119 protein-coding genes (2 of these 119 cut by a window edge) are annotated in these 108,486 nt (G+C 68.8%); 51 read left to right on the plus strand and 68 right to left on the minus strand.

All coding sequences use genetic code 11. From position 1 onward, the window contains the following. Positions 1-311 carry the 3' portion of a monovalent cation/H(+) antiporter subunit G gene (gene mnhG / locus NOW55_RS10985; RefSeq protein ID WP_256400135.1) on the plus strand. The gene continues 61 nt to the left of window position 1, outside the view, so only the last 311 of its 372 coding nucleotides appear in the window; its start codon lies off the left edge, out of view; it ends in the stop codon at positions 309-311. Here the strand turns inward: mnhG and coaBC are convergent. Together coaBC and NOW55_RS10995 are read right to left on the minus strand one after the other, a co-directional pair. Then, positions 308-1,534, minus strand: a complete 1,227-nt coding sequence (gene coaBC, locus NOW55_RS10990; protein ID WP_256400136.1) for a bifunctional phosphopantothenoylcysteine decarboxylase/phosphopantothenate--cysteine ligase CoaBC — start codon at positions 1,532-1,534, stop codon at positions 308-310. The two genes, mnhG and coaBC, sit on opposite strands and share 4 nt — an antisense overlap. A gap of 23 nt (positions 1,535-1,557) precedes the next feature. Next, positions 1,558-2,307: an NAD(P)/FAD-dependent oxidoreductase gene (locus NOW55_RS10995; protein ID WP_256400137.1), complete on the minus strand. Its 750-nt coding sequence runs from the start codon at positions 2,305-2,307 to the stop codon at positions 1,558-1,560. 126 nt (positions 2,308-2,433) lie between these two features. Here NOW55_RS10995 and NOW55_RS11000 point away from each other — a divergent pair, with 126 nt between their 5' ends. From NOW55_RS11000 to NOW55_RS11010, 3 genes are read left to right on the plus strand one after another with little or no spacing between them, the layout of a single operon-like run. Next, positions 2,434-2,958 (plus strand): type II toxin-antitoxin system RatA family toxin, encoded by a 525-nt coding sequence (locus tag NOW55_RS11000; protein ID WP_256400138.1) that lies wholly within the window; start codon positions 2,434-2,436, stop codon positions 2,956-2,958. A 57-nt stretch (positions 2,959-3,015) separates the two neighbouring features. Continuing rightward, positions 3,016-4,353: a Trk system potassium transporter TrkA gene (gene trkA, locus NOW55_RS11005; RefSeq protein WP_256400139.1), complete on the plus strand. Its 1,338-nt coding sequence runs from the start codon at positions 3,016-3,018 to the stop codon at positions 4,351-4,353. Next, positions 4,350-5,981, plus strand: coding sequence for a TrkH family potassium uptake protein (locus NOW55_RS11010; RefSeq protein ID WP_256400140.1), 1,632 nt, complete (start codon positions 4,350-4,352; stop codon positions 5,979-5,981). The genes trkA and NOW55_RS11010 overlap by 4 nt, the downstream gene beginning before the upstream one ends. Positions 5,982-6,104: 123 nt before the next feature. Here the strand turns inward: NOW55_RS11010 and NOW55_RS11015 are convergent, their stop codons facing one another. The 5 genes from NOW55_RS11015 to NOW55_RS11035 all read right to left on the minus strand — a co-directional run bounded on the left by NOW55_RS11015 (position 6,105) and on the right by NOW55_RS11035 (position 11,183). Further along, complete coding sequence (locus tag NOW55_RS11015) at positions 6,105-7,769, minus strand: TrkH family potassium uptake protein (RefSeq protein WP_256400141.1); 1,665 nt, start codon at positions 7,767-7,769, stop codon at positions 6,105-6,107. Beyond that, the gene (locus NOW55_RS11020) at positions 7,770-8,465 is read right to left on the minus strand and encodes a potassium channel family protein (RefSeq protein WP_256400142.1); all 696 of its coding nucleotides are present in this window, start codon (positions 8,463-8,465) and stop codon (positions 7,770-7,772) included. It abuts the gene before it with no gap. A gap of 46 nt (positions 8,466-8,511) precedes the next feature. After that, entirely contained in the window at positions 8,512-9,072 is a 561-nt protein-coding gene (locus tag NOW55_RS11025) for a plastocyanin/azurin family copper-binding protein (protein ID WP_256400143.1), read from the minus strand. 44 nt (positions 9,073-9,116) lie between these two features. Continuing rightward, positions 9,117-10,169, minus strand: a complete 1,053-nt coding sequence (locus NOW55_RS11030; protein ID WP_256400144.1) for a M42 family metallopeptidase — start codon at positions 10,167-10,169, stop codon at positions 9,117-9,119. A gap of 72 nt (positions 10,170-10,241) precedes the next feature. Continuing rightward, positions 10,242-11,183, minus strand: coding sequence for a DMT family transporter (locus NOW55_RS11035; protein WP_256400145.1), 942 nt, complete (start codon positions 11,181-11,183; stop codon positions 10,242-10,244). Positions 11,184-11,363: 180 nt separating this feature from the next. Here NOW55_RS11035 and NOW55_RS11040 point away from each other — a divergent pair, with 180 nt between their 5' ends. Beyond that, positions 11,364-11,849 carry an Lrp/AsnC family transcriptional regulator gene (locus tag NOW55_RS11040; RefSeq protein ID WP_256400146.1) on the plus strand — a complete coding sequence of 162 codons (486 nt, stop codon included), beginning with the start codon at positions 11,364-11,366 and terminating at the stop codon, positions 11,847-11,849. Between the two features lie 12 nt (positions 11,850-11,861). On the opposite strand, the gene pdhA is transcribed toward NOW55_RS11040, so the two are convergent. Then, positions 11,862-12,926 carry a pyruvate dehydrogenase (acetyl-transferring) E1 component subunit alpha gene (gene pdhA, locus NOW55_RS11045; RefSeq protein WP_256400147.1) on the minus strand — a complete coding sequence of 355 codons (1,065 nt, stop codon included), beginning with the start codon at positions 12,924-12,926 and terminating at the stop codon, positions 11,862-11,864. 211 nt (positions 12,927-13,137) lie between these two features. Between pdhA and NOW55_RS11050 the strand changes: the two genes are divergently transcribed. The 3 genes from NOW55_RS11050 (at position 13,138) to NOW55_RS11060 (ending at position 15,891) form a co-directional block, all read left to right on the plus strand. Beyond that, entirely contained in the window at positions 13,138-14,463 is a 1,326-nt protein-coding gene (locus NOW55_RS11050; protein ID WP_256400148.1) for a M28 family peptidase, read from the plus strand. Positions 14,464-14,631: 168 nt separating this feature from the next. Beyond that, positions 14,632-15,390, plus strand: coding sequence for an NAD(+)/NADH kinase (locus NOW55_RS11055; RefSeq protein ID WP_256400149.1), 759 nt, complete (start codon positions 14,632-14,634; stop codon positions 15,388-15,390). Between the two features lie 45 nt (positions 15,391-15,435). Continuing rightward, positions 15,436-15,891 carry a DUF7313 family protein gene (locus NOW55_RS11060; protein ID WP_256400150.1) on the plus strand — a complete coding sequence of 152 codons (456 nt, stop codon included), beginning with the start codon at positions 15,436-15,438 and terminating at the stop codon, positions 15,889-15,891. Between the two features lie 316 nt (positions 15,892-16,207). Here the strand turns inward: NOW55_RS11060 and NOW55_RS11065 are convergent, their stop codons facing one another. The 8 genes from NOW55_RS11065 to NOW55_RS11100 form a co-directional block, all read right to left on the minus strand. After that, positions 16,208-16,465, minus strand: coding sequence for a DUF7314 family protein (locus NOW55_RS11065; RefSeq protein WP_256400151.1), 258 nt, complete (start codon positions 16,463-16,465; stop codon positions 16,208-16,210). Further along, entirely contained in the window at positions 16,458-16,712 is a 255-nt protein-coding gene (locus tag NOW55_RS11070) for a DUF7315 family membrane protein (RefSeq protein WP_256400413.1), read from the minus strand. Before NOW55_RS11070 ends, NOW55_RS11065 begins: the two co-directional genes overlap by 8 nt. Positions 16,713-16,825: 113 nt before the next feature. Further along, entirely contained in the window at positions 16,826-17,590 is a 765-nt protein-coding gene (locus NOW55_RS11075) for a cytochrome b family protein (RefSeq protein WP_256400152.1), read from the minus strand. Positions 17,591-17,597: 7 nt separating this feature from the next. Next, positions 17,598-18,392, minus strand: a complete 795-nt coding sequence (locus tag NOW55_RS11080) for a cytochrome b (RefSeq protein WP_256299029.1) — start codon at positions 18,390-18,392, stop codon at positions 17,598-17,600. Positions 18,393-18,397: 5 nt separating this feature from the next. Continuing rightward, entirely contained in the window at positions 18,398-19,279 is an 882-nt protein-coding gene (locus NOW55_RS11085; protein ID WP_256400153.1) for a Rieske (2Fe-2S) protein, read from the minus strand. 2 nt (positions 19,280-19,281) lie between these two features. Then, positions 19,282-19,671 (minus strand): DUF7318 family protein, encoded by a 390-nt coding sequence (locus NOW55_RS11090; protein ID WP_256400154.1) that lies wholly within the window; start codon positions 19,669-19,671, stop codon positions 19,282-19,284. Between the two features lie 3 nt (positions 19,672-19,674). Then, the gene (locus NOW55_RS11095) at positions 19,675-20,331 is read right to left on the minus strand and encodes a plastocyanin/azurin family copper-binding protein (RefSeq protein ID WP_256400155.1); all 657 of its coding nucleotides are present in this window, start codon (positions 20,329-20,331) and stop codon (positions 19,675-19,677) included. Between the two features lie 57 nt (positions 20,332-20,388). Continuing rightward, a complete protein-coding gene (locus NOW55_RS11100) occupies positions 20,389-21,246 on the minus strand; it encodes a DUF7319 domain-containing protein (RefSeq protein WP_256400156.1) in 858 nt (285 codons plus the stop codon). 94 nt (positions 21,247-21,340) lie between these two features. Here NOW55_RS11100 and NOW55_RS11105 point away from each other — a divergent pair, with 94 nt between their 5' ends. After that, positions 21,341-21,829: a DUF7321 family protein gene (locus tag NOW55_RS11105; RefSeq protein WP_256400157.1), complete on the plus strand. Its 489-nt coding sequence runs from the start codon at positions 21,341-21,343 to the stop codon at positions 21,827-21,829. Positions 21,830-21,832: 3 nt separating this feature from the next. Here the strand turns inward: NOW55_RS11105 and nth are convergent, their stop codons facing one another. The 7 genes from nth to NOW55_RS11140 form a co-directional block, all read right to left on the minus strand. Next, positions 21,833-22,516, minus strand: a complete 684-nt coding sequence (nth, locus tag NOW55_RS11110) for an endonuclease III (protein WP_256400158.1) — start codon at positions 22,514-22,516, stop codon at positions 21,833-21,835. Positions 22,517-22,563: 47 nt separating this feature from the next. After that, the gene (locus NOW55_RS11115; RefSeq protein ID WP_256400159.1) at positions 22,564-23,316 is read right to left on the minus strand and encodes a 4-phosphopantoate--beta-alanine ligase; all 753 of its coding nucleotides are present in this window, start codon (positions 23,314-23,316) and stop codon (positions 22,564-22,566) included. Positions 23,317-23,349: 33 nt separating this feature from the next. Continuing rightward, a complete protein-coding gene (locus tag NOW55_RS11120) occupies positions 23,350-23,688 on the minus strand; it encodes a hypothetical protein (RefSeq protein ID WP_256400160.1) in 339 nt (112 codons plus the stop codon). Between the two features lie 52 nt (positions 23,689-23,740). Beyond that, positions 23,741-24,571 carry a pantoate kinase gene (locus NOW55_RS11125; RefSeq protein WP_256400161.1) on the minus strand — a complete coding sequence of 277 codons (831 nt, stop codon included), beginning with the start codon at positions 24,569-24,571 and terminating at the stop codon, positions 23,741-23,743. Between the two features lie 39 nt (positions 24,572-24,610). Next, entirely contained in the window at positions 24,611-24,820 is a 210-nt protein-coding gene (locus tag NOW55_RS11130; protein WP_256400162.1) for a hypothetical protein, read from the minus strand. Positions 24,821-25,082: 262 nt separating this feature from the next. Continuing rightward, entirely contained in the window at positions 25,083-26,387 is a 1,305-nt protein-coding gene (gene aspS / locus NOW55_RS11135; RefSeq protein ID WP_256400163.1) for an aspartate--tRNA(Asn) ligase, read from the minus strand. Positions 26,388-26,446: 59 nt separating this feature from the next. Further along, positions 26,447-27,163 carry a hypothetical protein gene (locus NOW55_RS11140; RefSeq protein WP_368407765.1) on the minus strand — a complete coding sequence of 239 codons (717 nt, stop codon included), beginning with the start codon at positions 27,161-27,163 and terminating at the stop codon, positions 26,447-26,449. 196 nt (positions 27,164-27,359) lie between these two features. Here NOW55_RS11140 and NOW55_RS11145 point away from each other — a divergent pair, with 196 nt between their 5' ends. The 3 genes from NOW55_RS11145 to NOW55_RS11155 all read left to right on the plus strand — a co-directional run bounded on the left by NOW55_RS11145 (position 27,360) and on the right by NOW55_RS11155 (position 30,297). Continuing rightward, entirely contained in the window at positions 27,360-28,919 is a 1,560-nt protein-coding gene (locus NOW55_RS11145; RefSeq protein ID WP_256400165.1) for a long-chain-fatty-acid--CoA ligase, read from the plus strand. Then, on the plus strand, positions 28,916-29,707 hold the full coding sequence (locus tag NOW55_RS11150; RefSeq protein ID WP_256400166.1) for an enoyl-CoA hydratase/isomerase family protein: 792 nt from the start codon (positions 28,916-28,918) through the stop codon (positions 29,705-29,707). Before NOW55_RS11145 ends, NOW55_RS11150 begins: the two co-directional genes overlap by 4 nt. Before the next feature lie 71 nt (positions 29,708-29,778). Further along, positions 29,779-30,297, plus strand: a complete 519-nt coding sequence (locus NOW55_RS11155; RefSeq protein ID WP_256400167.1) for a winged helix-turn-helix domain-containing protein — start codon at positions 29,779-29,781, stop codon at positions 30,295-30,297. Positions 30,298-30,346: 49 nt separating this feature from the next. Here NOW55_RS11155 and NOW55_RS11160 read toward each other — a convergent pair whose 3' ends face one another. From NOW55_RS11160 to NOW55_RS11175, 4 genes are all read right to left on the minus strand, one after another. Beyond that, complete coding sequence (locus tag NOW55_RS11160; RefSeq protein WP_256400168.1) at positions 30,347-30,793, minus strand: MaoC/PaaZ C-terminal domain-containing protein; 447 nt, start codon at positions 30,791-30,793, stop codon at positions 30,347-30,349. Then, positions 30,790-31,242, minus strand: a complete 453-nt coding sequence (locus tag NOW55_RS11165; protein ID WP_256400169.1) for a PaaI family thioesterase — start codon at positions 31,240-31,242, stop codon at positions 30,790-30,792. Before NOW55_RS11165 ends, NOW55_RS11160 begins: the two co-directional genes overlap by 4 nt. Next, positions 31,239-33,194 carry a 3-hydroxyacyl-CoA dehydrogenase/enoyl-CoA hydratase family protein gene (locus NOW55_RS11170; protein ID WP_256400170.1) on the minus strand — a complete coding sequence of 652 codons (1,956 nt, stop codon included), beginning with the start codon at positions 33,192-33,194 and terminating at the stop codon, positions 31,239-31,241. Before NOW55_RS11170 ends, NOW55_RS11165 begins: the two co-directional genes overlap by 4 nt. Positions 33,195-33,296: 102 nt before the next feature. Next, the gene (locus tag NOW55_RS11175) at positions 33,297-33,998 is read right to left on the minus strand and encodes a phosphoglycerol geranylgeranyltransferase (protein ID WP_256400171.1); all 702 of its coding nucleotides are present in this window, start codon (positions 33,996-33,998) and stop codon (positions 33,297-33,299) included. A 116-nt stretch (positions 33,999-34,114) separates the two neighbouring features. Here NOW55_RS11175 and NOW55_RS11180 point away from each other — a divergent pair, with 116 nt between their 5' ends. From NOW55_RS11180 to NOW55_RS11220, 9 genes are all read left to right on the plus strand, one after another. Beyond that, complete coding sequence (locus NOW55_RS11180; protein WP_256400172.1) at positions 34,115-34,618, plus strand: hypothetical protein; 504 nt, start codon at positions 34,115-34,117, stop codon at positions 34,616-34,618. Positions 34,619-34,653: 35 nt separating this feature from the next. Next, positions 34,654-34,992: a peptidyl-tRNA hydrolase Pth2 gene (pth2, locus tag NOW55_RS11185; RefSeq protein ID WP_256400173.1), complete on the plus strand. Its 339-nt coding sequence runs from the start codon at positions 34,654-34,656 to the stop codon at positions 34,990-34,992. A gap of 3 nt (positions 34,993-34,995) precedes the next feature. Then, entirely contained in the window at positions 34,996-36,318 is a 1,323-nt protein-coding gene (gene truD / locus NOW55_RS11190) for a tRNA pseudouridine(13) synthase TruD (protein WP_256400174.1), read from the plus strand. Between the two features lie 177 nt (positions 36,319-36,495). Beyond that, complete coding sequence (locus NOW55_RS11195) at positions 36,496-37,215, plus strand: DUF2103 domain-containing protein (RefSeq protein WP_256400175.1); 720 nt, start codon at positions 36,496-36,498, stop codon at positions 37,213-37,215. Positions 37,216-37,271: 56 nt separating this feature from the next. Further along, the gene (locus NOW55_RS11200) at positions 37,272-37,547 is read left to right on the plus strand and encodes an eL43 family ribosomal protein (RefSeq protein WP_256400176.1); all 276 of its coding nucleotides are present in this window, start codon (positions 37,272-37,274) and stop codon (positions 37,545-37,547) included. Then, complete coding sequence (locus NOW55_RS11205; protein ID WP_256400177.1) at positions 37,544-37,678, plus strand: DNA-directed RNA polymerase subunit P; 135 nt, start codon at positions 37,544-37,546, stop codon at positions 37,676-37,678. Before NOW55_RS11200 ends, NOW55_RS11205 begins: the two co-directional genes overlap by 4 nt. A gap of 7 nt (positions 37,679-37,685) precedes the next feature. Continuing rightward, positions 37,686-37,940 carry a KEOPS complex subunit Pcc1 gene (locus NOW55_RS11210; protein ID WP_256400178.1) on the plus strand — a complete coding sequence of 85 codons (255 nt, stop codon included), beginning with the start codon at positions 37,686-37,688 and terminating at the stop codon, positions 37,938-37,940. A 97-nt stretch (positions 37,941-38,037) separates the two neighbouring features. Next, positions 38,038-38,415, plus strand: coding sequence for a prefoldin subunit beta (locus NOW55_RS11215; RefSeq protein WP_256400179.1), 378 nt, complete (start codon positions 38,038-38,040; stop codon positions 38,413-38,415). A 4-nt stretch (positions 38,416-38,419) separates the two neighbouring features. Further along, entirely contained in the window at positions 38,420-38,665 is a 246-nt protein-coding gene (locus tag NOW55_RS11220; RefSeq protein ID WP_256400180.1) for a DUF3194 domain-containing protein, read from the plus strand. Here NOW55_RS11220 and NOW55_RS11225 read toward each other — a convergent pair. Further along, the gene (locus tag NOW55_RS11225; protein WP_256400181.1) at positions 38,662-40,521 is read right to left on the minus strand and encodes a DUF2070 family protein; all 1,860 of its coding nucleotides are present in this window, start codon (positions 40,519-40,521) and stop codon (positions 38,662-38,664) included. The genes NOW55_RS11220 and NOW55_RS11225 overlap by 4 nt on opposite strands. Positions 40,522-40,536: 15 nt before the next feature. Further along, the gene (locus NOW55_RS11230; RefSeq protein WP_256400182.1) at positions 40,537-41,085 is read right to left on the minus strand and encodes a GMP synthase subunit A; all 549 of its coding nucleotides are present in this window, start codon (positions 41,083-41,085) and stop codon (positions 40,537-40,539) included. A gap of 185 nt (positions 41,086-41,270) precedes the next feature. Here NOW55_RS11230 and NOW55_RS11235 point away from each other — a divergent pair, with 185 nt between their 5' ends. Further along, positions 41,271-41,405: a hypothetical protein gene (locus NOW55_RS11235; RefSeq protein WP_256400183.1), complete on the plus strand. Its 135-nt coding sequence runs from the start codon at positions 41,271-41,273 to the stop codon at positions 41,403-41,405. A gap of 24 nt (positions 41,406-41,429) precedes the next feature. Here NOW55_RS11235 and pan1 read toward each other — a convergent pair whose 3' ends face one another. Continuing rightward, positions 41,430-42,650 carry a proteasome-activating nucleotidase Pan1 gene (pan1, locus tag NOW55_RS11240; protein WP_256400184.1) on the minus strand — a complete coding sequence of 407 codons (1,221 nt, stop codon included), beginning with the start codon at positions 42,648-42,650 and terminating at the stop codon, positions 41,430-41,432. 239 nt (positions 42,651-42,889) lie between these two features. Between pan1 and NOW55_RS11245 the strand changes: the two genes are divergently transcribed. Genes NOW55_RS11245 through NOW55_RS11255 form a run of 3 tightly spaced genes read left to right on the plus strand, consistent with a single transcriptional unit; the run spans position 42,890 to position 45,477 of the window. Continuing rightward, entirely contained in the window at positions 42,890-43,153 is a 264-nt protein-coding gene (locus tag NOW55_RS11245; RefSeq protein WP_256299092.1) for a MarR family transcriptional regulator, read from the plus strand. Between the two features lie 54 nt (positions 43,154-43,207). After that, positions 43,208-44,071, plus strand: coding sequence for a 3-hydroxyacyl-CoA dehydrogenase family protein (locus NOW55_RS11250; RefSeq protein WP_256400185.1), 864 nt, complete (start codon positions 43,208-43,210; stop codon positions 44,069-44,071). Between the two features lie 53 nt (positions 44,072-44,124). Next, complete coding sequence (locus NOW55_RS11255) at positions 44,125-45,477, plus strand: hypothetical protein (RefSeq protein WP_256400186.1); 1,353 nt, start codon at positions 44,125-44,127, stop codon at positions 45,475-45,477. A 9-nt stretch (positions 45,478-45,486) separates the two neighbouring features. Here NOW55_RS11255 and NOW55_RS11260 read toward each other — a convergent pair whose 3' ends face one another. After that, positions 45,487-46,545: a phytoene/squalene synthase family protein gene (locus NOW55_RS11260; RefSeq protein ID WP_256400187.1), complete on the minus strand. Its 1,059-nt coding sequence runs from the start codon at positions 46,543-46,545 to the stop codon at positions 45,487-45,489. A gap of 184 nt (positions 46,546-46,729) precedes the next feature. On the opposite strand from NOW55_RS11260, the gene NOW55_RS11265 reads away from it, so the two are divergent. Then, positions 46,730-47,875, plus strand: coding sequence for an acyl-CoA dehydrogenase (locus NOW55_RS11265; RefSeq protein WP_256400188.1), 1,146 nt, complete (start codon positions 46,730-46,732; stop codon positions 47,873-47,875). A 67-nt stretch (positions 47,876-47,942) separates the two neighbouring features. Here the strand turns inward: NOW55_RS11265 and NOW55_RS11270 are convergent, their stop codons facing one another. Beyond that, a complete protein-coding gene (locus NOW55_RS11270; protein WP_256400189.1) occupies positions 47,943-48,227 on the minus strand; it encodes a PadR family transcriptional regulator in 285 nt (94 codons plus the stop codon). Positions 48,228-48,316: 89 nt separating this feature from the next. Here NOW55_RS11270 and NOW55_RS11275 point away from each other — a divergent pair, with 89 nt between their 5' ends. Beyond that, complete coding sequence (locus tag NOW55_RS11275; RefSeq protein WP_256400190.1) at positions 48,317-48,592, plus strand: DUF7111 family protein; 276 nt, start codon at positions 48,317-48,319, stop codon at positions 48,590-48,592. On the opposite strand, the gene NOW55_RS11280 is transcribed toward NOW55_RS11275, so the two are convergent. From NOW55_RS11280 to coxB, 5 genes are all read right to left on the minus strand, one after another. Next, on the minus strand, positions 48,593-48,892 hold the full coding sequence (locus NOW55_RS11280) for a DUF7410 domain-containing protein (RefSeq protein WP_256400191.1): 300 nt from the start codon (positions 48,890-48,892) through the stop codon (positions 48,593-48,595). It abuts the gene before it with no gap. Further along, positions 48,889-50,271 carry a hypothetical protein gene (locus tag NOW55_RS11285; protein ID WP_256400192.1) on the minus strand — a complete coding sequence of 461 codons (1,383 nt, stop codon included), beginning with the start codon at positions 50,269-50,271 and terminating at the stop codon, positions 48,889-48,891. The genes NOW55_RS11280 and NOW55_RS11285 overlap by 4 nt, the downstream gene beginning before the upstream one ends. 6 nt (positions 50,272-50,277) lie before the next feature. Continuing rightward, positions 50,278-51,132 (minus strand): cytochrome c oxidase subunit 3, encoded by an 855-nt coding sequence (locus tag NOW55_RS11290; RefSeq protein WP_256400193.1) that lies wholly within the window; start codon positions 51,130-51,132, stop codon positions 50,278-50,280. A 130-nt stretch (positions 51,133-51,262) separates the two neighbouring features. Next, entirely contained in the window at positions 51,263-51,475 is a 213-nt protein-coding gene (locus NOW55_RS11295; protein ID WP_256400194.1) for a hypothetical protein, read from the minus strand. A gap of 71 nt (positions 51,476-51,546) precedes the next feature. Next, entirely contained in the window at positions 51,547-52,329 is a 783-nt protein-coding gene (gene coxB / locus NOW55_RS11300) for a cytochrome c oxidase subunit II (protein WP_256400195.1), read from the minus strand. A gap of 179 nt (positions 52,330-52,508) precedes the next feature. On the opposite strand from coxB, the gene NOW55_RS11305 reads away from it, so the two are divergent. Beyond that, complete coding sequence (locus tag NOW55_RS11305; RefSeq protein WP_256400414.1) at positions 52,509-53,882, plus strand: heme o synthase; 1,374 nt, start codon at positions 52,509-52,511, stop codon at positions 53,880-53,882. 1 nt (position 53,883) lies between these two features. After that, a complete protein-coding gene (locus NOW55_RS11310) occupies positions 53,884-54,561 on the plus strand; it encodes a DUF7546 family protein (protein WP_256400196.1) in 678 nt (225 codons plus the stop codon). Between the two features lie 30 nt (positions 54,562-54,591). Here the strand turns inward: NOW55_RS11310 and mvaD are convergent, their stop codons facing one another. Next, a complete protein-coding gene (gene mvaD / locus NOW55_RS11315; RefSeq protein WP_256400197.1) occupies positions 54,592-55,599 on the minus strand; it encodes a phosphomevalonate decarboxylase MvaD in 1,008 nt (335 codons plus the stop codon). 122 nt (positions 55,600-55,721) lie between these two features. Between mvaD and NOW55_RS11320 the strand changes: the two genes are divergently transcribed. The 3 genes from NOW55_RS11320 to NOW55_RS11330 all read left to right on the plus strand — a co-directional run bounded on the left by NOW55_RS11320 (position 55,722) and on the right by NOW55_RS11330 (position 58,355). Continuing rightward, on the plus strand, positions 55,722-56,501 hold the full coding sequence (locus tag NOW55_RS11320; RefSeq protein WP_256400198.1) for a hypothetical protein: 780 nt from the start codon (positions 55,722-55,724) through the stop codon (positions 56,499-56,501). Position 56,502: 1 nt separating this feature from the next. Beyond that, complete coding sequence (locus tag NOW55_RS11325; RefSeq protein ID WP_256400199.1) at positions 56,503-57,117, plus strand: DUF6517 family protein; 615 nt, start codon at positions 56,503-56,505, stop codon at positions 57,115-57,117. A 302-nt stretch (positions 57,118-57,419) separates the two neighbouring features. After that, the gene (locus NOW55_RS11330; protein WP_256400200.1) at positions 57,420-58,355 is read left to right on the plus strand and encodes a sulfide-dependent adenosine diphosphate thiazole synthase; all 936 of its coding nucleotides are present in this window, start codon (positions 57,420-57,422) and stop codon (positions 58,353-58,355) included. Between the two features lie 9 nt (positions 58,356-58,364). Here NOW55_RS11330 and NOW55_RS11335 read toward each other — a convergent pair whose 3' ends face one another. The 7 genes from NOW55_RS11335 to NOW55_RS11365 form a co-directional block, all read right to left on the minus strand. Next, positions 58,365-59,159 (minus strand): hypothetical protein, encoded by a 795-nt coding sequence (locus NOW55_RS11335; protein ID WP_256400201.1) that lies wholly within the window; start codon positions 59,157-59,159, stop codon positions 58,365-58,367. A 248-nt stretch (positions 59,160-59,407) separates the two neighbouring features. Then, the gene (locus tag NOW55_RS11340; protein WP_256400202.1) at positions 59,408-59,953 is read right to left on the minus strand and encodes a DUF4352 domain-containing protein; all 546 of its coding nucleotides are present in this window, start codon (positions 59,951-59,953) and stop codon (positions 59,408-59,410) included. Between the two features lie 57 nt (positions 59,954-60,010). After that, positions 60,011-61,585: a SagB family peptide dehydrogenase gene (locus NOW55_RS11345; RefSeq protein WP_256400203.1), complete on the minus strand. Its 1,575-nt coding sequence runs from the start codon at positions 61,583-61,585 to the stop codon at positions 60,011-60,013. A 53-nt stretch (positions 61,586-61,638) separates the two neighbouring features. Continuing rightward, on the minus strand, positions 61,639-62,310 hold the full coding sequence (locus NOW55_RS11350; protein WP_256400204.1) for a class I SAM-dependent methyltransferase: 672 nt from the start codon (positions 62,308-62,310) through the stop codon (positions 61,639-61,641). Continuing rightward, on the minus strand, positions 62,307-63,203 hold the full coding sequence (locus NOW55_RS11355; RefSeq protein WP_256400205.1) for a thiamine-phosphate synthase family protein: 897 nt from the start codon (positions 63,201-63,203) through the stop codon (positions 62,307-62,309). Before NOW55_RS11355 ends, NOW55_RS11350 begins: the two co-directional genes overlap by 4 nt. Then, positions 63,200-63,790 carry a dCTP deaminase gene (gene dcd, locus NOW55_RS11360; RefSeq protein ID WP_256400206.1) on the minus strand — a complete coding sequence of 197 codons (591 nt, stop codon included), beginning with the start codon at positions 63,788-63,790 and terminating at the stop codon, positions 63,200-63,202. Before dcd ends, NOW55_RS11355 begins: the two co-directional genes overlap by 4 nt. Positions 63,791-63,854: 64 nt before the next feature. Continuing rightward, on the minus strand, positions 63,855-64,076 hold the full coding sequence (locus NOW55_RS11365) for a hypothetical protein (RefSeq protein WP_256400207.1): 222 nt from the start codon (positions 64,074-64,076) through the stop codon (positions 63,855-63,857). A 242-nt stretch (positions 64,077-64,318) separates the two neighbouring features. On the opposite strand from NOW55_RS11365, the gene NOW55_RS11370 reads away from it, so the two are divergent. Both NOW55_RS11370 and NOW55_RS11375 read left to right on the plus strand, forming a co-directional pair. Then, a complete protein-coding gene (locus NOW55_RS11370) occupies positions 64,319-65,740 on the plus strand; it encodes an AAA family ATPase (protein ID WP_256400208.1) in 1,422 nt (473 codons plus the stop codon). Further along, positions 65,727-67,067, plus strand: a complete 1,341-nt coding sequence (locus tag NOW55_RS11375) for a hypothetical protein (RefSeq protein ID WP_256400209.1) — start codon at positions 65,727-65,729, stop codon at positions 67,065-67,067. The genes NOW55_RS11370 and NOW55_RS11375 overlap by 14 nt, the downstream gene beginning before the upstream one ends. Before the next feature lie 24 nt (positions 67,068-67,091). Here the strand turns inward: NOW55_RS11375 and NOW55_RS11380 are convergent, their stop codons facing one another. From NOW55_RS11380 to NOW55_RS11395, 4 genes are all read right to left on the minus strand, one after another. Continuing rightward, positions 67,092-68,906 (minus strand): histidine kinase N-terminal 7TM domain-containing protein, encoded by a 1,815-nt coding sequence (locus NOW55_RS11380; RefSeq protein WP_256400210.1) that lies wholly within the window; start codon positions 68,904-68,906, stop codon positions 67,092-67,094. A gap of 132 nt (positions 68,907-69,038) precedes the next feature. Beyond that, entirely contained in the window at positions 69,039-69,389 is a 351-nt protein-coding gene (locus NOW55_RS11385) for a hypothetical protein (RefSeq protein WP_256400211.1), read from the minus strand. 57 nt (positions 69,390-69,446) lie between these two features. After that, positions 69,447-71,945: a DNA topoisomerase I gene (locus NOW55_RS11390; protein WP_256400212.1), complete on the minus strand. Its 2,499-nt coding sequence runs from the start codon at positions 71,943-71,945 to the stop codon at positions 69,447-69,449. A 201-nt stretch (positions 71,946-72,146) separates the two neighbouring features. Further along, positions 72,147-74,426, minus strand: coding sequence for a right-handed parallel beta-helix repeat-containing protein (locus NOW55_RS11395; protein ID WP_256400213.1), 2,280 nt, complete (start codon positions 74,424-74,426; stop codon positions 72,147-72,149). A 199-nt stretch (positions 74,427-74,625) separates the two neighbouring features. On the opposite strand from NOW55_RS11395, the gene NOW55_RS11400 reads away from it, so the two are divergent. Further along, the gene (locus NOW55_RS11400) at positions 74,626-76,074 is read left to right on the plus strand and encodes an RtcB family protein (RefSeq protein WP_256400214.1); all 1,449 of its coding nucleotides are present in this window, start codon (positions 74,626-74,628) and stop codon (positions 76,072-76,074) included. Between the two features lie 24 nt (positions 76,075-76,098). On the opposite strand, the gene gatB is transcribed toward NOW55_RS11400, so the two are convergent. Continuing rightward, entirely contained in the window at positions 76,099-77,586 is a 1,488-nt protein-coding gene (gatB, locus tag NOW55_RS11405) for an Asp-tRNA(Asn)/Glu-tRNA(Gln) amidotransferase subunit GatB (RefSeq protein WP_256400215.1), read from the minus strand. A gap of 711 nt (positions 77,587-78,297) precedes the next feature. On the opposite strand from gatB, the gene NOW55_RS11410 reads away from it, so the two are divergent. From NOW55_RS11410 to NOW55_RS11420, 3 genes are read left to right on the plus strand one after another with little or no spacing between them, the layout of a single operon-like run. After that, the gene (locus tag NOW55_RS11410) at positions 78,298-79,305 is read left to right on the plus strand and encodes a 1,4-dihydroxy-2-naphthoate polyprenyltransferase (protein WP_256400216.1); all 1,008 of its coding nucleotides are present in this window, start codon (positions 78,298-78,300) and stop codon (positions 79,303-79,305) included. Then, positions 79,305-80,345, plus strand: a complete 1,041-nt coding sequence (locus NOW55_RS11415; protein WP_256400217.1) for a mandelate racemase/muconate lactonizing enzyme family protein — start codon at positions 79,305-79,307, stop codon at positions 80,343-80,345. The genes NOW55_RS11410 and NOW55_RS11415 overlap by 1 nt, the downstream gene beginning before the upstream one ends. Continuing rightward, positions 80,342-81,862, plus strand: a complete 1,521-nt coding sequence (locus NOW55_RS11420; protein WP_256400415.1) for a class I adenylate-forming enzyme family protein — start codon at positions 80,342-80,344, stop codon at positions 81,860-81,862. The genes NOW55_RS11415 and NOW55_RS11420 overlap by 4 nt, the downstream gene beginning before the upstream one ends. A gap of 15 nt (positions 81,863-81,877) precedes the next feature. On the opposite strand, the gene NOW55_RS11425 is transcribed toward NOW55_RS11420, so the two are convergent. Both NOW55_RS11425 and NOW55_RS11430 read right to left on the minus strand, forming a co-directional pair. After that, complete coding sequence (locus tag NOW55_RS11425) at positions 81,878-82,351, minus strand: DsrE family protein (protein WP_256400218.1); 474 nt, start codon at positions 82,349-82,351, stop codon at positions 81,878-81,880. Between the two features lie 77 nt (positions 82,352-82,428). Continuing rightward, on the minus strand, positions 82,429-82,893 hold the full coding sequence (locus tag NOW55_RS11430) for a pantetheine-phosphate adenylyltransferase (protein WP_256400219.1): 465 nt from the start codon (positions 82,891-82,893) through the stop codon (positions 82,429-82,431). Between the two features lie 72 nt (positions 82,894-82,965). On the opposite strand from NOW55_RS11430, the gene NOW55_RS11435 reads away from it, so the two are divergent. After that, positions 82,966-83,712: an NRDE family protein gene (locus tag NOW55_RS11435; protein ID WP_256400220.1), complete on the plus strand. Its 747-nt coding sequence runs from the start codon at positions 82,966-82,968 to the stop codon at positions 83,710-83,712. A gap of 60 nt (positions 83,713-83,772) precedes the next feature. After that, complete coding sequence (locus tag NOW55_RS11440; protein WP_368407755.1) at positions 83,773-84,126, plus strand: helix-turn-helix transcriptional regulator; 354 nt, start codon at positions 83,773-83,775, stop codon at positions 84,124-84,126. Between the two features lie 27 nt (positions 84,127-84,153). Here the strand turns inward: NOW55_RS11440 and NOW55_RS11445 are convergent, their stop codons facing one another. The 3 genes from NOW55_RS11445 to gatC form a co-directional block, all read right to left on the minus strand. Next, entirely contained in the window at positions 84,154-84,567 is a 414-nt protein-coding gene (locus tag NOW55_RS11445; RefSeq protein ID WP_256400222.1) for a DUF8048 family protein, read from the minus strand. 168 nt (positions 84,568-84,735) lie between these two features. Continuing rightward, the gene (gatA, locus tag NOW55_RS11450) at positions 84,736-85,998 is read right to left on the minus strand and encodes an Asp-tRNA(Asn)/Glu-tRNA(Gln) amidotransferase subunit GatA (RefSeq protein WP_256400223.1); all 1,263 of its coding nucleotides are present in this window, start codon (positions 85,996-85,998) and stop codon (positions 84,736-84,738) included. After that, the gene (gene gatC / locus NOW55_RS11455; protein ID WP_256400224.1) at positions 85,995-86,273 is read right to left on the minus strand and encodes an Asp-tRNA(Asn)/Glu-tRNA(Gln) amidotransferase subunit GatC; all 279 of its coding nucleotides are present in this window, start codon (positions 86,271-86,273) and stop codon (positions 85,995-85,997) included. The genes gatA and gatC overlap by 4 nt, the downstream gene beginning before the upstream one ends. Positions 86,274-86,516: 243 nt before the next feature. Here gatC and NOW55_RS11460 point away from each other — a divergent pair, with 243 nt between their 5' ends. Beyond that, positions 86,517-87,488, plus strand: coding sequence for a transcription initiation factor IIB (locus NOW55_RS11460; protein WP_256400225.1), 972 nt, complete (start codon positions 86,517-86,519; stop codon positions 87,486-87,488). 4 nt (positions 87,489-87,492) lie between these two features. On the opposite strand, the gene NOW55_RS11465 is transcribed toward NOW55_RS11460, so the two are convergent. The 3 genes from NOW55_RS11465 to NOW55_RS11475 all read right to left on the minus strand — a co-directional run bounded on the left by NOW55_RS11465 (position 87,493) and on the right by NOW55_RS11475 (position 89,977). Further along, on the minus strand, positions 87,493-87,996 hold the full coding sequence (locus NOW55_RS11465) for a hypothetical protein (protein ID WP_256400226.1): 504 nt from the start codon (positions 87,994-87,996) through the stop codon (positions 87,493-87,495). Positions 87,997-88,178: 182 nt separating this feature from the next. Further along, entirely contained in the window at positions 88,179-89,294 is a 1,116-nt protein-coding gene (locus tag NOW55_RS11470; RefSeq protein WP_256400227.1) for an asparagine synthase-related protein, read from the minus strand. Continuing rightward, entirely contained in the window at positions 89,291-89,977 is a 687-nt protein-coding gene (locus NOW55_RS11475; RefSeq protein WP_256400228.1) for a PHP domain-containing protein, read from the minus strand. Before NOW55_RS11475 ends, NOW55_RS11470 begins: the two co-directional genes overlap by 4 nt. A 255-nt stretch (positions 89,978-90,232) precedes the next feature. Here NOW55_RS11475 and NOW55_RS11480 point away from each other — a divergent pair, with 255 nt between their 5' ends. Next, on the plus strand, positions 90,233-90,745 hold the full coding sequence (locus tag NOW55_RS11480; RefSeq protein WP_256400229.1) for a hypothetical protein: 513 nt from the start codon (positions 90,233-90,235) through the stop codon (positions 90,743-90,745). A 59-nt stretch (positions 90,746-90,804) separates the two neighbouring features. Continuing rightward, positions 90,805-93,018: a phosphoribosylformylglycinamidine synthase subunit PurL gene (gene purL / locus NOW55_RS11485; protein ID WP_256400230.1), complete on the plus strand. Its 2,214-nt coding sequence runs from the start codon at positions 90,805-90,807 to the stop codon at positions 93,016-93,018. Between the two features lie 44 nt (positions 93,019-93,062). Here the strand turns inward: purL and NOW55_RS11490 are convergent, their stop codons facing one another. Next, entirely contained in the window at positions 93,063-93,464 is a 402-nt protein-coding gene (locus tag NOW55_RS11490; RefSeq protein WP_256400231.1) for a carboxymuconolactone decarboxylase family protein, read from the minus strand. A gap of 270 nt (positions 93,465-93,734) precedes the next feature. After that, a complete protein-coding gene (locus tag NOW55_RS11495; protein ID WP_256400232.1) occupies positions 93,735-93,857 on the minus strand; it encodes a hypothetical protein in 123 nt (40 codons plus the stop codon). A gap of 62 nt (positions 93,858-93,919) precedes the next feature. Between NOW55_RS11495 and NOW55_RS20785 the strand changes: the two genes are divergently transcribed. Further along, on the plus strand, positions 93,920-94,492 hold the full coding sequence (locus NOW55_RS20785; protein WP_256400233.1) for a HalX domain-containing protein: 573 nt from the start codon (positions 93,920-93,922) through the stop codon (positions 94,490-94,492). 24 nt (positions 94,493-94,516) lie between these two features. On the opposite strand, the gene NOW55_RS20790 is transcribed toward NOW55_RS20785, so the two are convergent. Further along, positions 94,517-96,376: a PAS domain-containing protein gene (locus NOW55_RS20790; protein WP_256400234.1), complete on the minus strand. Its 1,860-nt coding sequence runs from the start codon at positions 96,374-96,376 to the stop codon at positions 94,517-94,519. Positions 96,377-96,760: 384 nt separating this feature from the next. On the opposite strand from NOW55_RS20790, the gene NOW55_RS11510 reads away from it, so the two are divergent. Then, complete coding sequence (locus tag NOW55_RS11510; protein WP_256400235.1) at positions 96,761-97,915, plus strand: NAD(P)/FAD-dependent oxidoreductase; 1,155 nt, start codon at positions 96,761-96,763, stop codon at positions 97,913-97,915. Between the two features lie 36 nt (positions 97,916-97,951). Here NOW55_RS11510 and NOW55_RS11515 read toward each other — a convergent pair whose 3' ends face one another. Then, positions 97,952-99,181 carry a GNAT family N-acetyltransferase gene (locus NOW55_RS11515; RefSeq protein ID WP_256400236.1) on the minus strand — a complete coding sequence of 410 codons (1,230 nt, stop codon included), beginning with the start codon at positions 99,179-99,181 and terminating at the stop codon, positions 97,952-97,954. Positions 99,182-99,325: 144 nt separating this feature from the next. Between NOW55_RS11515 and NOW55_RS11520 the strand changes: the two genes are divergently transcribed. Next, the gene (locus NOW55_RS11520) at positions 99,326-99,586 is read left to right on the plus strand and encodes a glutathione S-transferase N-terminal domain-containing protein (RefSeq protein WP_256400237.1); all 261 of its coding nucleotides are present in this window, start codon (positions 99,326-99,328) and stop codon (positions 99,584-99,586) included. Between the two features lie 45 nt (positions 99,587-99,631). Here NOW55_RS11520 and NOW55_RS11525 read toward each other — a convergent pair whose 3' ends face one another. From NOW55_RS11525 to NOW55_RS11535, 3 genes are all read right to left on the minus strand, one after another. Then, positions 99,632-100,783 (minus strand): pyridoxal phosphate-dependent aminotransferase, encoded by a 1,152-nt coding sequence (locus NOW55_RS11525; RefSeq protein ID WP_256400238.1) that lies wholly within the window; start codon positions 100,781-100,783, stop codon positions 99,632-99,634. Between the two features lie 2 nt (positions 100,784-100,785). Then, complete coding sequence (locus tag NOW55_RS11530; RefSeq protein ID WP_256400239.1) at positions 100,786-101,274, minus strand: Lrp/AsnC family transcriptional regulator; 489 nt, start codon at positions 101,272-101,274, stop codon at positions 100,786-100,788. Between the two features lie 93 nt (positions 101,275-101,367). Next, positions 101,368-101,889, minus strand: a complete 522-nt coding sequence (locus NOW55_RS11535; RefSeq protein ID WP_256400240.1) for a hypothetical protein — start codon at positions 101,887-101,889, stop codon at positions 101,368-101,370. Positions 101,890-102,014: 125 nt separating this feature from the next. On the opposite strand from NOW55_RS11535, the gene NOW55_RS11540 reads away from it, so the two are divergent. Next, positions 102,015-102,581, plus strand: a complete 567-nt coding sequence (locus NOW55_RS11540; protein WP_256400241.1) for a thioredoxin family protein — start codon at positions 102,015-102,017, stop codon at positions 102,579-102,581. Between the two features lie 24 nt (positions 102,582-102,605). Here NOW55_RS11540 and NOW55_RS11545 read toward each other — a convergent pair whose 3' ends face one another. Then, a complete protein-coding gene (locus NOW55_RS11545; protein WP_256400242.1) occupies positions 102,606-103,688 on the minus strand; it encodes an NADH:flavin oxidoreductase/NADH oxidase in 1,083 nt (360 codons plus the stop codon). A 139-nt stretch (positions 103,689-103,827) separates the two neighbouring features. Here NOW55_RS11545 and NOW55_RS11550 point away from each other — a divergent pair, with 139 nt between their 5' ends. Continuing rightward, positions 103,828-104,637: a BtpA/SgcQ family protein gene (locus tag NOW55_RS11550; protein WP_256400243.1), complete on the plus strand. Its 810-nt coding sequence runs from the start codon at positions 103,828-103,830 to the stop codon at positions 104,635-104,637. Between the two features lie 177 nt (positions 104,638-104,814). On the opposite strand, the gene NOW55_RS11555 is transcribed toward NOW55_RS11550, so the two are convergent. Beyond that, positions 104,815-105,300 carry a dCTP deaminase/dUTPase family protein gene (locus NOW55_RS11555; RefSeq protein ID WP_256400244.1) on the minus strand — a complete coding sequence of 162 codons (486 nt, stop codon included), beginning with the start codon at positions 105,298-105,300 and terminating at the stop codon, positions 104,815-104,817. Between the two features lie 117 nt (positions 105,301-105,417). Here NOW55_RS11555 and NOW55_RS11560 point away from each other — a divergent pair, with 117 nt between their 5' ends. Genes NOW55_RS11560 through NOW55_RS11570 form a run of 3 tightly spaced genes read left to right on the plus strand, consistent with a single transcriptional unit; the run spans position 105,418 to position 108,266 of the window. Next, positions 105,418-106,365: a mechanosensitive ion channel family protein gene (locus NOW55_RS11560; RefSeq protein WP_256400245.1), complete on the plus strand. Its 948-nt coding sequence runs from the start codon at positions 105,418-105,420 to the stop codon at positions 106,363-106,365. Positions 106,366-106,403: 38 nt separating this feature from the next. Beyond that, entirely contained in the window at positions 106,404-107,549 is a 1,146-nt protein-coding gene (gene solA, locus NOW55_RS11565; RefSeq protein WP_256400246.1) for an N-methyl-L-tryptophan oxidase, read from the plus strand. A 51-nt stretch (positions 107,550-107,600) separates the two neighbouring features. Beyond that, positions 107,601-108,266, plus strand: coding sequence for an O-methyltransferase (locus NOW55_RS11570; protein WP_256400247.1), 666 nt, complete (start codon positions 107,601-107,603; stop codon positions 108,264-108,266). Between the two features lies 1 nt (position 108,267). Here the strand turns inward: NOW55_RS11570 and NOW55_RS11575 are convergent, their stop codons facing one another. Then, positions 108,268-108,486: the 3' portion of a YegP family protein gene (locus tag NOW55_RS11575; RefSeq protein ID WP_256400248.1), read on the minus strand. 1,554 nt of this gene lie beyond the right edge of the window; only the last 219 of its 1,773 coding nucleotides appear in the window; its start codon lies beyond the right edge, outside the window — the gene reads right to left on this strand; the stop codon is at positions 108,268-108,270.

Raw genomic sequence — 108,486 nt, forward strand, 5'->3', positions numbered from 1 at the left:
TCTTCCTGCTCGTCGGGACCATCGGGCTCATCCGCTTCCCGAACGTCTACAATCGCCTGCACGCGACCAGCAAGGCGACGACCCTCGGTGCAGCGTCGATGTTCCTCGCCGGCTTCGTCTACTTCGACGGGCAGGGCGTCGCCCTGGAGACGCTCGTCGCCATCGTCTTCCTGTTCCTCACCGCGCCGACCGGCGGCCACCTCATCTCGCGGTCCGCCCGGAAGATGGGCGTCGACTTCACCGACGATGTCGAGTGGCCGCTGTCCGGCGCTGGTATCGACCGCGGTGAGGCCGAGGAGCCGGACGACTAGAGCGTCGCGGCGAGCGCCCGCGCGACCTCCCGTCCGAGTGCCGACTTCTCGCCGTCGAACTCGGAGTAGCCTTCCTCGTGGACGAGCAGCGCGCGGCTCGACGCCGAACCCATGACGCTCGCGTCGTTGGCGACGACGAACGCCAGTCCGGCCCGCTCTGCCGTCTCCCGCGCGGCCGCGACCATCGCCTCGTCGTCGCCGCTCGTCTCCGTCTTGAAGCCGACCATCCGGAGGTCGGGATGTTCCGCACGCACCGCGTCGAGTAGCTTCTCCGTCGGTGACAGGGACAGGGATAGCTCGTCCTGTCCCGAGCGTATCTTCTCGTCGGCGGGGTCGACGGTGTAGTCGCCGATGGCGGCGACGGAGACGAGAGCATCGGCCGCGGTCCCGTTGTGGTCGTCTCCCTCGCCACCATCACCGTCGACCGCCGACAGCGCCGCTGCCGTCATCTCGGCCGCGCTCTCGACGCTCACGAGGGTAGCGTAGGGAACCTCCTCGACGGCTTCGCCCGCGGTCAGCTGGTGCGGGCCGACCGCGCCGTGGACCAACGTCACGTCAGCGCCGAGGACGTAGCAGGCCCGAGCGACCGCTCGGCCCATCCGCCCCGAGGAACGGTTCGTCAGCACGCGCACGGGGTCGATGGCCTCGACGGTCGCGCCGCTGGTGACCACGACGTGTCGGTCGTCCAGGGGTGCGTCGCCGGTCGCGCGGGCGACGCCGAGCGCGATGGCGTCCTCCGTCGCTATCTTCGCCTTGCCCTCCTCGACGCGCGGGTCGACGAAGTGGACGCCCCACGAGCGCAGGGTGTCCATCGCCGCCAGCACGCCCGGGTGGTCGTACATCGGTTCGTGCATCGCCGGTGCGACGACGACGGGTACGTCGGCCCCGAGCGCGGTCGTCGCACACGTCGTGACGGGCGTGTCGTCGACCGCCGAGGCGATCTTCCCGACCGTGTTCGCCGTCGCCGGCGCGACCAGGAGGACGTCCGCCCAGCCCTCGCGGCCGCAGAGCTCGACGTGCTCGACCTTCCCGGTTATCTCGGTGACCACGTCGTGCTCCGTGGCGAACTCGACCGCCCAGGGGTGGATGATGCCCTCCGCGCTGTGTGTCATCACGGCGCGGACGGACGCCCCGCGGCGGCGCAGCTCGTGGGCCAACTCGACCGTCTTGACGGCGGCTATCGACCCCGTGATTCCCAGGGCGACGTTCACTCCGTCGAGCATAGCCCCGGCTTCGTGGCCCTGGCTCATGTGTGTTCGGTGCCCTCCCGGTCGGCCGCGACGCTCGGATGCATCGTCGGCTCGTCGTCGAGCGGCTCCGTGTACGTCCGGAGGGCGTCGCGGGCGCGCTCGTCGCGCTCCAACCGCCGGGCATCGTCGATCTCCTCGCAGCCCGGCGGCACCTCGCGCCCTCTGCCGGTGAAGTAGTCCTCCGGAGCCACCCAGTCGTGGTAGAAGTTCACGTCCGAATCGTGGACGATGGTCCGCCCGACCGTCGCCCCGTGGCCCGCACAGACGATGGCCTGGTGGTACTGGTCGGCGAGGCGGCCCGCAGCGTAGATGCCGTCGACGTTCGTCCGCCCCTCGCGGTCGACCTGCACGAACGTCTTGCTGCCGCGTGTCTCGGTGTCGATGCCGAGCCCGTCGAGGTACGACGCGTCCGACCACGAGGCGGCGACGACCCGGTCGGTCGAGAACGTCGTCTCGTCGTCGACGGTGACGGTGAAGCCGTCGTCGTCCAGCCCGTCCTCGACGTCGGTCACCAGACCGTCGCGGAACGAACAACCCCCGATGCGAGCCTGCTCGCGTGTCCGCTCCAGCAGGCGGCGCCCGTCGACCCCGAACGGGAACCCCGGGTAGTTCTCCAGATGCGCGTTCCGTCGCAGTATCGACTCCTCGTCGTCGACGACGACGGTTTCGAGGTCGGCACGTGCGGTGAAGATGCCGGCGGCGAGTCCGGAGACTCCGCCGCCGACGATGCAGACGTCTGCGTCCATGCTCGCCGGTCGGACCGCCGGGAAGATAAAGCGGTCGAGAGCTGTCGCAGCCGGCGGCGGGGCAGCGAGACGACCGCCGACCCGGCTGACGGAAAGGCTTACGTTCGAACTGTCGATAGCAGTACTGTGGAACGCGTCGAGGTCACCACGGTCATCTACGCCCCGCCCGAGCGCGTCTTCGAGTTCCTCGTGGACTTCCCGGGCTACGCGCGCTACTCGGAGTACCTGAAGGAGGTCCGGCAGAACGGTGACGGCGGCGCTGGGACGCGGTACCAGCTCGAGTTCGCGTGGTGGAAGCTGAGCTACACGGCCCACTCCGAGGTCACGGCCATCGAGCCGCCGGAGACCATCGAGTGGCGCATCCTGAAGGACATCGACGCCGTCGGCCAGTGGCGCGTCGAGCCCGAGCCGGAGTCGGCCCCCGAGGGCGAGGAGCACGCCTGCCGGGTCCGATTTCTGGTCAAGTACGACCCGGACTCGGCGCGCGCGGGCGACATCAAGATACCGCGGTTCGTCTCGATCTCCTGGGTCATCGACAAGGTCAAGCCGAAGATCCGTAGCGAGGCGAAGCGCATCGTCGAGCGGGTCGTCAGGGACGTCGAGGGCCGCCGTCGCGACGTCGCCGTGACCATCGACACCGACTCGGACTGAAACCCGAACCCTCTTGTCGCACCCAGCGGTAGACGCGTGCAACTGGATTGAGGTGGGATGTACGTTATCGTAATCGGAGCCGGCGAGGTCGGAAGCAACATCGCGGCGAGCCTCGCGGACTCCCACGAGGTGGTCCTCGTCGACCGGGACGGGGACCTGGTCGACTCGCTCACGTACGAACTCGACGTGCTCCCGCTGGAGGGCGACGGCACCTCTCTGGACACCCTGGAGGAGGCCGGCATCGCCGAGGCGGACATGGTCATCGCCTGCACGGACGGCGACGAGACGAACATCGTCGCGTGTGCGACGGCCAAGACCGTCAGCGACGCGTTCACCATCGCCCGGGTGAAGCGCACGGAGTTCCTCGACACCTGGAGCGGAGTCGAGGGCGCATTCGGCGTCGACTTCATGGTCTGTACGGACCTGCTGACCGCACAGACCATCGTCCGCATCGCCGGCCTGCCCGGTGCGAGCGACGTGGACTCCTTCGCCAACGGCTGCGTCCGCATGGCGGAGTTCGAGGTGACGGCGGACTCGCCCATTGCGGACGAGACGGTCGCCGACGCCGACCGCTTCGAGTCGCTCACGTTCGCGGCCATCCTGCGGAACGGCGACGTGACCATCCCGCGCGGTGAGACCGTCATCGAGGTCGGCGACCAGGTCATCGTCATCGGGAGCCCCGAGAGCGTCCGGCAGTTTGCCCGGTCGCTCACCCCGAACCACGACCTCGACGAGCTGAACGAGGTCTACATCGTCGGCGGGAGCGAGATCGGCTTCCAGACCGCCCGGCTGTTCGAGAAGCGCGGCATCAAACCACACATCATCGAGGCGGACCCGGAGCGCGCCCGCGACCTCGCCGAGCAGCTCCCCGGGAGCATCGTCTTCCAGAACGACGCGACCGACGTGGAGTTCCTCTCCCAGGAGCACGTCGACGAGGCCGACCTCGTCGTCACGACGCTCGAGTCGGACGAGAAGAACCTCCTGGTCTCGCTGCTGGCAAAGCGAGTCGGCGCGGCCCGGACCGTCACGGTCGTCGAGAACGGCCGCTACGTCGACCTGTTCGAGACCGTCGGCGTCGACGTCGCCGTCAACCCCCGCGAGGTGACCGCCGAGGAGATCACCCGGTTCACCCGCGAGGAGCACACCGAGAACATCGCCATCATCGAGTCCGACCGCGCGGAGGTGCTGGAGATAGAGATCGACGCCGAGAGCATCCTCGCGAACCGGACCATCGCCGACGCAGCGTCCGACCTCCCGGAGGGCGTCGTCATCGGCGCGGTGACGCGCGACGGACGGTTCGTCATGCCGCGCGGGGACACGGTCGTCGAGATCGGCGACCACGCGGTCGTGTTCGTGGATTCGAGCGTGCTGGGCGACGTCGTGAGTCGACTATGAAACTGCGGGTGAACTGGCGGGCGAGCGTGAGCCTCGTCGGTAGCGTTCTCAAGTACCTCGCCATCACGACGGTCGTCCCCATCGTCACCGGCCTCGTCTACGGCGACGCGTTCGTCCCGTACATCCTCCCGTTCTTCGTGACCGCCGCGATCGCCGTCGGACTCGGTACGGCGATGGAACGACTCGACCCCGACCCGGACCTCGGGACACGCGAAGGGCTGTTGATGGTGTCGCTCACCTGGCTCGTCGTCTCCATCGTCGGCGTCCTCCCCTACGTCCTCGAGGGATTGACCTACCAGAACGGCCAGTTGGTCTACCTCCTCGACTCGACGCTGCACCGCCCCGAGAACGCCCTGTTCGAGTCGATGAGCGGCTTCACGACGACCGGGGCGACCGTGATGGGGACCATCGACCCGACCTACCACTCCCGCGGACTGATGCTGTGGCGGCAGATGACCCAGTGGCTCGGCGGCATGGGCATCGTCGTCCTCGCGGTCGCCATCCTCCCGGAGCTCTCCGTCGGTGGCGCACAGCTGATGGACGCCGAGGCACCGGGGCCCGGCATCGAGAAGCTGACCCCGCGCATCGCGGAGACGGCGCGTGCACTGTGGGTCATCTACGCGGGCATCACGCTCGTCGAAATACTGCTACTCTACGGGCTCAACCAGGCCGGGATGGCCCCGAACATGACGCCGTACAACGCCGTCTCCCACGGCTTCACGACGATGTCGACCGGTGGCTTCTCGCCGGAGGCCCGCAGCATCGAGGCGTTCAGCGCGGCGGTCCAGTGGCTCATCGTGCCGTTCATGGTCGCCGCCGGGACGAGCTTCCCGCTGTTCTGGCACGTCTCGAAGGGGAACTTCGGGAAGCTCCGGACGGACCCCGAGTTCCGCTTCTACACGGGTGTGATGGGCGCGCTGTCGGCGCTCATCGCGGGCTTCCTCTTCGTCGACGTGGGGCTGATCGACGCGGCGACCGACGCGACCCGCGCGGCCTACGAGGGCGTCGACGACGAGTTCCTCGCGCACACGTTCCCCATCGCCGGTGACGTCGAGGGCGCGCTCAGACAGGCGACGTTCCAGGCCGTCTCGCTCACGACCTCGACGGGCTACGCGACGATGGACTTCAACACCTGGTCCGGTCCGGCGAAGTACGTACTCGTGTTCGCGATGTTCATCGGCGGCTCCGCCGGCTCGACCGGCGGGGGCATCAAGGTCGTCCGCTGGCTGGTCATCCTCAAGTCGCTCAGCCGGGAGCTGTTCGGCACCGTCCACCCATCGGCGGTCAAGCCGGTCCGCCTCGGTGGCCGCGCGCTCGACGAACGCGCGATTCGAGGTATCTACGGCTTCACGCTGCTGTACATCGTCATCTTCTTCGTCGGGGCGCTGGTGCTCGCCGCCGACGCGGCGTTCTTCGGGTCGATGAGCCTGACCGTCATCGAGGCGATGACCGCGAGCGCCGCGACCATCGGGAACATCGGTCCGGGGCTCGGGATGGTCGGTCCGATGGGGAGTTACATCGAGTTCACGCCACAGTCGAAGCTGTTCATGGTCGGGTTGATGTGGGTCGGTCGGCTGGAGATATTCCCCGTGCTCGTCCTGCTGACGCGAGCGTACTGGCAGTCCTGACGGGAGCGAGGGTTCAAATAGCGAGCCGCGGCCAACGGCGGCGTGTCCTGACGAACCGCCGTCCGTCGGCTCCGCGGGTGCGTGGCACACCGACGGACGGGCGACCGTGCCGCCTGTTCGCCCCTACGGATTCAGCCCCTTCAGTGCCGACCGTGCGAGCACCAGCACCGGGATGATCTCCAGCCGACCGATCCACATGTTGAACAGGAACAGCGTCTCTGCGACCACGGGCATCTCCGGTCCGGTGATGCCCGAGGAGAGGCCGACGTTGCCCTGGGCGCTCGCCACCTCGAACAGCGCGTCCGCGTAGCTGAAGTCGGGACCGGTCACGTTCACCAGCACGAGGCTCGACACCAGCAGGAGGATGACCCAGAGCAGGCTGACGATGGCCGCCTCGGCGAACTCCCGGTTCATCGCGTCCTCGTCGAGCCGCCGGTCGCCGATGACAGCCGTGACGACCGCGCTCTTCGGCAGGAACACACGCGAGAACTGCCACTGGATGCCCTTCGAGACGGTGTAGCCCCGGATGATCTTGATGCCCCCGACGGTCGAGCCGGCGGCACCGCCGATGGTCATGCCCACGGAGAGCACCAGCTTCGCCCCGTCGGACCACTGGTCGATGGGTGAGGACTGGAAGCCGGTGGCGCTCAGTGCGCTCACCCACTGGAACGTCCCGTCCCGGATGGCGTCGAGTTCGGCCGTCGAGAGCATCGGGACCGGTGAGGGGACGGTCGCGCCGTAGCCTCCCGGTACGAGGCCGACGAGGAGGTTCTGTGCGGAGAGGCCGACGACTCCTGCCGCGAACAGCAGGAACAGCCAGCGCGTCTGGACGTCCTCGTACAGCTCCGACCACGCGCCGTTCGACAGCACCGCGTAGTGGATGGGGAACGCGATCGCGCCGAGTGCCATCACCGGCAGCAGGACCGTCTCGACCAGCGGCGAGTTGTACGTCTCCATCGAGTTGTCGGTGACCGAGAATCCGCCCGTGGAGAGCCCCGTCATCGCGTGGTTGAGCGCCTGCCAGAACGTCTCGAACAGCGGGAGGTCCTGGCTCCACCAGAGCGCGAGGAAGAGGGCCCCGATGGAGAGCAGCGTGTAGCCGACGAAGATCTTCCAGACCGTCCGTACCGTCGAGACGATGGACGGGTGGATCTTCTCCTCGCGCGCCTCGGAGCGGTAGAGCGCGTAGCTCCCGCTCCCGGGCCGCGAGAGGATGGTCACGGTGAGGACGATGACGCCGACGCCGCCGACGTACTGGATGAGCGAGCGCCACCACTGCACCGACCGGGGAAGCGACGGCTCGTGAGCGGCCATCGTCAGCCCGCTGCCGGTCCAGCCGCTCATCGACTCGAACATGGCGTGCAGCGGGTTCCGGAAGTAGAGCAGGCTGGACCGGCTCGTCGCGCCAGCGACGGTGACAGGGTCCCAGCTCGCTCCCGCCGGCACGTAGCCGGCCATCGTCGCGACCGGCGTCAGCCAGGCGACGAGGAAGAACGCCAGCCCGCCGAAGACGGCGGTCGCGAACCAGCCGCTGGCCGCGATGACCATCCCGTGTTTCATCTTCGGATCGGGTGCGTCCGCGAACAGCCGACGACACCCCTCGCCGACGCCGGCAGCGACGCCGCCGGCCAGCAGGAACCCCAGTGCGGGCGCGAACTCGCCGAACAGGAGGGCGACGACTACCGTCAGCGACAGCAGTCCCGCCTGCATCAACAGCAGGGTCCCCACGTCGCGGAGGATGACGGCGAGGTCGGCGGGGACGCCCGTGACGCGTTGATTCCGGGGCATCTACTCCAGCTCGTGGTCCTCGAAGTGTCCGAACACGTCCGTCACGTCGGGGGTCGCGCCCTCGGCGGCGTAGACGGTCAGCAGGTCGCCAGCCTCGATACGGGTGTTCCCCCGTGGCGTTATCGGCGTGCCGTCAGCGTCGCCGTTGCGCTCGATGGCGACGATGAGGACGTCCTCGTCCAGCAGCCCCTGTTCGTTCGCCTCCTGGAGCGTCACGCCGGCGACGGGTGCGCGTGCGTCGACCGTGATCTCGAACACCTCGGCAGTGTCGCCGACCTTCATGTAGTCCTTGATGGAGGGTCGCTTCACCGCGCGGTAGAGGTACTCCGCGATGAGGCTCTGGGGGTTCTCCATCGTCGAGACGCCGATGCGCTCGAACAGCTTCATGTGTTCGGGGTTGTGAACGACGCTGACGATGGCGGGGACGTCGTGCTCCATCGCGAGCAGCGAGACCATGATGTTCGTCGCGTCCTGATCGGTCGTCGAGATGAGGGCGTCCGCGCGGCCGATGCCGGCCTCCTCTAGCGTCTCGGAGACGGTCGCGTCGGCGTTGAGGACGAGGCAGTCGTAGCGTGTCGCAGCAGCCTCGGCCTTCTCGGGGTTCCGTTCGACCACGACGACCTCGTTCCGGTCACCCGTGGCGATTTCGATGAGCGGGGTCCCGATGTTCCCCGCGCCGACGATGATGACGTACATGCCTGCCCGCTTCCCACGGGACGAAAGAAAAGCTACCGTTCGGTCGCTACTGCGGGGTCTCGTAGTCGCCGCCGTACCGGAGGAACAGGTACGCGAGCGAGAGCGTCGTCAGCATGGCCGCGACGGTGCCGACGGCGAGCGACATCGCGCTGTCGGGCAGGGTCGGGCCGCCACCCTCACTGACCGGCGCGCTGCCGGACTCGTTGACGATGATGGTGCCGACCATGCCGAGGCCGGCGTGGGGCGTACACTCGTACTCGTAGGTGCCGAGCGTCTCGAACGTGTACTCGTAGGTGAAACCGGTGTTCTCGGTGGGCTGGTGGCCCTCCCAGTCGGAGCCTTCGGGCACGGAGGTCGGCGCGATGTTGTGGTTGTCCGACTCCCAGTTGAACGTCACCGTCGTCCCGGGTGCGACGTAGAGGGGGTCCTCCGTGCCGGGCGTGAAGACGTAGTCGCCGTTCGGGCCGACCGCGACGGTCGCGCTGCCGCCGCCACCGCCGCCTTCGCCCTCCTGTGCGGTCGCGACGCCTGCGGACGCGGTCGCGGCCGTCGCGCCGGCCGCTCCCTGCAGGAATCGCCGACGCGAGACCGGTGTGTCTGAGTTCATGAGCGGAGGTTGGGGACGCCCCGTACTGAATTCTTCGATACGGGTCACAGCGTGTAGTCGTGCGTGCCGTCCTCGCTTGCGAGGAACGCGGCGGTGAGGTCGATGGCCCCCGAGATGTCGTCGGCGTGGGCGACCTCGGTGGGCGTGTGGAGGTACCGCGTCGGGATGGAGACCGCACCGACGGGTACCGATCCTTGTGCGCGCTGGAGGCCGCCGGTGTCCGTGCCGCCCGTGGGGAGCACCTCGAACTGGTGGTCGATGTCCTCGCGCTCGGCAACCTCGCGCAGCCGACGGTGGACCTTCCGGTTCGTGATGACCGAGGAGTCCTTGAGCTTGATGGCCGCGCCCTCGCCGAGGTCGGTCACGTGGTCGTACTCGTCGAAGTCGCTGAGGTCGTTCGCGACGGTTGTGTCGAGCGCCAGCGCCAGGTCGGGGTCGAGGTCGCTGCCGATGGTCTGTGCGCCGCGGAGGCCGACCTCCTCCTGCACGGTGGCGACGAGGTGGATGGTGGCAGTCGGGTCGTCGACGCGCCGGGCAAGCTCCAGGAGGGCGAACACGGAGACGCGGTTGTCGATGGACTTCCCGGAGATGCAGACGCCGAGCGGTTCGGTGCGCTGGTCCACGGTGACCAGGTCGCCGACGTCGATGCGCTCTTCGACCTCGTCCTTCGGGAGGCCGACGTCCACCCGCACGTCGTGGACCTCGCGCTCGTCGTCGTCCTCGCTGCCGCCGGTGTGGGGCGGGACGGAGCCGATGACGCCGGGGAGCTTCCCTTGTTCGGTCTGGACGACGACACGCTGTGCGCGCAGCACCTCGGGGTCCCAGCCGCCGAGGGCGTCGATGGCGACGAACCCCTTCTCGTCGACCCGGCGCACCATGAAGCCGATCTCGTCCATGTGCGCGGCGACGACGACCTCGTGGTCGGTCTCGCCTTCGACGGTGCCGACGACGTTGCCCATCGCGTCGCTCTCGAGGCGGTCGACCTCGTCCTCGAGCTCCCGCCGGACGATGTCGCGGACGTTGCCCTCGTATCCGGGCGGGCCGTGGGTCTCGGTGAGCTCGACGAGGAGGTCGTAGTCGAAGTCGTACGGATCCATGTCACGGAGTCGCGCCCCCGCGGACAAAAGCGAGTCGGAAGCGGTCGGAGGCGTCGGTATCAGTCCGGCGGGTCAGCGGCGAAGTCGGGCGAGCTGGCCGCCGGAGAGCCGGTGGAGCAGGTCGCGTTTGATCAGGGCGAACCCGGCGAAGATGACGACGAAGCCGAGCAGCGTGGTCCCGTCGACGACGCTCCCGAGGACGAACCAGGCGACGACGGTCGCGACGACGGGTTCGAGGTAGCCGACGAGGTTGAGTTCCGTGGGGCCGAGCCGTTCCAGCAGCTCGAAGTAGAGGAGGAAGGCGACGACGCCGGAGGCGAGCGTGAGGTAGGCGAGCGACGCGATCGCGGTTCCTGTCCACTCGATGGCCAGCACGGACTCACCGCGGGCCAGGCTGCCGACGTGGAGGATGGCTGCACCGAGGAGCATCGCCCACGCCTGCTTCGTCTGCACTGGCAGTCCGGTGTCGAGGGGTCGAGTCAACACCGAGCCGAGGGCGAAGCTCGTCCCGGCGCAGAACACGAGGAGCACGCCGACGAGGCTGGACGAGAGCGCGGTTCCGGGCTCGGGCTGGACCACGACGACGACGCCCGCGATGCCGACGAGGAAGCCGACCGCGCCGAGCGGCTGGAGTGGGTCGTCGACCGCCAGCGCGCTCCCGAAGCCCGCGGTGAGGATGGGCGAGAGGCTGATGACGACGGCGGCGACCGCGCCGGAGACGTGCTGTTCGCCGAGGTAGAGCAGCGCGTGGTAGGCAGCGAAGACGAACAGTGCGGTGACGCCGGTCTGGAGCCACTCCGCCCGGCCGCGTGGCCGCCAGCGGTCGACCGAGTGCAGCGCGTACGCGAGCACGAGCACGCCGGCCACGTCGTACCGGAGCGCGGCGAACAGCAGCGGTGGGAAGTGGTGGAGGCCGATCTCGATGGCGACGAACGACGCACCCCAGAGAGTGGCCAGCAGTACGAACAGACCGCTCGTATCTGGGACTGCGTTCGACCGAATCGATTCTATCATGGTGGAATCTGCAACTGCGGTCGAATAAAAATGAATCGGACTGTCCGCTTCGCAACGCCAAAATTGTTGTACGATTCTTGGAGAAGTCGAATTTGAACCGAATCAGATAGAATCTATAGAAGATATGTACTACTTCTCGGTATGCCAAAGCTTCTTTAGCACGGCGTCGGACGGCCAACCATGGACGAGCGCGACATCAGGCTCCTGAAGGCGATCGCCGAGCACGGGACGGGGAGTCCGGACAGGCTCCACGAGGAGACCGGCATCCCCGTGTCGACCATCCACTACCGGCTGAACAACCTGCGGGAGGACGGTATCGTCGAGAACGACCTCTACGACATCGACCTGGACGAGTTCGGGCTGAGCGTCACCGTCATCGTCGAGGTGCTCGCGGACTACAGCGGCACCCACGGCGACGTGGCCGAGGGCATCCGCAACATCGAGGGCGTGACGCAGGTGTTCTCGACGATGGGCGAGACGGACTTCATCGCCATCGCGCGCGTCGGCGACGCCGACATGGTCGGCGACCTCATCCGGTCGTTCGAGGAGGTGCCGGAGATCGAGCGGACGAACTCGACGTACGTCATCGACACGCTCTGGGACGACTCGCGCGGGCTGAACAGCTACAGCATGGAGACGCTGCTCGCCGAGTTCACGGACGACTGAGAAGGGCGGGAGTCAGTGGCCGACCTGCGGGTCCTCGGGGAGGTGCCGGCGCTGCTCGCGCAGATGGGCGGGCATCTCCTCGTAGACGTGTTCGAACATCTCCTCGGGCTCGTAACCCGTGTGGTCCTCCGCCGCCTCGACGGCGCGGGCGACCTCCTCGGTGGCCCACTGCTCGACGGCCTCCTGGTCCTCCTCGGCCCAGCCGAACTCCTCCTCCAGATAGGTCCGTGACCGGTCGAGCGGGTCCTCCTGGAGCCAGTCGGCGGCGTCGTCCTCATCGCGGTAGACCGACGGGTCGTCCGTCGTCGTGTGCGCGCCGCGGCGGTAGGTGACGGCCTCGATGAGCGTCGGCCCGCCGCCGTTCTTGGCCTTCTCCAGGGCCTCGCTCACGACGTCGTGGACGGCGAACACGTCGTTGCCGTCGACGCGGACGCCCTCGAAGCCGTACGCCTGGGCCTTCTGGGCGATGGTCGCGCTCGCGGTCTGGCGCTCCCGGGGCACCGAGATCGCGTAGCCGTTGTTCTGGCAGAAGAAGACCGTCGGCGTCTGGAAGACGCCGGCGAAGTTCATCCCCTCGTGGAAGTCGCCCTCGGAGGTCGCGCCGTCGCCGAAGGAGACCAGCGAGGCGACCTCGTCGCCCTTGTACTTCGCCGCCATGCCGACGCCGACGGCGTGGGGCAGCTGCGTGGCGATGGGGATCGCGCTGGTGAACGTCGTCAGGTCGTCGCCGTCCTCGCGGTCGACGTACTGGCCGTCGCCGAGGAGATGGAGGAGGACCTCCCGCAGGTCGATACCGCGCTCGACGAACATCGCGTGGTCCCGGTAGGTGGGGAACAGGTAGTCGGAGCCGGCCATGGCGGCGGCTGCGCCGACCTGGGCCGCCTCCTGCCCGCGCATCGGCGCGTAGGTGCCGATGCGACCCTGACGGTGGAGGCTGATCGCCTTCTCGTCGAATGTCCGTGCGAGCACCATGGACTCGTAGAGCGCTTTCGCGTCGCTCTCACCGAGCTGGCGGTCTCCGACGGCGGAGCCACCCGGCGACATCACACGGACCAGGTTTTCAGCCTCACTTGACATTGGGGTTCACCTGAGAGTCTATCGGACAATCGGGCCTATACGTAATAAAACATCGCCTCGGGCGCGTTTCGATGTGGAATTTATTGCCATATTTATATGCTATCCGGCTCTTGGTCAGAATTCCTCGGTGAACGCCGGCGGTAATCTGACGATTCGTAACTCGTGCGTCGGAGTCACAACCCTTACGCGGGGGCGCATCGAGGGGGGGGACATGAGCAACTGGATCGGTCGCACCTTCACGAGCGACGCCGGGTGGGACCACCTCGAGACGCTGGTCGACATCGGCAACCGCATGGCCGGCAGCGATGGCGAACGCGCCGCGGCGGCGGCCACGCGGGACGCGCTCGCCGAGGTGGGCGCGCGCGACGCGCACCTCGACGAGTTCGAGATACAGGGCTGGGAGCGTGGCGACAGCGAACTCAGGGCCGACGACGCCACCTACGCCGATGCCCACGAGTGCATCGCGCTGCCGCGCAGTCCCGCCGACGAGGTCACCGGGACTCTCGTCGACCTCGGCTACGGCCTCCCGTCGGAGTTCGAGGAGACTGATTGCGAGGGAAAGATAGTCGTCGCCCGCAGCGACGTGCCCGACCACTACGACCGCTACCTCCACCGACGCGAGAAGTACTACCACGCCGTCGAGGCCGGGGCGGCCGCGTTCGTCTACCGGAACCACGTCGAGGGCTGCCTCCCCCCCACTGGCTCCGTCGGCACCGCGGAGTCCCCGGTCGGCGACATCCCCGCCGTCGGCGTCTCCGCCGAGACCGGCGCACAGCTGGTCCGCCGACACGAGGGCGACGAACTCGCCGTCTCCGTCGCCGCCGAGACGCCCGAGGCCACCAGCCAGAACGTCCACGCCGAACTCGGTCCGGACACCGACGAGGTCGTCTACGTCACCAGCCACGTCGACGCCCACGACATCTCCACCGGCGCGATGGACAACGGCGCGGGCACCGCCATGGTCGTCGAGCTCGCGCGCATCCTCTCGGACCTCGAAGCCGACCTCGAGACCCGCGTGCGCTTCGTCGCCTTCGGTGCCGAGGAGGTCGGACTCGTCGGCTCCGCGCACGAGGCCGACCGGGTCGACCTCGACGACGTGAAGGTCGTCGTCAACGCCGACGGCGTCGTCCAGGCGCGCGACCTCGCGCTGTACACCCACGGCTTCGACGCGCTCGATGACGCCGTCGAGGCGGTCGCCGACCGGTTCGAGCACCCCGTCGAGACGGTTCCGAAGCTCGGCCCCCACAGCGACCACTGGCCGTTCACCCAGTGGGGCGTCCCCGGCTACCACGCCTACGGCAAGAGCGAGGGCTCGGGCCGCGGCTGGGGCCACACCCACGCGGACACCCTCGACAAGCTCCAGGTCCGGGACCTCCGCGAGCAGGCCATCCTGCTCGGCGCGCTCACGGTCCACGTCGCGGCCGAGGCCGTCGAGATTCCGCACAAGGAGCCCGAGGAGATCGCCGAGGCACTCGAAGACGAGGACCTCGCCGAGGGCATGAAGATCACCGGCGACTGGCCCTACGACGACGACTGAGTCGGAACCGGACGTTCGCCTCGACGGGCAGAGTTTACGTTTCTCGTAAACCTCCACGACCGCCGAACACCGGCTGTTCGAATCGCCGACTCAGCAACGCGGGACGAACGGTGGGACGACCGGGAGCGAGTTGTAGCCTTTTTGTCGGCGGGGGCGCGAGTACTCAGCATGGAGAGTGCCGCCCGCGACAGCGACGAGCCGCCGACCGTCGGCGTCGTCGGGACTCAGGAGGACACGGTCGAACGCATCAGGGCCGCCGTCTCGGAGGCGAACGCGGTCCCGCTGGCCGCCGACGCGACTGGTGTCGGTGACGCCGCGTTCGTCGTCGCGGTCGGCGAGCGGGCGCTCGGCGAGCTCGCTGGCGCGGCGGTCGACGTGCCGGTGCTGGCGGTCGACGTGGGCGAGGGCGTGCGGTCGGTCGCGACGGCGGACGCGGCCGCGGCCGTCACGACCGTCCTCGAAGACCGGGTCGAACGGACCACGCGCCGGGCGTTCGCGGTTCAGGTCGGCGACGAGCGCCACGACGCCGTCTTCGACGTGACGCTCGTGACGACCGAGCCGGCACGGATCTCGGAGTACTGCGTGGCGGCCGACGGCGCAGAGGTCGGGCAGTTCCGCGCCGACGGCGTCGTCGTCGCCACGCCGGCCGGGAGCCACGGCTACGCCCGCGCGGCGGGTGGGCCGGTCGTCGCCGGCACCGCCCCGGTCGCTGCGGTCGTCCCCATCGCGCCCTTCGCCATCGATACGAACCACTGGGTCGTCTCGAACGAGGCCGTGGTCCTCTCGGTCGAACGCGACGAGGGAAGCGTCTCGCTGCTCGTCGACGGCCGGACCGTCGGCACGGTCGACCCGGCGGCACCGGTCCGGCTGTCGCCCGGGCACGAACTCGAACTGCTCTGTCCACCCCAGAGCCAGCCACCGTGGTAGCCGGCTTTGGAAAAACTCTAATGTCCTACCGTCCGAGGTTGGAGTATGGACCCTAACGTGATGCTCGGCCCGCTCGACCAACTCGGGCGCGAAGTCGTCGCAGGCGTGTTGGTCATCGAGTTCGTCCTGCTCGGACTCGTCGTCGTCAACATGCTGACCCGTTTCCTCGCGTACCGCCGCAACGTCACCGAGGCGGAACAGGAGGACGTCGAGTCGCTGAGTCGCCACCCGCTGCACGAGGCGACGAACGTGTTGCTCCTGGCCGGGACGTTCTACTACACCACCTTCGCACCCCACGGCGGCATCGTCCTCTCGTTGTTCGTCGTCGGCATGGTCATCGCCGACGTCTTCGAACACGAGGTCCGCAGCGTCGACCTCCGCAAGGACGAGAAGCTCCGCGCGCCGAAGGGTGCCCTCGGCATCTCGGTGTTCACGCTCGCCTACGCCGGCTTCCAGTCCCTGTTCTTCCTCGTCTCGGACTACTGGGGCGCCATCATCTGAGGCCGTCCCGCGTTCTCCGGCCGTCACCCACACACCCAGCCGCCGGCTCGACGGTCGTTCACCTGGTGTGTTCTCACGGCCACGGCCCACGTCGTCCGGTTGCTCCCTCGACGGTGGGCAACGCCCACACGGTGTGATTCGAGTGCCGCTCTCGCTCTGATTCGAGTGCCGCTCGCGCTCGCTGTCTGCGCCGTCCCGGTCCGTCCGTCGCCCGGGGAACGGACTGCAGGAACGGGTCCGAGTGACGACGACGGCAGCAGCACAGCTCCGTGACGATGCGACCGCCGACAGCAGAAGTCGAACGCAGTTAGTTGAGTTAGTTGGCGAACCGTGCGCGCGTCTCGCGTGCGAGCGGGAGGATGACCCAGAACGTCAGCGCACCCAGGATCATGAACCAGAAGAGGCCCTCCTTGACGATGAGGGCGATCGCCTCCAGTGCGCTCGGGTCCGTCGGGTCCGGACCGAGCAGCTGGGTGTCCTCGAAGCCGGGGGTGTTGTACCAGCCGGCGAGCACCATCCAGATGAGGCCGGAGGCCGTCGCGATGGCCAGGCCCTTCATGAATTCGTCAGCCATTGTCGGATTCTTCGTCGGTGTCGTCTTTAGACTTTCCCATTCCCGCGGTCCGGAAGCGCGTCGAGAACGCGTAGATGGCGGCCCCGGCGACGATGAGCCCGAGCCCGAGCAGTGCGAGCAGCAGGTTCACCTCCGAGAGCGCCGCGCTCGCGTTGTTCGTCGCGGTGTCGAGCACCACGAACCCGAGGATGACGCCGGTCATCGCGAGCATCGTCGCGAACACCGTGACCGTCTTGTACAGTCGCATCGGTACCTCGACCTCGCGGCCACGGAAGCCCGACGGGCCGGACGGCTCCTCGGACGCTGGTGAGTCGTGCGGCTCTCCGGTGTCTGCGTCGTCCATGAGAGGAGAGAGTGGTGTTATTTCGGGGGCCGGAGACGGTAGTACCGGCGGTTGAGGCTGTACATGTACCCCTCCTGCATCGCCCGGAACACCGTGTAGGAGATAAGTCCCAGCACGGGCGGGATGAGGAACGTCAGGTCGAACAGCAGGTGCGAATCCATCGGGAGCAGGTTCTTGACCGACAGCGCGGCGATGGTGAACGCGAAGGCGACACCCATGACGCCGATACCGGCCCAGAACGGCTGCTCGACGGGACGGCGCGCGCTCCCCTTGTTGAGGAACGGCACCATCGCGATGAAGCCGACGACGACGATGTTCGCGACGACACCGTAGGTACGGTCCGCCATCAGCTTCTCCCCGCCGAGGATGGACAGCTCGGGGTTGAGGGGGCCGAGCTTCAGCAGACCGAACGACCAGTACAGGTACCAGTCGGGCAGGATGATCGCGGGCGTACTTGACGGGTCCGCCGGCGGGCCGATGTGCGGCGGGAGCGTGGCCGAGAGGAACAGGATGAGCCCGACGAAGAAGCTCGTCAGGGCGAAGTTCCGGATCATCTCGTGGGGCCACGCCGGGAAGCCGAGCACGTCACGTTCGACGTAGTCGGACTCCATCCGGAGGTCCTGGTCCTCGCGCCGTGCCCGCTCGAAGTACTCGTAGGTCAGCCGGGAGAGCCCCTGCGTGCGCTCCTTGCGCTCGCTCCACGTCGGGGTCTCGTCGTCCGGCGCGACGATACCGGTACCGCTGCCGTCTGCGATGGGTTCGGAGTCGTTGTCTTCTGGCATGGTTCTATCAGTGCGGTTCCGCGATACCCTGCATCCAGACGATGCCGATGTGCAGTGCGATCAGCGTCGTCACCACGAACGGCAGGACGAACACGTGCAGGATGTACATCCGTTGCAGCGTCGACTGCGTCAGGGTGAAGCCGCCGAAGATGAGCTGTGCGACCCACTCGCCGGCGAGCGGGATCGAGAGCGACATCTCGACGCCGATCTGGCCCGCCCAGAACGCGAGCTGGTCCCACGGGAGCAGGTAGCCCGTGTACCCGAACACCATCGTCAGCGAGATGAGGATGATGCCGAGGATCCAGTTCAGCTCGCGGGGCTCCTTGTACGCCCCCGTGAAGTACACACGGAGCATGTGCAGGAAGACGGCCGCGACCATCACCTGTGCGGACCAGCGATGGAGCGACCGGAGCATGAACCCGAAGTTCAGGTCCTGCATGATGAACACGATCTGGTTGTACGCCGCCGACGGGTCCCCCGCGGTCGACGGGGAGTAGTAGAACCCGAGCAGCGCGCCGGAGATGGCCGCCACCACGTACGCTATCGTGGAGAACGACCCCAACGCGTACAGGGGGTACCAGTACCAGAACTTGTTGTCGAGGTTGTACTGCTCGGTGTGGCTCTTGGGCATCTGGAGGTTGACCTTGTAGTACAGGTCCTCCAGCAGCTCCAGGTAGTCGACGACGCGGAGCCGCTTGTCGAGCCAGATGAGGGTCATCAGGTACGTCTTCTCCACGGGGGTGAGATCCTTCGTCTTCATCCACCCCGTGTGGTCGTACTCGTCTTTCTTTTGCAGGCTCATTGTGGTTAGTCCCTCGCCGGCCGCGGCAGGGCCACGAAGTTCGTGCTGATGATGTTGAACGGGTCGTACACCGACTGGTGACACTGGCAGTAGACGCGGTCTGCGGCACCGAAGTTCGCGGCACCGGCCTGGCCCTTGAACGCCGGCACGCAGCAGAAGTGCGTACACTTGTTCAGGTGGGCCATGACGCCGCGGTCGGTCGTCTCGGCCAGCCACTCGTTGTCCTGGGCTGCCTCCTCGATGCGGGTCGAACGGATGACCTCGATGGCCATCGTCTCGGAGGGTTCGAGCCCCTCGGAGCGCCAGCTACCGGTGGCGGGCTTGCCGATACCGGCGGTCCCGATGCCGTTGCCCCACGTCTCGTAGTCCGAGAAGTGGCTCAGCTTCATCCGCTGACCCCCGCTGACCTCCTCGTTCTGCCAGGCGAACTTCGAGTTCGCGTTGTACTTGAAGTAGTTGGTCAGATCGGAGTTCTCTTCCTGTGCGTCGGGGTAGACTCCCGGGTAGGTCTGGACCCCACAGTACTGGAACCACTCCGAGGAGTACGTCTCACCCGCGATTTCTTCCTCGGCCACCAGGAACGTCTGCCCCTGCTGTTCGACCTCCTCGACGCTGGGCCAGCGACCCTTGATGTAGAAGTCGTCCTCGCCCTCGACGGGTTCGAGCTCGATGGGGATCTGGGGCATCCCGCGCGGTGCGGGCCCGTCGGTGTTCTCGATGGCACGGAACGTCACCGAACCACCGCCACCGCCACTGGACGCTGTCGTGCTGTTGACGGCCGCTGCGCCCGCTGTGGCGATGCCGGCGAGCGATGCGCCACCGACGACGCCCTTCACGAAGCGACGCCGGTCCGATTCGACCGGATACTTGTCTTCGTCTACTGGCATAGTTATCTCTTGTAGTAGGGATAGACCGCACGTTTGAGTGTGTCGAGCGCGCTGGCGTCGCCGAGCTGCTCGCCGTCGACGTCCTCCTCGCGGACGTAGAGGTCCTCCCACTTCCGACGGCGCTTCTTGACGATCATCACGTCTGGCAGGAACTCCTTGCGGTAGAGCAGGAGGATGAACGCGAGGTCGATGAAGACGATGGCGAGCAGGAACCCGAGGTACATGTTCCCCTCACCGCTCAGTCCCCAGCCGTTGACGAGGCCGTAGGTGAACAGGCCGATGAAGACGACCTCGATGACGGTCAGCAGGACGATGGCGACCGCTGCGGCGGTACTCTCTCTGGCCGGTTCGTATCGGTGGATGTCACCGTAGTTGCTTCCTTTCGTGGACATCGTTCAGTCCCTCCCTGGGCTGCTGCTGTGTGCGGACTCGCCGTACTTGAGCACGTAGAACGTGAACATCAGCGAGCTCATGATGGCGAGGATGGTCGCGATACCGACCCAGTGGGCCTGAATCGGCACGCCCATGTGTTCGGGGTCGACCTCGCCGCCACCTTCGCCGCCCGGTGCCTGTCCGGACTCGTTGACGATGATGGTACCGACCATGCCGAGGCCGACGTGGGGGTCACACTGGTACTCGTACGTGCCGAGCGTCTCGAACGTGTACTCGTACGTGAAGCCCGTGTTCTCGGTGGGCATGTGCCCCTCCCAGTCCGAGCCCTCCGGTACGCTCTGTGGGTTGATGTTGTGGTTGTCCGACTCCCACTCGAACGTCACCGTCGTACCCGGACTGATGTAGAGTGGCTCCTCCGTACCAGGTGTGTACACGTAGTCGCCGTTCGGGCCGACCGCGACGGTCGCGCTACCGCCGCCACCGCCGCCGGGAGCGGCGGTCGTGCCGTTCGTCGTGCCGTTGTCCGAGGAGTTGTTACCCTCCTGGATACCGAACGAGCCGGACGACCCTGTCTCCTCCTGGGCAGCGGCGGCCGCACTCGCGGCTCCAGCGCCGCCGGCAACGCCGCTGGCAGCCATCAGAAAGTCCCGCCTATTCATACATACGATGGTCAGGATTGGGTTCGCTTAAACCCACCGATGCAAGGGTCACAGGCCCTACGACTCGGTGTCACTCGTGTCGTCGACACCCACGGAGTTGCGGGGGTCGCCGTCGGGGTCGACCGGCAGGAACGAGGGCCGCTCGCCGTCCTCGAGACCGATGGCCCGCAGGCGGTCGCGGTACTCCTCCGCCCGGAAGCGGTCGGAGAGTCTGGCGTTGGCCACCGTCAGGAACAGCGCGACGCCCGCGATGGCGAACACCATCGCCATCACGATCATGATGCCCCGTGCGAGGTCGTCGCCCGCGCCGCCGGTCGCGAAGAACGCTCCGGCGACGAGGCCGAGTGCTGCCACCAGCAGCGTCCCCGCGACGATCTGCAGCATGTTGTTGCCGAGCTGGCCGCTCCCCTCCGGGATCTCGTCGGGGTGGGGAAGCACCGCCTCGGCCGGCGGCTCCGTGGGCTCGTACTCGTCCATCGAGCAGAGCGCGACGGTCGGTTTCACGTCGCGGAGGACGGTGCCGAAGCCGTCGATGGAGCCGTCGGGGAACACCATCGCGTAGCCCTCGTCGGAGTACGCGAGCAGGACCGCCTCGCCTTCGTACTCGACGCGCTCGATGATGGCGAACACGTCGCGGCTGGCGATCTGGGCGTTGAGGTCCTGCTCGACGCGGTCGAGCAGCTCCTCGCCGACGATCCACGTCTCGGGGTCGAAGACGGCGTCCCACTCCTCGTAGCTCATCTCCGCCATCTCGGACGGGCCGAAGTCGTCGAAGTCGTACTTCTCCTCGACCTGCCGGCGGAGCTCCTCGTCCGAGACGTACTCCGTCTCGGCAGTCTCTACGGCGTCGTCGGGCTCGCCCTGACCGGCCCGTTCGTCCTCGCCCTCGGACCGGGACGGTCCAGCGTCGGTCATCACCCCGACCTTGGTCCCGAACCTGTAAACGCTTTCCGACGTCCACCCCGGCCGGATTCCCATCTTTTAACGCGGCTCGAAACCGAGGTCGGGTATGGTCGAGGACCTCACCGTCGCCACGGTCGCGCTGACCATGGTCTCCGCGAGCTTCCCCTTCTACCTCTACGGCGCGTGGATCATGATCGACACCGAGATCGTCACGTGGGACGTCCTCGTCTACCACCTGAAGTTCATCGTGGTCGGCCTGACGCTGAACACCCTCCCGGTAGTCCTCTGGATGGGGCCGCGTCTCATCAACGAGGAACAGTTCGGCGGGCTGGCGGCGCTGCACTCCTTCCTCGGCCTCCAGGCGTACGCGCTCCTGCTGTTCGCTCTCACGGGCATCTACCACATCCTGCAGGCCAAGCGGCGGCTGAACCTCTACGACGACCCAGACCCCGACATCGCGCTGGACGAGATCCACGAGAACATGCCCGCGTGGCGGTTCCGCCTCCGCGTCGGCGTCTTCGGCTACGTCATCTTCTGGATACTGGCCTACGTCGTCGGCATCATGCGCTACGTCGTGCTGTACCAGATCTTCTGAACCTCACCAGGACTCGCCCGACGCGAGGTCGACCTCGGAGTCGCCCCGTTCCGACGGGCAGATATCCGCGAGCACGCAGGCGTTGCAGTCCGCCGACCGCGCCCCGCAGACCGCCCGCCCGTGGTCGATGAGCAGGTGGGTGAACTCCTGCCACTTGCCCGCCGGAACGACCTCCTGCAGGTCCGGCTCGATGGTCTCCGGTCGCTCAGCCTCGGTCAGGCCGAGCCGTCGGGAGAGCCGCTGGACGTGCGTGTCGACGACGATGCCCTCGACGATGTCGTGGCCGTGCTGGAGCACCACGTTCGCGGTCTTGCGCCCGACGCCCGGCAGGTCGGTCAGTGCCGACATCGTGTCCGGCACCTCGCCGTCGTGCTCCTCCACGAGAATCTCGCCGATGCCCTGGAGGTAGCCGCCCTTGTTGTTGTGGAACGTGATGCCGTAGATGTCCTCCGCGAGCTGCTCCTCGCTCGCCGCGGCGTAGTCCTCGGCGGTCTCGTACTTCTCGAACAGCTCTTCGGTGACCTCGTTGACGCGCTCGTCGGTGCACTGCGCGGAGAGGACCACCGCGACGAGCAGTTCCAGCCGGTTCGAGAAACGCAGCGAGATGGTCGAGTCCGGGTACTCCTCCTCCAGCCGCTCGACCACTTCCTCGGCCTGTGCCGACCGCGGTTCCAGTGGGGTTCCCATGTCCTCGTGTTCGAGGGCTGCCGTTTCAGCGGTTCGGTTCCGAACACCTACTCGAACGTGCCAGTGCGGATCTCTCGTTCGGCCTCGTCGAGGGCCGCCTGGGCGTCGAAACCTTCGACGAGTTCCCGAAGTGTCGCCTCGTCCTCCTGGGCCAGCTCCTGGGCGTGTTTCGTCATGTTCGGCAGCGCCCGGACGATGTTGTCGACGATGGGGACGGCGGCCGCCCGCGCCGACCGCGAGCCCGGGTTGAGGTCGACGACGAGTTCGGTCTTGCCCATCTCGGCGAGCGCCTCGGCGCGGTCGCCGTCCTCCAGCGGGACGAGCACCACGTCGGCGTCGTAGATACCGTCGGCGTCGACCTTCCCGCGCTCGTGGGAGAGCCCGGAGATGCGCGCGTCGGCGGTCAGGCCCTTCACCTCGCGTGCGCCGTGCTCGCGCAGGTGGTCGGCGATGGCCTGCATGCGTTCCTCGGTGCGGTTGAACAGGTTCACCTCGATGTCCGCGCCCGTCGCCTCGGCGAGTTCGACCGTCTCCGCCGGTGCGAGCGCGGCGACGTTACCGTTCACCGAGAGCACGGCGTGCTCGGCCAGCAGGAGGTGGGCGACGGCGACACGTTCGGCCGCGTCGGCGGAGTCGGTCGTGCGCTCACCGAGCAGGTAGTCGAACGCCTCGCCGCGGCCCTGCGCGATGAGTCCCTGTCGGCTGGTGATGCCCTTGTCGACGCCGGCCTCGATGCGGTGTCGGGTCAGCAGCGACTCGTACCGAGGGTGGTCCTCGGGCACGTCGACGTGTTTGCTCATAGCCCCCCGTGGGTGCCCGACGGTGAAAAACGCTCACGATTCGAAGTGCTCGCCGGACACGGCCAGCGAGACGAACGCGGTCCCGCCGAGTCCGGTGCCGACGAGGAACGTCGGGTCCCCGGTGATGGCGGCTCCGAACGTGGAGAGACCGACGATGGGAGCCAGCACCAGCAAGAGCCCGACCCGTCCCGCCGGCCGGCCGAGTGCGGCGACCCTGACGAGGCCGAGCAGCAGGAGTGCGACGATGAACAGCGGCACGGACTGGATCGGCGTCGGCGCGTTCAGGAACCCGAACGCGCCGAGTGCGAACGCGAGCAGGGCCGTCGTGAAGATGGCGACGACGACGGGAGCGGGCGTGCGCTGGTCGGTCATCGGTCGCACTCCGGACGCAGGGCAGGAAAGCGCGTCGGTCGCGGGCGGTGGGTCACTTCAGCATCGCACCCGCGGGGTGGGTCGCACACACGGACGGGTCGTAGCCGGCGTCGGTGAGGCCGGTCCCGAGCGCGAACACGGTCTCGCCGAGCATCGCCATCGACGCCTGGCCGTCGGCGGCCAGCACGTCCTGGATGACCGCCGCCACCTCGGGCGTGAGCAGCTCGGCCTCGCGGGCGAACCGCCGCGACGCGTGCACGAAGCTCGAAAGCGTCGGCTCCTCGACGACTCGTGAGAGCGCGCGCTTGCCCGCCTCGGAGAGCAGTTCGGTGTCGCCCGACAGCACGTCCTCGGTCGACAGCTCACCCAGCGTGAGGTACTCGACTCGTGCTCGCGCGGGGATGCCGTCGAGGTGGTTGTCCTGCGGCCCGCCGGGCTCCAGCCGGATGGGGAGGCCGCCGCGTGCCTGTGCCACCACGTCGCCGAGGCCGGAGCCTGCCTGCACCTCCGCGCCGTGGGCGATGGTGACCAGCTCGTTCTCCGAGAGCCTCCGTCGGTAGACGCGGTTCGTCGCCAGCGCGGTCCCGAGCGCCAGCGCGCCGGAGACCCCGAAGCCAGCGCCGAGCGGCAGGTCCGTCTCGGCCGCGACGACGGCCGGTGCCGAGAGTGCGTCGAGTACCCGGTCGACCGCCTCGACCTCGACCGCGTCACCGTTCAGCATCAGGGACGGCCCGTTGCCCTGCTGGACCGTCACCTCGACGCCGTCGGTCAGGGTCAGCCCGGCACCCGTGGAGCCGGCCTTCGTCGGGTCGGACTCGTCCGGGTGCGCGCTGAAGAAGCCCGTGATGTGTCCCGGAACGAACGCCCGTGCCTCCTCGGTCATGCCACTCCCTCCGCGACGGGTCCCTTAATCCGTTTTCATCTACGGCCAGCCGGCGTCGGTCGCGTCCGGACTCAGGAACGTCAGGTACGCCAGCAGGCCCGGTGGCCCGGTGAGGAAGACGGCGAACGTCAGCCCGGCAGCGGTGGGGCGACCGTGGTGCTCGGCATCGTAGCAGACCCACGCGGCGATACAGGCCCAGCACAAGGCCACGAAGATGGCGAGTCCGAACAGGAGGGCGACCTCGGACATATTTTCATCCTGTTCTGTGTGCTATAAAGCTGTTCTGTGAGGTGTGTCTGGAAGAGAATCCGACAGGACGGCCGGTTCGACAGCCCGTCCGCCCTCGTCTACCCACGGACTCAGCCGCTGGCGATCGCGTGGGAATTCACTCGCTCCGTTTCACTCCGCTCGTGCTTCCCGCTCGACAGATGCGGCTTCGCCTAGGGGCTCAGCCGCTGTCTGTCCAGCGAGACTCGCTGCGCTCGTCTCGCAGGCTCGCCACATCTTCGCCCTACGGGCTCAGACGCTGGCGATCCCGCGGGAACAGCACGGCCTCGCGGATGTTGTCCAGCCCGAGCATCGTCATGACGAGGCGCTCGCCGCCGAGGCCCCAGCCGGCGTGCGGGGGCATGCCGTACCTGAACATCTTCGTGTAGTACTCGAACTCGTCGGGGTCGAGGCCCTGCTGCTCGAAGCCGGCGACGAGCTGTTCGTAGCGGTGCTCGCGCTGGCCGCCCGAGACGAGCTCCATGCGTGGGTGCATGAGGTCGAAGCCGGTCGAGGTCTCCGCGTCGTCGTCGTAGTCCTTGATGTAGAACGGCTTGATCTCGCTGGGCCAGTCGACGATGAAGTAGTGCTCGCCGACCTCCTCGCCGAGGACGCGCTCGGCCTCCGTCGAGAGGTCGTCGCCGTAGACGAGCATCTCGTCGAGCTCGCCGGTCGCGTTGATGCGGTCGAGCGCCTCCTCGTAGGTGAGCCGCGGGAAGTCGCCGCTCGGGGCCTCGAACTCCTCTTCGAGGTCGAGCAGTGCGAGCTCCTCCTGGCAGTTCTCCGCGACGGCCTCATAGGCGGCCTTCACGATGTCCTCGACGACGTCCATCGCCTCGGTGTGGTCGTGGAACGCGCCCTCGAAGTCGATGGAGGTCGCCTCGTTCAGGTGCCGCGGCGTGTTGTGCTCCTCGGCGCGGAAGATGGGGCCGATCTCGAACACCTTCTCAAGCCCGGAGCCGGCCATCAGCTGCTTGAACAGCTGCGGGCTCTGGTTCATGAACGCCTCCTCCCCGAAGTAGGAGATGGGGAAGAGCTCGGTGCCACCCTCGGTGCCCGTGGCGACGATCTTCGGCGTGTTGATCTCCGTGCAGCCGTCGTCGCGGAACTGCTCGCGGACCGCGCGCAGGACCTCGGCGCGGATCTCGAAGATGGCCTTCACGTCGGGCTTGCGGAGGTCGAGCGTGCGGTTGTCGAGTCGGGTCGGGAGCTCGGCGTCGACCTTGCCGGAGGGGTCGAGCGGGAGCTCGGGGTCGGCCGGCGCGATGACCTCGAAGCCGTCGGGGGTTACCTCGACGCCCGTGGGGGCGCGGGGCTCCTCGTCGACGAGGCCGGTGACGCTGACGACGCTCTCACGGGAGGCGTCGAGGCCGGCCTCGACGAGGTCGTCGTCCATCTCCTCTTTCTCGAACTTGATCTGTATCTTCCCGGTCTTGTCCCGGAGGATGAGGAAGGCGATGCCGCCGAGGTCGCGGATCTCGTGGACCCAGCCGGCGACGGTGACGTGGTCGCCCGGCTCGGCGTCCGCGGTGTACGTTCGGTTCTCCATACCACCGGTTTCCGGAGGGGTAGCCTTAAACACCGTCTTTTCGGTCGACGGGACCCGGCTCAGAAACCACCGTATCGCAGGTACACCATGCTGGCGATGACGGCGAGCTGGAACCCGCCCTGGATGCCGCTGAGCTTCGCGTTGCGCATCCCGATCCGGCTGATGACCTGGGTGTCGGGGTTCGCCGACGTCATCTCGCGGTACATCTTCACCTCGCCGGGCAGCAGGATGCCGAAGCCCATCACGCTGAGTACTGCGACGATGACGAGCGCGACGGCGATGACGTTGCTCGTCATCTCGAAGGCGGGCAACGTGGTCGCGAGGTAGCCGACGCTCACGACCAGGGAGACGCCGAAGGCGACCAGCCAGCGCCAGTCTCTGAAGGCGTCGAACTGCCAGCCGATGCTCAGGAGCGCGGGCAGGAGGGTGAACGCGGTGAACAGCGCCAGCCACGGCTGGGCGTTCGGGAACACCTGGACCCGGAGTGCGAGCGTGATGCCGCCGGCGATGGTGACGAGGGCCAGCGACGGCATGAGGAACGTCATCTTCGGCGTGAACCGCTCGAACACCGCGGAGCGGGCGTCGACTGCGAGTCCGCCGAGCACCGGCCCGAGCACCATCGCCATGAACAGGTCGATTCCGGTCCACAGCACCCCGGCCATCACGTGGACGTAGGTGTGCTGCTCGCGTGTCCCCACCGTGGCGGCCAGTGCGAGCGCGAGCACCGGCAGGACGACCGCACCCGTCGCGAACGCCGGGTTCGCTCTCGACCCCATGCCTCGAACCGTCCCACGAACCGTCTCGGCCATGCGGGTCCGTCTCGACGCCGGGCTGAAAAACGTTGCTCCGATGACATCCGTCCTCGCGGGCGTGCCGATGTTACCATCGTTAATACACCGCACAAACAGCGCTAACAGTCGTGCCCGCCACGCCAACCTTTTAGAGGGAATACTCCCTTGGGCAAGACGAGCCATGGCAAATCTTGTCACAGAGATCGCCGACACGGTCTCGGCGCATCCCGACACGACGGCGCTGCACTACGACGGGCAGGACATCAGCTACGAGGAGTTCTGGGGACAGGTGGGCCAGTTCGCCGCCGGACTGCAGGAGGTCGGTATCGAACCCGGCGACCGGGTGGGGATCTACCTCCCGAACCTGCCACAGTTCGTGGTCGCGTTCCACGGGACGCTCCGGGCCGGCGGCATCGTCGTCCCGATCAACCCGCAGTACAAGACCCGGGAGATCAGCCACCTCCTCGGGGACAGCGGTGCGAAGGTCGTCGTCACCATCGGCGACCTCGTTCCGTTCGTCGACGGCGTGAAAGACGACACCGACGTCGAGGAGGTCGTCGCCATCGGCGGGCACGACGACGCGACCGCCTTCCGCGACTTCCTCGCCGCGGGGGCACCCGACATCGTGGACCGCGACGACGACGACGTGGCGGTCCAGCCGTACACGTCCGGCACGACGGGGCAGCCGAAGGGCGTCCTGCTCACCCACGAGAACCTGCGCTCGAACGCCGCGATGGCGGCCTCGCTCGTCCCCGACGGCGTCAGGACGGACGACAAGGCGCTCGGGGTGCTCCCGCTGTTCCACATCTACGGGATGACCGTGGTGATGAACGCGACGCTGTTCAGCGGCGGGGCGTACTACCCGCTGCCGTCGTGGGACGCCCAGCAGGCGATGGAGCTGCTCGCCGCCGAGGACCTCACCATCATGCACGGGGTGCCGGCGATGTACAACGACGTCATCAACCAGCCCAACGCCGAGGAGTTCGACTTCTCGTCGGTCCGGCTCTGTGGCGTCGGCGGTTCCGGCATCCCCGCCGAGGTGCTCCGACGGTTCGAGGAGCTCTACCCCGCGAAGATCTACGAGGGCTACGGGCTCACGGAGACCAGCCCGGTCACGCACTTCAACAGCCCGGAGAAGGGCCGCCGCGTGGGCAGCATCGGCAAGACCCTGCCCGGCGTCGACTGTCGGGTCGTCGACGAGGAGTTCGCGGAGGTCGCCCCCGTCGATGAGGGGCCGGTCGACGAGGACGAGGTCGACCTCGACGAGATAACCGGTGAGCTCGTCATCAGTGGCCCCAACGTGATGCAGGGCTACTACGGCCTGCCCGACGCCAACGAGGAGGTGTTCACCGAGGCGGACGGCAAGCGCTGGTTCCACACCGGCGACATCGGCTACCACGACGCTGACGGCTTCTACTACGTCGTCGACCGCGAGAAGCACATGATCGTCACGGGCGGCTACAACGTCTACCCGCGCGAGGTCGAGGAGCTCCTGTTCGAGCACCCCGACATCGCCGAAGCTGCGGTCGTCGGCATCCCCGACGAGCGCCGCGGCGAGACCGTCAAGGCCTTCGTCGTGAAGACGCCCGACTCGGACCTCACCGAGCAGGAGGTGCGTGAGTACTGCCTCGAACGCCTCGCCGAGTACAAGCACCCGCGCGAGGTCGCGTTCGTCGACGAGCTCCCGCGGACCACGACGGGCAAGGTCCAGAAGTTCGAGCTGCGGGAGGCCGACGAATGAGCGACGCCGTCCTCGTCGACATCGAGGACGGCGTGGCCACCATCACGCTGAACGAGCCGGACCGCCGGAACGCGTTCTCGATGGACATGTCCGCGGGGCTCCGGGATGCGCTGGACGAGGTCGAGGAGAGCGACGCCCGCTGTGTCGTCATCGAGGGCGCGGGCGACGCGTTCTCGGCCGGCGGCGACGTGGAGCTGATGTCCCAGACCGCGACCGGCGCGGTTCCGCTCGACGAGAGCGTGCGCACACTGGAGAAGACCACCAGCGAGACGATGGCGCGCGTCGTCGCGTTCCCTCTCCCGACCGTCGCGAAGGTCGAGGGACCGGCGGTCGGTGCCGGTGCGAACCTCGCCATCGCCTGCGACGTGCAACTCGCCAGCGAGGACGCCGCCATCGGCTTCGTCTTCCGTGAGGTCGGGCTGGCCGTCGACGCCGGCACGTCGTACCTGCTCCCGCGCGTCGTCGGCACGAACGTCGCCAAGGAGCTCGTGTTCACCGGCGAGGTGCTGGGGGCCGAGCGCGCCCACGACCTCGGGCTCGTCAACCACGTCTACGATGCCGACGAGTTCGACGAGCGCGTCGACGAGTTCGTCGCCCGTATCGCGACCGGTCCGACCGTCGCGCTCCGGCACTCCAAACGCCTCATCGACGAGGGGCTGCGCCGGACCGTCGACGAGGCCATGGTCGCCGAGGCGACCGCCCAGGGACTCTGCTTCGACTCCGACGACCACGCCGAGGGCGTCACCGCCTTCGTCGAGAGCCGGGAGCCGGAGTTCGAGGGCTCCTGAGCGCGCGGCGTCCGGGGGCGAGAGATACACGAACCGAAGCTGATACCCCATCCGAACGAGACGGCACCGACATGACCGACGACGACGCACCCGACTGGACGTTCAAGGAGCGCGACGTGGTCATCCTCCGCGAACTCGCTGCCAATCCACAGCGCTCATCGCGCGAGCTGACCGACATCCTCGCGTCCGAGTACGACATCGACGTCTCCCACGTCACCGTCAGCGAGACCATCCGGAAGATGCGCGAGCAGGGCGTCTTCCGCGAGGCCATCATCCCCAACGAGGAGTACTTCATCTTCGGGCTGTTCGAGTTCAAGTTCGACCCCGAGCACTTCGCCGACGAGTGGCGCGACGCCATGGAGTACATCCGCGACAGCGAGCACACCCTCTTTTACTTCCTCTCGGACGGGGAGTACCAGTGGAAGTCCGTCATGATGTTCGCCACGCGCGAGGAGGAGTCCCGCTGGATCCACGAGTTCTACAAGCGCCACGGCAAGGTCGTCTCGAACCTGCGGAACTCCGTCATCCACAACGTCCTGAAGTTCGGGACCGACCCCGAGATCTTCGAGGCGCTGGACGAGGAGCACTGAATCGGACGGTATCTCGGTTACACTATTGACTGTCCCGCGCGCCAGCCACTCACCGAACAAGCGCGAGCAGTTCGCACGACAGCACGACGGTCCCGTCCTGGTTGACGACCTCGGCCTCCTCGCGCACCACGCCGGCGGCATCGGGGTGGTCCGGGCGCTCCTCCAGCTCGACGACCGCCGTCTCGACGTGGATGGTGTCGCCGACGAACGTCGGTGCGCGAAAGCGCAGGCGGTCGACGCCGTAGAACGCCACCACGTCGGAACTGCTCTCGCCGCCGCCAGCGCGCTCCTGCCAGAGCAGGCCCGTGGCGATGGAGAAGACGAGCGCGCCGTGAGCGATCCGTTCGCCGTACTCCGACCTCTCCATCCGCTCGGCGTCGGTGTGGAGGTGGTTGAAGTCGCCGCTGACGCCCGCGAAGTTCACGAGGTCGGCTTCGGTGATGGTCCGGCCCGCGGTGCGCCGACCGTCGCCGACCTCGGTGTCCGCGAATCTCATGGCTCCCCCATGAGCCGGTAGCTCGTTCGACCGACGGCCACGTCGACCCACTCGCCGTCCTCGCGCTCGGTCGTGACCAGCGCGTCGGTGACGCCCATCGACGAGCCCGCGCGGATGACCTCGGCCTCGACCCGCAGATCGCCCGTGGCAGGCCGGAGGTACGACACGTCCAGGTCCGTCGTCGTCAGCCGCGCGGTCGCTGGGTCGTCGAACGTCGTCCGGAGCGCGAAGCCGCTGGCGGTGTCGACCAGCGAGGCCGTGATACCGCCGTGGACGACGCCGTCGGAGGCGGGGTTCGTCAGCTTCTCGTCGTATGGCGCGGCGAAGACGACGCGGCCGTCCTCGACCGTCTCGACGGAGAGCCCGAGCCACGAGAGGAAGCCGTGGCCGTCGATGTACTGCTGGTACGCCGTCGCGATGTCGTCGTGGGCGAACTCCGGCCGGGTCATCGGCCCTCGAACTCCGGCTCGCGGTCCTGTGCGAACGCGGTCGTCCCCTCGACCACGTCGTCGGTGCTCATCAGCAGGCCGAAGCCCTGGCTCTCCATCGCCAGCGCGGCGGCCAGGCTCGCGTCGTCGCCCTCGTTCAGCACCTTCTTGGCGACCTTCAGCCCGAGCGGCGGCCCCGACAGCAGGTCGTCGCAGAACTCGTCGACGGTCGCGTCGAACTCGTCGGCCGGCACCGCGCGGTTGACGAGCCCCCAGTCCTCGGCGCGCTCGGCGCTGATGCGGTTGCCGCGGAAGACGAGCTCCTTCGCCCGCGTCTCGCCGAGGATGCGGAGGAGCCGCTGTGTGCCGCCGCCGCCGGGGATGAGTCCGAGCCGGATCTCGGGACAGCCGAACTCCGAGCCCCCCGTGGCGATTCGGAGGTCACAGGCGAGCGCGAGTTCCAGCCCCGCGCCGAGACAGTAGCCGTCGACCTTCGCGAGCACCGGCCGCGGGAAGTCGTTGACCGCCTCGAACGCGGGCGTCACGTCCATCACGTCGGTCGGCTCCACGTCGGCGAAGCCGCCGATGTCCGCGCCGGCGCTGAACGCCCGGTCGCCGGCCCCCTCGATGGTCGCACACCGAATCTCGTCCGTGTCGACCGACTGGAACAGGTCGGCGATCTCGTCGAGCAGGTCCGCCGAGAGCGCGTTCATGCGCTCTGGCCGGTCGAGCTCGACCGCGAGCAGCCCGTCCGCAACCTCGTAGTTCAGCAGCCGGTACGGCCCCGGCCCGTCGCCGGTGTCGTACTCGTAGAACCCCCGTCCGGCGGCCTCGCCGGTGTGGCCGGCCTCGACGAGTTCGACGAGGTGGTCGGCGGGCTCGTACCGGTCCGCGCCCGTCTCGTCGTACAGCTCGCGGAGCTTCGAGAGCACGGTGTCGAGACCGAGTTCGTCGCCGCGGCGACACGGCCCCGTCGCGAAGCCGGCCCCCAGTCGGGTTCCCGTGTCGACGGCGTCGGGCGTCGCCACACCGTCGCCGACGAGCTTCGCCGCCTCGTTGACCATCCGGGCCTCGACGCGCAGCGTGTCGAACTCGCCCGCATCCTCCGGCTCGTAGTCGGCTCCGTCGCCGTCCTCGTAGTCGTAGTAGCCCCTGCCGGTCTTGCGCCCGAGGTCGCCCGCCTCGACCTTCTCCTCCGCGATGGGTGGGACCGGGATACCGCCCTCGGTCCGGACGTGGTGGCCCACGTCGATGCCGGTCAGGTCCGCGAGCTCGAACGGCCCCATCGGGTAGCCCCGCTCGTGGACCATCGCGGCGTCGGCCTCCCGAATCGCCGCCTCGCCCTCCGAGACCATCCACGCCGGCTCGCCGCCGAACGGGCCGAGGATGCTGTTGACGACGAACCCTTGGACGTCCTTGCGGACGTGGATGGGGGTCTTGCCCAGCGACTCGACGAACTCGGCACCCTTCTCGGCGACGGACCCGGCCGTCTTCTCGCCGTGGACGACCTCGACGAGGTCCATCTTGACCGGCGGGTTGAAGAAGTGCAACCCGACGACGCGGCTGGGGTCCGAGACGGCCTCGGCGATGCCCGTGATGCTCAGGCTGGAGGTGTTCGACGCGAGGATGGTCCCCTCGTCGGTGTGTGCCTCGACCTCGGCGAAGATCTCGCGCTTGAGGTCCATCCGTTCGGGTGCGGCCTCGACGACGAGGTCCGCGCCGGTGACCGCCTCGGCGAGGTCGACCGTCGTGTCGAGCCGGGTCAGCACCGTCTCGGGTGACTCGTCGATTCGCTCCTTCTCGGCGAGCTTCTGCAGGCTCCACTCGACGTTCCCGTACCCCTCGTCGACGAGCCCCTGTTCCACGTCGCGCATCGTCACCTGATAGCCGGCGAGGGCGGCGACCTCGGCGATACCATGTCCCATGTTGCCCGCACCGAGCACCGCGACCCGGGTGATGCCATCGACTGTCATGCAGGGACGTGTGCCCACGAGCGGCTTAACTCCACCGGGCAGGGTTTACGACTGTTAAACAGAGGGAGAGAATACGAAACAACGGTAACGGGCCGCCGGCGGTCAGGCGTCGTTCGCGCCGTCGACGGTCCGGGCGACCGCATCGACGCCCTCGTCGTGGACGAGGTCGCCGACGACGACCACGTCGGCGTGTTCGGCCATCAGGTTCGCGGACTCGTAGTCGTGGATGCCACCGCCGTAGAACAGCGTCGCCTCCTCGAGTGCGTCCGCGGCCGCCTGCACGGTCTCGGGGTCACCGAGCATCCCCGAGTACTCGAGGTAGACGATCTTCTGGCCGAACATCTTCTCCGCGACCTCGGCGTAGGCCGACACGTCGTCCGTCGTGAGATCGCAGTTCGCGTCGGTGTACTCGGCGACGCTCGCCTCCGGGTTCAGCACGATGTACGCCTCCGTCGTCGTACGGTCCCAGTCGAGGCCACCCTCGATGCGAACCCACTCCTTGTGTGCGCCGGTGACCCAGAAGATATCGCCGGCGTTGAACACCGTCGGGATGAGGTAGCCGTCCAGCGCGTCGCTGTCGACGACAACGCTCGGGTTCGACGGTTCCTGGTAGATGGGGACGTCGTAGTCCGCACACGCCTGGATCATCTCGCGCATGTTCTCCTCGGTCATCCCCAGCGTCCCGCCGATCTCGATGGCGTCCGTACCCGTCGCACACACGTCCTCGAACGTCTCGCCCTCGACGAGGTCCTTGTCGGGGTCGAGCTTGAGGATGTGGTTCCAGTCCTCCCAGGCTGCGCTCATACCCGGTCGAACCTCACGTGCGACCAAAACCCCTTCGATACGGTGAACTCGGCGCGTGAGTCGGAACTCGAAACCGGACGAACGGTTAACCCCGGTCGGACGGAAGACACGGTCGAATGCGACGAAGACGAGTGCTGCGGCTGGCCGGTCTCGCAACCGCGACGGGAGTCGCCGGCTGTTCCGAGCTCTCGGGTGGCTCCGGCTCGGACACGGCCAGCGGGATCGCCCGTCGCCCCGACGACGACGCGCCACCCCGGGCCGTCCTCCCGAGCCCGGAGGGCGGGCTCGAAATCGTCGGACTGCGGACGACCGGTGGCGCGGTCGGCGCGAACGCCGGCCAGCTCGCCACCTACGAGGCCGACGACGGCACCACCTTCGAGATCGCCGCCCTCCGGATGGAGACCGAGTCCGACGCCACCGCGCTGGCGAGCCGCATCCGGGATCAGGGCCGCTTCTACGGGATGGACGTGGCCGTCAGGCACGGCGTCTTCGTGGTCGCCGGTGGGACCGACGACGCCGACGCACGCGACCGGCTGCTGACGCTGCTGAGCTACTCCGAGGCGGTGAACCGGGCGTTCATCGCGGAGCACGACCTGCTCGGCGGCGCAGGCAATGGATAGCCACCGTTTTACTCGCGCCACCCCTCGACCTCGACATGAAACAGGCCATCGTCGCGCGGACCGACATCGGCATGGGCCAGGGGAAGCTGGCCGCACAGGTCGCCCACGCGTCGCTCAGCGCGTACGAGGACGCCGACTCACGAACCCGGAAGGCGTGGAAGGGCTCCGGACAGAAGAAGGTCGTCCTGAAGGGAAGCGGCGAGTCGGAGCTGTTCGAGCTCGCCGACAGGGCCGAGTCCGAACGACTCCCCCACGCCATCATCCGGGACGCCGGGCACACGCAGCTCGACTCCGGCACCGTGACCACGCTCGCCGTTGGCCCCGGAGAGGACGAGGTCGTCGACCGTGTCACCGGCCACCTCTCGCTGTTCTGAGCGATGCGCGAGGCACATCCACGCGAACGGGCCGTCGGCATCGAGCACTACGTGAGCGACGACGACGGCGTCGGTGGCCGACTCCGCGCCGAGGACGAGCACTTCCGGGTCGTCGAGCGCGAGCGGTTCGAGACGAACCCCGTCGACGCGCCCACGGGCGACTACCCGTACCTCGTCGTGCGCGCGACGCTCCGCGGCTGGGACACGAACGACTTCGTCCGCCGGCTCTCGAACGAGCTCGGGATGAGCCGCGGCCGCGTCTCGTGGGCCGGCACGAAGGACAAGCGCGCGGTGTCGACGCAGCTGTTCACACTGCAGGGCGTCGACCCTGAGGACCTGCCGTCGCTCTCGCGCGCGGACCTCGAAATCGTCGGCCGCGCCGGCCGTGCCCTCCAGTTCGGCGACCTGCTCGGCAACGAGTTCGAGATCGTCGTCTCTGACCCCGACGACCCGGTCGCTGCGGACCGCGTGACAACGGAGCTGCGCGAGTTCGGCGACGGCGACGTCGCTGTCCCCAACTTCTTCGGCCAGCAGCGCTTCGGGAGCATCCGGCCGGTCACGCACGAGGTCGGCCTCGACATCGTCCGCGGCGACTGGGAGGCCGCGGTGCGGACCTACGTGGGCAACCCGCATCCCGACGAGCGCGAGGCGACCCGCGAGGCGCGGGAGCTCGTCGACGACGGCGCGGCCTGGGCGGACGCGCTGGAGGCGTTCCCCGGCGGGCTCCGATTCGAGCGGTCGATGCTCCACACGCTCGTCGAGAACGGCGGCGAGGACCCCGCCGACTTCCGCGAGGCTATCGAGACACTGCCGGAGAACCTCCAGCGGCTGTTCGTCCACGCCGCACAGTCGTACGCGTTCAACCTGATGCTGAGCCGGCGGCTGGAGCGCGGGCTCCCGTTCACGAAGCCGGTGGCCGGCGACGTGGTCTGCTTCGCCGACGCCGACGCGCCCGAGGCGTTCCCGTTACCGGACGTTGACCGCGAGCAGCGCGTGACCGAGCGTCGCGTCGACACCGTCGCACGTCACTGCGAGCGCGGCCGGGCGTTCGTGACCGCACCGCTCGTCGGGACCGAGACGGAGCTGGCCGACGGCGAGCAGGGCGAGATCGAGCGGGCGGTGCTCTCGGAGCTGTCGCTCACGGGGTCGGATTTCGACCTCCCGGGCGAGTTCCACAGCGAGGGAACGCGGCGTGCGGTACTCGTGGGGACGGCCCTCGACGTGGCACAGGAGCCCCTGACGTTCTCGTTCTCGCTCCCGAAGGGCTCCTACGCCACCGTCCTGCTGCGCGAGTACCTGAAGGTGGACCCGGTCGAACTTGGCTGACAGGCGACGCTCTCCTCGCGTGGACCGTTGCGTCGCGCACCCGCTACGCGGTCCACGGCTGCTGGTCAGGGCACGCCGGTCGTGGGCCCGGCTCCGTATTTGAACCCTCTGTCGCGGATCTCGTTCGCGGGTGCTCGAACCGCACGGCTTTAGGCCAGCCGACGGTTACCGCCTGATATGGACTGCAGGCGGTGTGAGACGTCGCTCGAACGGCCGGGAGACTACTGTCTCACCTGCCACACCGCCAACTGCGACGCCGTGGTCGTCGACTGTGCTCGCGAGCGGGCGACCGTCACGGTACTCGACGGCGAGGAGGTCGTCGGCGAGACGACGGTGACGACGGTGCCCGACGACGGCGAGGAGACCGGCGTCGTCGAGTTCCGAAACTTCGCGGGTCGCGTGGCAGACGAGATTCGCCGGAAGCGCCCGGAGACGGTGTACGCGGCGGGCGACCGCGCCGTCGTCCGGGAGACGCGCGCCCAGCTCCACCACGAGTTCTACCGCGTGGACGGCGAAGACCCCGTCGCGGCGGCGATTGGCGGGCTGGGCGAGTCGGGCCTCGACGTCGTCGACCTCGCGCCCCGGGAGAAGATCGGGGGCGCGCACTCGACGCTCATCGGGGGCCGTACGGGACAGACAGCCATCCGGACCGTCGCCGAACACCCGCACGTGAAGAAGGTCATCCCGGGCCCGATCGATGCCGGCGGGTCGAGCTCGCAGGCGAGCGTCGGTGCGAAGGTGACCCGGGCCGACGGCAACGGCAACGTTCGGATGCTCATCCGGGACGGCTCCAGTGTTCAGGAGAACCGTGTCGTCACGACGGCTGGCGACCGGGAGATGGGTGAACGCGTCCGTGAGGATCTGAACGAAGCGCTCACGACAGCCGACCTGGGCTGACGCGGGCGTTCCAACTCAACAGGTTTATTTGCGGGCTGACGGTATGAACTGGTATCATGGCCAAGAAAAAGGGAAAGACCGGTAGCGCCGGTCGTTTCGGCGCACGCTACGGTCGTGTCTCGCGACGCCGTGTCGCCGAGATCGAGGACGAGATGCGGAACTCCAAGGTCGATGGCGACGACGTCAAGCGCGTCGGCACCGGCATCTGGGTCAACGAGGAGACCGGCGAGAAGTTCACCGGTGGCACGTACCGCGCCCAGACGCCCGCGGGCAAGACCGTCCGGCGCTCCATCCGCGCCGCGCTCGCCGACGACAGCGACGACGACGAATGAGCTACAAGTGCTCGCGCTGCAAGCGTGACGTGACGCTCGACGAGTACGGCGGCGTCCGCTGTCCCTACTGCGGGCACCGCGTCCTGCTGAAGGAGCGTAGCACCGACATCAAGGACGTCGACGTGCGGTAGGCGGGCGATGCCCGCGAACGAGACCGTTCTGGAGTTCGAGTACGACGACGACGCGACGGCGACGCTGGTCGCCGAGAGCGTCCGTCCGGAGGTCGGTGAGATCGCGAGCGACCGCTCCACAACCAGCCTCCGACGCGACGGTAGCACCGTCGTCGTGACCGTTGCGGCCGCGGACCGGGTCGCGCTGCGTGCCGGGATCAACACGTGGATTCGACTCGTCGACGTGGCCGAGCGCACGCGGGGGCTCGTAACCGGCTCCTGACCCGTCGCCTGTGTGCGCTTTCACCCCGGCTGAGCGTGGGTCTGTCTCGCGCCCGGGAAAGCGGGGGTTTTTCAGGGCGGAAACCATCCAGCAGAGTATGCAAGGAAATCTGCCGCCGGAAGCACAGGAGAAGATAGAGGAGCTGCAGGACCTGCAGGAGACGGCACAGCAGGTCGCTATGCAGAAGCAGGAGGCCGACTCTCAGCTCACCGAGGCCCAGACGGCCCTCGACGAGCTCGAGGACATCGACGAGGACACACAGATGTACCGCGAGGTCGGTGAGCTGCTCGTCGCCACGGACTACGACGAGGCCAGCGAGGCACTCGACGACAAGGTCTCCAGCCTGGAGATTCGCGTCGAGACCCTCGAGAAGCAGGAAGAGCGCGTCCAGGAGCAGTTCGAGTCGCTCCAGGAGGAGCTCCAGAACATGCTCGGCGGTATGGGCGGCGGCATGGGCGGCGCCGGCGGCGCGTAATCGGATGAGCGAACCGACGGACGAGGAGGTCGTGCAGGTCGCCGCTGAGGCGGCCGAAGGCCTCGTCCGCTCCCGTTTCAAGCAGTCGAACGTCCGCGACCTCGACGTGACCGTCACGTTCGAGGACGGCGTGCTCGACGTCGACGTCTACCTGAACGCGCCCGAGGGCGACGCCGACGCGGAGGCGGTCGCCGACGAGGCCGCACGCGCGGCGCAGGCGGCCGTCGACGAGCTGTTCGAGGACGCCTAGGACAGCAGGAAGACGACGACACTCAGGCCCATCGCGGCCATCGTCAACAACACGGCGAGCGCCCCGCCCATCGACACCATCGCGTTGGCGTGGCTCGCCAGCGTCTCCGTTCTGTCGTTGCCGAACACCGTGACGCGAGCGCGCTCCGTGGCCATCCCGGCCTCGACAGGTTCGCGGTCGGCGAGTGCACGGTCGGCGAGGTCGGCGACCAGTTCGACGAGTTCGTCCACGTCGAGCGCCTCACCGACCTGGTTGCTCGACTCGACCCTGTTGACGACGTGTGTGTCGGTGGTCATCACCTCGGCGCGGTCGACCGCGTCGGGGAGGCCGTCGATGAGTCGTTCTCTGACGCCGGGCTCCATGTTGTTCCCGTCCACGAGCACGTACGCCGTCACCTCGTCGGCGACGTCGACGCAGGCCACCCGGACGCCGAGGGGGCCGATACCGTCCTCGGGCTCCCAGTCGGTGGGCTCCCAGGCGACGCCGAGCTCGAACGGGTTGCGTTCGGCGTCGTGGAGCTCCTCGGCGGCCTTGCGTGCGGCCTCCATGATGTCGAACGAGCGCTCGCTCCCCGGCGTGACGTGGCCGAGGTCGTCGCCGCGGAGGCCGTTGTTGCAGTTGTGGGCGTCCACGAGCAACGCCTCGTCGAAACCGCCGGAGCGCGCCTCCGCGACGGCGGAGAGGCCGACCGCGTAGTCCACGTCGTCGGCGAATCTGGGGGAGTGCGTGTTCACGAGCAGGATGTCGTCGCCGAACGCCTGCGCTAGCAGCTTCGCGTCGCCCGAGGTTGTCCGGACGCTCCTCGTCGCGCCGCCACCGACGGAGAGCGCGTCGTTCGCAGCGGCGGCCGTCTCGACGATGGTGTCGACCTCGCGCTCGGTGACGAGGTTGAAGTCGTGACCGGCGGTCGCGTGTGGCGGGAGCGCCATCCCCTCTGTCGCGCGGGCGACCCGTTCGGGCAGGTTCCCGCCACCGATCTCGCCCATCGGACCGGGGTGGACCATCGGGAGGACGGCCCGGGCCTTCTCGGAGCCGTCGCCGCGGCGGAAGCCGAGGACGGTCACCGGCACGAGGGCCTCCTCGCCGAGCTCCTCGAAGAAGGTCTCGAGTTCGCGCGAGTCCTCGGCGATGTGGCCGATGAAGCCGCCGAGGAAGTCCCGCACGGAGACGCCGAGGCTGCGCTTCCACGGTCGGTCGATGATGACGAGGAAGAGCCACACCGCCGAGCCGTACAGCAGGCAGACGAGTCCGAGGATGACGAAGTCGCCGGGGACGATGGGCGAGAGCTGTATCTCGGTGTGTTCGGCCCGCGAGAGGTACGCCTGGACGAGCGGGCCACCGACCTCGAGATAGCGGCTCGTCCCGCTGTAGACGAACAGGAGCGCCGCGGCGGCGACGGTCTGGATGCTCGCCGGAACCGCAGCACGGGGGATGGAGTGGCTCGACACCGCGGCGACGATCAGCAGCCGGAGCGCGAAGATGGACGCGAGGCCGGCGTACAGCACGTCGAACACGAAGTTCTGGCCGAAGCCACCCACCAGCGCCACGACCCCGCCGACGGCGAGGAAGACGACGACGAGTATCTCACAGAGCAGCGCGAGCAGCGACGAGCGGCCGGCGGTGAGCTGTCCGCCGAGTCGCTGGTCGACGGCCCCCGTCAGCAGGCTCGCGACGACCGTCGGGACGCCGATGAAGAAGATACCCTGCGTGAACCCTTCGAGAAAGAAGCCGTCGTCGAAGACGCCGACACCGGTGACACCGGCGACCACCATCGCGAACGCGAGACTCGTGTACCACTGTGGGGCGCGGAAGATGTACCGCGAGAGGCTCGCGAGGTCGCCCTGGGTGGTGGTCATCGTGCTTCCCCGGTCTCACTCACACAGCGCGAGGAAGTTCTCGAACACTTCCTGTCCCTCCTCGGTGTGGCTGACCTCGGGGTGCCACTGGACGCCGTAGAGGTCGCGGTCGGGGTCGCTCATCGACTCGATGTCGCAGACGTCGGACCGGCCAGTGATGGCAAAGCCCTCGGGGACCGCCGTGACCTCGTCGGCGTGGCTCGCCCAGACTCGCGTCTCGGGGGCGAGCGAGCCGACGAGTGGGTCGTCCTCGTCGAGGATATCGACGGTCACGTCGGCGTAGCCACCGTACTCGCCCGCGCCGACCGACCCGCCGAGCTCCTTCGCGATGATCTGCATGCCGAGACAGATGCCGAGCACTGGGACGTCCATCTCCAGGTACGTGGCCGACTCCCCGCGCCGGTCCATGTCGGGGCCGCCGGAGAGAACGATGCCATCGGCCTCGACGTCCGAGGCTGGTGTCTCGTTGTCGACGACCTCGCTCTCGACTCCCATATCCCGCAGTGCCCGGTGTTCAAGGTGTGTAAACTGCCCGTGGTTGTCCACCACGACGATGCGCGTCATTACCCTCCGGTAGCGCGCGGGTCCTCAAAAACCGTCCGACATCTGGTGCTGTCTGAACGATGTCGCAGAGGTATCCGTCAGAGTGCTCCCGACACCTCCGGAGTACCGGGTCCAGGGGACGGTAGCGTCGGGACGGATGGTTCTGGACCGGTGTACCTAAGACCCACGCACCACACGGGTCGTGCATGGAACTCCCAATCGACCCCGACCACCCGTCCTGGCTCACGGTCGTCGGGACGTTCGGCGGCTACGGCCTGCTGCTCGCCGTGATGTTCGTCCTGCTGTTCGTGGTGCCGCTGGCGCTCTTCAGCGTACTGTAGGACCGCAGCGAAAACGAACCGGTCTCAGGCGAACGTCTTCGAGATCTCGTCCTCGTTCTCGTTGCTCTCCGCCTGGATCTTCTCCCAGGCCTCCTCGAAGTCGCGCTTCTCGATGGTCCGGCGGTCGTCGCGGATGGCGAACATCCCGGCCTCGGTACAGATCGCCTTCACGTCGGCACCGGATGCCTCGTTTGCCAACTCGGCGAGCTCGGCGTAGTCGACATCGTCGGAGACGTTCATGTCGCGAGTGTGGATCTGGAAGATGATCTCGCGACCTTCCACGTCGGGCTTGGGCACCTCGATGAGGCGGTCGAACCGGCCGGGGCGGAGGATGGCGCGGTCGAGCATGTCGAAGCGGTTCGTCGCGGCGATGATGCGGATGTCGCCACGTTCCTCGAAGCCGTCCATCTCGGAGAGCAGCTGCATCATCGTACGCTGGACCTCGGCGTCGCCGGAGGTCTTGGATTCGGTGCGCTTGGCGGCGATGGCGTCGATCTCGTCGATGAAGATGACGGCGGGCTCGTGGTCGCGGGCGACCTGGAACAGGTCGCGGACGAGCTTCGCGCCCTCGCCGATGAACTTGTGGACGAGCTCGGAGCCGGCCATCTTGATGAAGGTGGCGTCGGTCTCGTTCGCGACGGCCTTCGCCAGCATCGTCTTCCCCGTCCCCGGCGGGCCGTGGAGGAGGACGCCGGACGGCGGGTCGATACCGACCTCGGTGAACATCTCGGGCTTCTCCAGCGGCATCTCGACGGTCTCGCGGACCTCCTGCATCTGCTCTTCGAGGCCGCCGATGTCGCCGTAGGAGACCTCGGGGCTCTCGGTGACCTCCATCACGCGGGCGCGGACGTCGGTCTCGTTGCTCAGCGTCTTCACGATAGAGAGAGAGTTGTTGACGGCGACGCGCATGTCGGGTTCGATCTCCGCGCGCATCTCGTCGGTGACCTCGGTGAGCGCCTCCTGGTTGTTCCCGTGCTGCTTGATGATGACGCCCTCGTCGGTCAGCTCCTGGATGGTGGCGACGAACAGCGGCGACTGCTTCAGCTTCTTGTTCTCGTGGGTGAGCCGCTCCAGCTTCTGCTGGTACTTGTTGTTCTCCGCGTTGGCGTCGAGGAGCTTGTCGCGCATCTCGTCGTTCTGCGCTTCCAGCACCTCGAGCCGCTCCTGCAACGCCGCGATCTTCTCCTGTTTGGACGTCTCCTCCTCGTTGTAGGGGAGGTCGACGTCGTCCACCGTGTCGGTCATCAGCGTTTCATAAGGCACTGATTCTTAAGAGGCTTCGGGTGCCGTACGGAACCGCCGGTCTCAGCGGGCGTCGCCGGGATTCACGGCCGCCGGCGGGTGTCCTGGACCCGGGGGACGCTTCGGCCCGTGACTGTGGCCCGTCAGCGGGTCGGTGCGGGTGGAACCACAGCGCACATTCCCAACAGTAATATTCTGAATGAGCAAGTATTATTACGGGGTATGCCCAACAGTGGGACACGATGAGCGCAACCGAGCCAAGAACGAGCGAACCTCCCACCGGTAGCTGGGACGACGTACGGGACCTGCCACCGAGCGCGAAGCTCGTCGCGAAGGTCCTGGAGTACAACGACACGTTGACCCAGAGCGAACTCGCCGAGGAGACGCTGCTCCCGCCGCGCACCGTCCGCTACGCGCTGAACCGCCTCGAGGAAGAGAACGTCGTCCACTCGCGGTTCTCGTTTTCCGACGCCCGTAAGCGACTCTACACCCTCACGGTCGAGTGAGCCCGTCGCCGTCGTATCGGCACGCTTAGGGGCCAATCTGTCGAACGTCGAGCCATGGTACACGACCTCGACAGCATCGAGCGTATCGGCGTCGTCGGCGCGGGCACCATGGGCAGCGGCATCGCACAGGTCGCCGCGACGAACGGCTACGCCGTGACGATGCGCGACATCGAGGAGCAGTTCGTCGAGAACGGCTTCGACTCCATCGAGAGCAGCCTCGACCGCTTCGTCGGCAAGGAGACACTCTCCCGCGAGGACGCCGACGCGGCGCTCGACCGCATCGACGGCACCACCGCCCTCGGCGACCTCGCCGACTGCGACGTGGTCGTCGAGGCGGCCGTCGAGAACATGGACGTCAAGCAGGACATCTTCGCCGATCTCGAAGACGTGGTCGACGACGACTGCCTGCTCGCGACGAACACCAGCACGCTCTCCATCACGACCATCGCCGCCGCCACCGAGTCACCGGAACGCGTCGTCGGCCTGCACTTCATGAACCCCGTCCCCATCATGGAGGGCGTCGAGGTCGTCGACGGTGAGAAGACCGGCGAGGACGCGCTCGACCTCGCTCACGGCATCGCCGAGGCGCTCGGCAAGACCACCTGGGAGTCCGACGACAAACCCGGCTTCGTCACCAACCGCGTGCTCATGCCCTGGATCAACGAGGGCATCCGCGCCTACGACGAGGGCGTCGCCACCAAGGACGACATGGACCGCGGGATGAAACTCGGCACGAACGTCCCGATGGGCCCCCTCGAACTCGCCGACCACATCGGCCTCGACGTCTGTCTCCACGCCAGCGAGACGCTCCACGAGGAGCTCGGCGACCGCTACAAGCCCGCCTACCTGCTCAAGCGCAAGGTCGACGCGGGCGACCTCGGCAAGAAGACCGGCACGGGCTTCTACGAATACGAGTAGCCTGGCGCGTACCGTCCAAATTTTCTTATCGCCGGCCGCCGTCGGAACGAACGATGTCCCTCCACCGTTCAGGGGTGGTCGCCGCCCTGACGCTCCTCGCGCTCGCGGCCGTCGCCCTGCCAGCGACCGCACCCGTCACCGCCGCACCGCCGCCCGAGGCGGTCTGTGGCCTCTGCACCGACGACGCGCTCGATGGCGGCGTCGAGCGCAGCGAGGTCGTCGTCCGGGTCCAGGACGACGGCACCGCGAACTGGACCGTCCGCGCGACCCTCGACGAGCGGACAGCCGACGAGTTGCGCGACGCTCCCGCCGAACGTCGCGACCGCGTCCGGGACGAACTCACCCGCCGAACCGTCGTCGACGAGGTGGCGAGCCTCGAGACGCGCGTCGAGGACCGGACGCTCGTCGCGACGTTCACCTCTGCCGACTTCGCCCACAGCGGGCTCGGCGGTGTCGTCGTCGCCGACGGCCTGTTCCCGTCGCACGAGGCAGCGGGGGTGACGGTCCACGCCGACAGACTCGCCGTCCACGGTCCCGACGGCACCGCCCCGACGCTCGTCCCCGACACCGCGACGGTCGAGGGCGACGCGATCGTCTGGACCGAGCAGACGGGGATCGGTTCCGAGACGTACCTCGCCTTCGGTGCCGACGGCGGAGTCGTCGCCACCGGGGCGAGCTACCTCGCGGTCGGGATGGCCGTCGTCGGACGGTCACTCGCCGGGGTCCTCTCGGTCGTCGCGGTCCCGACGCTCCTGTTCGCCGCCGTACTCGCCGGGCTGTTCCGCGACGGCGACCGCCTCGGACCGGACCGAACTGGCGACGGACTCGCGTCCCGCATCGGCCTCGTCGGCGGTGTCGTCGCACCCGTGCTGCTCGCGGCCGGCGTCGGCCTGTTCCTGCTCGGGACGAGTATCGACGGGTTGGACGTGGACCCGGCGATCTTCGTCGGACTCGGGCTCGTCTCGCTGGTCCCCCAGACGCTCGTCGCAGCGGGCATCGCGGCCCTGTTCGCGCTCTGGGGCGACCGCATCGCCCTCGACAGGTACGCCTGGTGGGTGTTCCCGGCTGCGAGCGGCTGCTGGCTGGTCATCGTCGGGGCGACCGGCCCGAATCGGCTCCTGGGCACGTGGACGACGACCGTTATCCTGTTCCTGTTGCTCGGCGCGGCCCACGAACGCGGGACGCTCGCGGCGCTCCCGGTCGCGCTCGTCGCACTGCTGGCACCGACGCTCGCCGCGCTCCCGTTCGTCTCGCCGTGGAGCGCGCCCGCCTACACCCTCCTGCTCTGGACGGTCGGGACGCTCGTGCCGGGGGTCGCGCTCTACGCGCTGGGCCGGCGGGAGTCGGCGAGGGCGGAGCTCGCGGAGTCGTCGGACACCGAAGAAACGACCGCGGAAGCCGCCTGATCCGCCCCCTCAGGAGAGGTCGGCTTCGTGCAGCGGCTTCTGCTCGATGGTCTGGCGCACCCGTTCGAGCGCCTGCCGGTCGCCGCCCTCGCGGAACCAGCGGATGATGGCGATGACCTCCATCCGCGAGACCTTCACGCCGCCCTCGCGGACCACGTCGGCCGGTCGCTCGCGGAGCTCGCGCAGGGTCGCCACGGCGAGCAGGTACGGGATGCCCCACGCCGACAGCGTGTTCCCCCGGCGCTCCGGGAGGGCTTCGAGGTAGGTCTGCGTGTCGTCGAGGTAGCCGGAGGCGTGGTCGACGACGCGCTCGATGACCGTCGCGACCGCCTCCTCGTTCTCGGGGTCACACACCGCGTCGCGGTCGACGCCCTCCGATTCGAGCCACTCCGCCGGCAGGTAGACGTTGTTCTCCTCGTGGTAGTCGTCGCTGACGTCCTTCGCGACGTTTACCAGCTGGAGGAGCAGCCCGAACGACCGGGCGTTCTCGCGGAGCCGAGACTCGCGGGTGTCGGTCGTGCCACGGGTCACGAGACCGGTCACCAGCGAGCCGACGGTGCCCGCGACGTACCAGCAGTACTCCTCCAGCTCGTCGAGCGTCTGGATGCGCAGTCCACCCGACTCCGCGTGGCGCTCGACGAACTCGGCCATCCCGTTCGTGAGTTCGAGCACCGGCGGGAGGATGGCCTCCTTCGCCTCCGGCGGGAGGCGGCGGTACGTCCGCACGACGCGGGGCGACTCGGCGACGACGGTCCAGTCGTCGTCGAGCTTCTGGGGGAGCCACTCGTCGACCGCGCTCCTGAACTCATCGGCGGTCGCCGGTTCGTCGGCATCGAGCACGTCCGCATAGAGACGCAGCAGGTCCGCCTTCTCCGCGGGGGGGATGTGTCCCGCGTCCTCGACCGTGTCGGCGACGCGGCAGAGGAGGTAGCCCAGACAGATGTGGCGGGCGGTCGGCTCCTCTAGCTCCTCGATGGTGATGGCGAAGGTGCGGGAGACGCCCTGCACCGCCTCGTAACACCACGCGAGGTCGTCGTCGACCGGATACTCTGCCTGTTCCTCGTTCATTCACGTTCCCCTGTGTATTCCACGCTGAAAAACCCACCTGCCACGACCGCAGGTGCTGTGTCCGGAGATGTCCGCACGCCCGTCTCGCTCATACACCACAAGGAGCCCTCTACTCGTCTATACTTTTCGGACCCGGCCCGTGGTGCAAGACAAAAGTAAAGTCGCGAGGGGCGAACGTTCCCCCATGGACTTCAGCCTCAATGCGGAGCAGGCCCAGATACGGGACATGGTCGCGGAGTTCGTCGACGAGGAGGTCGTCCCCGTCGCCGACGAGATCGACCACGAGGACGAGTTCCCCGCCGAGCTCGTGGGGGAGATGGCCGACCTCGGCCTGATGGGGATGCCGTTCCCCGAGGAGTACGGCGGTGCCGGCCTCGACTACCACAGCTACGCCATCGGCCTCGAGGAGATATCGCGGGGCTCCGGTGGCCTCGGGACCATCGTCGCCGCGCACATCTCGCTGGCGGGCAACATGATCTACGAGTTCGGCGACGAGGCCCAGAAACAGGAGTACCTCACGCCGCTCGCCGAGGGCACCGACATCGGCGCGTTCGCCCTCTCGGAGCCCCAGGCTGGCTCGGACGTGCCCGCGATGGAGACGACCGCCGAGCGCGACGGCGACGAGTACGTCATCGACGGCGGCAAGCTCTGGATCTCCAACGGCTCCGTCGCCGACACCGTCACGGTCTTCGCGAAGACCGACCCCGACGCCGGCAACAAGGGCATCTCCTCGTTCATCGTCCGCCCGGAGGAGGACGACGGCTTCCACGTCGAGGGAACCGAGGACAAGCTCGGCGACAAGGGCTGTCCGACCGCCGAGCTCCGCTTCGACGACATGCGCATCCCCGCCGACCGCCTGCTCGGCGAGGAGGGCGACGGGTTCGTCCACGCGCTGAAGACGCTCAACGGCGGCCGCATCACCATCGCGGCCCGCGGCGTCGGCATCGCCCGCGCCGCGCTCGACCAGGCGGGGGAGTACGCCCTGCAGCGCGAGCAGTTCGACCAGCCCATCGCCGAGTTCCAGGCGATCAAGCACAAGATCGCGGACATGGACACGAAGATCCAGGCCGCGAAGATGCTGATGCACCGTGCCGCGGACAAGAAGATCCGCGGCGAGACGTTCATCAAGGAGGCCGCACAGGCGAAGCTCTACGCCTCCGAGATCTCCCTCGAGGTGGCCAACGAGGGCATCCAGATCCACGGCGGCTACGGCTACACGAAGGACTTCCCCGCCGAGCGCTTCTACCGCGACGCGAAGCTCAACGAGATCTACGAGGGCACCAGCGAGGTCCTCCGGAACACCATCGGCGACCAGGTGCTCGACGAGTAGCCAGCGCCGACGCTCCTTCCTGTGGCCGTCTCGACGGCCCCGTCACCAGCGTTCGACCTGCCCGACCCTACTCCCCGGACCGGGTCAGCCCGACCACCCAGTCCACGTGCTCGTCCACCCGCGCCCGCCCGGCGTCGGTCAGCGAGTACACGTCGTACAGCCCATCCGTGTGTGTCTCGACGAATCCCGCCGACTCCAGCGCGTCGAGCGCGCCGTAGAACGACTTCGGCTCGATGCGCTCGTCGTAGTGCCGTTCGAGCCGGGTCTTCAGCGCCTGCGCCTGGAGCTCGCCGGCGTCGTGGAGGAGGAAGCAGAGGTCGCGTCGCCGTCCACTCTGGATGAACTTCGTCATGGCTGTGTGCTCACTCCGGGACCACTGGTGCGTTTCGCTTCGGTTCCGAAACCGGCAGCTACGACACCCCCCAGTCCCAACACTCGGCCATGAGCGACGACACGGCGACGAGCGATGGCATCACGGCCCGGTACGAGGAGACCGAGACCGAGCGCGTCCTGTCGTTCGAGCGCGACGGCGCGACGGCGGTGGTGGCACAGAACGTCGACGGCTACGCGATGCTGAAGGTGCGACCGACGGCGGACGGCGACGAGCTGGAGCGCTACTACGGCTTCGACATGGCGCTGGACCACGTGGCGGAGCTGCTCGATGTCTCGCCGCACGACCTGCCGATCCCGGGGGCCGCCGAAGACCTGGGGATGTGATCAGGTGACGACGGCGTACAGCAGCAACATCCCGAAGTAGACGACGACGAGCGCGCCGACCAGCTTCAATCGGTAGAGTCCCAGCTCCTCCTCCTCGGCCGCGTACACGTCGCGGAAGGCCGCTTCCTCGGCCTCCGTCATCCGGTCGTAGTGGCTCAGCCCGATGTGGAGCGTGCGCTGGTCCTCGCGGCGGAACGGCCGGTCGCAGTACGGACAGCGGTGGGCCGTGATGCCCTCGGGGACGTGCGTGTCCGAGGGGGTGTCGGTCCGGTCGTGGCGGGGGTCGGTGCTGGCTGTCATAGGAACGGTGGGGTGCGTGCGGGCGCGGCGACGATCCAGAGGCTCACCATGGTGTAGACGACCATGACCCCGATGAACGGGTACTGGCTCCGGATCGCCTGCAGCCGGCTCGGGAAGGTGTCGTACGCGGTCGAGTGCGCGACCCAGATGGCGAGCAGGTGTCCGAGCAGGACGAACGCGAGCTCGAGCCCGCCCACGAACGCGGGCAGGCCGAACCGCTGCGGGTTCAACGGCGGCGCGGTCGGGTTCGCGAGCACCTGCGAGAGCGGGAGCGAGAGCACGACGAAGTAGCTCAGGTAGTGCGCGAGGTGGTAGCCCGCCGCGATGGCGAGCAGGGGTGCGGCGAACCGTCGCCCGAGGGCGTCCGGCGTGAGGAACGTCTCGCCGGTCAGCCGGGCGAGCCACGCTGCGAGCAAGTAGACGCCCACGAACACCCCGAATCCGAGCAGGTACGCGAGCAGGTAGGTCAGCAGCGCCGGGACGCCGGCTTCGACGACGGTCGTCGCGAAGCCGCCCCAGAACGGCGTCGTCACGAGGCCGTCGTAGGTGGTCACCCACAGCAGCGTGACGACGAAGGTCACGTCGCTCCGGTCGCGGACGACCGACGAGTCGGTCAGTCCCATGCCGGGGAGCCGGAGCCGGACACCGTCGTCGGTCCGGACGAGCGGTGCGACCGCGCCGAAGGCGGCGAACGTCCGCGAGACGGGGTCGCCCCGGTCGAACCACGTCTCGCCGAAGACGAGGCCGGCGAGGGTGGTCGCGAAGCCGTAGCCCGTCACGGCGGTCGCGAGCAGTCGCGGGTCGTCGGCGAGTGGGAGCACGACCTCCGTGAACACGAGCGCGAGCAGACCGACGACGGCCGGCCAGCTCCCGAGGCGGTCGGGGTACTCCCGAGCGGGGCCACCGACGAGCGCGTGGACGGCGCGGACCAGCGCGCGGAACGGGTTCAGCGCGCGCCAGGTGTTGCCGACGAGGTACGTCGTCATCGTGAACCCGGCCCACCAGCCGACCCAGACGAGCAGCACCGAGAGGTTCCGGAGCGGCGTGGTCGGACCGGTGAACCCGAACCACAGCACTGCGACGAAGCCGACGACACCGACGAGGGGTGCGAGGTAGCGCGAAACCGCGACGGGGAACCGGCGCAGCGTGCGGTGCCAGTCGTCGATGCTCGCGATGTACCGTCGGTCCGTCACCGTCGCCGCGAGCAGGAACGAGGCACCGACGGCGGCACCGCCGGTCAGCAGGAAGAGCCAGGCCGGCACCGCGATGGTGGCGGCCTCGCCACGGAGCGAACCGCCGTGGGCGAGGACCGTCCCCGTCGCGAGAAGGAGCGTCCCGAACGCCGCCAGCACGAGGCGTCGGGGACGGTGGCTAGCCATCGCGGGTTACGCCGCGGGTGCGCCGACGTACAGGACGACGACGAGGAAGATCCAGACGATGTCGACGAAGTGCCAGTACATCGAGACCGTGCTCACGGAGACGTGGCGCTCGGCGGAGTACTGGCCGCGGATGGCGCGCACGAAGACGATACCGATGAGCACCGCGCCGAGGCTGACGTGCAGGCCGTGCAGGCCGGTCAGCGCGTAGAAGCCGCTGGCGAACACCTGGCTGAACGCGTCGTTGCCGAGCGCGAAGCCGTCGTGGACGATGAACTCGTAGTACTCGTACACCTGACCGGCGATGAACACCAGCCCGAGGACGAGCGTCGCGCCGAGCAGGCCGATGAACCGCCTGCGGTTGCCCTTCAGCAGCGACGTGTGCGCGAAGTGGATGGTGAAGCTGGAGGCGACCAGCAGTGCCGTGTTGACGATGACGAGACTCCCGAACAGGTGGGGCACCGCGCCCACGTCACCGACACGGACGAAGAAGTAGTACACGAAGCCCGCGCTGAAGGTGGCGACCTCGGAACCGAGGAACGCGACCATTCCCCATCTGAGCTTGTGTGCGCTGTGTTCGTCGGCACCGCGCTCCCAGAAGGAGACGATGAATGCGTGGTAGAGCCAGCCGAACAGCCCGACCAGGAACAGGAGCGTGCTCAGGATGGCGGCCCCGGCGAACACGCCGTAGCCCACGAGGTTCCTCGATACGAGCACGTACAACGCGGCACCGAGGTAGATACCACCGGCACCGAGTGCGGCGACGAACGGCCACCAGCTGGCCTCGCCGAACCCGCGCGGCCAGTCCTCGACGGCCGGCAGGTGGTGCCCGTGGTCGTCCCCGGATTCTTCGGCAACTGTCATGGATGGGGCTTACGAGTGGACTACCAAAAATCCATCCAAGCGCGTTCGCTCCCCCAATCGGCGAAACACGGTGATGGAACCGGCACACCTCGCCGCCGACCGTCGTGGGGCTGTCAGCTCGGCCGGCCCCCTAGCCGTTCGCGAAGACGAGGCCGATTCGAACCAGCGTCAGCCCGACGAGGACGAGGGTCGAGAGCGTCAGGATGCCGAGGGCCCCACCGACTCGGAGGGCGACGACTGCGCCCGCGACGGCCAGCGCGCCAGCGACGAGGAACCCGACCAGGAGCCGGAGCGACGTGCCGAGGAGACGGGTGTTCCAGAGGGCGGTGAGTGGGCCACGCATCGTCATCTGTTCGGACCCGAGACGGAAAAGAACGTTCGGATGGCGTCGTGCAACGAAGAGACGTCCAGTGGTCAGGCCGCGACCGTCGCGTTGCTCGAGTTGCTGCCGCCGGCCGGTGCCTCGCAGGTCAGCTCCTCCTCGTTCCACTCACCGGTACACTGGTCGGCGAGCCAGCCCTCGTACCTGTCCTGTGACATGACCTCGACCTCGAACATCATCGCGGAGTGGCCGGTGCCACAGTACTCCGCACAGTATCCCTGATAGAGACCGGGCTCGGTCGCGGTGGTCATGATGTAGTTGTGCTGGCCGGGGACCGCGTCGTGCTTGAGCCCGAGCTGTGGGACGTGGAAGGCGTGCAGCCAGTCCCTCGTCGTGATGTTGAAGTACGTCTCCTGTCCCTCGGGGATGACCAGCTTCGAGCTGGTGGAGACGTTGTGCCGGGTGTACTCGAACGTCCAGGCGTACGTCTCAGCGGTGACGTCGATGTGCTCGGCGTCGTCGGGGACGTCGGCGCGGTCCTCGACGTCGTCGACGATGACGGCCTGGTCGGCCATGACCATCGTCGTCGCGATGCCGACGAACAGGAGGATGACGGCCGTCGCGACGGTCCAGGTGATCTCCAGACGGCGGTTCTCCCGGGTCGGCTTGGCCTCGTCGCTGTCCTTGAACTTGAGGACGGTGTAGATGAGGATGCCCTCGACGAGGACGGTGATCGGGATCGCGACGACGAGCAGGCGCTCGTTGAGCCCGTTGATGGCGTCGGCGGACGTCGACTGCGCGGCCGCCGGGTCGGCAGCGAGCAGCAAGAGCGCCGCCCCGAATGTGGCCAGTGGGGCGATTCGCTTTGCGTTCATGTCGATTCGAGGCTTAGGAAGACGGGGTTAAATATGTGCTGACTCCGCCGCGACGACCGGGTGAAAGCGTCGACTCTAAGTGGTCCGAGTCGAAGGTTTGGCTAGTACCCGTGTCCCGACCGTACCCCCGCCCCGTCGGCTCGCATCGCCGGTTCACCGGCCTGCTCGCGGCGACGGCGATGGGCGTCTACGCGCTCGTCCTCGTCGGCGGGACGACCGCTATCACCGGGGCGTCGGAGGCCTGCTCGACCTGGCCCGCCTGCAACGGGCAGTGGCTGGTCGGGCTCTCGAACCCGGATCTGCTCGTCGCGTGGGGCCACCGAGTCGCCGCGATGCTGGTCGGCCTCGCGGTCGTCGCGACGTTCGCGGCGGCCTGGCTCGGCCCGGCGAGCCGGCGCGTCCGGCTGGCGCTCGCCGGTGCGCTCGTGCTCTACCCCGTCCAGGTGGGTCTCGGCGCGGTCGCCGCGACCACGGCGACACCGACGGCGCTGCTCTCGGGCGTGCACCTGACCGTCGGCGTCTCCATCTTCGGCGCGGCGATGTTCGCCCTCGCCTGGAGCCTGGAGTCCGCGACCGCGACCCAGGACGACTACGACCCGTCCGTCGACGCGGACCCGGTCGACGAGGTCGACGGCGACGCCGACGCACCGGCGCGTGACCACCCGACCGGCGGGCTCGCACGCGCGAAACTCGTCGCGAACGCCTACTTCCGGCTCATGAAACCGCGGCTGATGTGGCTGCTCTGCCTCGTCGCCGGCGCGGCGATGGCGCTCGCGGCGACGACCAGTGCGGCCGACCTCACGGTCCGCACCGTCGGCCTGACGATGCTCGGCGGCGTCCTCTCCATCGGCGCATCGGGGACGTTCAACCACGTGCTCGAACGCGACGTGGACCGCAAGATGCAGCGCACCTCCGACCGCCCGCTCGCGGTCGACGTGGTGCCGGTCCGCAACGCGCTCGCGTTCGGCTTCGCGCTCGCGACCGCGTCGCTGGTCTCCTTCGCGGCGCTGAACCTGCTCGCGGCGGCCCTCGGGCTGGTCGCCATCCTGTTCTACAGCGTCGTCTACACGCTGGTGCTGAAGCCGAACACGGTGCAGAACATCGTCGTCGGCGGTGCCGCGGGCGCGCTCCCGGCGCTCATCGGCTCCGCCGCCGTGACGGGCACCATCGGCCTGCCGGGGCTCGCGCTCGCGGCGGTCATCTTCCTCTGGACGCCCGCACACTTCTACAACCTCGCGCTGGCCTACAAGGAGGACTACGCCCGGGGCGGCTTCCCGATGCTCCCGCTGGTCCGCGGTGACGCCGTGACACGCAAGCACATCGTCTGGTACTTCACGGCGACGCTCGCGGGCGCTGGCGGGCTGGCGGCCGTGTCGAACCTCGGACTGCTGTACGCGTTCGTCAGCATCACGGTCGGCGCGGCGTTCCTCTGGACCATCGTCCAGCTCCACCGCGAACGCACGACCGACGCCGCGTTCCGCGCGTTCCACGCCTCGAACGCCTACCTCGGCGCGCTGCTCGTCGCCGTCGTCGTCGACTCGATGGTGGTCTGAGATGGCCACCGAGCGCGTCGACTTCGCCTCGCTCGTCCCCGAGCCCTCGACCGTGTTCGCTGGCTTCGTCGCGCTCACCATCGAGGCGCTCCTGACGCTGCTGTACCTCACCGAGTTCGAATCCACCTCGCTCTCGCTGGTGGTGCTCCCGTTCGTCTGGATCAACGTCGGGCTGTGGGCGCTCTGGCGCACCGAGGCACCGGCCGCGCCGGCCCGTCGACGGCGGCTCGCGGCGCTCGTCGCGGTCGGCTACGCACTGGTACTCGCGTACTTCGGCGGCCTGCTCGACCTCGGGTACGCGTTCGTCTCGGTGCCGGGGTACGACCCGTCCTACGGCTGGTACGTCGCCACGTCGCTCCCGCCGGGGTTCGGCCCCGCGGTGACCTACGAGGGCGACCTCCTCATCGTCCGGCTGTTCCCGTACCAGCTGGTCGGCTACGCGGCGCTTTCGTACCTCGTCTACGTCACGGTCATCGACGCGGCGGGCGCGGCGGTGTCGGGCGTGCTGGGGCTGCTCTCGTGTGTCTCCTGCAGCTGGCCCATCATCGCGACCATCGTCACCGGCGTCGCCGGCGGCTCCTCGGCTGTCGCGGCGCAGGCGTACCAGCAGTCCCTCCCGCTCTCGACGGCGGTGTTCGTCGTCACGGTGGCGCTGCTGTACTGGCGGCCGTCGCTGTGACCGTTCGACGGAGGGGAACCGCCCGGAACCTCAGAACAGCGCCTCGTCCTCGTCGAGCAGGCGTGCCGGGCCGCCGACCTCCCAGATGGTCGTGCGGACGCCGGTCTCGCTGACGGCCTCCTTCACGCGCTCGGCGTGGTCGGCGGTGGTGTTCACGTACACCGACGCGCCAGTGTCGGTCGAGAACCAGACGGGGACGCTGTCGACGTCGTCGTCGCCCTCGTAGCCGTTCTCGCGCAGCTCGCGCACCTTGTTGAAGACGGCGAGCGTCGGCGGCTGCCAGTACACCCAGCCGTCGGGACCGGTCATCGTCGTCGCGGCGAGCGAGAGCGAGTCCTGCTCGGCGATGTGGCCCACCCGTTCGAGGTCGTCGTCGTGGAGGGCGTCGCGCATCTCGACGAGCTGGTCCTGGACGTACGCCCGGCGGTCGCCGAACATGTGGCTCTTCTCGGCCTCGGCGTGGGCGTCGTCCGTGTCCTTGTACGAGGGGACGAGCGCGACGATTATCTTGAGGTCGTCCTTGAGGTCCGTCGGGATGCGGTGCGACCGGCAGTCGCGATCGTTCAGGCCGGCGCGGAGGTGCGAGAAACCGCCTGTCACGGAGCGGGCCGCAGACGCGGAGCCGACGCGCGCGATGGTCGAGATCTCGGCGTGCGAGGCGTCGAGTTCGGCGGCCTCCGACAGCGCCATCGCGGCGGCGGCGAAGCCCGACGAGGACGACCCCAGCCCAACGTTCGACGGGAAGGAGTTCTCGGACTCGAGCCTGACGGGGTAGACCGTGTGGGCCGCGTCCGACATGTCCCGCGCCTTGTCGACCACGCGCTCGACGCGGTCGAAGGCGTGGCCCTCCAGTTCCTCGCCGTCGACGACGTACGTGTCCTCGTCGTAGTCCATCGAGAACTCCACCGTCGTCTTCGTGTGGCTCGGGGCCGTGCAGACGCTGATGGAGTCGTGGTACGGCTGTCGCTCGATGTCGTCGCGCATGCCGTGGTACTTGACGAGTCCCTGGATGGGATGCGCCATCGCGGTTGCCTTCATACCCCGATAGCCGACCGACGCGCGCTTAAAAGTCACGGGTGATTCGGGCGGCTGGCCCCGGAACCTCGGCCGGTGCACTCGCGCTGCCGAACGTTCAAGCGCCCAGAGTGCTAACTACCCACATGGACCGGGACGAACACGACCACGGAACGGTGATTCTGGAGCGAGCGGGCTACGAGCTACAGACAGCTGGCCACGCCGTGGTGGGGGAACCGCACGGCGCGACCCGGCGACTGACGGGCACGGGCCGGTCGGTGGAGGTCGTCACGCTCGACGACGGGGACACTGACCCGGCCGCGCTGGTCCCACAGTTCGCGTCGGTCCTGGCCCACGGGTACGACGCGCTGTTCGTCGTCCCGGACGTGGACGCCCTCGCCGCCGTCGTCGAGGTGCTCGACAAGCCGTACTGCGTCGCCGTCGAGGACGAGAACCGCTGTCGGACCTTCTACGACGGTCCCGACCGGGTCCCCCTCGCGAACGGACACTACGCGCTGGCACCGGCGGGCAACCTCGTCTGGCACGAGGTCGAGCCGCCAGCGGCGGACGACGGCGACCGGACGGGCTCCGACCGCAAGCAGGTCGTCCTCGAGGACGGCGACGAGGTGCTCGCACGGTTCGACGACGTCGACGCCCTCGCGTGTCCGCCGGCGGACGCCTTCCCGCTGTCGTACAAGCGCGAGGGAGACAAGGCGTTCCACGTGTACGACCGCTGGGGCAGCGAGCTCGGGCGCTTCGGCACCATCAAGGCCATGCGCGAGCACGGCTTCGAGCCGGTCTCGATGCCGCTCGTCCCCGAACACGTCTTCGACGACGGCTCGCTCGTCACCTCGTGGGCGGTCGTCGTCGAGGACGCCAGTACGGTCCACACGGCCGACGGGACCTGCGAGCTCCGCGAGGTCTGAGATGTCGGCGTCGCCGTACCCCACACTCGCACCCGACGGCGACGGCTGGCGGCTGAAAGAGGAGTCCACAGACGTCGTGTTCGACCTCGCGACCGTCCGCGTGCTCGGCGCGACCCGGCTGTACGAGGACGCCGAGCTCCGACGGGCGGTACGCGAGACGACAGATGGCGCGCTCGACCAGCCCTGGCGGTTCCTGTTCGCCACCCAGCTCTCGTTCGAGCCGCCGCTGACACCCGGCGTCGGCCCGGCGGCGCTGTACCCGACCGTCGTCTCGTCTGCCCGCAGACAGTTCGCCAGCGACCTGCGCGAGCGCGGGTTCAAGCGCGTCGAGCGCGGCCGGGGCGAGCGCATGCGGACGAACAACGGTGCACGCGCCCGGCTCACCCGTTACGAGGCGACGTTCCCGCTGGCGGACGTGCTCGACGGGGACGCCGACCTCCCGCCCGACGCCGCAGTCGCCGTCGAGGGCTGGCTCTCGGTCTGGCTCGCCGACGGCCAGTTCCGCCTCGCTGGCGGCGCGTACCCGACCGACGGGCTGGACGCCGTCGCGCCCGGCGTCGCGGACGACCCCGGCACCTACCGGAACGAACTGCTCTCCGTGCTCCGGTCGGTGTAGGCTCGGGTTCGGACCCCGCGCGAAGTTTACAAATATTGTAAAATTCCGTTCGCTGGCGCGCGCTCGGGTTGGACTGGAAGGGGCTGCTCGTTCGACGACCCCGGCGAAGCAAGCGACGGGGGAGTCGAGCGAGCAGGGGCGTTCCGGCTGGTATCGGCAGCCGTCGCTCCAGTTCCCGATGGGGGTGTCTGGCTGTTCGCGGTCTCCATCGCGTGGACTGCTGTGGTGAGGAACGGCCGGGGCTCCGTGCCACACTCTCGGACCGCAACACCTTTTACATCTAAGTGGTACCACTAGGTTGTATGAAGGACTTCGACTCGTTCGCGGACGTCGGCGAAGCGGAGGTAACGCGCGCAATCGGCCAGGAGTGGAGCGAGGAGTTCCTCGAGTTCACGGACAGTGAGGTCATCATCGTCGGGGGCGGACCGTCCGGCCTCACGGCGGCGAAGGAGCTCGCAGAGCGCGGTGTCAAGGTCATGGTCGTCGAGAAGAACAACTACCTCGGTGGCGGCTTCTGGCTCGGTGGCTTCCTGATGAACAAGGTCACCGTGCGCGACCCCGCACAGGGCTTCCTCGACGACCTCGACGTCGACTACGACGAGGCCGGCGACGTCGACGGGCTGTACGTCGCCAACGGGCCGGAGGCCTGTTCGGGGCTCATCAAGGCCGCCTGCGACGCCGGCGCGAAGATGCAGAACATGACCGAGTTCACGGACATCGTCGTCCGCGAGGACCACCGGGTCTCCGGCATCGTGATGAACTACACGCCGGTCCACGCGCTCCCCCGCGAGATCACCTGCGTCGACCCCGTCGCCGTCGAGGCCGACCTCGTCATCGACTCGACGGGGCACGACGCGATGGCCATCAACAAGCTCGACGAGCGCGGCGTGCTCGACGCGCCGGGCATCCAGGCCGCCAACGAGCGCGGACAGGTCATGGACCAGACCGATTCCGAGAGCTACGGCGCGCCCGGCCACGACTCGCCCGGCCACGACTCCATGTGGGTCGGCCGCAGCGAGGACGAAGTGGTGGAGCACACCGGCGTCGTCCACGAGGGCCTCGTCGCCAGCGGCATGGCCGTCGCCACCGCCTACGGCCTCCCACGCATGGGGCCGACGTTCGGCGCGATGCTCGTCTCCGGGAAGAAGGCCGCACAGGTCGCGCTGGACGAGCTGGAGGTCGACGCCGAGCCGGTGACGCTCTCGGACTCGCAGAACAAGGTCCCGGCTGACGACTAGGCAGACCCGTCAGCCCTCGGTCGAGGAGTCGAACTCGTCGGTAAGATGGAGCTGTGTCCAGTACAGCGAGCCCTCGTACCGCACGAGGTAGGTCCCGGACACGTCGTCGCTCGACTGCCTGACCTTCTCGCGGGGACGGAACTGCGTCACCAGCGAACGGACGGCGTCGGGAATGGACTCGCCGTCGGCGACGGTGTAGCCCTCCCGTCCGTCGACTGCGCTCTCGACGACTCGCCGTTCCTCGTCCGAGAGCCCTGTCAACTGGAAGGCGTAGTCGTCGACGGTTCTCTGGCCGTACTCGGCAGGAGATGGCGCAACTTCGTCGACGGTGTACCGACGCGTCTTGATTGGAGAGGACAACTGATTCACGATTCGCAGCCGTCCCGTGTCGTCCTCCCACTCGACGATTCGGTACTCGGGCTCCGGAACGAGTACGGATGACTGCTGTTCGGGTTCGGTGTAGAGCGACGGTGCGACGACCCCGAGGCTTGTGGGCGGTTCGCCGAGCCCTCGTGCCGCGAGCTTCTCCCTGTCGACTCTGGGGAGTTCCGGGAACCGAATCGAGGGGCCGTCGCCGGAGATTCCGGGTGACCCGACATCCTCAAAGACTAGCGAGTAGGTGGTCGCGGGACGGCTGTCGACGACTTCGAACGTCGCCTCGTACACCACGTTCTCGTGGACCAGGACCGTACCGTCCGGTATCGGTGCGTCCTCGGACTCGACCGTCGATTCGTTCTCCTGCACCGCCTCGCTGACGAGCGTGTGGTGCTCGCCGTAGCCGTTGTTGACCAGTTCCCAGGCCACATCGGTAGCGTCCACTGGATGCATGGTCAGCCTCATCTCGGGGGGAGAACCAGCACGTGGCCCCGGGTAGAACGCGATACACCCGGACAGACCGACTGCTGCACCACTCGCGATTCCTACCAGCAGACGCCGACGACTGTAGGACGGTGGAGGGACCCTGTGATTGCGGTCGGTCATCGGGGACAGCAACGTCTCTGCCTACACCGACGTTACACAAAAATCCTCTCCCGGCGGTGACAGAAGCTGTCCTACTCCTCGTCGTCGTCCGCGACGAGCAGCCACTTGTACTCGCCCGAGGTGACGAGGATGTCGGTCGAGAAGGCGATCTCGGCGTCGGCCTCTGTCACGTTGTCGGCGACGGTCGCACGGACCCAGCCCGTCCGCGACTCGCCGGTCGGCAGCGGTCGGATGCTGCGGTACAGGCCGTCGGTCGCCCACGTCGGCGCGCCAGCCGGGTCGCTGGCGGTGGTGTTCCGCGGTCGGACCGCGACCGCCGGGGTCGCGCCGTCCTCGTTCCCGACGTTCTCGACGGTCACCTGCACGAAGAGGAACTGCTCGCCGTCCGGCGCGGTGACGGTCTGGGTCCCACCGGAGCCGTCGGCGGCCTCGTAGGAGTCGGCGAACCGGTAGTCGTCGACCGTGACCGCGATGGTCGTGTTCTCCTGTCCGAGTTCGGCGGTCTCGCCGATGCCGTACGACTCCTCGCTGCCGCCACCGAAGTCGTCCGTACAGCCTGCGAGGGCGACGAGGACGACGAGCGCGAGCGCGATAGCGACGTGCCGGTTCGATAGCATACGCCTCTCGACGTATCAGCCTGCGATAGTTCTTGTGCCCATCGGTGACACATCACGTCACGCTGGCCGGCCGAACGCAAAGAGGGTCATCGGCGTCTGGTTCGTGGCCCGCGGCGAGAGGTGGTCGGTGACGAGGTCGTCGAAGAAGGTGAACCCGCGTCCGCCGAGCCGGCGGTGGGCGTAGGTGGCGAGGTAGAGCCGGCCGAGTTCGACGCCGGCCTGGAGCTGGGCGAGCCGGTACCCACGGTTCCCGAACCGCTCGACGACGGCGTCGACGTCGGCCATCGCGTAGACGTTCACGGCCGCGTCACCGACGACCGACTGGCCGGCGGCGAGATGCCCGGCCGTCTCGCGGTCGGTGTCGCCGAGGCGTTCCAGGCAGTCGGCCTCGGGGTGGTACTGGTAGGCCCCGGACTCGATGCCGTCGACCGCGTGAACGAGGCAGTAGTAGTCCAGGACGCCGTCGCCGCCGTCGAAGCAGTCCGTCGGGACGCCGGCGAGGGCACGGTCGAGAACCGTCGCGAACAGCCGGTCGCTGATCGACTCGTGGGCGTACTCCCGCGAGGAGCCGCGCCGCTCGACGGTGTTCCCGACCGGACGGGCCGACGCCGTCCCCGCGTCGACCGGGTCGAGTTCGACGCGCTCGCCGCTGCCCGGTCCGTGAGTCGCCAGCGCCTCGTCCGCGCCGTCAGCGTCGTCCGCGCCGTCTCCCTCGTCCGCCGGGAACCGCCCGCGCCACTCGACCGCCGCCGCGCCGTCGGGGAGCGTGCTCTGGTCCCAGGCGTCGTGGACGAGCGGATAGTCGACCGGGTCGGAGTCGAGGGTTACCTCGGGATCGATGGGGTCGACTCCGGGTGGGTCCGGCGCGGGGTCGTCGGCCCCGACCGGGACTAGCGCGAGCGGCCCCTCGTCCTCGGGGTCGAGTCCGAGCAGATCCACCACGGGCGCGTCGGCGAAGCCCGCCACGACCTCCGTGCGCCGGCCGCCGGCGTGGGCGACCGCGAGCAGGTTCGCGATGACGGTGCCCGAATCCCAGAAGGCGTGCCGGTAGGTCCGATTCCGGTACTTCCAGGCGTTCCGCCACCAGGTCGACGTGGCGACGACGGTGACCGGGGCCTCGGCGACTCCCGTCTGGCCGCCGGTTGCCTCCGCGAGGACACCACGGTAGTCTCCCTCCCGGAGCACGTGGAACGCGTCGCTCCCGGGGTCGTACTGGTAGACGCCGGGGTCGACGCCTTCGAGGTCGCCACAGACCGCGTAGCAGTCCACGTGGTAGAGCTTCCCGGTGCAGGAGGCCGCCCGGAAGGCGACTGGCTCGCCGCCACGCTCCAGCGTCTTCGTGACGCCGTTGGCGTAGTGACAGCAGGTCGTGAGGTCGTCGCCGGAGATCGGTTCGGGAGATGTGCCGGCGGCCCCGGTCGACGCGACGTCCGGTTCGGCGGTCGACGTGGCGACGGCCGACAGCGCCGGTGTCTCCGGTGGGTCGACGACGTCACCCAGCGAGCGTCGCGGCAGGTCGGCGTACACCTTCGTCGGCCGCGGCTGGTTGTCGAAGTTCAGTTCGAACTCCATCTCGCGGAACTGCCGTGGCGTGTGCTTCGTGCGTTCGTGGTACTCGCGAGCGTCGACCATGGCGTTTCGTTCCACACCGCGAGTAAAACGGTTTCCCGTTGCGTGCTACTGGCTCACATTCGCCCGCCGGTCAGGCGGACGATACCGAGCACGCGCTCCTCACGGTAGCTCGCCCGCGCTCGGTCGAGGAGTGCACCCCGGGCCGACTCGACGCGCTCCCGGAGCAGGTCGTGCGGCGGCGGGTCGTACCGGAACCGGAGCGTTGGCGGCGTCGAGAGCACCGTCAGCGCGCGAAACAGCGCGTTCACCGGTGCCGCGGCCCGCTCGTCGGAGAGCGCCGCGTCGACCAGCACGACGGTCCCGTCGGGCACGAGGTCGCACCAGCCGTCGACGGCCGTGGCTGGGTCCGCGAGCATCCCCGAGACGAACGTCGCCAGCACGCCGTCGACCGGGCCCGGAATCGGTGGCTGGGTCGCGTCGCCGTGGACGAGGTGGACGTTCTCCCAGCCCTCGCCCTCGACCAGTCGGTCGGCGCGGTCGAGCATCCCGCGGGTGTAGTCCACGCCGACGACCGTCCCCTCCGGACCGACCTGCTCGCGCAGGTACGGCAGGTTCGCGCCGGTGCCACAGCCCATCTCGACGACGGTGTCGCCCCGGTCGAGGTCGAGGGCCCGGGTGGCCCGGTCGCGGAGCTCGCCGACGCCCGGAACGTACGTCGCCAGCAGGTCGTACAGGCCCGCCCACCGGCCGTAGAACGCTCGCGCTGCGGCGGTGCCGGTGCTCATGTGAGCTCGCGGATGGTCTCCGCCACGGCGACGGGGTCGTCGCCGAGGACGTAGCAGATGGGCTCGATACCCACCTCGCCGGTCTGGTAGAGCACGGTCGCGTCCGGCGTCTCGTCCAGTGCCGCCGCGACACCCGTCGCCACGTCGCCCTCGCTCTCGAACTCGGCGGTCACGTAGCCCTGTTCCTCCAGGGCCGCGACGAGCGCCGGGTCGTACCGGATGTTCGCGGCCGCGTTGACCTCGCTGCCGGCCTCGCGCGCCGCCAGCAGCACGCTCGCGACGTACTCGCTGACGCCGAACTCGGGCTCGGCCGGGATCGTCGCCCGACCCTTCACGTCGACGATGCGGCCCGGCACACCAGCCACGTCGTCGATGGTGGTCGCGTCCGGGGTACACGCGACCAGGTTCGAGCCCACGTTCGGGATGAGGCCGGCGAAGCCGCTCGTGTTCTCCAGTACGCGCAGTCCGCGCCGCAGCGACGAGAGCACGCGCTCGGCGCTCCGCAGGTCGCTGTCCGGGTCGTGGATGGCGAACTCCGCGCCGTACTCCGCCAGCTCCGGCATCTGCTCGCGGTGCATCGCCGCCAGCAGGTCACCGCGCTCCAGCTGGCGGATGACCACCTCCGCCTCGACGAGCGCCTGCACGGGCCGCATCGTCCCCGCCGCGAGCCCCTCGCCGACGCGGGCCACGAGCTCCTGGACGCGCCCGTCGTCGACGAACTCCTGCCTTCGGGTCACGTCGCCGTGGGCGTACTTCGACACCGCCGACTGGCTGATGCCGAGTGCCTCCGCCACCTCGCTCTGGGTGAACCCCCGATCGCGCAGGTCCTCCGCGAGCATCGACCGGAACGTCGGGAGGAACTCGTCGACGACGATCTCCTCGACGAATCTCATTTCTGGTCTCCACTAAACTCGTGATCCCCTTGAATCTTCGACGCCTGCGGCCCGCTCTGGTCCTGGTACTTCGAGCCGCGGCCGCTCCCGTACGGGCGCTCGGCCGGCGTCTTGAGCTCGGTGAAGGTGAGCTGGGAGATGCGCATCCCCGGCGTCAGGGCCACGGGGGCGCTCCCGAGGTTCGAGAGTTCGAGGGTGATCTGCCCGCGGTACCCGGGGTCGCACAATCCGGCTGTCGCGTGGACGACCACCGCGAGCCGCCCCAGCGAGGACCGCCCCTCGACGTGGGCGATGAGGTCCGCCGGGATCTCCACGCGCTCCTTCGTCGTCCCCAGCACGAAGTCCCCCGGGTGCAGGATGAACTCCCCATCGGGGTCGACGACCGTCTCGCTGACGTACTCGTCCACCTCGCTCTCCGAGTTCGGGTGGATGCAGGGGATGTTCGTCCGCTGGAACTCGAGGAACTCCCGCCCGAGCCGCAGGTCGACGCTCGCCGGCTGCACCTGCAGGTCGACGTCCTCGAGCGGTTCGACGACGAGGTCGCCCTGTTCGAGGCGTCGCAGGATGTCCGCGTCCGAGAGTATCATGCTCGGAGTGTCCACCGGGGAGCGGGTAAAGTTCTCGATTGGGGGTCACCGGATGCCAACGCAGTTAGTCGTTGTTCACCCACCGCTCTCCGAGGCTTTCGGCTCTCTCCCACAGTTCGTCCTGATGCGAGATGTCCGCGCGTCCGATCCGCCCAGCCATCACCTCCCAGTCGCAGTTCGAGCAGAGGTAGTAGACTTTCCAGCAGGACGGCTCGGCTTTCGTTCCGTAGTATAGGGCGGATAGACAGCGTGGGCAGGTCGCCTCGGTGTGTCGGTGTGTCTCCATCGCCGGTCTTGGTTCGTTCCACCAGATAAACCCTCGTCGGCGGGTGAATTTAAGTCGCTGTCCGGTAAGGTTCGTCCATGGGATACGATGGGCCGGCAGTCTTTCTCGCGCCATATGCAAACGAAGCGGCCCAGGAGAACTTCGAACGCACCGTCGTGGAAGGTGTCGATGTCGACCAGGTTCGGGCCCACACCGACTACGAAATCGAACATATTCGGACATCCGGGGGCGACCGGGTTCGGGTGTGGGGAACGAAGAAGACTGTCTCTGGGACGTGGAAGAATATCGAGCCCGGGGACTTCCTTTTCTTCTATCGCGGCGGAACCTACGAGCAGGCCTCGCTGGTACTCGGCACCGAAGAAAACGAGCAACTCGGCCGTGACATCTGGCCGAACCACGGCGACGACGACCCATGGGTCTGCATCATCTACCTCGACGAGCCGGTCGAACTGAACTTGGATTCGTCGATTGTCCACGACCTCGCTGGTCACGACATCAACTACGTGATGGGGTTCTCGCCGCTGAACGAGATGGGAATCGGGGGCCTCAGGGGTCGCTATGGCTCCATCGAGGATCTAGTCCTCGGAGGCGAACCGGTCACCACCGCCAAGACTGGACCGGAACCGGATATCGACATCCGGGCCGACCCAGAATACGACGTTCCGGAGGACGTGTTCGACGACCTGTACTACCCGGGCGAGCAGCTGTCTGACATCGTAGAGCAGTTGAACGCTGCTCTGAACGCTGGAAAGCACGTCGTCTTCACGGGGCCACCAGGAACCGGAAAGACCGAGATTGCACGGCTCGCCTGCGAGTACCTCGTGGACGAGCACGGTGAGGTGTTCACCGGCTCCCAGATCACGACGGCGACGGCTGACTGGTCGACGTTCGAGACCGTGGGTGGCTACATGCCGGAGGAGGACGGTGGCGACCGGCTCTCCTTCGAGCCGGGGCAGGTGTTGCGGTGCTTCAAACGCGACGGACGACAGCGGAACGATCTGCTCGTGGTCGACGAGATGAACCGCGCCGACATCGACAAGGCGTTTGGCCAGCTGTTCACGTTGCTCTCGGGGCAGTCGGTCCAGTTACCGTTCAAGCGGGACGGCACCGAGATATCGATTACACCGGCGACCGTCACGGACGGGGGGTCCGCCCCCGGCACCAACGAGTACGTGATGCCCGAGTCGTGGCGGTTGCTCGCGACCATGAACAGCTACGACAAGACCTCGCTGTACGAGATGTCGTACGCGTTCATGCGCCGGTTCTCGTTCATCCATGTCGACGCGCCGACCGTCCCGGACGATGAGGCTGGAGCGGCGGAACTCGTCCAGTCATACGCGAGAGTCTGGGATCTCGAAGTTGACGATGATACTGCCCGCTCGGTCGCGAAGGTCTGGCACGTCGCCAACAACACGATCGAAGACCGGAAGATCGGGCCGGCGATCGTCGAGGACATCCTCGCGCAGGTCGCCGAGGTCTCGTCCGAACACCGCCCGCGGACGCTCACACACGCCATCGCGAACCACGTGTTCCCGCAACTGGAGGGCGTTCCACGCCGCGAACGGGTCGTCGAAGCGTTGAGCGGACTCGACGAGGTCGATTCGGCGCGTCTCGAACGGCTCGGACGCGACGTGCTTCAGGTGACTCTCGATGGAGCGAGCTGAACTCGTCGACGCGCTCAGCGAGGACGTGCTCGCGTACGTCATGCACGGCAACATCCCGGAGCGACATCTGGTCGACGAGCTCCGCCCCGACGGACTCGACGAACGGTTCGCCGACTTCGAGTCGCTGGTCCGACTCCACTTCGTCCTCGACCCGGACGTGGTCGAGTTCGTCGAGGCGCTCCCGAAGCGACTCCGCAGTATCAAGACCCAGACGAAGGACGTAACCGAGACAACCAGAGGTAGCGTCGACGGGCGGGTCGACTGGCAGTCCACTGTGAGGACGCGGTACGCTCGCAATCCGAACGACAACGCACTCTTCGTCTGCGAGAAGCGGTACGAGAACTACGACGTTGCCGAGAACCTGGTCCTGAAACGGTTGCTGGCGATGGTCTATCGGACCCTGCAGGACATCGAGCCGTTCATCGAACGGGGATACGACTGGGTCACGCAACGCTGGCGGGAGAACGGTGAACTCGTCGAAGAGATGCGGCGCGTGTTCGAGCGAAACGTCCACGTCACTCGGATTCGAGATCCGAAGACGTACGAACCGACGGAACGGATGCTGGAGCGCGCAGAATCGGCACGTGCACCGGTGTACCGCGAGGCAGCCGGACTGCTGCGGCGATATCGACGAAGCCTCGAGGCCGACGCAGACGCGATACGGGAACTCCTCGAACGGACGGCGATCACACCGGACGACGACGAGACGCTGTTCGAGCTGTACGTGCTGTTCCGCTACGTCGCTGCCATCGAGGAGTTTCAGGACGACCGATTCACCGTGGAGACGATTGACTCGGCCTCGCAGGCGGTCGCCAGGCTCGATACCGGGTCCGAATCCGTCGTCCTCTACCACGACAACTCGGCAGCGGACAGGAACCTCTCGTTCGAACCAGCGCCGTTCGAGAAACCGGATAGGGACCTCTCACGGACCGAACGCGTCCAACGTGAGGCCCGAGAGGTGGCGCGGACCTACTTCCGGGACCGCGAGTTCCAGAGCGTGACCGGTCGACCGGACGTCATCGTTCTCGAGATTGCGACGGACGAGGCACGTGAGTACCTCGTGACCGAGGTGAAGCACTCGACGAGGGTCGAGACCATCAAGCAGGGGATCAGGGAGACGCTCGAGTATCTCGCCTTCCTCCGGCAGGACGGCGCGTTCGTCTACGAGGACGGCTTCTTCGGGTCCGGGTGGAACGGAGTACTCGTGGTTCAGGACATGGACGACGAGGAGACTGCACCGATTGACGAGCAACGGAGCATCAAGATACTGCAGGCGGACGAGGTCGAAACTCAACTACGGCGAGTCCTTACGGAAGTGTTCGACTAGCGGAGACAGAGCTCGAAACGATTCTCACTCCCCCAGCGACGTAGAGACACCGAACGCCTCCACTTCGGACTCCACGATGTTGCCGAACTCGAAGCGCCCGCCGCCGTTCTCGCTCTCGGTCACGTCCACGTTCCAGCCGTGGGCGTGGGCGACCTGCGTGACGATGGCGAGCCCGAAGCCGGTGCCGCTGTCGGTGGTGGTGTAGCCGAACTCGAGAACGGAGTCGCGCTCGCTCTCGGGGATGCCCGGGCCGTCGTCGGCGACGTAGAAGCCGGTCTCGGTGGTGCCGACGGTCACGGTGACGCTCGGGCCGGCGTGGTCGCGGGCGTTGCGGAACAGGTTCTCGAAGAGGCTGAGGAGCCGGTCGGGGTCGGCCTCGAACGACGCGCTGTCGTCGACGACCAGCTCGGCATCCCCGGTCGCGACGTCCCCGCACGCCTCGCGGGCGAGGCTGTCGAGGGTGACCTGTTCGGTCTCACCGAGGGTGCGGTCTTCGCGGGCGAGGGTGAGCACGTCGTCGATGATGGCCTCCATGCGGCCGAGGGAGTGGTCGACCTCCGCGACGGCGTCCTCGTTGCCATCGACGGTCTCGAGGTAGCCCCGAGCGACGTTCAGCGGGTTGCGGAGGTCGTGGCTGACGACGCCCGCGAACTGGTCGAGCTGCTCGTTCTGGCGCTCCAGCTCCTCGGTGCGGCGTCTGAGCATTCCCTTGCGGCGCTCTCGGTCGGTCACGTCGTTGATGAGCGCGACGCGGCCGGCCGGGTCGTCCGCGGGGCCGAGCCCGGTGATGGTGAGGTCGAAGCAGCGGCGCTCTTCGTCGTCGGCTTCGACCCAGACGCCCCGGAACTCGGCGTCGGTCGTCGTCGGGTCGAGGAAGCCCGTCTCGTCCGTGAGGAACGTCGACGCTGGCGTGACGGTCTGGAGGGGCTTTCCGACGACGCGGCGGTCGGTCGCGCCGATCATCCGCCGTCCCATGGGGTTGAGGTCGACGATGCGGTTGTCGTGGTCGAGGACGAGGATGCCGTTCTGCATCGTCTCGATGATGGTGTCCCGCGCCATCGGCGAGAGGTTCCGGAACCGGCTTCCGAGCACGCCGAACAGCCGGTCGACGGGGATGAGTCGCAGGTAGCGCTGGCTGACGACCGTCGGTGCGACGACGACGATGACGAGCGCGAACATCGCGGGGCCGAGGGCGAGGTACCGGACGGGGCCCAGGCCGAGAGAGGCGACCAACATGGCGAGGTTGAGTGACGTGCCGCCGACGACGTGGAAGAAGGCGATCTTCCGGTAGACGTTGCGGGACGTGAGGAACTTCTGGAAGAGGAGCCAGATCGCGACCGCGGAGACGAGCCAGGTGTAGCTACCGGCGTACCACGCGCCGAGACCCAGTTCGTACCTGAGGACCCACTCGGTCTCGACCCGGTCGACACCGGTACCGACGAGGACGCGGCCGTGGAACGGGTCGGTGAGCGTGAGCACGGTCCCCACGAGCACGCCAGCAGCCAGGAGCGCGACCGTGCGTCGGGTGAGCCAGTGCTCTCGCCCGGTGTACAGCGTCGCGAAGACGAACCACGACAGAGCCGCCCACATCGACGTCAGCACCGTCAGGTACATCCCGGCGACCATCACGGGCTCGGTCGTCCCCGACACCACGAGCACCTGCCCGAACGCCTGGACTGCGAGTGCCAGCAGCACGGCGCTCTGTGCCTTGTTGGCCTGGCTGAGCGTCCGCTTCGAGTCGGTGCGGAACGCCTCCCGACCGAGGTAACACGCCGTCCCGAGACAGAAGAGCGTGGTGACCAGCAGCGGCAGGAGGACCCAGTGGAACTGTACGTTCATCGGGACTGTTCAGTTGTCGTACGTCTCGACGCAGTTTAATTTCTCTGGCCCGGGGCAGCCGCGAGGTCGGCCCGGGTTAGACGCCGGGACAACCGCGGGGACGGACCGGGACAGCCCCGGGGGCGGCCCGGGTCAGACGCCGGGGACCCCGAACGCGCCCACGCCGAGGTCGAACACGACGTTCAGCAGGTAGATGATGACCGTCGCCGCGAGCCAGGCGACGAGGCCGATGATGGCGGCGTTGCCCCAGTCGCCGGGGTAGCGCCAGTTGATGACCCAGATCCAGGCGAGCAGCGCGACGAGCAGGCCGATCAGCGGGACGAGCGAGCCGAGCACCCACGCGATGGCACCGATGAAGGCGGTGACCACGGCGTGGCTGTAGTCGTCCACGTCGGCGACGACGCGGGCGGCGATGTAGATGGCGAGGCCGCCGACGAGCAGTGCGACGACGAACGAGATCAGGGAGCCGAGGACTGATACCATACCTCGTGATTCGACGGCACGACGGAAATACGCTGCCCCTATGCTCTCGGGGTCGGCTCAGGCCTTCGCCTGCCAGTCCCGCACCCGGTCGGCGCTGACGCCCTGCACATCGCCGGCGACGCTGTCCGGGTCGGCCTCCTGGAGGTCGTCGATGCTCTCGATGCCGGCAGCCTTGAGCTTCTCCGCGGTGGCGGCACCGATGCCGTCGAGTGATTCGAGGTCGGTACCGGACTCGCTCTCGCGCTCCTGGTACTCGCGGTAGTTGCAGATGGGACAGCCCAGCTCCCAGGGCTCGCGGTCGTCGTCCTCGTAGGTGACGTGCAGGGCGTGGACGCCGTGCTTGTCACAGACCTCATCCTGCACCTCGATGTCGCCCCGGCGCGGAAGCGGGACGGAGTAGTCGCAGTCGGGGTAGCGCTTGCAGCCGACCAGCCGGGAGCCGTTCCGGAGGGTCTTGACGGCGAGCTCGCCGCCTTCCTCCTCGCCGCAGTCGGGGCACGGGCCGATGCCGGGCCCTTCGCCGGCCTCGTCGGCCTTGCACTGCGGGCAGCCGTGGACGAACGTCTGTCGCCCGGCGAGCATCTTCACCTCGTGGAGGTCGTGCTCCTCGCACGTCTCCTCCATGATGAGCGGTTTGCCCGTGGAGGGGAGCGGCAGGGTGTAGTCGCAGTCGGGGTAGCCGTCGCAGCCGACGAAGTACGAGCCGCGGCGCGAGCGACGCACGAGCAGGTCGTGGTCGGACTCCGGACAGGGGCCGAGGCGCTTGTCGGCTTTGAGGCTCTGCTGGAGGTGGTCGCCGATCTCCTCGCGCGAGTCACGCAGCTCCTCGAACACCCGCCCGAGCATCTCGCGGGACTCCTGGGTGACGTCCTCGTAGCTTGCGTCGCCCTTCGCGATGCGGTCCATGTCCCGCTCCAGCTGGGCCGTCATCTCCTCGCTGACGATGTGGTCGGCGAAGGACTCGGCGGCCTCGACGACGGCCTCGGCGAGCGCGGTCGGGCGCGGCGGGTCGTTCTCGATGTAGCCGCGGTCGTACAGCTTCTCGATGGTCTCGTGACGGGTGGCCTTCGTCCCGATGCCCATCTTCTCCATCGTCTCGATGAGCCGCGACTGGCCGTACCGCCGGGGTGGCTGGGTCTGCTTCGCCTCCAGCCGTACCTCCTCGATGGCGAGTTCGTCGTCGACATCGACGTCGGGGACGTAGTTCTCGTTGGTCGAGTAGTACGGGTACACCGCGTGGTAGCCGGGGTCGACGAGGCGCTTCCCGTTGGCCTTCAGGCGGTGTGTGCCCACGTCGGCGACGACCTTGAGGTGCTCCCACTCGGCGGGCTCGGCGACGGTGGCGTAGAACCGGCGGACGACCAGCTCGTACACCTCCCACTCGTCCTCGTTCACGTCGCTCCCCCGCACGGGGATCTCGCCGGTCGGGTGGATGGGCGGGTGGTCGGTCGTCTCCTCGTCGCCCTCGGTCGGCTCGATGTCCTCCAGTTCGAGGAGTTCCTCCGCGCTCTCGCCGAGTTCGGAGTGGCCGACGAACGAGTCGAGCAGCTCCTCCTCGTCGAGGTCGTCCGGGTACACCGTGTTGTCCGTCCGCGGGTAGGTGATGAACCCGGCGGTGTAGAGGTCCTCGGCGATGCTCATCGCGCGCTTCGCCGAGTAGCCGATCGAGCTGGCGGCCCGGATGAACTGCGTGGTGTTGAACGGCGCGGGCGGACTGTCGGTCCGCGAGCGGCGGTCGACGTCGGTGACGGTCGCGCTCGCCGCACCGGACAGGTCCTCGTACACCGCGTCGGCGACGTCCTCCTCCCAGACGCGCTCGGCCTCGTTGTCGTCCTCGTCGAGGTAGAAGTACTGCGCCTCGAACGCGCTGTCCTCGTCCTCGGGCGCGAGGTCGGCGAACAGCTCCCAGTAGTCCTCGGGGTCGAACGCGTCGATCTCGCGCTCCCGGTCGACGATGAGCTTGAGCGTGGGCGACTGGACCCGCCCGACGGAGATGAAGTCCTCGCCGAGCTGGCGCGCCGACAGCGAGAGGAACCGGGTCAGCGCCGCGCCCCACACGAGGTCGATGACCTGCCGGGCCTCGCCCGCAGCGGCCAGGTCGAAGTCGAGCTCGTCGGGCTCGGCGAACGCGTCCGTGACCTCGCGCTGGGTGATGGAGGAGTAGCGCACCCGGTCGACGGGCACGTCCTCGTTCACCTCGCGGACGATCTCGTAGGCCTCCTTGCCGATGAGCTCGCCCTCGCGGTCGTAGTCGGTCGCGATGGTCACCCGGTCGGCCTTCCGGGAGAGCAGGCGCAGCGTCGCGACGATGTTCTCCTTCGTCGGCGTCTTCTGTATCTCGGCGTCGATGAGCTCGTGCGGCTCGACGTCGCGCCAGTCGTCGTACTCCGGCGGGAAGTCGACACCGACGACGTGGCCCGATAGGCCGACGCAGCGCTTACCGCCCCACCGATAGACGTTGACGCCGTTCTCGCGCTCGGCGGACGCGGACTCGCCGCTCAGGATGTCGGCGATTCGACGCGCTGCGTTGTCCTTCTCGGTGATGATCAGCTCCATCTTCCACCTCGGGTTGGTCCGTCGCTCATTGGCAGGTGATATGTGCACGGACCGTTTAGAGCTTTCGACGGTAAATCGCAAGACAGCGCGGGTGTGCGGGCGTGTGAGCGCGTGCTACGGGTGGCGCGCCCGGGTGGGCAGCCGCGAGCGAGGGCGCACGTGATGGAGGTCGATTCCTGACGGGACGGCAACCCCGGTCGCTCAGCAGTCCTCGCGCGTCTCGACACCGCTCGGGTCGGTCCCCCGCGAGTTCTCGACGACGACCTGGTCGCCCGCGTTGCCGCAGGCGAGGCCGCCGTCGAGCGTCGTCTCCGGGCTGTCGCGCACGTGGATGCCGTCGTCACCGTTGTTCCGGGACGAGACCTCGCGCACGACCGTTCCCGACGCGCCGTCGCGGACGTACACCCCATCGCCGCCGTTGTCGACGTACTCGCCGCCGAGCACGCGGTTCCCGGTCCCACCGGCGATGTCGACGCCGTCGTCCTCGCTCTCGACGACCCGGTTCCCCTCGATCCGACTGTCCGTGGCGTTCGCCAGCGAGACACCGTCGTTCTGGTTCCGCGGCAGCCGGTTGTCGACGACGACGGCCGACCCGGTCTCGACCAGTCGGACGCCGTGGTCGAAGTTCTCGCCGATACGGTTGTTCCGGATGGTCGCCTCGGTCGCCCGCTCGACGACGACGCCGATGCCGTTGTCGTCGAAGTCGTTCCCCCGGACGACCGCGCCGTCGGACCCGAGCGAGCGGAGCCCTGCCTCCTCGTTGTCCGCGACGGTGCTGCTCCGGAGGACGTGACCCGCCACGTCGTCGGGGCCGAAGTTCGACCGCAGTCGGACCCCGTCGCCGCCGTTCTCGCGGATCTCGCTCCCTGCGATGGTCACGTCGGTCGAGTCCCGCACGAACACACCGTGCCCGTCGTTCCCCCGGATGACGTTCTCGCTGTGGGTGTGCTCGCCGACCTCCAGTATCCAGAGTCCGTCACCGCCGTTGTCGGCCATCGTCGTCCCCTCGACGGACAGCCCGCCCGATTCGAGCAGGTGGACCCCGTCGCCGTCGTTGCCGACCGCCGTCGAGTCGCGGACCGCCGTCCCCGAGCTGAACTCCTCGACGATGATGCCATGGCGGCCGTTGTTCCGCGCCTCCACTCCGGTCACGAGGACGCTGTTCGCGTCCACGACGTAGACGCCGTCGCGCTGGTTCCCCTCCGCGGTCGCGTCTCGGACCGTCGTGCCGCGGGACCGCGAGCCCACCCGGATGCCGTCGCCGTTCCCCCGCGCCTCGACGTCCTCGACGACCGCGCCGGACGCCCGCCGGAGCGAGATGCCGTCGCCCCAGCCGGTCACGACGACGTTCCTGATGGTCACGTCGTCGGCGTCCTCGACACGGATGCCATCCGAGTCCTCAGCGCCGGAGCCACCGACGACGAAGCCGTTCCCCTCCAGTGTCACGTCGGCCGCCGTTATCTCGATGCATGGGCTCGCGGTGCGGTCACGCAGGTCCGTCGCGAGCTCGTAGGTCCCCGCCGAGTCGAGTGTCGTACACGAGTCGATTCCCTCTGGCGAGTTCGGGTCGTCGGTCGTCGTGGGGGTCGATGTCGGCGTCGCGGTCGGCGTGCTGGTGGGCGTCGCGGTCGGCGTCGCGGTTGGAGTCGGCGTGCTGGTGGGAGTCGCCGTTGGAGTCGCGGTCGGCGTGCTGTTGGGTGTCGCAGTCGGTGTGCTGGTGGGTGTCGCCGTTGGTGTGCTGGTGGGCGTCGCGGTCGGCGTGCTGGTCGGTGTCGCAGTCGGAGTCGCAGTCGGCGTCGCGGTTGGCGTCGCGGTTGGAGTCGGCGTACTGGTGGGCGTCGCGGTTGGAGTCGGCGTGCTGGTGGGCGTCGCCGTAGGAGTCGCGGTCGGTGTGCTGGTGGGCGTCGCAGTCGGCGTGCTGGTGGGCGTCGCGGTCGGTGTGCTGGTCGGCGTACTGGTGGGCGTACTGGTGGGCGTCGCGGTCGGAGTCGCGGTCGGCGTCGGAGGAGTGGTCGAAGTCGGAGCGGGCGTGCGGACGGACGTCGGTGCTGGTGTGTTCACCCGCGTCGGCTCTGAGGTTCGGGCCGTCGTCCGGGTCTGTGTCGCCGTCGCGGGTGACTCGGTCGTGGCGGTCGCTGGGGGATCGCTGTCAGTCTGGGTCGCCATCCCGTCGTCGGTCGGGGTCCGGTCGCGCGTCGTCCCGTCGACCGTGGTGTCGGTCTGGGCAGCCCGGTCCCCGTCCGTCGGCTGGTCGGTCACGTTGGGGCTCGCGGGGTCTGGCTCCAGTCCGTCGGCGGCACTGGTGTCGCCGCCGGGTGCCCACGGGTCGAGCAACGAGGGCTCGAGTGCGACCGCGCCGCCGACGGCGAGCACGATGAGCGCCACGGCGAAACCCAGCGCGAGCAGGAGCACCTCGGTCGTCGTAGGCGTCGGCGCGTCGGCTCCACTGCCAGCGTCGGGGCTGCCCGCGTCCTCGTCCATGTCCACGCGCACGGCTGATGGCCGTATTGTTCGGCGGTGGTTTCCGTGCCGACGCCGCGGTAAGCCGAGCGTTGTCGGAGACGGCGGGCCGACGGGACGGCCGGTGGTACGGTCGGCTTTCCCGGACCCCGTCCGCTGGACTGCCACGGCGGGGCACACCTCCGAGCGCTTAAATGCGGGCGGGGGAGTAGGTGGAGGCGTGACGATCGAACTGGACGGCGCGCACACCACCGCCCGCGTCATGGTCGAGGACGAGTCGCTCGTCGAGGAGAACTGTCTGGACCAGATTCGGACGCTGGTGGACCACCCGGCGTTCACGGAGCCGGTCCGGGTCATGCCCGACACCCACTGGGGAGCGGGCGCACCCATCGGCTTCACCATGCCACTGGGCGAGCGCGTCGTCCCGAACATCGTCGGCGTCGACGTCGGCTGCGGGATGGCCGCGACCAACCTCGGAAGCGAACTCCCCCTCGACGACGCAGAGCGCGAGCAGCGCGTCCGCGAGGCCGTCCCGATGGGCCGCGACGTCCACGACTACGACGACGCCGTCCACCTCGTCGACGAGTTCCCGTTCGAGCGCGCGAACGACGTGTTCGAGCGGTTCGACGCGGCCTACCGCGAGCGCTTCGGCGAGCCCGTCGCCCCCCTCGACTTCGAGTTCGACGGCTACGACGAGGCGTACTTCAAGCAGTTGTGCGACCGCGTGCTCTCCAGAAAACGGCAGGGCATGGGCTACGTCATCCGGGGGGCCGGCACCCTCGGCGGCGGGAACCACTTCGTCGAGTTCGCCCGCGGCCGGGACTCCGGTGACCACTGGCTGGTCGTCCACTCCGGGTCGCGCTACCTGGGGCTCTCCGTCGCGGAGTACTGGCAGGAGCGCGCCTCGGACCTCCGCGACGCCGACCACATGCGCGGCCAGATCGACGAGGGCGACCGGAAGTACCTGAAGTTCGACCCGGACGAGGTCACCCCCACCGAGCTGTTCGCCTGGGTCACCGGCGGGATGGGCGAGTCCCACATCGACGCCGACGCCGTCCGCGCGGACTTCGAGGGCAAGGAGATAGAGCACACGTTCGACCGGCTGAACGCGATGGACCCCACCGGCGAAGAGCGGAACGAGGAGCTCGACTGGCTCGAAGGGCGCGAGGGCCACGGCTACCTCGTCGACATGCTGTTCGCCCAGCAGTACGCCCGCTGGAACCGCGAGCTGATGAGCGACGCAATCTGTACCGCCCTCGGCGTCGAGCCCGTCGACCGGTTCCAGTCCATCCACAACTACATCGACTTCCGCGACCTGACGGTCCGGAAGGGTGCGACCCCCGCCCGCGACGGCCAGCGCCTCGTCGTCCCGTTCAACATGGCCGACGGCTCGGTCATCGCCCGCGGGAAGGGCAACGAGGACTGGCATCGGACCGCGCCGCACGGTGCCGGCCGGGTCATGGGCCGCCGCGAGGCCCACGAGACGCTCTCGGTCGAGGCGTTCGCCGACGCGATGGACGGCATCTACTCCGAGTCCGTCGAGGAGAGCGTCATCGACGAGGCCCCGATGGCGTACAAGCCCGCCGAGGCGATTGCGGCGGCGTTAGAGCCGACCGCCGAGGTCGTCGAGCGACTCGATGTCGTTCACAACCTGAAGGCGAAGGAGTGAGACGGAACAGGAGAGAGTGCGGTCTTACCCGTCCAGCTCCTCCCGCAACAACCCGTTCACCGTCCCGGGGTCGGCGCTCCCGCCGGTCTTGCCCATCACCTGGCCGACGAGGAAGTTGATGGCCCCGTCGTCGCCGTCCTCGTAGTCGGCGACGGCCTCGGGGTTCTCCGCGATGGCCTCGCTGACGGCCTGGGCGACCGCGTCGTCGTCGGTCTTGCCGAGGCCCTCGGCCTCGACGATGTCGTCGGGCTGCTCGCCCTCGTCGAGCATGCGCCGGAGGACGATCTCCTCGGCGTTCTTCGTGGTGATCTCGTCCGCGGCGACGAGCTCGACCAGCCGGGTGAACTCGTCGAGGCGACCCTCGATCTCGGTGATCTCCATGTCGCGGTAGTTCAGCTCGCCGAGCAGGTTGTCCGCGACCCAGGTCGCCGCGAGGTCGGGGTCGAACTCCTCGGCGACGTTCTCGTAGAAGTCGGCGACCTGCTTCGTGCTGGTGAGCTTCGAGGCGGACTCGTCGTCCAGACCGTACTCGGCCTTGAACCGCTCGCGCCGGGCGTCCGGCAGCTCGGGGATGGGGATGCGCTCCTTCCAGTCCGACACCTGCAGGGGCGGGAGGTCGGCCTCCTCGAAGTACCGGTAGTCCTTCTCCGCCTCCTTCGAGCGCATCGAGACGGTCGAACCGTGCGTCTCGTTGAAGTGGCGCGTCTCCTGTGCGACGCCCTTCCCGCGCCGGATGAGGTTCTTCTGTCGCGTCTCCTCGTAGGCGAGCGCGGTCTCCGCGCCCTTGTGGCTGGAGATGTTCTTGACCTCCGTGCGGTTCGCGTTCGCCAGCGTCTCCTCGGAGATGCTGCCGTCCTCGGCGTCGATCTCGGCTTCGGGGATGATGGAGAGGTTGGCGTCGACGCGCAGGCTGCCGTCGCGCTGGCTGTCGAACACGCCCAGGTACTCCAGCACCTCCTCCAGCTTCGCGAGGAACGCCCGGGCCTCGGCGGGCCGGCGGAAGTCCGGCTTCGTGACGATCTCCATCAGCGGCGTGCCGGCGCGGTTGTAGTTCACCCGCGTGTGCGTCGCCGTGTCGATGCCGCCGCCGACGTGCTGCAGGCTCCCGGGGTCCTCCTCCAGGTGCGCCCGGCGGATGCGGACCGTGCGGCGCTCGCCCTCGACGCTCACTTCCAGCTCGCCGTCCCGACAGATGGGCTCGTCGTACTGGGTGATCTGGAAGTTCTTGGGCAGGTCGGGGTAGTAGTAGTTCTTCCGGTGGAACCGCGTCTCCTCGGGGATGTCGGCGTCGATGGCCTTGCCGACCTTCACCGCGGCCTCGACGGCCCCCTCGTTCAGCACCGGGAGCGCCCCGGGCAGCCCGAGACAGACCGGGCAGACGTTCGTGTTCGGTTCCTCCGTCGGCTCCGTCGAGCAGCCACAGAAGATCTTCGTCTCCGTCTCCAGTTGGACGTGGACCTCCAGTCCGATGACCGCCGCGAGGTCGCCCTCCTGGGCAGCCTGCGTACTCATTGCGACTGGGTTCGGCGTGTACTGGTTAAAGCGTGACGGGTTCCGCGTTCGAGTGTGGCTCTCTGGATTGTATCCCGTACCTGGCGGACCAATACCGCGAACAGCCAGAAAGCCCCGCGGTTCTCGACTCGGGAGGCTCGCTGCGGTCCTCACTCCGTTGCGGTCCTTGCGTCGCCTTCCTTCGCCGAGAACCGCGCCCCTTTCAGACCCACCCCGTACAGCACCACACCTCACACCTCCCCAGCCTCCTGCGGTGCTCACTCCGTTGCGCTCCTCGTCCCTCGCACGTGCATGGCGAGCGGCCTCCGGCACGCTCGCCAGTCGCGCGCCTTGCCGGCTAGTTCGACGACGCCGCCACCAACCACACGGCCAAGACACCCCGCGCCGGCAGGCGCGTGGGTGTCGAGGGGGAGGGCTGGCGCGGTTGCGGTGCTGTCGGGTGGGACTGAAAGGGGCGGCGGGGTACGCGAACCCGGACGAAGCAAGGACCGCAGCGGAGCGAGGACCGCAGCGAGTCCCGGGAGCGTACCCCGTCGGGGCTTTCTGGCTGTTGGCGGGTCCTGTGACTCAGACGGTCGGCGGGGCTTTCTGGCTGTTACCGGTCTGCGCAAGGCTTTCGGCTGGCGGAACCGCTGTCCCATAGAACCGCACTGAACACGGTCCACGTCGCAGACAGAACGTTGACACGGGAGGGGGCCCAAGGGCAGGCAGATGACCGAAACGGCGGACGTCTCGAAGACGCGGGCGTGGGTGATGGCGGCGCGGCCACAGACGCTGCCGGCGGCGGCGTCGCCGGTCCTGGTGGGGACGGCGGTGGCGTACTACGGTGGGGTGTTCGAGCCGGTGGCGGCGCTCTTTGCCTTCATCGGGGCCGCGCTCATCCAGATCGGGACGAACTTCGCGAACGACTACTACGACGCGGTGCAGGGCGCCGACACCGAGGACCGCGAGGGGTTCACGCGGGTCACAGCGGGCGGGCTCATCGAGCCGGCGGAAGTCAAGCGCGCGATGGTGCTGACGTTCGCGCTGGCCATCGTCTCCGGCGTCTATCTCGTCTACGTCGCCGGCGTGCCCATCCTCGTCGTCGGACTCGTGAGCGTGGCCTGCGGCGTGGCGTACACGGGCGGGCCGTACCCGCTGGGCTACCACGGGCTGGGCGACGCCTTCGTCTTCGTCTTCTTCGGGCTCGTCGCGGTGACCGGCACCTACTACGTGCAGGCGGCGGCGCTGGTCGGCGAGCCGCTGGCGACGGGGCTCGTGGACGCGCCGGACCTGGCCCTCGCGCTGGTCGCCAGCCTCCCGATGGCGGCCATCTCGACGAACATCCTCGTGGTGAACAACGTCCGCGACCGCGGGGAGGACGCCGAGACCGGCAAGGAGACGCTGGTCGTGAAGTTCGGCTACGGCCTCGGGCGGGCGGAGTTCGTCGCGATGTTCGCGCTGGCGTACCTCACGCCCGTCGCGCTCGTCGTCGGCTACGGCGTGCCGGCGACCGTCCTCCTGTCTTGGCTCTCCCTGCCGCTGGCGTGGAACGTGACAACGACGGTGCTGAACCGGACCGACGGCGCGGCGCTGAACCCCACCCTCGAACGCGTCGGCCAGCTGCTCGCGCTGTACGCGCTGCTGTTCTCCGTCGGCTTCGTCGTCCCGGAGACGGCGCTCGGCGGCGTGCTGGCGGTCACGGCCCCTGCCGTGCCGGCTCCGGCGGAGGTGGCCTGATGCGGGTCGAGACGCGCGACTTCGCCGTCTCGCTCGCTCGGCCGCTGGCGACGGCGCGCGGCGAGCTCACCGACCGCCAGGGCGTGCTCGTCCGGGTCGAGGACGGGGGCGAGACCGGCATCGGTGAGGCGACCCCACTGTCGTCGTGGACCGAGTCGCTGGGGGACTGTCGGTCCGCGCTCTCGGACGCGGCGGACCGGCTGAACGCGGGCGACGCGACACCCGGCGAGGTGCTCGGGGACCTCATCGACACACCGGCCGCCCGCCACGGGCTCTCGCTCGCGTTCGCCGACCTGCGTGCCGGCCGCCGCGGGGAGCCGCTCTACCGCTTCCTCGGCCGCGGGAGCGAGCGCGAGGCCGTGCCGGTCAACGCGACGGTCGGCGACGGCGACCGGGCGGAGACCGTCGCCGCAGCCGAGGAGGCCGTCGCTGCGGGTTACGGCGCGGTGAAGCTGAAGGCCGGGACCCAGCCCGTCGCGGACGACGTGGCGCGGGTACAGGCGGTCAGGGACGCGGTCGCCCCCGACGTGGAACTGCGCGTCGACGCCAACGGCGCGTGGGACCGCGAGCAGGCGACCGAAGCGTTCGAGTCCTTCGCCGACGCCCAGGTCCGCTACGTCGAACAGCCGCTCCCGGCGGACGATCTCGAGGGTCACGCCGCCCTCCGGGGCGGACGGGTCGGCGTCGCACTCGACGAGTCGCTGGCGAGCCACCCCGTCGAGGCGGTGCTGGACGCCGGCGCGGCCGACCTGCTCGTCCTGAAACCGATGGCCGTCGGCGGCGTCCAGCGCGCGAAGCGGGCCATCCTGCAGGCGCGCGAGGAACGGGTCGCCTCCGTCGTCACGACGACGGTCGACGCGGCGGTCGCCCGGACGGCGGCGGTCCACCTCGCCGCCTCGGTGCCGGGGATCTCTGCCTGCGGGCTGGCGACGGCGGACTGGCTCTCGACCGACGTGGGGCCGGACCCCTGCCCGGTCGACGACGGCGTCATCGAGGTGCCGCAGGGGCCGGGCCTCGGCGTCGAGGGGGTGTGGGAGTGAGACCGCCGACGACGTGGCCGTCGGCGGACCTGCTCGCCGAGCGCGCGAGCCGGACCCCGGAACGCGAGGCGCTGGTCGCCGCCGGGACCGACGCGTCGTGGACGTACCGCGAGCTCCACGCAGCCGTCGACGACCTCTCGTCCCGGCTCGACACCCACCTCGACGGCCACCGCCTCGGCGTACTCTCTCCGACGCGCCCCGCCGTGGCCCACCTCCTGTTCGCCGCGTTCCGCCTCGGCGTCCCGCTCGTCCCACTGAACGTCCGGAACGCGACCGCCGAACTCGCCGAACAGGCCGAGCGCGCCGACCTCGACGTGCTGGTCTGCACGGCGGAGACGCGGAAGACGGCCGACGCGGCCGCGCCCGACGGCTGCACGGTTGCGAGCGTCGACGACGGGACGGGCCTGGCATGGGTCGACGAGTCGGGCGGGAGCGGGGCGTCGGAGCCGGTGACGCCGCCGGCCGACGACGACGCACCCGACCCCGATTCGGAGGCGCTGCTCGTGTTCACCTCCGGGACGACCGGCCGTCCGAAGGGCGTTCGACTGACCGTCGCCAACCTCGTCGCCAGCGCCACGGCCTCTGCCTTCCGCCTCGGCGTCGACCGCACGGACCGCTGGCTCGTGCCGCTCCCGACCTACCACGTCGGCGGACTGGCACCCATCGTCCGGTCGACGCTGTACGGAACGACGACAGTCCTCGGGCCAGGCGGTGGCTTCGACGCGGAGACGACGGCGAGGAACCTCGACGAGCACCGTTGCACGTCCGTCTCGCTCGTCCCGACCATGCTCGACCGGCTGCTCGACGTCGGGTGGACGCCTGACAGCCGGCTCCGGGTCGTCCTGCTGGGCGGCGCGCCCGCGAGCCAGGGGCTGCTGGACCGCTGTGCCGAGCGGGACGTGCCCGCGTGGCCGACCTACGGCATGAGCGAGGCCGCCTCGCAGGTGACGACCGCGCCGCCCGAGGCCGCCCGCGAGCACCCCGGCACCGTCGGACAGCCGCTCGTGAACGTCACCCTGCGCGTCCTCGACGCCGACGGCGAGCCCTGCGAGCCGGGCGAGCGCGGCGAACTCGTCGTCGACGGTCCACAGGTAACGCGCGGGTACCTCGACGACGAGCACACGGACGACGCGTTCTCCGAACTGGGCCTGCACACCGGCGACGTGGGCTACCGCGACGCCGACGGACGGCTCTGGGTGACGGGCCGGCTGGACGACCTGCTCGTCTCCGGCGGCGAGAACGTCGACCCGAACCGGGTCGCGGCGGTGCTCCGGGAGCATCCCGCGGTCGCCGACGTGGCCGTCGTCGGGCTCGACGACCCCGAGTGGGGCGACCGGGTCGCGGCGCTCGTCGTCGGCGACTGCTCGGTGGCGGAGCTCGAGGCCTACGCCCGGGAGCACCTCGCCGACCACGAGCGCCCGCGAACGGTCGCATTCGCCGACGAGCTCCCGCGGACCACGTCCGGAACGGTCGACCGCGGCACCGTCCGCGAGTTGCTCCGGGCCGGCTGCGAGTGAGCCCCCGACGGCCGCTCAGATGGTCAGGATCTCGTAGCCCTCGTCCGCGAGCTGGGCGACCGCCGGTGCGTGCTCGTCGCTGTCGCTGAGGAGCGTCACGCCCGACCGCTCGCAGGCTTCCTTCGAGTCGAAGGCGCTCGCGCAGTAGCCACACGCACCGGCGAGCAGCCCGCGCTGCTCGACGAGCTTCCAGTTTCGGCTGAACGGCCGGCCGGGGTCCTCGGCGAACTCGGCGGGCCACTTCGTCGCCACGCCGTCGAGGAACACGTCGACCTCGTAGCCCGCGTCGTCGAGCTCGATGGCGTACTGGAACCCGTTGCCGGCGGCCGCGAAGTCGTCGGGGCCGGCGTTCATGAGGATGGCGTACTTCGTGTCGCTGGGCCCGTCACCCCCTGTCGTGTGGTTGCCGGTGGTCGTCCCGCCGTCGGCCGTCGTGTCGCCCCCGGTCGTCGTCTCCCCTCCGCCGAACAGCGATTCGAGTAGTCCCATTCGGATTTCGCTTGGTAACCCGGTACAAAACAGTTTCCTCGGTCGGGCGTGACAGATGGACAACCGTTTCCTCGGGGTCAGTCCGAACCAGACCGGCCGTGTTCGTCGACCTCGCCCGCGACGACGCGGGTCGAGGAGATGCGGTCGCCGTCCTCGGCCAGCACGAGCGGGACGACGACCGCGACGAGGGGTTCGAGGCCGTTCTCGCGGCGCTCGTCGTTCAGGTCCGGCACCTCGTCGGCGGTCTCGCGGGAGACGACGACCGCGTCGAGGCCCCCGTCGCTCGCGGCGAAGTCGTGCTCGCTGGCGATCTCGCGGAGCTCGACCGGCCGCCCCCAGCGGTCGAGGGCGTCGAGTTCGCGTCGGAGCGCGTCGGCGCGGTCGGTGAACGCGGGCACCGCGCGCTCCCGGCTGCTGTTCGCGAACCGGTCCCCCGTCAGCCCCACGACCACGCCGTCGGCACCGACCTCCAGGGCGGTCGCGAGCAGGGCGCGGTGTCCGTCGTGTATCGGCCCGAACGTCCCCGCGACGGCGACTCGCATGGGTCACCCATCGCCCCCCACCGGCTTAGTCGACGGGGGCGATTTATCCCCACCCGTTCCCTACGGAAGCGCGTGTGCACGCTCACCCTCGCCTGGCGCGTCTTCGACGAACCCGTCGTGGTCGCCGCGAACCGCGACGAACTGCTCGACCGGCCCGCTGTCGCCCCCGCCGTCGTGGAGACCGACCCACGCGTCGTCGCCCCTCGCGACGAGGAGGCCGGCGGCACCTGGATCGGCTACAACGAACACGGCGTGTTCGTCGGCGTGACGAACCGCTGGCTCGACGGCGACCTCGCTGGCGAGCGCTCGCGCGGCCTGCTCGTGCGCGACGCGCTGCGCCAGCCGACCGCAGCCGCGGCCGCCGAACTGGTCGAGCGGGCGGTGGCCGACCACGCGTACCAGGGGTTCCACCTCGTCGTCGCCGACCCCGAGGACGCGCGCTTGCTCTCGTGGGACGGCGAACTGACCGTCACCGAGTTCGAGCCCGGTGTCCACGTCGTCGTCAACGTCGGCGCGGACGACACGTTCGACGTCCCGGACCGTCGCCGCGAGCCCGGCGAGCGGCAGGCCGAGGCAGTCGGTCGCATCCGCACGGAACTCGACCCCCGCGACGGCGAGACGGCCCGCGAGTGGCGCGACCGGGCCGCAGCCGTCCTCGGCGACCACGAGTTCGGTGTCTGCGTCCACGACCCCGAGGGTCGGTTCGGGACGCGCTCGTCCTCGCTCATCGTCCTCGGCGACGAGCCCGCGTACCACTTCGCCGACGGCCCGCCCTGTGAGACGGCCCACGAGCCGGTGGTCCTCGAAGGGCAGGTTTAAGCGGGACGACCGACGTACTACGGACGTGATAGCCATGCCTGTCGCATCGACGACACGGGGGTGGTCGGCGTGAGCGTCGCAGAGGAGGAGCTGTCGGCCGACGAGCTCGCGGGACTCGAACTCGTCAGAGAGACCGGTGGCATCCACCAGAGCGACTTCTGGAAGGAGCTCGACGTCTCCTCGCGCAAGGGCTCGCGCATCGCCGAGTCCCTGGTCGAGAAGGAGCTCGTCGACCGGGAGGAGACGGTGTACGAGGGCCACAACACGTACCTCATCACGCCCGTCGCCCGCGACCTGGAGTTCTCGCTGCTGATGGCCGGCGACATGCTCTCGCCGTACATCGGCGAAGAGGAGGCCGACCCACAGTCCGACGCCTTCACGCAGTGGATAATGAACCTCGCGTACGAGGAGTAAGTAACAGCAGTCCGTCTTTTCGCCCGGCTACACCGTCGGGTGCCGCCGTTCGACCAGCACGAACGGGTCGCGCTCCCTGTTGTAGTAGCCCACGTCGCCGTCGATGGCCTCGATGATGCGACGGTGGACCTCGCGTGCGGCCCGTCCCTCGTCCGGCGAGAGGTTGTGCCGTCGCCGGAGCCGTGCCCAGAACGTCCCGTCCAGCCAGAACAGCGTCTCGTCGTTCGACTGGTAGGTCAGTTCGCCCTCCTCGCGCAGGTCCTCGGGACCGAGTCCGCGGCCCGAGAGCTGTGCCCGTGCCAGGACGGCGACGAGCTGACGCCGCGAGATCGGCGCGTGCAGTGCCACGTCGTCGATCAGGTCGTCGAAGTAGTCCTCGACGAGGTCGCAGGCACGCGAGAACTCGTCGAACTCGACGTCCGTCTCCTCTGTGATTCGCATTGTGTCTCACCCCCCGAACGCCGCCCTCAACGACGGTCGGATTCGTGTACAGATATCACGAAGTCGAGTATAAGTATTGTGGACGACTCACGTCTCGATATCCGAGACGGTGGCGGGGTGGAATCCAGCGGGGCCGATACATTCACACGGGAGAACGGGGCGGCCGCGTCAGTCCAGCGCGCTGGCGGCGCGGATGATGGTCTCCTCGCCGAACGCCGGGCCGACGAGCTGGAGGCCGACGGGAAGGCCGTCCGTCTCGCCCGCGGGTACGGAGATGGCGGGGAGGTCCGCGAGGTTCACCGGCACCGTGTTGGCGTCGGCGAGGTACATCTTCAGCGGGTCCGAGAGGCTCTCGCCGAGCTCCATCGGCGGGACGGGCATCGTCGGCGAGGCGAGCACGTCCGCCTCCGACAGCGCCTCGTCGAAGTCCTGCTTGACCCAGGCGCGGGCATCCTGTGCCTTCCTGTAGTACTTGTCGTGATAGCCGGCCGAGAGGGCGTACGTCCCGAGCAGGACCCGGCGCTTGACCTCCGCGCCGAAGCCCTCCTCGCGGGCCTTCCCGAACACCTCGTTCCAGTTGCCGTCGTAGCCGCCGGAGTGGCCGTAGCGCACGCCGTCGAACCGGGCGAGGTTCGAGGACGCCTCGGACATCGCGATGACGTAGTACGCCTGCACCGCGTACTCGACCGATTCGAGGCTGACCTCGTGGGTGGTCGCGCCCTTCGATTCCAGCTCGTCGAGCGCGGCGTAGAACTGCTCCTTGACGCCCTCGTCGGCACCCTCGACCAGTTCGGTCGGGACGCCGATGGAGAGCCCGTCCACGTCGCCGTCGGCGGCCGCGGCGTACTCCGAGTCAGCTGCCTTCTCGCGGGTCGTCGCGTCGCGGTCGTCCGGCCCGGCGATGACGTCGAGGAGTTCGGCGGCGTCCTCGACGGTCGCGCCGAACGGGCCGATCTGCTCCAGCGAGTTGGCGTAGGCGACGAGGCCGTAGCGCGAGACCAGGCCGTAGGTCGGCTTGATGCCGACGACGCCGCAGAACGCCGCGGGGCAGCGGACCGAGCCGCCGGTGTCGCTGCCGAGCGCGAGGTCGGCCTCGCCCGCTGCGACGGCGGCGGCGGAGCCACCGGAGGACCCGCCCGGCACGCGGCCCTCGGCGACGGGGTTCTCGGTCGGGCCGAAGGCGCTCGTCTCGGTCGTCGTCCCCATGCCGAACTCGTCCATGTTCGTCTTGCCGACGATGTCCGCGCCGGCCTCCTTCAGTCGCCGGACGACCGTCGCGTCGTACGGCGGCACGTAGTCGTCGAGCATCGCCGACCCGCAGGTCGTCCGGACGCCCGCGGTCGAGATGTTGTCCTTGACGGCGACGGTCTTCCCCGCGAGCGGGCCGTCGTCGGCCCCCTCGACCGTCTCCTCGGTGATGAAGATGCTCATGAGACGTTCGGCCCCTTGAAGTAGCCGTCCTCTGTCTCGTCGGCGTTCGCCAGCGCCTCGTCCTGGGTGAGGCCCTCTCGCACCTCGTCGGGACGCATCACGTTGACGAGGTCGGCCTCGCGCTCGACCGTCGGCACCTCGTCGAGGGCGTCGAAGTAGTCGAGGATGTCGGCGAACTGGTCGGCGAACTCGTCGACCTCGTCCTCGTCGAGGTCGACCCGCGCCAGCTCGGCGACGTGGCGCACGTCGTCGGGCGTCGCCTCGGTGTCGCTCATGCGCCAACGAAGTCGGTTCCGCCGAGTAAGCGTTTCGATACGGGGTTGGTTCGGGGACGGGTCGACGACGGTCCGCCGGTCGGATGGTTACCAGTAGGTTACCAAAACAGAAAAAAATTCTGTGCGAACGATGACTAGATAGCTCGGAAACCCAACGAGAGTTAGCCAAAGCGTTTAAGTCCTCCTCGCCGCAACAGTTTGCGTACGACCCCCCGTTCTGAACACCCGTTCAGACCCCCCACAATGACTGACACGAGTATCCGACGCCAGCAGACCGACGAGAGTCGGGAGGCGCGAACGACCGAGACGGAACCGACCGAGCAACTGCGGACCTGTCCGGAGTGTAGCGGTCGGCTGATCGATGACGACGAGCACGGCGAGACCGTCTGTGACGACTGCGGGCTCGTCGTCGAGGCGGACTCCGTCGACCGCGGACCCGAGTGGCGAGCGTTCGACGCCGCCGAGAAGGACTCGAAGTCCCGCGTCGGCGCGCCGACGACGAAGATGATGCACGACGACGGCCTCTCGACGAACATCGGCTGGCAGAACAAGGACGCCTACGGCCGCCAGCTCAGCTCGAAGCAGCGCCAGAAGATGCAGCGGCTACGCACCTGGAACGAGCGCTTCCGAACCCGCGACAGCAAGGAGCGCAACCTGAAGCAGGCCCTCGGCGAGATCGACCGCATGGCCAGCGCGCTCGGCCTGCCGAAGAACGTGCGCGAGACCGCGTCGGTCATATACCGCCGCGCGCTCGGCGAGGACCTGCTCCCCGGCCGCTCCATCGAGGGCGTCGCCACATCGTCGCTGTACGCCGCGGCCCGCCAGGCCGGCACGCCGCGCAGCCTCGACGAGGTGTCGAACGTCAGCCGCGTCGAGCGCGACGAGATCGCCCGCACCTACCGCTACGTCGTCCGCGAACTCACCCTCGAGATCCAGCCCGCCGACCCGGTGAGTTACGTTCCCCGATTCGCCAGCGAGCTCGGGGTGAGCGACGAGGGCGAACGCCGGGCCCGCACCCTGCTGGAGACGGCCAAGCGCGAGGGCATCCACTCCGGAAAGTCGCCCGTCGGCCTCGCCGCTGCCGCCGTCTACGCCGCCTCGCTGCTCGCCAACGAGAAGGTCACGCAGAGCGAGGTCAGCGACGTCGCCAACATCTCCGAGGTCACCATCCGGAACCGCTACCACGAGCTGCTCGAGGCCGAACACCCGGCCTGAGACCCTACTCCCGGCGTCGGTACTCCTCGTCGGACGGGAACCACCTCGACCCGTACTGCACCACCGCCAGCAGCGCCGCCGCCGTCAGCCCGAGCACCGCCAGCCAGAAGCCGCCGAGCTGGAGGACGTCGTCGGTGCCGCCCGCACAGTCCTCGAACTCCCGTCCCTCGACCTCGTACAGCGTCCCCTCGAACTGGATGGTCCGGTTCGCCAGCTCGCTTTGGTACCGTTCGGGCTGCACGAACACCGTCCGGTTCTCCCGGACCGCGATGCCGACCGGCTCCTGTACGTCCCGTGAGAGGTCTCCCGCCTCCACCACCGGGCGGTCCGTCTCGTTCACCTTCGTCAACGAGACGCCGACCTGCGTCTCGCAGTTGTCCGAGACGAGGAACGTGCCCGCCGCCGCGAGGCCAGCGCCGAGGAGGAGGACCAGCAGGGAGAGGGCGATGGCGAGCTCTCCCAGTCCGATGGTGCGCCCCGGGTCACGGTCGGCTGTCTCTGCTGCCATTCGTCGTTCGAACTGGCGGCCCACGCGAGTAAAGACGTTCGGTCCGCGGAAGCGACCGTGGCGGTTCGGTCCCGTCGACGCTGGCGACCTGGACGGGTGGCGCTGCGGCAGGGGCAGGCTGTGGCCCGCCGGGGGTTTACAACAGGTGTAAACTCTCCCCCGCTGACGCGGCAGGACAGGAGTCACTCCCCGGCGACCAGCGACTCGACGTACCTCGTCACGTGGTCGTCCATCCGCCGCTTGTAGCCGGCCTGCCGGGCGAGCCGGTCGAGCTCCCGGGACGCCAGGCTCCCGTACTGGACGGCCTTCTTGTCCCGGTCCGCGACGGACTCGGGAACCCACTCCCGTGCGGCGAGCCGGAGCGCCCGCTTCCGCGTCCCTGCGTCGTCCACGAGCAGCTCGCCGGGCAACGGCAGCGCAGCCTCGACGACCGCGTCGTACAGCAGGGGCGCGACGGGCTCGACACCGGCACCCCGCAGGGAGAGCACGTCGCGTTCGAGCTGGTCGGGCAGGCTCAGAACCATCTCCCGAACCGCGCCACGGACCGTCCCGGCCTCGACCCGCGGGTCGTCGGGTGCCTTCGCGACCTTGGCGTAGCCGCCGAACAGCTCGTCCGCGCCCTGGCCGACCGCGAGGTGGTCGTAGCCGTCGGCGGCGACGCGCTCGGCGACCAGGTAGAGCGGGAGGGAGATCTGCACGTCCATCGCGTTCGTGCGGCCCGTCGCGCCGACGATCTCGGGGACGGCGCGCTCGATGGCCTCGTGTGTGAGTTCGACGACGGTGAGGTCGACGCCCATCGCGTCGGCGGCGGTCCGGGCGGCCTCGACGTCGTGGCTGTCGGGGAAGCCGGCGACGTAGCAGGGGCCGTCGACGAGTGCGGCGACGAGCGCGGAGTCGACGCCGCCGGAGAACGCGACCGCGATGTCCACCTCGGGGAGGCTGGCCGCGCTCTCCCGGATGGCCGCCTGGAGGTCGGCGACCGCGGCGTCGACGTCGGTCGCCGGCTCGGGGTCGGGGAGCGTCCAGACCTCGGTTTCCCGTCCGCCGGCGCTCCGGCGGACACCGGCGGGGAGGCTTCGGGGGTGGTCGAGTTCGGTCGGGTCGAACGCCCAGCGCCGGTCGTCGTCGCTGGCGTCGCTCCCGTCGTCGGAATCGTCGACGAAGATCGGCCGCCTGCCGAGCACGTCGCGGACGAGTGCGCCGTCGAGTTCGCCCGCGAAGCCCGCCGTTCCGGGGAGCGGGCCCCCGGTTTCGAGTGCGCGCCGAACCGTCGCGGCGCAGGCACCGTCGAGCGTCACGGCAGGAACTCGTGCATCCGGTTCTTCACGCGCCGCTTCGCCCCGCCGGCGGCCTGCCGGAAGCTGATGCGCCAGGGCGTCCGCTTCCCCTCGACCGTCGTCCGACCCTCGCGGATGGCGTCGAGCACGCCCTGGACCGTGGGCTCGTCGGGGTCGACGCGGGTGACCGCCTGCCCGACCATCTCGCTGATGTGGGCGTCGCTCCCGGCGGTCATCGGCATGCCGTACTCGCGGGCGAAGCGCTCGGCCTGCCGGTTCGACCGGCCGGTGAGGAGCCGGGAGTTGTACACCTCGATGGCGTCGGCCGTCGCCAGCTCCGCGCGGGTGATGTTCTCCATGACGCCGCTTCTGGACTCCTGGAACGGGTGTGGGACGACGGCGATGCCGCCGAGGTCCCTGATGATGTCGAGCGTCTCCTCGAAGGGGCGGCCCTGCGGGACCAGCTCCTCGACGCCGAGCGCGAGCACGTGTCCGTCGGCGCTCGTCACCTCCATGCCGGGGATGCCGAGCAGGCCGTACTCGGGGGCCTTCTCGGCGGCGTCGAGACTGGCGTCGATCTCGTCGTGGTCGGTCACCGCCAGCGCGTCGAGGCCGACAGCCTCCGCCTGCGCGAGGAGCAACTCGACAGGGTCCCGGCCGTCGTACGACAGCGACGAGTGGGAGTGCAACTCGACCGATAGCACGCCCCGAGCTACCGGCGGGAGGGCTAAAAGCACCTCGATACGTCCGTCAGGTATCGTGTTCGCCGCCGTCACGTCGGCCGCGACGCTGCGCCCGGGCCGGAAGTGGTTTATTTCCAACCGAAGAACCGGAGGGCAAATAGATGCCGACGGACGTCCCGTGTCGACGGCCCCACAGTCGCTGGCGGAGCCGGCTGCTCCGCGGGGTCGTGTCCACCGGCCCGCCCCGACGCGACGACTCCGTCGGAGGTGACGGCCATGCACCGTGACGACTCGCTCTCGGCCGGCAGGCTGTTCTTCGGGTTCCTCGGGCTCTCGGCGGTGTCGGCGCTCTCCCTCGGAATCCTGGTCGCGGCCGGTGCGACACCTGTGGCCACGGCGGTCGGCATCGCCGACACCTGGCTGCTGCTGTGTGCCGTCCTCACCCCGTTCCTGATGGCGCAGTACCGCCACCTGTTCCTCGGCGCGGTCGCGGACCTGGTCCGGTTCCTCCACCCCGGCCGGACCGCGGAGTCCGGGCCGATCCTCCTCCTGTTCGAGACGTTCGCGACGGCCGTGCTCGCCCACGGGACGCTGACGATGCTCTTCCACGCCGAGCTCGGCGGCGGGGGAAGCGTCAACTACGATCCGTTCTCGGCCGCGGACGCCCTCGGCTGGGAGACGGTGCTCGGCGTCGGTGAGATCGGTGCCGTGCTCGTGTTCGTCGCCGGCTGGCTGCTGTGGGGTGCCGCCTGGGTGGTGGAGGGGCTGGCGGTGACCGAGAGCGGGTGAGTGTTCACGAACGTGCGCATAGAAACGCATAAACCGCCCCGGTATCGACATGAGGATGAATGAGCCTCGCCGACTCCGACCGCGAACTCGTCGTGGACGAACTCGGGCGCGACCCCACACCGGCGGAGGCCGCGCTCTTCGAGAACCTCTGGAGCGAACACTGCGCGTACCGCTCCTCCCGCCCCCTGCTCGGGGCGTTCGACTCCGAGGGCGACCAGGTCGTCGTCGGTCCCGGTGACGACGCCGCCGTCGTCGCCCTGCCGGAGCCCTCGGGCGACGGCTACTCGGACACGTACATCACGCTGGGCGTCGAGAGCCACAACCACCCCTCCTACGTCGACCCGTTCGACGGTGCGGCGACCGGCGTCGGCGGCATCGTCCGCGACACGCTGTCGATGGGCGCGTACCCCATCGCGCTCGCCGACTCGCTGTACTTCGGCGAGTTCGACCGCGAGCACTCGCGCTACCTGTTCGAAGGGGTCGTCGAGGGAATCAGCCACTACGGCAACTGCATCGGCGTCCCCACCGTCGCCGGCAGCGTCGACTTCCACCCCGACTACGAGGGCAATCCGCTCGTCAACGTCGCCTGCGTCGGCCTCACCGACGCCGACCGGCTGGTCACCGCCGAGGCACAGGAACCGGGCAACAGGCTCGTCCTCGTCGGCAACGCGACCGGGAGAGACGGCCTCGGCGGCGCGTCGTTCGCCAGCGAGGACCTGAGTGAAGATGCGGAAACTGAGGACCGCCCGGCGGTGCAGGTCGGTGACCCCTACGCGGAGAAGCTGCTCATCGAGGCCAACGAGCTGCTCGTCGAGGAGAACCTCGTCCAGTCGGCACGGGACCTCGGCGCGGCCGGCCTCGGGGGTGCATCCTCCGAACTCGTCGCGAAGGGGGGCCTCGGCGCGACCATCGAGCTCGACCGGGTCCACCAGCGCGAGCCGAACATGAACGCACTGGAGATCCTGCTCGCCGAGTCCCAGGAGCGGATGTGCTACGAGGTCCGCCCGGCTGACGTCGAGCGCGTACAGGAGGTCGCCGAGCGCTTCGACCTCGGCTGCTCGGTCATCGGCGAGGTGACCGACGGCAACTACGTCTGCACGTTCGCGGGCGAGGACGGCGAGCGCGAGACGGTCGTCGACGCACCCGCCGAGTTCCTGGGCGACGGCGCGCCGATGAACGACCTGCCGACCGAGGAACCGGCCGCGCCCGCGGTCGACCGGCCGGACGTCCCCCTCGCGGACGCGTTCGAAGCCGTCGTCGGAAGCCCGACCACGGCGTCGAAGCGCTGGGTCTACCGGCAGTACGACCACGAGGTCGGCGTGCGGACGAGCGTGCTGCCCGGCGACGACGCGGCACTCGTCGCGGTCCGCGAGACCGAGGGCGAGGACGGCGTCGGTACCGGACTCGCCATCTCGGCCGGCGCGGACCCGCTCTGGACGGAGTGCGCGCCCTACGACGGTGCCCGCGCCGTCGCGCTGGAGAACGCGACCAACCTCGCCGCGAAGGGCGCGACGCCCCTCGCCGCGGTGGACTGCCTCAACGGCGGGAACCCCGAGAAGCCCGACGTGTACGGCGGGTTCACGGGTATCGTCGACGGGCTCGCCGACATGTGTTCCGACCTCTCCGTCCCCGTGGTCGGCGGCAACGTCTCGCTGTACAACGACTCGCCGTCCGGCCCCATCCCGCCGACGCCGACCGTCGCGATGGTCGGCACGAAGGCGGGCTACGACGCGCCGCCGATGGCCGCCGCGGACGAGGGCGAGCTCCTGCTCGTCGGCGACCGGTCGCTCGCCGGTGAGGACGGTGCACAGCCACTCGGCGGCTCGGAGTACCTCGCCCGCAACGGCGGCTCCGACACGTTCCCCGAACTTCCGGCGGACCCTGCAGGCTTCGTCGAGGCCCTGGCCGCGGTCGCCGACGCGGACCACGTGCAGGCGACCCACGACGTGAGCCACGGCGGCCTCGCCGTCGCGCTCGCCGAGATGGTCCACGACGACGCCGGCCTGCGGGTCGCACTGCCCGAGCAGGGCGGCCTCGACTCCCGGCGCGAGCAGACCGGCCTCCTGTTCAACGAACAGCCCGGTCGCGTGCTCGTCCAGACGACCGACCCGGACGCCGTGCGCGAGGCGTTCGTCGGCGTCGCACCCGTCGCCAGCATCGGCGAGGGCACCAGTGACGGGCGGCTCGCGCTGACGACGTTCTGGACGGAACTGGCGTACGACGCCGCGGACATCGCGGATCTGCGGTCGGTCATCGCCGACACGATGGAGTAAAAAACGGGTCGATGCCCGGTCGACCCCGGTCGACTGCTGTGCTGTTACTGCTGTGCCTCTAGATGCGAGCTGATCTGTTCGAACTCGTCGACGAAGGTGTCGTAGTCGTAGTGCTGTGCGTGGATTATCGAGCTCCACCGCGTCGTCATGCTCGCGAGGACGCCGACCTCTGCGAGCTCCTCCTCGCTCGCGCCGTGCATCTGGGCCGCGCCCCTGTGGAACGCCTGGCAGTACGGACACTTCAACGTGGCCGCGACCGCGAGCTCGATGAGCTCGCGGTACTTCTCCGGAATCTCGCTCTCGCCGAGGGCATACTGCTTGAACACGGGCCACTCGTGGACCATGTCGTCCTCGGGGACCGCCGCCATGAAGCCGGGGACGATGCCCAGTGTCTCCTCGATGTCCGAGAGGGTCTCGTCGTAGCTCGCCGTCTCTGATAGTGCCATGGGTGTGCCTCCTTGGAGCCTCCGGACGGCTGCTGGTGCTGTCGTCGCCGCGTGGAGCGGCCACCCGGAGACCACTGTGATGGACGCTAGCAACCAGCATAAACGTACGTGAACCGGTCTCCTCGACAGTCAGTCTGTCTCCCGGAGAGGTCGGAACCCGGTGACGGCCGTGTCGCGGCCCACAACGTTCCTGAACCGCTAGACCGGTTCCGAGGGCAGTTCACGGTATCTGGTGGCCACCAGTAGATATCTGACTCGACGTGGATAGCATCAGTTCCTGAGATGGTTCCCGCCGGTGCCACTGACGGTCCCGCGCACCAGCGACCACGAGGTGTCGTCGGGCCGGACGCCCGTCCGTGCCTGCCCGGACACGGGTCGGGGAATCCCCGTCATCTTCATATACTCCAAGTAGCAACACGAGTACGATGCCTTCGCACACCGGGGGGCGGTGAGTCGTGGCGGACTCGCCCGCGGTCCTCATCGTCGAGGACGAACCCGACCTGGCGAACCTGTACGCCGCGTGGCTCAGGGACGCCTGTACCGTGAAGACGGCGTACAACGGGAGCCAGGCGCTCGAGGCGATGGACGAGTCCCGCGACATCGTCCTGCTCGACCGCCGGATGCCCGGCCTCTCCGGCGACCAGGTGCTCTCGACCATCCGCGAGCGCGAGCTCGACACCCGCGTCGCGATGGTGACCGCGGTCGAGCCCGACTTCGACATCATCCAGATGGGCTTCGACGACTACCTCGTCAAGCCGGTGTCGAGGGAGGACCTGCTCTCGACAATCGACCAGCTCCTCCTCCGGTCGACGTACGACGAGCAGATACAGCAGTTCTTCGCGCTCGCCTCGAAGAAGGCGCTGCTCGACTCCCAGAAGACCGAGGCCGAGCTGCGGGCCTCCGAGAAGTACGCAAGACTGGAGGACCGGCTGAACGTGATGCGCGCACAGATCGACGAGACCATCACCGAGCTGTCGAACCACGACGCGTACCGGCGGGTCTGTCAGGACCTCTCCAGAACCAACTGACTGCAGCCCCGCGACGCCGACCCGTTACTGCCGCGAGACCTCGAACGTGACCATCCCCGTCACGGAGAACTGCGTCCCGCCGGCCTGTCCCGTGGACACGTCGACCTCCCAGCCGTGCGCCTCGGCGATCTCGCGGGCGACGGCGAGCCCGAGCCCGGAGCGCTCGCTGCCGGTCGCCCGCTCGGGCTCGAACACGCGGTCGAACTCCGTCTCGGGGATGGCGGCGGCGTCGTCGAGGATGTAGAAGCCGGTGGGCTTGCCGGTGGCGTCGTCCTCGACGGGACCGATGCGGACCGTCGCGGTGCCCTCGGCGCGGGTGGTCACGTCGTTGAACACCGTCTCGAGCATGTGGACGAAGCGGGCGCGCTCTGCCCGCACGCTGCCCTCGAACTCGAGGTAGACGGTCATGTCCTCGGCGATGGACGCGTCGAGGGCGTCGGCCAGCGCGCTCTCGAAGTCCACCGAGGAGCGCGAGCCCATCGCGCTCTGGTCGCGGGCGAACTCCAGCACGTCGTCGACGAGCTCCTCGGCGCGGGTGAGCGTCTCGGTCACCGCGGGGTCCTGGCTCTCCGCGTCGAACTCGCTGGCGACCTCGTCGAGGTGCTGCTGGAGGTCCTCCGAGAGGATGTCCGCGACCGCACGAAGCCGCTCTGACTGCCGGGCGAGCGACTGCTTGCGGTCCTGCAGGAGCTTCTCGCGGTCGGACCGGTCGAGCGCGGCCTCGGTGTTCGACGCGAGCAGGGAGACGAGCTCCAGGTCGGTGTCGTCGAAGCCGTCGACGCGCGTCGAGCCGGTCATGATGACACCGTGGGTGCCGATGGGGACGATGATCTCGGAGCGAAGCGGGGTGTCCTCGTTGTAGAGACCCGTCTCCTCGGTGAGGTCGTCGAACATCTTCGGCTCGCCCTCGCGGTAGACGTCCCAGACGAGGCCCTCGCCCTCGTAGAACTGCGGGAGGCCGCCGAGTTCGGTGTGAGCGCCCATCGTCGCCGCCATCGGGTCGAGACAGCCGCGTTCGTCGTCGAGCAGCCAGACGCCGGAGATGGGCAGGTCGAGGAGTTCGCCGGCGGCGTGCACCGCCACGGAGCAGATCTCCGCGGCGTCCTCCGCGCCGAACAGCCAGCGGGTGACCTCGTGCAGCGAGTCGACGGTCTCCTCGTACTCGCGCTGCTCGGTCACGTCGCGGATGACGCCCGCGACGCTCGCGAGGCCCTCGCCGAGCGGCACCATCCGCATCTCGCCGATGCGCTCCTCGCCGTCCGCGTTGGTGAAGGCGAGCTCGAAGCGCTGGTAGCTCGTCTCGCCGGACTGCAGCGTCCCGATGGCCTCGCCGATGGCCATCGCGCCCTCGGAGTCGATGCTCGCGAGCTCTGGCAGCCGGCGGATGGGCTGGCCGACGAGCTCCTCGCGGGTCGCACCGAGGGTGTCCTCGATGGCCTCGTTCACGCTGGCGATGCGGTCGTCGTCGTCGACGGTGAGCACGCCGTCGTGGACCGCCTCGACGACGCGGGCGTGCTGTGCGAGCTCGTTCTCGCGCTCCTTCCGGTCGGTGATGTCGCGCAGGTAGACCGAGAGGCCGGACTCCGAGGGGTAGGCGTTGGCCTCGAACCACGTGTCGAGGGGGTTGTGGTACACCTCGAAGGAGACCGGTTCCTGTGTCTCCATCGCCTGGTGGAACCCCTCGGGGAACTGCGTCTCGACGGTCTCGGGGAACTCGTCCCACATCACCCGGCCGACGAGCTGGCGGCGCGACCGCTTGAGCATCGACTCGGCGCGGTCGTTGATGTACGTGAAGCGCCAGTCGGCGTCGAGCGCGAAGAAGGCGTCCTCGACGCGGTCGAGGATCGGGACCGAGCGGTCCGTCGCGTGTGGCCCGCTGTTCACCCTCCGTCCACCTCGTCGGATGGGCTCGGTCGGGGAGCGCGAGAGATGCTGAGACGAGAATCCATGGCTGCGGGGCTGTACGGGGCTACGTGATTCCCCTACTTACCTTTCGTGGCCAACCCCGCCACCGGCGTCGGGTGCATGGGGCGGCAGGCAGCCCCATCGACACCCGTCTCGTCACAGCGCGCGGACAGCTTCCCGGGCGTCGGTCGACCGTCCGAGAGGGTGCCATCGAGGCGGGAACCGGCGGGACGGGAGCGGACAGCGCCGCGAACTATCGGGCGGTGGCAACGTTCCGTGCCCAGACCAGCCGCCGCGACCCCGTCACGACGGCGGGAGGGCCCGCCAGACAAGAGTTAACTCGGTCCTCGCCGTGGCTCCGGTATGACAGTCGTCGTCGTGGGCGGTGGCATCGTCGGCATGGCGGCCGCGTACAGCCTCGCCGAGCGAGGCGTCGAGGTCGTCCTCTGCGAGAAGGGGTCGGTCGGCTCGGGGAGCACCGAGCGGTCGGCTGGCGGTATCCGGACCCAGTTCTCGACCCGGGTGAACGTCAAGCTCTCCCGGGCGAGCATCGACGTCTGGGAGTCCTTCGAGGAGGAGTTCGGCGTCGACATCGAGTACCGTCGCTCGGGCTACCTCTTCCTCGCCCGTGACGAGGCGACCGCCGACGACTTCGAGGCGAACGTGGCGATGCAGCGCGAGGAGGGCGTCGACAGCGAGCTGCTCGCCCCCGAGGACGCACGGGCGTACTGCCCCGGGCTCGACCCGGAGCCGTTCCGCGCCGCGACGTACTGCCCGACGGACGGGTTCGCCGACCCGCACCTCGCACTGCAGGGGTACTCGCAGGCCGCGGCCGAGGCCGGCGTCGACGTGCGGACGAAGACGCCCGTGACCGACGTGCACCGCGACGGCGGCGACGGGCGCGTCACCGGCGTCGAGACCCCCGACGGCACCATCGAGGCGGAGTACGTCGTCAACGCCGCTGGCCCGTGGGCGGGGCGTCTCAACGAGCTGGCCGGCGTGGACCTTCCCGTCGCACCGAAGCGCCGACAGGTCGCCGTCGTCGACCCGGAGACGCCGGTGCCCGAGTCCAACCCGCTGACCATCGACCTCGACACGGGGTCGTACTTCCGGCCCGAGCGGGAGGGTGCGGCGCTCGTCGGCGGCCACTTCGGCGGCGACGACCCGGACGTGGACCCCGAACGCTTCTCGACGACCGCGGATACCGACTGGACCATCGAGGCCGTCGAGCACGCCGCGGACTACGCATCCTACTTCGGCCCGGAGACCCGCATCAAGAACGGCTGGGCGGGGCTGTACGCCGTCACCCCGGACCACCACCCCATCGTCGAGGCGGTCGCGCCGGGCTACCTCACCGCCATCGGGTTCTCCGGGCACGGCTTCCAGCACGCCCCCGCGACGGGGCAGATCATCGCGGACCTCGTCGTCGACGGTGGGACCGACCTCGTGGACCTCGACGCGCTCTCCGCGGCTCGGTTCGAGCGCGGCGAGACCCACGACGAGCGGAACGTGGCCTGAGCGCCGGCGACGGGGCCGCCGTCGGCGGTCACCCGTTCAGAAGAAGTCGAGGACCGCGGCGTCGTTCTCGGGGAACAGCCGGTCGAGCGTGGCGAGCGTCTCGTCGTCCGCGGTCAGGTCGGTCGTCTTCGCCAGCCGGTCGGCCGGCGCGTAGCCGACGAGCAGCTGGGAGAGCGCGCCGACGTCGAGCTCGGCGTCGTGGTCCCCGTCGACGCGGTGGACCGTCCCCGCCCCGTCCGTCACGTCGAGCTGGAACGTCCCGTCGTTCCACGGCGCGAGCCCGTCCGAGACGGCGAGTGTGACCACGCCGTCGGCGTCGTAGGCGACGGTCTCCAGCGCGTCGGCCACGTCGACGATGCGGACCATCGGGCCGCCCTTCAGCTCCGTCTCGACGTCGCCCCGGTCGTCGACCAGGTCGGGCAGGACGGTGTCGGGCTGCTCGTGGAGCGTCACCGTGGAGACCTGCGAGTCGTGGTCGCGGCAGAACGCGAGGATGCGGAGGTACGCCTCGTGGTCGCGCGCCCGGTGCTCCCAGACGTTCAGCTCGCGACCGTCGTCGCCCTCGTCCACCTCGTAGATGACGTAGCCCCGCAGCTCGTCCTCGGTGCCCCAGCCGTAGACGAACGGGTCGTCCTCCCAGCCGGAGAACCGCCGGTGCCGCCACCAGTCCTCGTCGCGGTCGACGGTCAGGTCCATGTCCGCCGTGTCGGCGCGGTAGACGGCGTCGACGGCCGCCCAGTCGTCGCCGTCGAGCCGTCGCCAGCGGGCGTCACCGTCGGCCTGGCCGGTGCGCTCGGCCTCCGCGTCGGCGGCCGCGGCCGCGAAGTCGAGCGTCTCCGGCGGGCAGGAGATGTCGACGTACCGGTTCGCGGTCTCCCAGCCGTACTGCCGGTAGAAGCCGTACTCGAACGGCCAGAGCGCACAGATGGGTGCCTCGCGGTCGTGGTACTCCTCGACGGACGCTTCGAGCATCCGCCGGACGTTGCCGCCGCGGCGGTGCTCGGGCGGCGAGGCGACCGCGGAGAGCCCCGGCATCTCCACGGTCTCGCCGCGGAGCGTCGTCTCGAACCAGTAGTGCCGACAGACCGCGAGCGGCTCGCCGTCGTCGTCGAACACGCCGCGCTTCGCGCCGAGGCGGTCGCGCTCGTCCGCGTCGTCGGGGTCGTACTCCATCGCTTCGGGGCCGGCCTGGGGACGGAACGCGTAGGTGACGAACCCGTGGAAGGTCGCCGTCTCGTCGTCCGTGAGCGGGCGGTACGCTGTCATGGTCGAACGGGCAACGTCGCCGGGTAAGAAGGTTGCCGTAGTGGGCTAGTCGCTGCCACACCGCCGCCGGGGGCCGACCGGGTGTTGTGTGCGAGGGACGCAGGACCGAATGTTATTGTGCGCTACACGCACAGTTATGGGACGATGCTCGAACTGTACCAGTCGGAGGGCTGCCCGCATTCTCGGAAGGTCAGGGAGACGCTCTCGGCACTCGGCGTCTCGTACGTCGCACACAACCCACGACTCCCGGGCGACCAGGGCGGCGACGTGACCAACGAGACGACACACGACCGCCTCACGGCGGTCGGAGACGACAAGATACCGTACCTCGTCGATACGGACCGCGACGTCACGATGTACGAGAGCGACGACATCGTTGGCTACCTCGGGGAACACTACTCGTAGCCGAACTGCTCGAGAACACCGAGGCGCGGTGACGGTCCCCGACCCTCAGTCGGTGATGTACGCCTCGAACCGGTCCATCGCCTCGCGGAGGTCGTCGAGCCCGGTCGCGTAGGAGACCCGCAGGTGGCCCTCGCCACCGTCGCCGAACGCGTCGCCGGGGACCATCGCGACGCCTTCCTCCTCCAGCAGGCCCTCGGCGAACGCCTCCGCGGACTCGTCGGTGGGGACCTCCGGGAAGACGTAGAACGCTCCCTTCGCCCGGAAGCAGTCGACGCCCATCTCGTCGAACCGCGAGAGCACGAACCGCCGCCGGCGGTCGTACTCGTCGACCATCGCTTCGACCTCGGCGTCACAGGAGCGCAGGGCCTCCAGCGCGGCGTACTGCGCGGTCGTCGGGGCCGACAGCATCCCGTACTGGTGGATGCGGTTGATGGCGGCGACGACCTCCGGCGGGGCCATCGCGTAGCCCAGCCGGAGCCCCGTCATCGCGTACGCCTTCGAGAAGCCGTTGAAGACGACGGTGCGCTCGCGCATCCCCGGCAGGGTGGCGATGGAGGTGTGCTCGTTCTCGTACTGCAACTCGGCGTAGATCTCGTCGGAGAGCACGCCGAGGTCGTGCTCCCGGCAGAACTCCGCGACCGGTTCGAGCTCCTCGCCCGTCATCACCGCGCCGGTCGGGTTGTTCGGGTAGCACAGCATCAGCAGGTCGGCGTCGGCTGCGCCCGCCCGCTCCAGCGCCTCGTCGGTGAGCTTGAACTCGTCGGCCTCCCGGGTCGGCACGCGCAGCGGCTCTCCCCCGGCGAAGATGACGCCGGGGACGTACGAGATGTACGCCGGCTCGACCACCGCGACGGTGTCGCCGGGGTCGACGAGCGCGCGGAGCGCCGCGTCGACGGCCTCGCTCACGCCCGTCGTCACCAGTATCTCCTCGTCGGGGTCGTAGTCGAGGTCGTACCGGTCGTCGACGTGGCGCGAGATGGCCCGCCGCAGTTCGAGCAGCCCCCGGTTCGACGTGTAGCTCGTCCGGCCGCGCTCCAGCGAGTCGATGGCCGCGTCGCGGGCCGCCCACGGCGCGGAGAAGTCCGGCTCCCCGACGCCGAGCGAGATGACGTCGTCGCGCTCCTCGGCCAGCTCGAAGAACTTCCGGATGCCCGACGGCGGCACCGCCCGCACGCGCTCAGAGATGTCCAGCCCCATGGTCAGGGCGACACCGAGAGTCTATCGTCGTCGTCGTCGTCGTTCAGGACGACCCCGCCCTCTTTGTACGTCGTCATGATGTAGTGCGTGACCGTCTGGGTCACCTCGGGGACGGGCGCGACCTTCTCGCTGATGAAGATGGAGACGTCGTGCATCGACGCCCCCTCGACCTCCATGAGGAAGTCGTAGTCGCCGCTGACGAGTCTGAGCGTCTTCACCTGTGGGAAGCGAGCGAGCCGCTCGGCGATGTCGCCGTAGCCCGTCTCGCGGTCGAGGGTGACGTTGAGCTCCACCGTCGCACGGACCACCTCGCGGTCGGTCTTGTCCCAGTCGACGATGGCCTGATAGCCAGCGACGACGCCCTCCTCTTCCAGTGCCGCGAGTGCCGCCTCGACCTCGTCCTCGGTCAGGTCGGTCATGCGTGCGAGGTCCGCCGTCGTGTGACGTGCGTCCTCGACCAGCAGGTCGAGCAGGTCGTCCCGTGCCGTCATACCACTAGGAGTCGGCGAGGGGGTCAAAAGCGTTGCTTCCGCGTCGGGCATCGCCGCGAACGAACCACGGTGACACGCCGCGTGGTCGACGCCTCAGTAGTTCTTGAACAGGTGCGCCCGCACGTCGTCCTTCGTCTGGACGTACTGCGTCGTCCCGTCGGGCATGTCGACCTCGTACCTCGCGTCCTCCTTCGAGGCCTCGCGCCACTTGTCCTCGTGCGTGTCGAGCAGGTTCATCATCGCGTTCAGCCGGTCGTCGCCCTCCTCGCTGTCGTCGCTCGGGTCCGGCATCGGCGACGACGCACTCGCCGTGGTCGTCCCGCCGTCGGCCGCCTCGGCGGGTGTGCCCTCGTCCGCGGCGGCCCCACCGTCTGCCGTGGCCTCCCCGTCCTGATGCTCGACGGCCTCGGCGGCCTGCTCCTCCGTCGACTCGTCGGTCTCGGACGGCGGCGCGATGTCCACGTCGGTGTCTATCTCGTCCGCGTCGACGTTGTCGATGAGGTACTGCAGCGCGTCCCGCTTTCGCACGTAGCCGTACCGCGTCTCGGTCTGTATCTCCGCCCGCAGCGATTCGAGGAACTCCGCCTGCGCGTCGGAGACGGTCATCTCTGGCATGGTTCCACTCTCGAAGGCCCACGTAATAAGCGTGGACGCTCTCCCGTCGAGATCCGACCGACGGCCACCCACGGGCCGACCGGAACGTCAGTTCTTAAGCCCGCGAGCACCAATGTCGCCACGATATGGTCCAGATGGAGTCAGACTCGAACCTCGCTGCCGGTGACGTCGCGCCGGACTTCGAACTCCCGGGTGTCGACGGCGAGACGTACACACTCGACAGCTTCGCGGACAAGGAGGCGCTGCTGCTGGTGTTCACCTGCAACCACTGCCCCTACGCGCAGGCGAAGTTCGACCTGCTGAACGCGCTCGCCGCGGAGTACGACGACGTGGCCGTCGTCGGCATCAACCCGAACGACGCCGAGGAGTACCCGGACGACTCCTTCGAGGCGATGCGGGAGTGGACGGAGGACGGACGCATCCAGTACGACGCCTACCTCCGCGACGAGAGTCAGCACGTGTCCCGGGAGTACGGCGCGGTCTGTACGCCGGACCCGTTCCTGTTCGCGAACGAGGACGGCGAGTTCCGGCTCGTCTACCAGGGTCGCCTCGACGACGCGCTCAACCCCGAGGACGAGCCGACGCGGTTCCACGTCCGCGAGGCCATCGACGCCGTGCTCGCCGGGGAGGACGTCGACATCGAGTGGGAGCCCTCGCGGGGCTGCTCCATCAAGTGGAAGGACGACGACTGAACAGGGGCGAACCGGCCCTCGAAATCAGACCGCGCGCCGGTACTGGATCGGCCACTCGACTTCGTCTTCTCTGTCCAGCTTCCGAGCTGCGTGCAGCGTGAAGTACGGGTCTCGGAGGTGCTCGCGGCCGACGATGGCGAGGTCGGCGCGTCCGTTCCGGACGAGTTCGTCGGCCTGCTCCGGGGCCGTGATGCCGCCGACAGCGCCGACCAGTGCGTCGGTCGCCTCGTTCACGCGCTCGGCGTAGGGTACCTGGTAGCCCGGGCCGGTGTTCGGAATCTGCTGGTCGGGGTGGAGCCCGCCCGCCGAGACATCTATCAGGTCCGCCCCTTCGTCAGCGAGGTCGCCGGCGAGACGGGCGGTGTCGTCGAGGGTCCACGACTCCCGGTCGGGCAGCCAGTCGGTGGCGGAGACGCGGACGAAGACGGGCTTCTCGTCGGGCCAGACATCGCGGACGGCCGCCGTTGCCTCGCGGACCACTCTGGTTCGGTCCTCGAAGTCGCCGCCGTAGCGGTCGTCGCGGCGGTTCGTCACCGGGGAGAGGAACTCGTGGAGCAGGTAGCCGTGGGCGGCGTGGACCTCCGCGATCTCGAAGCCGGCGTCGAGTGCGCGCTCGGCAGCGGCCCTGAAGTCGTCGACGACGCCCGCCACCTCCTCCGTCGTCATCGTCTCGAGGGTCTTGTCGTCGTCGTACGGGTACGCCTCGGCCGACGGCGAGGGCGCGACCCAGCCGTCCCCGTCGGGCTGGACGGGCGTCGAGCCGTCCCAGGGTGGCGTCTTCGAACCCTTGTGCCCGGCGTGGGCGAGCTGGATGGCCGGCACCGAGCCCTGCCCCGCGATGAACGCCGCGATGGGTGCAAGCGCGTCGGCGTGCTCGTCGGTCCAGATGCCGAGGTCGTCGTGGGAGATGCGGCCCTCGGGGGAGACGGCGGTCGCCTCGGTCATGACGATGCCCGCGCCGCCGACGGCGCGGCTGCCGAGGTGCTGCCGGTGCCAGTCCGTCGCCAGCCCGTCGCCCGCACAGGAGTACTGGCACATCGGGGAGACCATCACGCGGTTCGGAACCGTCGTCTCGCGAATCGAGAGGTCTGCGAAGAGGTCGCTCATCGGCGGTGATAGCGCGTCGGCAGGCGTCAAGCCCACGGTGGGCGTACCCCTTGCCGCTACGAGCGACGCGGCCGGCCCGGTGGCGATGCGGTGGCGGCGAAGGGCGGGGCTTATCGCACTCGCCGGACAATCCGCTCGCATGAACCTACAGGAGACGTTCGGGACCGACGCGCCGGTCGTCGGCATGGTCCACCTGCCGCCGCTGCCGGGCGCCCCCCGGTTCGACGGCGACCGCGAGAGCCTGCGCGAGCGGATGCTGGCCGACGCCCGCGCGCTCGAAGCCGGCGGCGTCGACGGCATCATGGTCGAGAACTTCGGCGACGCGCCGTTCTACCCCGAGGACGTGCCGAAGCACGTCGTCGCCGAGATGGCGGCGCTCGCGACGGAACTCGTCGACGATGTCTCGGTGCCGGTCGGCATCAACGTCCTCCGGAACGACGCCGAGGCGGCGCTCTCCATCGCGGCCGCCGTCGGAGCCGACTACGTCCGGGTCAACGCGCACGTCGGCGCGACGGTCACCGACCAGGGGCTCATCCAGGGGAAGGCCCACGAGACGATGCGCCTGCGCGACCGACTCGACGCCGACGTTGCCGTGCTGGCCGACGTGGGCGTCAAGCACGCCGCGCCGCTGGCCGACCGTCCGATGCGCGAGGAACTCGTCGACGCCGTCGAGCGCGGGCTCGCCGACGGTATCGTCGTGTCCGGCTCGGGCACCGGGGACCCGACGGACCGGAGCGTGCTGGAGACCGCACGCGAGACCATCGACGACGCGGTCCCGGGCACGCCGCTGTTCGTCGGGAGTGGCGTGACGGCGGAGACGGTCGGCGAGACGCTCGAACTGGCCGACGGCGTCGTCGTCGGCACCGCGCTCAAGCAGGGCGGCGGGACGACGAACCCCGTCGACGAGGAGCGGGTCCGGGCGGTCGTCGCCGCGGCGCGGAATCGCTGAGAACTGGGGTGGTCGGTCGTCGGGTCAGTCGTCGGCCGGGACGGGCTCGCCGTGACTGATCACGTAGTCCTCGACGAAGTCACCCGCGAGCAGTAGTATCCTCTTTCCTGACATGGTGAAACACACCGCAAGGACATACGCTCGCCGCGGACTTAACGGTTGAGACCAGCTTCCGACCTACTCCACGATGTCGGCGTCGACGGCGTCGTCGCCCCCGTCGCCCACCGACGGCCCGGCCTCGACCGGCACCACCGTCGAGACCCGGGCGTTCTCCTTGATGTCGATGCCGGCCCCGCCGACCGTCAGCGGCACGAGCGGGAGGTGGCTGCCGACGGTCACCGTCGGGTGCGACGCCCCGCGGGCCATCAGCTTGTTCCGTGGCTGGAGCAGCAGCCGGGCGTGCTCGTCGCCGGTCACCAGCTCGTTGTACTGGAGGACGTACGTCCCCGCGTCGAGGTGCCACCACTGGTACTCGTCGTCAGGGTTCCGACGGGTCAGCTCGTGCGGTTCGAGGTCAGCCTCCTCGAGTTCGTCCCCGCCGAAGTCGATGCGTCCCGCGCCGGCCACCTCGTGGATGGCGCTGACGGTCAGGTCGATGCCGTGCTCTCGAACCTGGGTCTCCGGGTGGACGAGGTTCTCCACGCGGTCGAGTACCTCCTGCATGGGCGGGGGTTGGAGCGCCACCGTCAAAAAGGCCGGGCGGTTCGGGGAGCCCGTCGGGCGGTTCCCGCGCTGTCCGGAACACAACCGTTTTGACGACAGCTTTCGACCCAAGAGGGTGTGAAGCGACGCCTCGGCTACCTCGCGTTCCTCGTCGCCCTGCTAGCCATCGTCGCGGTGAGCGTACTGCAGACCGCGTGGACGCCTGCGGAGTCCCAGCAGTCCCTCAAACCGTGGGTCCTGAAGGGGCTGCTCGCGCTGGCCATCGGGAGCGGCACCTACGGCGTCTACCTGCTGCTCTCGGCGGGGATGGGCCGGCTGGTCCACGACAGGCGTCGGCGGCACGACCTGCGGAACGTCGTCCGGCTGGTCCTGGTCATCGCGGCTATCATCGCCGTCGCGGGCGTGCTGACCGACCAGTGGCTCGGCGTGCTGTTCTCGCTGGGGATCGTCGGCTTCGGTGTGACGGTGGCGCTCCAGCAGCCGCTCACGTCGCTGCTCGGGTGGGTGTACATCCTCTCGATGCGGCCGTACCAGGTTGGCGACCGGATCCGAATCGAGGACGCGAAGGGCGACGTCATCGACGTGGACTTCCTCGTGACGACGCTGTGGGAGGTCGAGGGTGACCTGGTCTCCTCGCACCAGCCGTCGGGCCGGACGGTGACGGTGCCGAACAGCCTCATCCTCACGTCGGAGGTGTTCAACTACTCGCGGGACGACTTCCCGTTCGTCTGGAGCGAGGTGTCGATGCAGGTGTCCTACGAGACGGACCTCGACTTCGCCCGGTCGGTGATGCGGGCGGTCGCCGACGAGCAGCTCGGCGACGAGATGGAGCGCAACGTCGCGACGTACCGCGAGCAGCTGGCCGAGACGCCGGTCGACCTCGAAGTGCAGGACAGGCCGTCGGTGAACGTCGCGCAGGGGGAGACGTGGGTCGAGCTCCGGCTGCGCTTCCTGACCCGGCCGCGGCAGATCCAGCGGACGAAGAACGCGCTGTACGAGGAGATACTCGCCCGGTTCCAGGCGAACCCGGACAAGGTGGCGTTCCCGGTCGGACGGTTCCGGTAGCCGGACGTATTTTGCCCCGACGGGTCGTCTGTGCGCTCATGACCGACGAGTACGACGTGGTCGTCGTCGGCGTCGGCGGCATGGGCAGCGCGGCGTGTGCCCACCTCGCCAGCCGCGGCGTCGACGTGCTGGGAATCGAACGGTTCGACGTCCCACACAGCAACGGCTCCTCGCACGGCTCGACGCGCATCATCCGGAAGGCGTACCACGAGCACCCCGACTACGTGCCGCTGGTCGAACGCGCCTACGAGAACTGGCGGGCACTGGAGGCCGAGACGGGCCGGGACCTGCTCCACGTGACCGGGTCGGTCTGTGCCGCGCCACCCGACGGGAGCCTCGTCGACGGCGCGCGGCTGGCCTGCGAGGACCACGGGCTCGACCACGAGACGATGACGGGGCGGGAGCTGAAGGAGCGGTTTCCGGGCTACGGGGTCCCCGACGACTACGACGCGCTCTACCAGCCCGACGGCGGCTTCCTCGACTGCGAGCGCGCCGTCAGCGCACACGTCGAGCGGGCGATGGCGGCGGGCGGGACCGTCCACGCCCGGGAGACGGTCACGGACTGGGATGCCGACGAGCACGGTGTCCAGGTCGAGACCGACCGCGGGGCCTACACCGCCGACGCGCTCGTCCTCGCCGCCGGCGCGTGGAGCGCCGACCTGCTCCCGGACCTCGCCAGCGCGGCCGTCCCCGAGCGGCAGGTGCTCGGCTGGTTCCAGCCGCCCGAGCGCCCCGACGACTTCACGCCCGACAGATTCCCCGTGTTCGTCACGGAGAGCGACGATGGCGACGAGTACTACGGCTTCCCGCGCTACGACCGTCCCGGTGTGAAGGTCGGCCTGTACCACCACCTGCGCGAGCAGGCCGACCCCGATTCGGTGGCCGCACCGACTCGCGAGGACGAGGACGCGCTCCGGGGCCTCTTGCGGGACCACTTCCCCGCCGCCGACGGCCCGACGATGGGCCTGTCGACGTGCATGTTCACCAACTCGCCGGACATGGACTTCATCGTGGACACGCTGCCCGAGCACGAGAACGTCGTCGTCGCGGCGGGCTTCTCCGGCCACGGCTTCAAGTTCGCCAGCGCGGTCGGCGAGGCGCTGGCCGACCTCGCGGTCGACGGCGAGACCGGGCTGTCCGTCGACGAGTTCGCGGTTGACCGCGAGGCGATCCGGAGCGCGTGACCCGAACGCACCGGAGGAACGTTTAGGGGACCGACGCCCGCACCTCACTGCATGGACCTCCTCTCAGACGAGACGGCCCGCTTCGTCCGCGCGACCGCCCCGGAGCCCGACGACCTCGCTGCCGAGATGGACGCCTACGCGGCGGAACAGGAGTTCCCGCACGTCGGCCCCGCGGTCGGCGGCCTCCTGCGTACCTTCGCCCGCATTGTCGACGCCGAGCGCGTCTTCGAGTTCGGCTCCGGCTTCGGCTACTCCGCGTACTGGTGGGGGCAGGCACTCCCGGCCGACGGCGAGATCGTCCTCACCGAGTTCGATGAAGACGAGCTCGACATGGCCCGCGAGTTCATGCAGCGCGGCGGTCTGGACGCCATCGCCCGCTACGAGCACGGCGACGCCCTCGACGCCATCGAACGCTACGACGGCCCGTTCGACTGCGTCCTCGTCGACCACCAGAAGCACCGCTACGCGGAGGCGTTCGAGGCCGTCCGCGAGAAGGTCGCGCCCGGCGGCATCGTCGTCGCCGACAACGCCATGACCGCCGGCATCATCGAGTTCGAGAAGCTGCTCGCCATCGTCGAGGGCGACGACCCCGGCGAGGTGAACGAGCACACGCGGGGCATCGCAGACTATCTGGAGACCGTCCGGTCCGACCCCGAGTTCGAGACGAACGTGCTGCCGGTCGGTGAGGGGATCGCGGTCAGCTACCGGCTCGGCTGACTCACTCCTCGTCGTCGTCCTCCTCCTCTTCCGATGCCGTCGGCGCGTTGCGCTTGACGCTCTCGATGGCGTCGTGGACCCCGTGTCGGCTGCCGTAGCCCTGCCCGCAGTCGGCGATGATGTTGCCGTTGCGGTGCCGGAGCCGCCAGCGCCACTTCCCGCCCCGATCCTCGTACACCTCGAAGATCGCGCGACCGACGTCGAGCGCGTCCGCGTCCGG

The organism is Haloarchaeobius litoreus (assembly GCF_024495425.1).
GTDB classification, from domain to species: Archaea; Halobacteriota; Halobacteria; order Halobacteriales; family Natrialbaceae; genus Haloarchaeobius; species Haloarchaeobius litoreus.

Coding starts and splice junctions, on each gene's coding strand:
- coaBC (WP_256400136.1), bottom strand. CDS start 1,534: ATGCTCGACGGAGTGAACGTCGCCCTGGGAATCACGGGGTCGATAGCC.
- NOW55_RS10995 (WP_256400137.1), bottom strand. CDS start 2,307: ATGGACGCAGACGTCTGCATCGTCGGCGGCGGAGTCTCCGGACTCGCC.
- trkA (WP_256400139.1), top strand. CDS start 3,016: ATGTACGTTATCGTAATCGGAGCCGGCGAGGTCGGAAGCAACATCGCG.
- NOW55_RS11010 (WP_256400140.1), top strand. CDS start 4,350: ATGAAACTGCGGGTGAACTGGCGGGCGAGCGTGAGCCTCGTCGGTAGC.
- NOW55_RS11015 (WP_256400141.1), bottom strand. CDS start 7,769: ATGCCCCGGAATCAACGCGTCACGGGCGTCCCCGCCGACCTCGCCGTC.
- NOW55_RS11020 (WP_256400142.1), bottom strand. CDS start 8,465: ATGTACGTCATCATCGTCGGCGCGGGGAACATCGGGACCCCGCTCATC.
- NOW55_RS11025 (WP_256400143.1), bottom strand. CDS start 9,072: ATGAACTCAGACACACCGGTCTCGCGTCGGCGATTCCTGCAGGGAGCG.
- NOW55_RS11030 (WP_256400144.1), bottom strand. CDS start 10,169: ATGGATCCGTACGACTTCGACTACGACCTCCTCGTCGAGCTCACCGAG.
- NOW55_RS11035 (WP_256400145.1), bottom strand. CDS start 11,183: ATGATAGAATCGATTCGGTCGAACGCAGTCCCAGATACGAGCGGTCTG.
- NOW55_RS11040 (WP_256400146.1), top strand. CDS start 11,364: ATGGACGAGCGCGACATCAGGCTCCTGAAGGCGATCGCCGAGCACGGG.
- pdhA (WP_256400147.1), bottom strand. CDS start 12,926: ATGTCAAGTGAGGCTGAAAACCTGGTCCGTGTGATGTCGCCGGGTGGC.
- NOW55_RS11050 (WP_256400148.1), top strand. CDS start 13,138: ATGAGCAACTGGATCGGTCGCACCTTCACGAGCGACGCCGGGTGGGAC.
- NOW55_RS11055 (WP_256400149.1), top strand. CDS start 14,632: ATGGAGAGTGCCGCCCGCGACAGCGACGAGCCGCCGACCGTCGGCGTC.
- NOW55_RS11060 (WP_256400150.1), top strand. CDS start 15,436: ATGGACCCTAACGTGATGCTCGGCCCGCTCGACCAACTCGGGCGCGAA.
- NOW55_RS11065 (WP_256400151.1), bottom strand. CDS start 16,465: ATGGCTGACGAATTCATGAAGGGCCTGGCCATCGCGACGGCCTCCGGC.
- NOW55_RS11070 (WP_256400413.1), bottom strand. CDS start 16,712: ATGCGACTGTACAAGACGGTCACGGTGTTCGCGACGATGCTCGCGATG.
- NOW55_RS11075 (WP_256400152.1), bottom strand. CDS start 17,590: ATGCCAGAAGACAACGACTCCGAACCCATCGCAGACGGCAGCGGTACC.
- NOW55_RS11080 (WP_256299029.1), bottom strand. CDS start 18,392: ATGAGCCTGCAAAAGAAAGACGAGTACGACCACACGGGGTGGATGAAG.
- NOW55_RS11085 (WP_256400153.1), bottom strand. CDS start 19,279: ATGCCAGTAGACGAAGACAAGTATCCGGTCGAATCGGACCGGCGTCGC.
- NOW55_RS11090 (WP_256400154.1), bottom strand. CDS start 19,671: ATGTCCACGAAAGGAAGCAACTACGGTGACATCCACCGATACGAACCG.
- NOW55_RS11095 (WP_256400155.1), bottom strand. CDS start 20,331: ATGAATAGGCGGGACTTTCTGATGGCTGCCAGCGGCGTTGCCGGCGGC.
- NOW55_RS11100 (WP_256400156.1), bottom strand. CDS start 21,246: ATGACCGACGCTGGACCGTCCCGGTCCGAGGGCGAGGACGAACGGGCC.
- NOW55_RS11105 (WP_256400157.1), top strand. CDS start 21,341: ATGGTCGAGGACCTCACCGTCGCCACGGTCGCGCTGACCATGGTCTCC.
- nth (WP_256400158.1), bottom strand. CDS start 22,516: ATGGGAACCCCACTGGAACCGCGGTCGGCACAGGCCGAGGAAGTGGTC.
- NOW55_RS11115 (WP_256400159.1), bottom strand. CDS start 23,316: ATGAGCAAACACGTCGACGTGCCCGAGGACCACCCTCGGTACGAGTCG.
- NOW55_RS11120 (WP_256400160.1), bottom strand. CDS start 23,688: ATGACCGACCAGCGCACGCCCGCTCCCGTCGTCGTCGCCATCTTCACG.
- NOW55_RS11125 (WP_256400161.1), bottom strand. CDS start 24,571: ATGACCGAGGAGGCACGGGCGTTCGTTCCGGGACACATCACGGGCTTC.
- NOW55_RS11130 (WP_256400162.1), bottom strand. CDS start 24,820: ATGTCCGAGGTCGCCCTCCTGTTCGGACTCGCCATCTTCGTGGCCTTG.
- aspS (WP_256400163.1), bottom strand. CDS start 26,387: ATGGAGAACCGAACGTACACCGCGGACGCCGAGCCGGGCGACCACGTC.
- NOW55_RS11140 (WP_368407765.1), bottom strand. CDS start 27,163: ATGGGGTCGAGAGCGAACCCGGCGTTCGCGACGGGTGCGGTCGTCCTG.
- NOW55_RS11145 (WP_256400165.1), top strand. CDS start 27,360: ATGGCAAATCTTGTCACAGAGATCGCCGACACGGTCTCGGCGCATCCC.
- NOW55_RS11150 (WP_256400166.1), top strand. CDS start 28,916: ATGAGCGACGCCGTCCTCGTCGACATCGAGGACGGCGTGGCCACCATC.
- NOW55_RS11155 (WP_256400167.1), top strand. CDS start 29,779: ATGACCGACGACGACGCACCCGACTGGACGTTCAAGGAGCGCGACGTG.
- NOW55_RS11160 (WP_256400168.1), bottom strand. CDS start 30,793: ATGAGATTCGCGGACACCGAGGTCGGCGACGGTCGGCGCACCGCGGGC.
- NOW55_RS11165 (WP_256400169.1), bottom strand. CDS start 31,242: ATGACCCGGCCGGAGTTCGCCCACGACGACATCGCGACGGCGTACCAG.
- NOW55_RS11170 (WP_256400170.1), bottom strand. CDS start 33,194: ATGACAGTCGATGGCATCACCCGGGTCGCGGTGCTCGGTGCGGGCAAC.
- NOW55_RS11175 (WP_256400171.1), bottom strand. CDS start 33,998: ATGAGCGCAGCCTGGGAGGACTGGAACCACATCCTCAAGCTCGACCCC.
- NOW55_RS11180 (WP_256400172.1), top strand. CDS start 34,115: ATGCGACGAAGACGAGTGCTGCGGCTGGCCGGTCTCGCAACCGCGACG.
- pth2 (WP_256400173.1), top strand. CDS start 34,654: ATGAAACAGGCCATCGTCGCGCGGACCGACATCGGCATGGGCCAGGGG.
- truD (WP_256400174.1), top strand. CDS start 34,996: ATGCGCGAGGCACATCCACGCGAACGGGCCGTCGGCATCGAGCACTAC.
- NOW55_RS11195 (WP_256400175.1), top strand. CDS start 36,496: ATGGACTGCAGGCGGTGTGAGACGTCGCTCGAACGGCCGGGAGACTAC.
- NOW55_RS11200 (WP_256400176.1), top strand. CDS start 37,272: ATGGCCAAGAAAAAGGGAAAGACCGGTAGCGCCGGTCGTTTCGGCGCA.
- NOW55_RS11205 (WP_256400177.1), top strand. CDS start 37,544: ATGAGCTACAAGTGCTCGCGCTGCAAGCGTGACGTGACGCTCGACGAG.
- NOW55_RS11210 (WP_256400178.1), top strand. CDS start 37,686: ATGCCCGCGAACGAGACCGTTCTGGAGTTCGAGTACGACGACGACGCG.
- NOW55_RS11215 (WP_256400179.1), top strand. CDS start 38,038: ATGCAAGGAAATCTGCCGCCGGAAGCACAGGAGAAGATAGAGGAGCTG.
- NOW55_RS11220 (WP_256400180.1), top strand. CDS start 38,420: ATGAGCGAACCGACGGACGAGGAGGTCGTGCAGGTCGCCGCTGAGGCG.
- NOW55_RS11225 (WP_256400181.1), bottom strand. CDS start 40,521: ATGACCACCACCCAGGGCGACCTCGCGAGCCTCTCGCGGTACATCTTC.
- NOW55_RS11230 (WP_256400182.1), bottom strand. CDS start 41,085: ATGACGCGCATCGTCGTGGTGGACAACCACGGGCAGTTTACACACCTT.
- NOW55_RS11235 (WP_256400183.1), top strand. CDS start 41,271: ATGGAACTCCCAATCGACCCCGACCACCCGTCCTGGCTCACGGTCGTC.
- pan1 (WP_256400184.1), bottom strand. CDS start 42,650: ATGACCGACACGGTGGACGACGTCGACCTCCCCTACAACGAGGAGGAG.
- NOW55_RS11245 (WP_256299092.1), top strand. CDS start 42,890: ATGAGCGCAACCGAGCCAAGAACGAGCGAACCTCCCACCGGTAGCTGG.
- NOW55_RS11250 (WP_256400185.1), top strand. CDS start 43,208: ATGGTACACGACCTCGACAGCATCGAGCGTATCGGCGTCGTCGGCGCG.
- NOW55_RS11255 (WP_256400186.1), top strand. CDS start 44,125: ATGTCCCTCCACCGTTCAGGGGTGGTCGCCGCCCTGACGCTCCTCGCG.
- NOW55_RS11260 (WP_256400187.1), bottom strand. CDS start 46,545: ATGAACGAGGAACAGGCAGAGTATCCGGTCGACGACGACCTCGCGTGG.
- NOW55_RS11265 (WP_256400188.1), top strand. CDS start 46,730: ATGGACTTCAGCCTCAATGCGGAGCAGGCCCAGATACGGGACATGGTC.
- NOW55_RS11270 (WP_256400189.1), bottom strand. CDS start 48,227: ATGACGAAGTTCATCCAGAGTGGACGGCGACGCGACCTCTGCTTCCTC.
- NOW55_RS11275 (WP_256400190.1), top strand. CDS start 48,317: ATGAGCGACGACACGGCGACGAGCGATGGCATCACGGCCCGGTACGAG.
- NOW55_RS11280 (WP_256400191.1), bottom strand. CDS start 48,892: ATGACAGCCAGCACCGACCCCCGCCACGACCGGACCGACACCCCCTCG.
- NOW55_RS11285 (WP_256400192.1), bottom strand. CDS start 50,271: ATGGCTAGCCACCGTCCCCGACGCCTCGTGCTGGCGGCGTTCGGGACG.
- NOW55_RS11290 (WP_256400193.1), bottom strand. CDS start 51,132: ATGACAGTTGCCGAAGAATCCGGGGACGACCACGGGCACCACCTGCCG.
- NOW55_RS11295 (WP_256400194.1), bottom strand. CDS start 51,475: ATGCGTGGCCCACTCACCGCCCTCTGGAACACCCGTCTCCTCGGCACG.
- coxB (WP_256400195.1), bottom strand. CDS start 52,329: ATGAACGCAAAGCGAATCGCCCCACTGGCCACATTCGGGGCGGCGCTC.
- NOW55_RS11305 (WP_256400414.1), top strand. CDS start 52,509: ATGGGCGTCTACGCGCTCGTCCTCGTCGGCGGGACGACCGCTATCACC.
- NOW55_RS11310 (WP_256400196.1), top strand. CDS start 53,884: ATGGCCACCGAGCGCGTCGACTTCGCCTCGCTCGTCCCCGAGCCCTCG.
- mvaD (WP_256400197.1), bottom strand. CDS start 55,599: ATGAAGGCAACCGCGATGGCGCATCCCATCCAGGGACTCGTCAAGTAC.
- NOW55_RS11320 (WP_256400198.1), top strand. CDS start 55,722: ATGGACCGGGACGAACACGACCACGGAACGGTGATTCTGGAGCGAGCG.
- NOW55_RS11325 (WP_256400199.1), top strand. CDS start 56,503: ATGTCGGCGTCGCCGTACCCCACACTCGCACCCGACGGCGACGGCTGG.
- NOW55_RS11330 (WP_256400200.1), top strand. CDS start 57,420: ATGAAGGACTTCGACTCGTTCGCGGACGTCGGCGAAGCGGAGGTAACG.
- NOW55_RS11340 (WP_256400202.1), bottom strand. CDS start 59,953: ATGCTATCGAACCGGCACGTCGCTATCGCGCTCGCGCTCGTCGTCCTC.
- NOW55_RS11345 (WP_256400203.1), bottom strand. CDS start 61,585: ATGGTCGACGCTCGCGAGTACCACGAACGCACGAAGCACACGCCACGG.
- NOW55_RS11350 (WP_256400204.1), bottom strand. CDS start 62,310: ATGAGCACCGGCACCGCCGCAGCGCGAGCGTTCTACGGCCGGTGGGCG.
- NOW55_RS11355 (WP_256400205.1), bottom strand. CDS start 63,203: ATGAGATTCGTCGAGGAGATCGTCGTCGACGAGTTCCTCCCGACGTTC.
- dcd (WP_256400206.1), bottom strand. CDS start 63,790: ATGATACTCTCGGACGCGGACATCCTGCGACGCCTCGAACAGGGCGAC.
- NOW55_RS11365 (WP_256400207.1), bottom strand. CDS start 64,076: ATGGAGACACACCGACACACCGAGGCGACCTGCCCACGCTGTCTATCC.
- NOW55_RS11375 (WP_256400209.1), top strand. CDS start 65,727: ATGGAGCGAGCTGAACTCGTCGACGCGCTCAGCGAGGACGTGCTCGCG.
- NOW55_RS11380 (WP_256400210.1), bottom strand. CDS start 68,906: ATGAACGTACAGTTCCACTGGGTCCTCCTGCCGCTGCTGGTCACCACG.
- NOW55_RS11385 (WP_256400211.1), bottom strand. CDS start 69,389: ATGGTATCAGTCCTCGGCTCCCTGATCTCGTTCGTCGTCGCACTGCTC.
- NOW55_RS11390 (WP_256400212.1), bottom strand. CDS start 71,945: ATGGAGCTGATCATCACCGAGAAGGACAACGCAGCGCGTCGAATCGCC.
- NOW55_RS11395 (WP_256400213.1), bottom strand. CDS start 74,426: ATGGACGAGGACGCGGGCAGCCCCGACGCTGGCAGTGGAGCCGACGCG.
- gatB (WP_256400215.1), bottom strand. CDS start 77,586: ATGAGTACGCAGGCTGCCCAGGAGGGCGACCTCGCGGCGGTCATCGGA.
- NOW55_RS11410 (WP_256400216.1), top strand. CDS start 78,298: ATGACCGAAACGGCGGACGTCTCGAAGACGCGGGCGTGGGTGATGGCG.
- NOW55_RS11415 (WP_256400217.1), top strand. CDS start 79,305: ATGCGGGTCGAGACGCGCGACTTCGCCGTCTCGCTCGCTCGGCCGCTG.
- NOW55_RS11425 (WP_256400218.1), bottom strand. CDS start 82,351: ATGGGACTACTCGAATCGCTGTTCGGCGGAGGGGAGACGACGACCGGG.
- NOW55_RS11430 (WP_256400219.1), bottom strand. CDS start 82,893: ATGCGAGTCGCCGTCGCGGGGACGTTCGGGCCGATACACGACGGACAC.
- NOW55_RS11445 (WP_256400222.1), bottom strand. CDS start 84,567: ATGCGAATCACAGAGGAGACGGACGTCGAGTTCGACGAGTTCTCGCGT.
- gatA (WP_256400223.1), bottom strand. CDS start 85,998: ATGAGCATCTTCATCACCGAGGAGACGGTCGAGGGGGCCGACGACGGC.
- gatC (WP_256400224.1), bottom strand. CDS start 86,273: ATGAGCGACACCGAGGCGACGCCCGACGACGTGCGCCACGTCGCCGAG.
- NOW55_RS11460 (WP_256400225.1), top strand. CDS start 86,517: ATGACTGACACGAGTATCCGACGCCAGCAGACCGACGAGAGTCGGGAG.
- NOW55_RS11465 (WP_256400226.1), bottom strand. CDS start 87,996: ATGGCAGCAGAGACAGCCGACCGTGACCCGGGGCGCACCATCGGACTG.
- NOW55_RS11480 (WP_256400229.1), top strand. CDS start 90,233: ATGCACCGTGACGACTCGCTCTCGGCCGGCAGGCTGTTCTTCGGGTTC.
- purL (WP_256400230.1), top strand. CDS start 90,805: ATGAGCCTCGCCGACTCCGACCGCGAACTCGTCGTGGACGAACTCGGG.
- NOW55_RS11490 (WP_256400231.1), bottom strand. CDS start 93,464: ATGGCACTATCAGAGACGGCGAGCTACGACGAGACCCTCTCGGACATC.
- NOW55_RS11495 (WP_256400232.1), bottom strand. CDS start 93,857: ATGACGGGGATTCCCCGACCCGTGTCCGGGCAGGCACGGACGGGCGTC.
- NOW55_RS11510 (WP_256400235.1), top strand. CDS start 96,761: ATGACAGTCGTCGTCGTGGGCGGTGGCATCGTCGGCATGGCGGCCGCG.
- NOW55_RS11515 (WP_256400236.1), bottom strand. CDS start 99,181: ATGACAGCGTACCGCCCGCTCACGGACGACGAGACGGCGACCTTCCAC.
- NOW55_RS11520 (WP_256400237.1), top strand. CDS start 99,326: ATGCTCGAACTGTACCAGTCGGAGGGCTGCCCGCATTCTCGGAAGGTC.
- NOW55_RS11525 (WP_256400238.1), bottom strand. CDS start 100,783: ATGGGGCTGGACATCTCTGAGCGCGTGCGGGCGGTGCCGCCGTCGGGC.
- NOW55_RS11530 (WP_256400239.1), bottom strand. CDS start 101,274: ATGACGGCACGGGACGACCTGCTCGACCTGCTGGTCGAGGACGCACGT.
- NOW55_RS11535 (WP_256400240.1), bottom strand. CDS start 101,889: ATGCCAGAGATGACCGTCTCCGACGCGCAGGCGGAGTTCCTCGAATCG.
- NOW55_RS11540 (WP_256400241.1), top strand. CDS start 102,015: ATGGTCCAGATGGAGTCAGACTCGAACCTCGCTGCCGGTGACGTCGCG.
- NOW55_RS11545 (WP_256400242.1), bottom strand. CDS start 103,688: ATGAGCGACCTCTTCGCAGACCTCTCGATTCGCGAGACGACGGTTCCG.
- NOW55_RS11550 (WP_256400243.1), top strand. CDS start 103,828: ATGAACCTACAGGAGACGTTCGGGACCGACGCGCCGGTCGTCGGCATG.
- NOW55_RS11555 (WP_256400244.1), bottom strand. CDS start 105,300: ATGCAGGAGGTACTCGACCGCGTGGAGAACCTCGTCCACCCGGAGACC.
- solA (WP_256400246.1), top strand. CDS start 106,404: ATGACCGACGAGTACGACGTGGTCGTCGTCGGCGTCGGCGGCATGGGC.
- NOW55_RS11570 (WP_256400247.1), top strand. CDS start 107,601: ATGGACCTCCTCTCAGACGAGACGGCCCGCTTCGTCCGCGCGACCGCC.